Consider the following 106210-nt stretch of genomic DNA (forward strand, 5'->3'; position numbering starts at 1 on the left):
GAGCTTGTGCGTCCTGGCCTACAATCTGAAGCGTATGATCTCGATCATGGGCGTGCGTCCACTCGTGGCGGCGATCCGCGCGTGAATCGTGCGTCATTTACGGCCTCGCGCCCCAAAGCGTTTTCACACAGCCACTCCCAATAGCGGACTCCGGGTGACCGCTGCCCCAAAACGGACGACGGACTTCGGCTGCCGCGGAAGCAAGGCTCAACCATACTTCATCGAGCGCTGTCATCGCTGCGCAAAAAGTGAACTTAGGCGACCTGGCAAATCCGCAGTTTCACAAAATCGAGCGGAGCCACCCGAGAAACCGTTGTAATAGGTCATCGGGACATTTCGAGAAAAGACCACGAGGTCCACGATTTTAGGCTCGTTGGGCAACTTGAGAAATCGTTGAAGTAGGGTCGCGTTGACTTCGGCCCACTGCACCCTTTGAAGATGCTTTGTCAATTCATCGGGCCGCCCTTTTTTGTCAGCGCCGCCCCTAAAATTTGAGAGCTGTTCGGCAGCCTCTCCGGCCGTCTTCGCAAAGAAGAGATCCTTGCATTCAACTATCGCGACGACGTTGTCCGCCTTGCTCCATGCGAGCGCGTCGATATCTCCTAGACCTTCATCACCTTTCTTCCCACTAATTGACTTCACGAGCACATTTGGCGTCGCCTCAAACCCAGCCTCTCCAATTTGTTCGGCCACACTCACGTTGAATGCGACGCCCCGATCAGCCCGCTTCTTTCCTATCCAGCGAACCATCGCATCCGACTTGAAATGCTCTTCTCCCAAGCTCGCATCAAAAGCGCCCATCACGAGGTATCGAAAGGCCATGCTCGCCTGATACGGCGAGACCAACAATGTCCCGTCGCGCAACTCGATGAATGGACGGGCAAGTAGTGACAGTTGGCGACGGTACTTCCAGGGATACCAATCGCGGCTTCGAAAACCGCCACCTGCCGGCACCGAGTCCCAGGAGGAGCGCCGCGGAAGGGTCAGCCTCGTGATAACGCGGTCGGCGACGGTCGGATCCACATCTTTCATGTGCGCGGCCAGGCCTTGGCGCGACATGATCAAGCTCTGAGAATCTTCATCGATTCCTGTTTGCTCAAGCTCCTGGCTGAACGCCTTTAGCGTTTCGGGTGTGATCTGGAATTCATCCATGAACGCCGCTGCGTACTGTGCGCCGAATAGATCACCAGCAGTGCGCCCTTCGGGTGTCGACTCAAACAGGGCCCCATAACGTGCAGCCGCCCCTTCATATTGCGAATGAAAGCTAGCGCGTTGGCGCGGAAGCTGGACTTCGCTGAAAAATTGGTTCTCGACCGAAACTTCGCCTGACGGATACACGGTCAGCGAAGGCTGAATGAATCCGCCGTGCATTGCGTCGCTATACTGGCCGAATTCGATCAACAGACTCACTTTTCCGATAAGGCTCTCGAAAGCGCTTCGCGAGACAGCGGCGCCGGCTGCATTTGAGTGACAGGCAGCCATCTCTGCGAGGATGCGGATGGCGAGCGACGCCCCATTTCGCTTCGACTCCTGCTCTAGAGCCGCACGATGTACGTCCGCCTTATCGCTGTGAAGTGCCAACACCGCGCGTGCGGTCTTGATCCACTCCTGTTCCTCTACGGCCAAGCGAGTCAGGTTTTCAAAACACATTGTAAGCAGTTCAGTCTCGGATGTGTCATCGAGCACGTCGCGAATTTCTGTCCAGAGTTGCTCTACGCAGGCGTTGAGGCAGGCGCCGCATTCTTGCTTGCCAGTGAGATTACCAGGTGGCGGACAAGGATTGAGCGCTCGCTTGACCAACCCCACTCGCGCGTCGCTCACGTCTGCTTCATCGACGTACCAAGGTCGCGTCGTGCCGCGCGCCTCGACGTGATCCAGATAACTGTGAGCACTCATCACGTGAATAAAACGGGCATCGTCGTTGATGCAGATCTTCCTTGCTGCCTCATCCGCCGCCGTTGGGGCCAGGCCTGTCAGCGTCTGAACGATCGCACTAACGACGGCTCGCTCGCCAACGTTCTTCTCCTGCCTGAGATCGAATAAGAGCGCCTGGTTTACGACAAGGCGCACATCATCGTGCGCCCCGGAACTCTCAACGGCGGGTCCCGAGGGGCGCTGAGTGTCTTTAAAGACGGTGACTGGCCAGCTCTCAGCATCGTTGAACGAGATAACAACCCGCCTAATCGGTCCTTCCGTCGGAATTTCCATAATTTCCGCGACGCGCAACATCCAACGAAGCACCGCCGACCAAATGAGGTAAGCGAATTGGCGATAGTGTCCCTTCGGCGCTTCAGAAAGCTCTACCCAGATGTTTGTGTGAGGCGACTCGACAACGCCAATCAATCGGCCTTCCTGGGCGCCCTCGTAGCTCACGTAAACTGGAAGATCGGCCACCTCCTTGAAGTAAGGCGACACGCTTTCTCGACCGACACGGATGTGTTCACCCAGGTACGGCGAAGCGTGAAGATCAAGGCCCCGGCGCACTTCATGGCGAATGTCGAGCAACGCGTTTGTGGGTAGAGTAATTAGACCGGGACCGGTGTTCGACATTTCGCTTGGAAGCATTTGGCGGTCACTGGCGCGCCAGTAAGCGAGTTCGTTGAGGATCCCGCTGAAGTTCATCAGCTGAATGTTCGCGTCCTGCAAGCGCGTGCCTTGTTGCAGCATCTTCCACAAGGACAACAAGTCGAAGTCGGGAAGATGGGACAGCGTTTCCAGGTCGTGCAGCGACAGCCCAATTCGCGGCCAGCCGGATATGCTATCATCGAAGCCGAAGAAATGTCCTCTTCCCACGCCCGCGAGGATCACGATTGTGAACCCCGTGGATCGAGGTACGGCGTTGCGGCATTGCGCAATTATCTCTGAAACGTGTGCCTTCACTTTATCGGCCGGGATTGTCATGCGGCCACCGAGGCCATCGTCCAAAGACGCTTGCATGTCATCGAACAAGCACAGGAAGTGCACAAACTTGTCGGTGTCGAACATTGCTACGAACGATAAGAAGTCGCCCTGACGGCTCTCATCGCCGTCCATCTGCGGCGGTGCCGTTGTGCGAAAGCTCCGCGCGGCGGAGAAGACTTGTTCCTGCTGACGTCCGACGATTTTCCGCTGCAGGACTTCCATGACGCCATTCTGGCGGCACCAATCGAGAGCAAAACTTCGGATCGCTACAGTGGTCGCAGATGGGAGGGCAAAAAGGAGATCACCCTCCAGCCGGAGCAAAGGCGCTCTATCCAAGGAACTCCATCCCAGCTCCTGTGTTAGCAAAGCTTCGCGGCGCGTCATGTCGAAAACGAACGGCCTCAGGAAGGCTTCGTCGATGCCCAGTTCCAGGAGTTCAGCCGCGCTAAACGCCAGCAACTTTCGCGCCCGCGCGTAGTCAGGATCGGATGGGAGAGCCATTCGCCCGTTGTGGGTTCCGCCGCCGACAGTCTGCCGTTCCAAGCCGCCACGCGAAAGCATCGCATCGGAGAGTTTTAATAACGCCAGGACTGGCTTCCAGAGCGTCGCCTGGAGTGGACCGGTCGGTATTGTCTCAAGCACTTCGAGCAAGGTCTGGACGTGAAAGTCAGCACCCTCGTAGACGCCCAGGAGCACCTTAAAATCACCTTCGCGAAGCGAGACGTTTCCTACAAAGACGTCCTCGGGTGGGTCTTCCACATATGCAAACGGTCCAGCGCGGACTTGTTGATTCAACCAGTCGGCAAGCATTGTCTTGCGGAGGCGACCGCTCACCCCGCCACGGGCAACGATTAGATGCAACAGTGCTTCAAGGCGGATAGTGTTCGCGTGAAACTGCGGAAGCAGGAGTAATGGCGCTACGAACGCGACGGCTGTGCGCAAAGGCGTATTGGCAATTTCTCGCAGAAGCTTTGGGACTAGCGGGACCAAACGCTGCAAGTCGTTAGCCTCATTTCTCATATGCCCAGGATCAAAAGTCACATCCGCTCGCCCATCACATTCGACTCCGCACGATTTTCAGGCGCCGAACGCCAGGCAGCGCCTACGCGGACATAGCTGATTCGGCATTTGATACCGGCGCGTCAGATATTGAGCACGCGATTACAAGCAGGAGCTCCTCTACGCGGCGTGGCCAGCCGAATGTCCGCTCAAGCACATCATGCCAAGGGGCGAAAATACCGGTTCTGCCCCGAGCGGTCGCTCGGCTCGATCTGAGGTAGGGCCTTCGAACACGAAGACAGCGTAAAGCCCAATCCAGAGCATACGCGCACGCGTCACGGCCTTGCCCCACTCGCCTCCGCGCCCGCTTAGCCCCACGCTTTCAAGCACATGCGCCGCCCCCGCGCAGAAGCGCGCCGCTCCAAACTGCGGGGATAGAATCAAATCAATCCGACCGCGCGAAAACCGTTGTATAATGCGCCTTGTCGCACACGGGAGATTTCGAAGACGTCCGAAACTTTGGAATGTGCGGCGGCGGCCGGCGCGGCAGGCGTCGCTTCGATGGAGAAGGAGCGTTGTGATCGTTGTGAAGTCCGTCGTGTCGTCGTGATGAAAAAACACGAAGGCATGACCGGTCCACACAGGGCGCGGCGCGACATCGCTCCATCGTTGAGGAAGTCCGCGGACGTGGAAATGTCGAGAAGGCCTCCACAGGAGGTACGCCGCTTTCCAGGTTCGTAGGGCGAAGCGAACGATGTCTGCATTGCCTGCGGGGCGTGAAACCGCAGGGTCCAGGATTCCGTCGGAAGAATCCTGACGCGCTGAACCGGCTCGTGGCCATAAGGAGCTAAGGCCCCTGCATGCTTTCCATGCTGGTGCGCCACAAACTCCTGGTCGCCAATCCGGGACAAACGGCTGAGAACGGGGCGCGCGAAGCGCGCGGCGCGATGCAGAGATGGATCGCGCACCCTACGAAACGAACCGAGCGCGGATCGCGCGCCCCGTCTCCCTTGTTGGGGGCTAGGGACTTGGGACTAGGGACTAGGTTGAACCGCGCTTGCGATCTCGCGCCGCGGCCAATCGCGCGCGCCAGCGCCCTAGTCCCTAGTCCCCAGCACCTAGTCCCCAAGCGCTTCGCGCTAGCCAGCTGCGCCGCGCTCGAACGTCAGCATGCAGCTCTTGTCGCGCCAGATTTCGAGGCCATGGTAATGAGGATTGCCGGCGAGCAGCTCTTCCGCGACCGCCTCGAGCTTGCGTCCGCCGAGTTCGTGATCGAACAGGATGCGCAGCTCCGGCACCGAAAAACGCGCGTCCTTGATGTAAACCGCGTAGAACACGACGTTCCCCCGGCTTCAAATGCTAGCCTTCGGGCGGGCGGCGTCATTATCGCAAGTTAAGCCGCTGCGGCCGCTTCAGTCGTGATGCAGATAACTCTCCTCGAAGTCGCCGGCATGTCTCAGCCCGTCCCAATCGGCGATGGCGTGGACGTCGCCGCTGGAGACGATCAGCCGCTCGCGCCGCAGTTGCTGCAGCACGCGGTTGACGTGCACGGTCGAGAGCGCGGTTGCGTCGGCGAGTTCGGCCTGCGTCATCGGCAGGCGGAAGGAATCTTCCTCGGCAAGCCCGAGCTTGCGCATGCGCATGAACACTTCGCAGAACAGGTGCGCGATCCGCTGGTAAGCGGTGCGGCGGCCGATATTGGCGATCCAGTCGCGGAAGAGGGAGGCGTCGATCAGCGCCTGCTTCATCAAGAGTTCGTACACGTTGGGATGACGCCGTCCGAGCTGGCGTATCGCATCGTGCGGAAAGAACGCCGCGCGCGCGACGGTCAGCGCGCTGATGCCGTGATCCATCACCGCAAGATGCAAACTCTGTAAATCCGGCAGGTCGCCGGTGAAGTGGATGGCGAGAATCTGCCGTCGCCCGCCGGCGACCATCTTGTAGCGGCAGACGAGCCCGCGCAGCACCATGCAGCACTCGACCGGCCGCTCGCCTTGGCGAACCAGGTCGCTGTTTTCGGCGAAGTCGCGCACGCGAGCGGGCAGCGCGCGCACGGCCTCCTGTTCTTCGCCATCGAGGGCGCCGAGCGAGCGCAGCCGCTGGATCAGAAGCTCGTGCGGATGTTCCAACGCCATCGGCGAAGGAGCTATGGCGCGCTTAGCTTACGGCAATACCGGCGCGGGAACCTACCAGGGCGAAATCGCGTCGGCCGTGCGCTGGCCCCAGTTCGGCCGCTGCACCGCGCTGATCGAACCGCGCCCGCCATAGGAGATGCGCGCTTCGGCGATCTGGGTGTGGTTGATGGTGTTGTCGCTGGTGACGTCTTCGGGGCGGATCAGGCCGCTCACAGTGAGTTCGCGCAGCTCGCCATTGATGCGCACTTCCTGGCGGCCGGCGATGACGAGATTGCCGTTCGGCAGCCGGTCGACGATCACGGCCGCGACCGTGAGTTCGATTTTCTCTTCGCGATTGATCGCGCCTTCGCCGCGATGCTCGGACTCTGCGTCGGCGCTGATCAGGTTGGAGGGATCGAAGGCGCTGTTGAAGATCTGACCGGCGACCTGTTCGAGGCCGAAGAAGTTGCTGACGCCGGCGGAGGTCGAGGCTTCACGCTGGCGATCGGTGGAGTTGGAGAGCTCGGCGCTGTCGTCGATCTCGATTTCGACCGTCAAGATGTCGCCGATGCGCGAGGCGCGCTGATCGTTGAAGAAGCTGCGCGAGCCCGCGCGCCACAGCGAATTGGGCGCGGCCGGCTCGTACGCGACCGGCGCGGGATAGGGCATGGTCTGCTGCTGTCCGCCCGTGAGGTGCTCCGGCGTGCCGACCGGATGCAGTTGCGGCGGCGCCATGGCGCGGCGCGCCGCATCGTAGGCGACGCCCGGCGCGGCGATGGCGTCCTGCGCGAACTCGCCGGGGCCGGCGCTGGCGCAGCCGGTGACGCCCGCGGCCAGCGCGAGAAGGGCGAGTGTGCGCATCATGTGCTCCTGGTTCATGGATTCGCCCGCGCCGCGCCCGGACCGGTGACGACCGCATCTATGGTGCGGTTGGAAGATGTGTTGAGCAGGCGTACGCTTTGGCCGACGGCGCCGTCCTCCAGCGCCCGCGCCCGCATCGTCAGCGACATGCCGGGCGCCTCGTACACCAGCGTCACGCTCTCGCCCCGCCGCACCGCCGCATCGGCCACGCTGCGCCCGCCGCTCGCCGGAATGGTCGCCCGCGCGCCGCCGGGCCGCACCACCTGCACGCTCGTGACGCCCGGCGGCGGCGTAAACTCCAACCCCGCCGCCGAAGCAGCCGCGGCCAGCACGGGCATGGAAATGCTGCGCAGCTGCCCGGCGGGCGGGGAAGGGGCGATGGCGCGTCCGGCCACCTCGGCGGGAGCGCCGTCGAACACGTCCCCCATCGTGACCGCCGGCCCGTTCGCCTCCACGCGCGGCCGCAGCGTAACGGTCTGCGCCTGCGCGAACGAGGCGGCGAAGAGAAGATAGGAGCAAGCGGCGAGGCAGAACCAACGAAGCATAGTCAGTCCTCCCTCAGCGCAGCTGCGTGGTGGATTGGAGCATTTCGTCGGCCGCCGTGATCACGCGCGCATTCATCTCGTAGGCGCGCTGCGCCACGATCAGCGCCGAGATCTCTTCCACCGCATTGACGTTCGAAAGTTCAAGATGCCCCTGCATCACCGTGCCGAGCCCCGACGCCCCCGGCGTCCCCACATTCGCCGTCCCCGACGCCGGCGTCTCCAAATAAAGATTATCCCCGATCGCCTCTAAGCCCGCCGGATTGATGAAGCTGGCGATTTCGATCTGGCCGATCTGCTGCGGCGCCGTCTGGCCTTCGAGCGTGACCTCGACGATGCCGTCGCGCGTGATCTGCACGGCGACTGCTTCGTCTGGAATGGTGATGGCCGGCTCGAGCGCGTAGCCGTCGGCGGTGACGATCTGGCCGTCGGCGTTCACCGCCATGTTGCCGGCGCGGGTGTAGCCGGTCTGGCCCGACGGCAACGTGATCTGGAAAAAGCCGCGGCCATTGATGGCGAGGTCATAGGCGTTATTGGTGACGCTGATGCCGCCTTGCTCGGTCATGCGGCCCACCGCATCGGCGCGCACGCCGACGCCGAGCTGGATGCCGAGCGGCAAGACCGAACCCGAAGCCGACGATGTCGAACCCGGCCGCTCCAGGTTCTGATACAGCATGTCCTGGAATTCGGCGCGCTGGCGCTTGTAGCTCGTCGTGTTCATGTTCGCGATGTTGTGCGAGATGACGTCGACGTTGAGCTGTTGCGCCTGCATGCCGCTGGCGGCGATCGAAAGTGCGCGCATCGTGGGGACCCTTATTCTTTAGCGGCCAAGTTGCTGGATCGCGCGCTGACGCAGTTCGTCGGCGCCAGAAACGATCTTGGCCGCCGACTGGTAAGCGCGCGAAATTTCGATGAGACGGGTGAGTTCAAGGACGGGCCGAACGTTCGACCCTTCGAGCGCGCCTTGCAGCACGACGCCTTGAAACTCACCCGCCGCTTGTCCCTGCGCGTCCCAAAGGTTGTCCCCGACCTTCGAGAGCGCGCCCGGCGCGGCAAAGCTCGCCACGCCGATGCGGCCGGCTTCGACACCGGCCACGCTGATAGCGCCGTCGCGACCGATCGTCGGGGCTTCCCCCTGCGGATCGATCACGATCGGCGCCCCCCCGGAGCTAAGCACGGCATAACCATCGCTGGTCACCAGCCGTCCTTCCCCCGTTAAACTGAACGCGCCATCGCGCGTGTACATGGTCTGTCCCCCCGGACCTTGGACCATGAAGAAGCCTTCGCCTTCGAGCGCGAGGTCGAGCGTGTTGCCCGTCATCGCGATCGGCCCTTGCTCCATGTTGTGCATAACGCCGATGTCGCGCACGAAGCGGATATCGCGCGGATCTTCCACCGCGTGCGCCGCCGTGCGATCCGCTTCGGCGAGCAACATGCCGTCGGCCTTGAAGCCGGTGGTGGAGACGTTGGCGAGATTGTTCGCGGCAAGATCCATGCGCCGTTGCAGAACGCGTTGCGACTGCAGGCCGAGCATGAGTGCGTTATCCATCGCAATTAACCACGCAAGGACCGTGCCAGATGGTTAGCGCGTTGATTTTCAACGCTCGCGCCCTGCTGGTGTGGTGAATGTAGCCGGCTGTTTCTGCCGTCCGGCGGCAAGTTTTGCCGAGTTGCTACCAATCCTTAACCACGACTTGCGCACCAAGGAGGACGGTCAAGGCGTGGGCGATTCCATGTTCGGCAAAGGCAAGAAGAAAAACGACGAGGCGCCGGCTGAAGAAGCCGGAGGCGCGCCGCCGTCGGCTGAAGGCGCCGAGGGCGCTGAAGGCGAAGCGCCGGCGAAGAAGAAGATGTCGGGCAAGAAACTCGTCCTCTTCATCATTCTGCCGGCGGTGCTGGTGCTCGGCGGCGGCGGCGCGGCGGCGTTTCTCCTATTGGGCGGCGGCGGCGGTGAGCAGCATGCGTCCGCCGACGCCGGCGGACACGGCAAGCAGAAGGGCGGCGGCCACGGCGCCGAAGGCGCGGCGGGCGAAGCCGTTCCGGGTCCGAATGGAACGATGATCAGCCACGGCGAAAACGTGGTCTTCGTTGCGCTGCCGGAAATGCTCGTGAACATCACCGGACCCGACGGTCGTCCTGCGTACCTGAAGCTGAAGCTCACGCTCGAAGCGCCGAATGACGAAACGGTCACCGCGCTCACCGAGCACGTGCCGCGCATCAGCGACCAGTTCAACGGCTTCCTGCGCGAGTTGCGCACCGACGATCTGGCCGGCTCCGCCGGCGCCTACCGGCTGCGGCTGGAGCTGTTGCGCCGGGTGAATCTCACCATTGCGCCGCTGCAGATCAACGCGGTGCTGATCGAAGAAATGCTGGTGCAATAGGCATGAGCGCCGATCCCGCCGAAAACCAGGACAGCGAGTGGAGCGCCGAAGCCGCCAACGATGACGGCATCGACGCGCAAGCGGCCGAGCGCATCCTCAATCAGGACGAGATCGACAGCCTCCTTGGCTTCGGCCTGGCGGAGGACGACGGCGGCGGCAAGACCGGCGTCCGCGCCATCATCAACTCGACGCTCGTCTCCTACGAACGTCTGCCGATGCTCGAGATCGTCTTCGACCGCCTCGTGCGGCTGATGACGACGAGCTTGCGCAACTTCACCAGCGACAATGTCGAAGTCAGCCTCGACCAGATCAGCTCTGTGCGCTTCGGCGACTACCTGAATTCGATCCCGCTGCCGGCGATCATCGCGGTGTTCCGCGCCGAGCAGCTCGACAATTTCGGCCTTGCCACGGTCGATTCGAGCCTCATCTATTCTGTTGTCGACGTGCTGCTGGGCGGGCGCCGGGGCGCAGCGGCGACACGGGTGGAGGGGCGGCCCTACACCACGATCGAGCGCATGCTGGTCACGCGCATGATCGAAGTCGTGCTGCAGGACGCGCGCCAAGCCTTCGCGCCGCTCACCGACGTCGAATTCAAGCTCGACCGCATCGAGACCAATCCGCGCTTCGCCGCGATCGCCCGTCCGCCGAACGCGGCGATCATCGTCAAGTTGCGCATTGATATGGAAGACCGCGGCGGGCGGCTCGAATTGCTGCTGCCCTATGCGACGCTCGAGCCGATCCGCAAGATGCTGCTGCAGCAATTCATGGGCGAGAAGTTCGGCCGCGACAATATCTGGGAAGGCCACCTCGCCAGCGAGCTTTGGGCCACCAAGCTGGAAGTGCGCGCGGTGCTCGACGAGCACACGCAGCCGCTCAGCAAGGTGCTCGATCTCAAGGTCGGCGACACGCTGATGCTCGATGTGAAGCCGGACGCGCCGGTGATGCTCAAATGCGGCGCGGTCGAACTCACGCAAGGCAAGGTCGGCCGCATGAGCCATTCGCTCGCCGTCCGCGTCGAACGTCCGATCACGCCCGCCACACAACACGCCGTCATGAAACTGGGAGGCCGCTCATGAGCCCCATCACGCTCGCCATTGAAGTCGTGCTCGCGCTGATGCTCGCAGCGTGCCTGTTTTACTTCTGGCGCTTGGACAAAAGGCTAGCAGCTCTGCGCTCCGGGCAGGACGGCGTGCTCCGCGCCGCCGCGGAACTCGCGCAGGCGACGGCGCAGGCGGAGGCGGCGGTGCGCTCGCTGCGCGCGACCGCTTCCGAAGCGGGCCGCGATCTGCAGTCGCGCATCAACGACGCGCGCGCGACTGCGGATCGTCTGGGCCTCGGCGCGGGCAGGGTGCGCACCAGCGCCGACCTCGGCGTACGCGGGCGGATCTGATGCAGCTGCCGAAGCTCCTGCGGCGCAAGGCGCCCGCCAAGCAAAACGCCGGCGTTCGCCTGATGCCGGCGGCGATGGCCGCCGTCGCCGTCGTGCTCGGACTCAAGGCCGTGGCGATGGCTGAAGTCGTCGCTGAAACGGCCGGCGCCGATCACGCGCCGGCCGCCGATGAGCACGCCGCGGCGGCTGAAGCGCAGGCGGCGAACGCGGCGGCGCCTGCGAACCAGTGCGCGCCCCCGACGCTGGCCGAAATGGCCGGTTTGAGCGCTTCCGAAGTGCAGGTGCTGCAAGCGCTGCAGGCGCGCCGGCAGGCGCTCGAAGCGCGTGGCGAGGTCTACGAAACGCAGGACGAATTGATGCTCGCCGCCGAGCATCGGCTCAATGAGCGCCTGGCCGAACTGCGCCAGCTCGAAACGCACGTGAACGATCTCCTGGGTCAACTCGACGAGGCGCAGGAGCAGCGCCTCGCCAGCCTGGTCGACGTCTATCAGCGCATGCGCGCCAAGGACGCGGCCGCGGTGTTCGACGGCTTGGAGGATGACGTGCTGGTCCAGGTCGCCAGCCGCATGCGGCAGGCCAATCTTGCCGAAGTCATGGGCCGTATGAGTCCCGAGCGCGCCCGCGCGCTGACGGAGATGCTGGCCGACCGCGCCCGTCCGCCCAGCGGCGGCGACGATCTGCTCGCACGCTCGCGCGGCGCAACGCCCAACGCGCCTGCTCAAAGCAGCGGCCGCTAAACTCGCGCTTAACCGCATCGCAAGGAGATTGGGAAGCGCCAGCCGGATGAAATCTCTGCGCTCTCCTTTGGCGATCGCGACCGCGGCTCTCATGGCGACGCCGTCGGCGACCGGTCAGCCCATGCCGCTCACGCCGCCGGCGGAGACGCACACGCCTGCGCCCAACGCCGCGAGCGCGCCTGCGGCCGCGCCGGCGCAAGCCGATCCTGCGCCCATTCGCGGCGCGACCCCGCTGCCGCCGGACTTCACGCTTGCGGCCGCGCCCGCATCTCCTCCTCCTCCGCCGCCGGCTGCAGCGCCGCCGCCGCAGCAGCAGCCAGCAACTGCTCCGGCGCCTTCGCCGCCGCCTGCGCCTCCGCCTCCGCCGCCGCCGCGTATGGCCGCGGCGCCGAGCGCGACGGTGAGCGTCGGCGCGAACGAGGGCTACACGCGCCTCGCGTTCCGCTTCGAGGGCGCGACGACAGTGACGCCGTTGCAGCAAGGCGGCCGGCTCGAGCTGCGCTTCTCGCGCGCCGCCGACATCGACATCGCCGAACTCAGGGCGACGCCGCCGCGGTTCGTGCGCGACGTGCGCCGCACCAGCGCGGCCGGCGCGCCAGTGCGGCTCGCGATCACGCTGGATCCTGGCGTGCGCCAACGCCACTTCGTCGACGGCAATCGGGTCGTCGTCGATCTGCTCGCTCCGGATGCAGCGACGCTGGCGGCGAACGAAGCGGCTGCGGCGCGTGGAGAAGAACCGGCGCCACAGCCGTCGACAGCGCCGGTGCGCGGCACGGCGCGCGTCGAGTTGGTCGAGGGCGCCGCCGACACGCGCATCGACGTGCGCTGGCCCGCGGCGACTCGTGCGGCTGCGTTCCGCCGCGGCGAGGCGATCTGGCTTCTGTTCGACGCGACCGGCAATGTGGATCTCTCCGGCGTGTCGCGCGCCGGCCGCCGGCATCGCGACATTGAGGTTGTGCGCGGCGAAGGCGTGATCGGATTGCGCATTCCGGCGCCGCCGGACGTGCTGATCTCGGCCACGGCCAACGAGAACACCTGGAGCTTCACGTTGGGCGCGCGCGCGACCGCGCGCGATTCCGCGCCGCTGGTCCGCGAGATCGAGAGCGACGGGCGCGCCGAGCTGATCGTCCGCTTTGGGCGCGATGGCGCCGTGCGCTGGATCGCCGACCCGGAGATCGGCGACCGTATCGCGGTGGCTCTGATCGGCGGACCCGCGCGCGGCGTCGACACGCGCCGCGCTACGATCGAAGCGGCGGTGCTTCCCACCGCCCATGGCACCATCGTCGAATCGCGTGCGGACGGCGTCACCGCGACGTTCAGTCAGGGCAACCTCATCGTGACGCGCGGATCGGGGCTGATCGCCTCCGCTCCGCCCACCGAAGCCGCCGCGAACATGAGCGCGGCGCTGCTCGAGGCGGCGATCGCCGGCGGCGGGCCCCAGGAGCCGGCCGCGTCCGACGGCACGATGACGCTCGAACAGGTACGCGAGCGGATCGACGAACTCACCCGCCGCGCGGCCGACGAGGGGGTGCGCGAGGGCGCGCCGGTCGAAGCGCGCATGGCGCTGGCGCGCTTCCTGCTGCAGCACGAGTTCGCGCCCGAAGCGCTAGGGGCGCTGCGGATCGTCGAGATCAATCAGAGCCAATTGGTCGAGATCGATCCCGAGTTCAGACTGATGCGCGGCGCCGCAAACGTGATGATGGGCCGCACCGCCGCCGCGGAAGCCGACCTAAGCGCCTCGACACTCGCGGCCAATCCGTCAGCTGCGTTGTGGCGCGGATACGCCGCGGCGCAGCGCAAGGACTGGAGCGTCGCGCGCCGCGAGCTCGAACGCGGCGCAGGGGCATTGGAGGAGCATCCGCCCAGCTGGCGCGCGCGCTTCCAGTTGGCGTTGGCGGAGGCTGCGCTCGAGCTCAACGACCACGCCGCCGCGGAGTCGGCGATGCGCGCGGCGTTAGGGCAGACGCCGGATGCGCACGTGCGCTTGCAGGCCAGGCTGATCGAAGCGCGGCTCAACGCGGCGCGCGGCGACAGCGCGGCAGCGTTGGCATTATTCGATCAGCTCGCGCGCGCGCCGGACGAGGAAGTCGCCGTTCGCGCCAGCTTGGAAGGCATTCGCGTGCGTCGGGCGACCGGCGACATGCGCGCGGTCGATGCGGTGGAGCCGCTCGAGGCGCTGCGGTTCCGCTGGCGCGGGGATTCCACCGAACTCGGCATCGTCAGCATGCTCGGCGACGTCTATTCCGAACTCGGCCGTTGGCGCGAAGCGTTGGCGACGATGCGCATCGCCGCCGATCGCTTCCCGATGGACCCCGCCTCGCGCCAGTTGCGCGCCGACATGACGACGCTGTTCGAGCGTCTGTTCCTGGACGGCGAGGCGGACCGGCTGGAGCCGATTCAGGCGCTGGGCTTGTTTTACGAATTCAGCGATCTCACGCCAGTGGGGCCGAACGGCGACCGCATCGTGCGTCTGCTCGCCGGCAGGCTCGTACATGTCGATCTGCTGGAGCAGGCGGCGCAATTGCTGCAGCATCAGGTCGACGAGCGGCTGCAGGGCGTCAGCAAGGCCCAAGTCGCGGCCGATCTTGCGGCGATCTATCTGATGGACCGGAAGCCGGATCGGGCGCTGGTCGTGTTGGCGGCGTCGCGCCAGGCGGGCATGCCGGCCACGCTGCAGGCCGATCGGCGCATTCTCGAAGCGCGCGCGCTACTGGACCTGGGTCGTCTCGACGGCGCGGTCGAAATGGTCGAGCGCGACCGCAGCGAGGACGCGCAGCGGATCCGCGCCGAAGCGGCTTGGCGAGCACGCGATTGGGACCGCGCCGCGATCGAACTGCGCGCGCTGCTCGCCGCGGGCAGCCGCGCCCAGCCGCTGGATGAACACGGGCGGCAGGCCGTGCTGCGAACCGCGGTGGCGCTGACGCTCGCGGGCAATGACGAGGGCGTGCGCGCGCTCTATCGCGAGTATGCGGGCGACATGGCCAACACAGCCGATGCCGATGCGTTCGAAGTGGTGGCCTCCGGCGTCCACGCCGACGGCGCCGCCATCCGCGATGTGGCGCGCGCGGTGGCTCGCACCGATTTGCTCGGCCGCTTCATGGAACGCATGCGCGGGGCGATGACCGCCGAGGCGGCGCAGGCTGCGAATGCCGGCCAGCCGGCCGGCCCGAGTCCGAGCGCACCGCCTGCTCAGGCGCCGCCTCAAGCCGCGCTGCCGCCCAACCGCGCGAATGCGCCAGAAGCCGGCGCCTAGGTTCGCGCCCGGTTAAGCACGATTTTCACGGCGTGCGGCTCGTCATTGTGGCAATGATGCGTGGCCATGATGATCTCGGTCGTGATCCCGACGCTCAACGCCGCGGCGCATCTGCCGCGGGCGCTCGCGCCGTTGGTGCAGGGCGTGCAGCATGGCCTCGTCAAGCAAGTGATCGTCGCCGACGCCGGCTCCACTGACGAGACGCTTGAAATCGCTGAAGCCGCCGGATGCGATATCGTCGTCGTCGGCGAGCCGGGCCGGGCCAAGCAGATGCGCGCCGGCGCGTCGGCCTCGCGCGCGAACTGGCTGCTGTTCCTGCCTCCGGAGACGGCGCTCGGCGAGGGTTGGGTGAGCGAAGCGCAGCGGCACATGAGCCAGCCGCAGGCGCGCAAGCGGGCGGCGGCGTTCCGGCTCGCTCTCGATGACAAGTCGCCGGCCGCAAAGCGCGTTGTGTTCTGGGCGCGCATGCGCGCGCGGGTGATGAAGCTGCCGAACGGCGATCAGGGGCTCCTGATTTCGCGCCTCCTGTACGACGCGCTCGGCGGTTATCCGGACCTCCCGGTGCTGGAAGATGTCGAGATCGCGCGCCGCATCGGCCCCAAGCGTCTCGCCATCCTCGATAGCGACGCGATCGCCAGCGCCGAAAGATATCGCCGCGACGGCTACGGCGCACACGCGCTGCGGAGTTTGACGCTGATGGCGCGCTATTTCCTCGGCGCTGATCCGATGGAGCTGGCGAAGGCCGCGAACGCGGCGCGCTAGAGCCGGCGCAGGAATGCCGCCGGCACAGTTTCGGTGAGCCAGACGTTGTTCTCGGTCACGAAGAAGGCGTGACCGGCTTCGGCCATGGCGGCGGCGTCGATCTCGAGAATGACCGGCGCGCCGCGGCGGGCGCCGACGCGCTCCGCGGTGCGCTGGTCCGGCGAGAGATGGACGTGGTGGCGGGCCATCTTGCGCAAGCCCTCCGCCATAATGGCGGAGAAGAACCGTTCGACCGTACCATGATAAAGCGCGGGCGGGGGCGTCGCTGGCGCAAGCGCGAGCTCGACCGCGATCGAATGGCCCTGGCGGGCGCGGATGCGCGTGAGATCCGGCGTCAGTTCGAAGCGCTGCTTGTCATTGCTTTCGACGACCGCGAGCAGGGTCTCGATGTCGCCGGGCAGGCGCTCGGCCGATAGGGCAGCCAACACGCTGTCGAGGTCCGCCCAGCCCTGCGGGTCGAGCGTGAGCCCGGCTGCGTCGGGCCGGTGGCGCAGCCAGTACGAAAGCGACTTGGAAATGCGGACCACCTCGGCCATGTGATCGCTCATGGCACAGGCAGAGGCAAAACCCAAAGGCCGGGTTCTCATAGTCGCCGGCTCCGACAGCGGCGGCGGCGCCGGCGTTCAGGCGGACATCAAGACCGTCACTGCGCTCGGCGGCTACGCCATGACAGCGATCACGGCGATCACGGTGCAGAACACGCTGGGCGTCACCGCCGTGCATGAGGTCCCGACCGAGATCGTGAACGGGCAGATCGAGGCGGTGATGGTTGATCTCGGCGCCGACGCCTGGAAGCTCGGCATGCTGGGATCGGCCGCGCACGTGCGCACAGTGATGGAAGCATGGTACGCCGTCGGCGCCGGCGCGCCGGTCGTGCTCGATCCGGTGATGATCGCCAAAGGCGGCGCTTCGCTGCTGGCAGAGGATGCGGTGGCCGTGATCCGCGACGAGATGATGCCGATCGCCGCGATCGTGACGCCGAACGCGCCCGAAGCGGAGGCGCTCACCGGCGTCGACGTGCGGGACCTCGACGGCCAAATCAACGCGGCCGAGATTTTGGTGGAGCAGCTCGGCGCCTGGTCGGCGCTGGTGAAGGGCGGGCACATCGAAGGCGACATCGTCCGCGACGTGCTGTTGACGCGCGAAGGGTACCGCGTGTTCGAGGGCCCGCGCATCGCAACGCGCGCCACGCACGGGACCGGCTGCACGCTTGCCTCCGCCATCGCAGCGAACCTCGCTCTCGGCGCACCGCTCGAGCCCGCTGTGGAGAAGGCGCGCGCCTACCTCATGGAGGCGATCCGCCGAGCGCCGGGGCTGGGGCAGGGCCATGGCCCGCTCGGGCACTCTTGGCCGCTGCAGCGCGGCTGAGCGCCATTTCGCCTGCCGCGCGAGCCCTGCGCACGCTTAACCGGTGTTGAAGCTGGCGAAGCCGGCCGGCAAAGGCCATATCTCGCCGTCATTGCAGGACAAAACTCGCGGCGCGCATGAAAATCTGGATTGTCCACGCCTTCACCGACCGCGTGTTCACCGGCAACCCGGCGGCCGTGGTGCCGCTGGAGCGCTGGTTGCCGGACGCCGTGCTGCAGGCGATCGCGACAGAGAACAAGCTCTCGGAGACCGCCTTCGTCGTGCCGACAGGGCTCACCGGCAATTATCAGCTGCGCTGGTTCTCGCCGACGACGGAGGTGCCGCTCTGCGGCCACGCGACACTCGCGGCCGGCGCGGTGCTGCTGAGCGAACTTGCGCCCAATCTCGAGATCGTCGTGTTCGACACCCATGCCGGTGCGCTGGTCGTGCGCCGCACGGCCGAGGGCTATACGCTCGACCTGCCGCGCAAGCAGCGCACGCCATGGACGCCGGACGAGAATGTCGGCGAGGCGCTTGGCGGCGTGGAAATCTACGACGCGTTCATCGGCGAATACGCCAACATCGTGCTCGAAAGCGAAACCGCGCTGCGGGCGATGAAGCCCGACATCGCCGCGATCAACCGCGCCGTCCGCGGCCCGCGCCAAGGGATGCTGGTGGTCAGTGCGCCGGCGGACGAGGGCAAACCATACGACTTCGTGCAACGCTTCTTCTGTCCGAGCGTCGGCGTCGATGAAGACCACGTCACCGGCTCGGCGTTCGCGGACGCGGCGCCGTACTGGTGCGACCGGCTCGATCTGGAGAGCGTCGTCGGCTTCCAGGCGTCCAAGCGCGGCGGCTACATGCGCGCGGTGCAGACGCTATCGAGCGTGCGGCTGTTGGGGCAGGTCGCGGTCTACCTGCGCGGCGAACTGGATAGCGCGCTCTCAAGGATTCACAACCGCATCGACGTCCACCCGGAAGCGCCGCAGCGCAAGAAGCGCCGGCCGCGCGCCGCCAAACAGCTGCCGGCGATCTTCGAAGACCCAATGCTGCCGGGACTCGAAGTGGAGTCGCCGCCGGACGTGACGCCGGCGCCGCCGACCTCGCATCCGGCGCCGCCGGAAGAACCGGAAGCCCCGCCCGCGCCGCGCATCGTCGTGACCGGCGAGGGTTGATCCCGGCGGCCCGGCGATGGCTCTTCGTGCTAGAGCGCGTTGAGCGCAGTAAGAGCGGCCCGCACGTCCGGATCTGGATCGTTCTGCATCAGAGTTTGAAGCGTGCGTTCGAATTCGGCGCGGTTTTCTGCAGTCAGGCTGACGCGCATACGGGGATACACCTCCGCGATGACCGCGGCGAAGCGCGCCCTGGCTGCGTCCGAATAGAGGTGGCGCTCCGTCAGCATCGTGATTGCGCCGTTGAGCATGGTCGTCAAACCGCGCTTGGCCTGATCGACGCCGCCCATTCTCCTGGCGTAGCTTGGGTCGTTCGGGTCCAGCGTCGCGACGAAATCATTCATGAGCGCGTGCATCGCGTCGGCGCCGTGCAGAAGGCCTTCCGCCGCACGCATCGCATCGTCGGCGAAGGCCGCATCGCGGTCGAGCGCCGAAACATACGCTTCGCCAATTCCTACCAGCGCCTGGAACGCCGGCAGGCAGTCGCGCATCCGGCTCTCGGCTGGGAGCGACTGATCGCGGCACATGCTCATTGTCGCGGGGTCGGAGAGGCGCTCCAACACGCCGCTCGCTGGCGAACTCATGCGCGGAAGGTCCGTCACTGCGGCGGTGCGGAGCGTCGTCCCTACGGCCGGCAGATCCAGCGGCGTCCATGTCCGGTCCGTCGGCGGAAATCCGCTCGGCTCGGACCACGCCGGTGTGGCCAGCAAGACAAGGGCGCCGAGCGCCGCGCAAAGTTTACGCATCGTCCTCCCCAGGAATGCGCCAGTTTTCATCTTGGACGATGAGACTGCCGCATTGCAATCGGCCGCGAACGAGCGCACGTACATCGGCGGGCCATCCGCTCCCAACGGCGGACGCCCATCTGTGAGGATGGGAGACAAGTTGATGAATATCCCCGCCAAGCCGGCAGTGCGCCCGGCTGACCCCCGCTTTTCGTCGGGACCCACCAAAAAACGCCCGGGCTGGACCACCGATGCGCTTGCGGGCGCAGTTCTCGGCCGCTCGCACCGCGCAAAGGCCGGCAAAGCCAGGCTCAAGGAGGCGATCGATCGCACCCGCGCCATCCTAGGCGTGCCGGCGGATTTCAAGATCGGCATCGTCCCGGCGTCGGATACGGGCGCGATCGAAATGGCGATGTGGTCGATGCTGGGCGCGCGCCCGGTGGACATCTTCGCCTGGGAAAGTTTTGGCGAAGAATGGGTGACGGACGCCAAGCAATTGAAGCTCGACTTCAAGGCGCATACGGCGGGCTACGGCGCCCTGCCTGATTTGCGCGCCGCGCGCAAAACCGCTGACATTATCTTCACTCAGAACGGCACCACGTCGGGCGTGAGGATTCCGAACTTCGATTGGATCGCCCCCGACCGCGAGGGCATCACCATAAACGATGCGACCAGCGCCGTGTTCGCGCAGCAGATCGACTGGGCGCAGTGCGACGTGACCACGTTCTCGTGGCAGAAGGTGTTGGGCGGCGAAGGCGCGCACGGGATGCTGATCCTGTCGCAGCGCGCCATCGCGCGGCTGGAGAGCTACATGCCGGATCGGCCGCTGCCGAAGATCTTCCGCCTCACCAAGAAGGGCAAGGTCGATCTCGAGATCTTCGAAGGCTCGACCATCAACACGCCGTCTTTGTTGGCGACGGAAGACTACATCGATGCGTTGAAATGGGCTGAAAGCATTGGCGGTCTCGAAGCCCTGCGCGCGCGCGCCGACGCCAACACCAAAGCGATCGCGGATTGGGTTGCACGCACCGATTGGGTGGACTTCCTCGCGGAGGACGCGGCGACGCGCTCGAACACGAGCGTCTGCCTCAAAGTCGTCAATCCGCGCGTGACGGGCTTGAGCGGCGAAGGGCAAGCTGAATTCGCCAAGAAGCTCGCCGCGTTGCTGGAGAAAGAGGGCGTGGCGCTCGACGTTGGCTCCTATCGCTCGGCGCCGCCGGGCTTGCGCATCTGGTGTGGCGGCACCGTTGAAGCGGCGGATGTCGAAGCGCTGACGCCTTGGCTCGACTGGGCTTTCGCCACGCTCGCCAGCGATCTCGCGCAAGCGGCCTGACCCGCGATGGCTGCGACAAGCAGCGTCGTTTGGGAGCCGATCACCGTCCGCTCGGGCGGCGCCGCGCTCACCATTCGCCAAGCGACGCAAGATGATGTGCCTGTGCTCGAGCGCTGGGATCATGAACCTAGCGTGATCGCCTGCACCACCGACGATCCGGACGCGCAGCAAGCGTTCGAGGGCGCGGTGTGGGCGGACGAGATCGCCGCGCGCAGCGACGTGTCCTGCTACTACATCGCCGAGCTCGACGGTCGGCCGATCGGCGCGATGCAGGTGATCGATCCCTACCTCGAACCGACGCATTACTGGGGCGAGATCGAACCGAACCTGCGCGCGATCGATATCTGGATCGGAGATGCGCGTGATCGAAACGCCGGTCACGGCGCGACAATGATGCGCGCGGTGATCGATCGCTGTTTCGCCGATCCGGCCATAGAAGCGATCGTCATCGATCCGCTCAACAGCAACACGGACGCGCACCGTTTTTACCAGCGCCTCGGCTTCAAGATCGTCGGCCGGCGCATATTCGGCGACGACGATTGTCTCGTTCACCGTCTCGATCGCGCCGATTGGCGCAAAGGAAACTGACAATGCCAAAAGTCCTCATCAGCGACGAACTCTCCCAAGCCGCGATCGACATCTTCAGGCAGCGCGGCGTCGAAGTCGATTTCAAGCCTGGCCTGAAGAAAGACGAGCTGATCGAGATCATCGGCCGCTATGACGGCCTCGCGGTGCGCTCCAACACCAAGGCCACGGCCGAAGTGATCGCCGCGGCGAAACACCTCAAAGTCATTGGCCGCGCCGGCATCGGCGTCGACAATATCGACATTCCAGCCGCCACCGCGCGCGGCATCGTCGTCATGAACACGCCGTTCGGCAATTCGATCACCACCGCGGAGCACGCCATCGCCTTGATGTTCGCGGCCGCGCGGCAAATCGCGGCGGCGGATGTGTCGACCCAGGCCGGAAAGTGGGAAAAGAACCGCTTCATGGGCGTCGAGCTCTACGCCAAGACGCTGGGTCTGATCGGTTGCGGCAATATCGGCTCGATCGTCGCCGATCGTGCGCTCGGGCTCAAAATGAAGGTGATCGCCTACGATCCGTTTCTCTCGCCGGAGCGCGCCGTGCAGATTGGTGTCGAGAAGGTCGAACTGGAAGAACTGCTGCCGCGCGCCGATGTGATTTCGCTGCACGTGCCGATGACGGAGAAGACCAAGAACATTCTCTCGCGGGAGAATCTGGCGAAGACGAAGAAGGGCGTGGTGATTGTCAACGCTGCGCGGGGCGGTCTCGTCGACGAAGCCGCGTTGCGTCAAGGGCTGGAGAGCGGCCAAGTCTCGGCGGCGGCGTTCGACGTCTTCACGATCGAGCCGGCGAAGGAGAACGTGTTGTTCGGCGCGCCGAACTTTATCGCCACGCCGCATCTTGGCGCCTCAACCAACGAAGCGCAGGAGAACGTCGCGCTCCAGGTTGCCGAACAGATGGCGGACTATTTGCTCAGCGGCGCCGTCACCAACGCGCTCAACATGCCGTCGATCACGGCCGAAGAAGCGCCGCGGCTCAAGCCGTTCGCGACGCTGGCGGAAAAGCTCGGCGCATTCGCCGGGCAGATTGTCGACGAAGGCCTCGAAGCCGTTGAGATCGAGTACGAAGGCGATGTCACCAAACTCAACATGAAGCCGCTGACGGCTTCCGCGCTTGCGGGCCTGCTGCGTCCGCTGCTGCAGGACGTGAACGTCGTCTCCGCGCCGGCGCTGCTGAAGGAGCGCGGCGTGCCGCTGACCGAAAGCACGCGCGACGATAGTCCGATCTATGACAGCCTCATCCGGATCAAGGTGCAGACCGGCGGCAAGTGGCGCTCGCTTGCGGGCACCGTCGTCGCCGGCGCGCCGAAGATCGCCGAGGTAAAGATGATGCAGCTGGAAGCGGCGTTCCACCCGGTGATGCTGTTCGTCAACAATTCGGACAAGCCGGGCTTCATCGGCGCGCTCGGCACGATGCTGGCGGAAGCGGGCGTCAATATCGCCACCTTCCACCTCGGCCGCGAAAGCGAAGGCGCCGACGCCATCGCGCTGGTCGGCGTCGACCAGGTGATCTCCGAGCCGCTGCTCGCGCGCATCAAGGCGCTGCCGCAGGTGCGCTACGCTAAGGTGTTGCGCTTCTAGTCCGCCTGTGCTGCCTTCGGGCAGGGGAGAAGAAATGATGAAGCGCGTCATACTGTTGGTCGTGGCGCTCTGGGCCGCGCCAATGTCGCTCAGCTGGGCGCAGCCCGTCGTGGTCGCCGATCCCGCGCGTCACGTGACCGAACTTTCCAACAACATGAGCGTCGCCGGCGTAGCGCCGTTGCGGGCGCTCTATTCGCAGATGTATTCCGGCGCTGCGCTACCCTCCAACGTCGAGGCCGCTTTGCTGACCTACGAACGCGCCATCACTTCCCCGCGGGCGCTGGAGTCCCGCATTATCGAGGATATCACGTTGTCCGACGCTTATCGGGCGATCTTCCTTTATCATTATTACGGTTCGAATGCGTGGATCTTCATACGCTTGGATTTCGTACGTATTGGCCCAGAGGAATGGACCGTGAGCGCCGCGACGTTCGGCAGCGAGTGGACGAGAGTCGCGATCCCGGTGACGCCGGGCTTTACGTCCAACCTCGGTAGTCAGCGCTAGCGCACGTTTTCTTTCAGAGCTGCCATGCAGCGCGGAATCTAGCGATCGTCATGCAACCTTGCGCGCCCGCGATCGGCGAGGACGTCGGCAAAAACGAAGCGCACCGCCGTCAGGACAATCGCCGTTTCAATCGCCAGCGGCAGCAGGGTTGCGCTGGCCATTGACGGGTCCCACGCCTCTGTCGGCGCATTTTCGACCGTGGCGCCGAAGGTCTCCCAGAAGGGCTCGGGCCAGCGGGCGAGACCGGTTTCGATCGCGAGCGTCAGATTCCACATCGCGTGCAGCGCGATCGCGCCGCCGAGATGGCCCTGACGCAGCACAAGCAGCGCAGACGTCACCCCAAACACGAATGTCGAGCCGAGCGTCAGAAGCACGTCTTGCCACGCCAGAGATGGATCGAAATGCCAGAGCGAGAAGATGACGGCGCTGATGAGCACACCGCGCAACGCGCCGTAGCGGGCGGCGAGCGCAGCCATGATCACGCCGCGGAAGAGTATCTCCTCGACCCCCGATTGAAGCAGCACAGGAGGGGCGAGAACGGGAAGTGCGGACGCTGCGGCGGTCGGCCACCCTGCAGGCAGTGCGAACAAGCCGAGCATCGTCGGGATTGCGACCACGACGCCTGCGAGCACCCAAGGGAGACCGCCGACCAGAGCGCGGACATTCAATCCGAGATCCGCGAATGATCGCCCAGAGGTTCGGATCACGAACCAACCAAGCCCTGTATAGGCAATGCACTCGGCGATGAGCCGGGCTGCGCCGAAAGCAGCTTGGTCGTCGCCAAACAAATCGCCGATTTCGTATCCCATGGCGACGATGCCGATCAGGAGCGCGACGCTCGAGATCAGACCAAGAAGGAGGCTGGCGACGATCATCGCGCCCAGCGCGGCGCCCCAGCCGTGGGGCTCAGCCGGCGCCCGCCCAGCGCCCGGATCGCCATAGACCAGCGCGAACCGCATCTCCCCTCCGATGCGCCTTGGATAGGCCGAGCGGGAGGCGCCCGCAAGATTTGGGAACCTGCAGCGGATACCGGCGTTCAGCGCTACAGCCGGAAAGCGGATCGCCGGCTCGCGAGGGGATAGCCATGAAATTGAAGCTGCTGTGCTCGACGCTGTTGATGGCTGCCGCCGGGCTCGTCGCCGCGCCCTCGGCGGAGGCCAAGATCGACGAAGTGCGCATCGGCGCGGTCGGCAACATCCGCTCCGATCACGGCGATATCGTCGAAGGCAAGCAGGAAGGGGCGAATGTCGAGATCGAAATCGTCTCGAGTTCGCCGGACTTCCTGAACTTGATCGGCTCGCCGCGCCCGTACTTGATGGGCTCGATCTCGACCGACCCCGGCGGCGTCTCGTTCGGCGGCGTGGGAGTCGTATGGCGTTGGGAGTTCGCCGAGGGCTGGGCGTTCGAGCCGGGCTTCGGCTATGTCGTTCACAATGGCGAGCTGGACAATCCATTCCCGCCGCTCTCGCCCCAGGCCGTCGCCTTCGAGCAGGAGCACCAGCTCTTGGGTTCACGCGATCTGTTCCGCAGCTCGTTCGCGCTCGAGCGCGAGTTCGGCCCGCGCAGCGCGATCCAGCTTTATTGGCAGCACATGAGCCACGGTCAGGTCCTCGACACCGGCCGCAACCAGGGGCTCGACTATGTGGGCCTCCGCTACATCTACCGTTTCGATCCCGATCCGGCGGATGACTAAGCCGCTTTCGCGCCTTCGTCTGTCAGGCTAGGTTCCCCGCGCCTTTCGGGGGAGAATCGATGCGGGGAACGGCGGCCGGCTTGGCAATTTTCGGTGCTGCGATGATGATGGCGCCGTCGGCTGAGGCCGGCGTCGACGAAATTCATGTCGGCGTGATGCAGCACAATATCTGCGTCATCAATTGCAAGAACGCCGACAAGGAGGACGGTCCGAATGTGGAGGTCCAGGTCTCGTTCGACTCGCCGGATTTTCTCAGTTGGGCGTTCTCGCCGCAGCCTTATCTGATGGCGTCGGTCAACACCGCCGGCGATACGAGTTTCGGCGGCTTCGGCCTCGAATGGCGCTGGGAGTTCGCCGAGAATTGGGCGCTGGAGCCGGGAGTCGGCTACGTCGTCCATGACGGCGAGATCGAGAACCCGTATCCGAACGGCTCGCCCGAAGCGGCGGCGTTCGCGGCCGAGAACGTGCAATACGGCTCACGCGATCTCTTCCGCACCTCGCTGGGCCTCACCCGTGATTTCGAAGGCCCGCTCGAAGGCCAAATCTTCTACGAACACCTGAGCCACGGCCAAATCCTCGGCACAGGCCGCAATCAGGGCGTCGATCAGATCGGCATCCGCATCGGCTATCAGTTCGGTGAGTGAACGAGCTGGCGTAGAACTAGACACGCGCGAGCCCCAGCGTAGCATCGCCTGCGAGTCGTCGCAGGGGAGAAGCGCGTGACCACAGATCCAGTAAGCACCGGCACGCCGAATTTGATCGAGCGCGCCAAGAACATCCTGTTGCAGCCGAAAGCCGAGTGGGAGCGCATCGCCGGCGAGCCTGCGAACGTCAGCCAGCTCTACACGGGCTACGTGCTGCCGCTGGTGCTCATATCGGCGATCTGCTCGTTCATCGGCCTCACGTTCATCGGCGTTTCGGCGTTTGGCGTCACCGTCCGCGTGCCGATGACAACCGGCTTGGTGAGCTTGGTGCTGCAGGTCGCCATGGGCCTTGCCGGCGTGTACGTGCTGGCGCTGGTGGCGAACGCGCTTGCGCCGAATTTCGGCTCGGTGAAGGACGAAGGCCAAGCGCACAAGCTCGCCGCCTACGGCAGCACCGCCGGTTTCCTCGCCGGCGTGTTCGCGATCTTTCCGCCGATCGCCATGCTCGGAATTCTCGGCCTCTATTCGCTTGCGCTGATCTATCTTGGCTTGCCGCCGCTGATGAAAACGCCGGACGACAAGCGCATCGGCTACTTTATTACGATCATCGTCGTGATGATCGTGGTGTGGCTGGTGATCGGCGCCGTCCTTGGGGCGGTCCGTGCTTCTATGGGCGGCATGGGCGGGGCGCCCATCGTCGTCGGTTAGCGACTGAGACGCTCAGCCGCTGCCGTTTCGGCGGCTGAGCGCTTGCCTCTATCGAGGATTGGGGCCAGGAACGCGCACGGCGGGCGGATTGGCCCGACAAGGAGTTTCCATGTCCGCTGTAGTGGTCGTCGGCGCCCAGTGGGGCGACGAAGGCAAAGGCAAGATCGTCGATTGGCTGTGCCACCGCGCCGATGTCGTCGTGCGCTTCCAGGGCGGCCACAACGCCGGCCACACGCTCGTCGTCGGCAACACCACTTACAAGTTGGCGCTGCTGCCTTCGGGCGTGGTGCAGGGCAAGCTCTCGATCATCGGCAACGGCGTCGTCGTCGATCCCTGGGCGCTGGCGAGCGAGATCGACAAGATCACGGCGCAGGGCGTGAAGATCACGCCGGACATCCTCGTCCTCTCGGACCAGGCCTGTCTCATTCTGCCGTTTCACCGCGATCTCGACGCCGCCCGCGAAGCGCAAGCGGGCGCCGCGTCGATCGGCACCACCAAGCGTGGCATCGGTCCTGCGTACGAAGACAAGGTGGGGCGGCGCGCGCTCCGCGTCGCCGATCTCGCCGATCCCGAAGCGATCGCCTGGAAGATCGAGCGCCTCACCGCGCACCACAACGCATTGCGCAGCGGCCTTGAGCTGCCGGAAATCGACGTTGTGGCGCTGAAGCGCGACCTGGCGGAGATCGCGCCCAAGGTGCTGCCGTACGCGCAGCCCGCGTGGCGCGTGCTCAATACAGCGTTCGAAGATTCCAAGCGCGTGCTGTTCGAAGGCGCTCAAGGGGTGCTGCTCGATGTCGACCACGGCACCTATCCGTTCGTCACGTCCTCCAACGTTGTCGCGGGGCAGGCGGCCGCCGGCTCCGGCGTCGGTCCGCGCGCGATCAGCTACGTGCTGGGTTTGGTGAAAGCCTACACCACGCGTGTCGGCGGCGGCCCGTTTCCGACCGAGCTCCACGACGAAGCGGGACGAAGGCTCGGCGAACTCGGTCACGAGTTCGGCACCAATACCGGCCGCGCGCGCCGCTGCGGCTGGTTCGATTCCGTGCTGGTGCGCCAGTCGATCGCGCTTTCCGGCGCCGACGGAATCGCGCTGACGAAGCTCGACGTGCTCGACACGTTCGACGAGATCAAGATTTGCACCGGCTACACGCTCGGCGGCAAAATGATCGATTACCTGCCCGCCAGCGTGAAGGACCAAGCCGCGTGCGAGCCGATCTATGAGACGCTCGAAGGCTGGAAGGAAACCACGCGCGGCGTCCGCAGTTCGCGCGACTTGCCGGCGAAAGCGATCAAGTACGTCCGCCGCATTGAGGAGTTGATCGGCTGCCCAGCCGCGCTCGTTTCCACCAGCCCCGAGCGCGACGACGTCATTCTGATGCGCGATCCGTTCAAGGCTTGAACGGGCGAATGGCGAATAGCGAATGGGGAGTAGGGTGGCGGGTCCTGCCGGTTTGAGGTAGCTCTATTCGCCATTCGCTATTCGCCAATCGCAGGACTTCAATGTCGGCCGACAACGAGAACCATCCGCGGGGACATCGGTTCAGCGTCGAGGACGCGCGCGCACGCGCGCAGCAGGCGTACCGCAAGTCCGAGTTCATCTTCTCGCGCGCCTACGGCTTGTTGCGTGAGCCAAACAAGGAATGGCAGCAGATCAGGGCCGAAGAAACGACGGTCCCCAACATCCTGTTGGGCTATGTCGCGCCGCTCGCGGCGATTCCGCCTGTGGCTGGCCTCATCGGTGCGCTCGTCTTCGAGCCCATTCGCGTCGGTCCGATCGACAGTGCGCTGGTCAGCGTTGTCGTGACGTGGATCGTCACCGTCGCGCTCGTGTTTCTCCTCGGCCTGCTGATCAACGCGCTGGCCGATCAGTTCGACGCCGATCGCGACGATCTCTCGGCTCACAAGATCGCCGCTTATTCGCTGACGCCGGCGTTCCTTTCCGGCCTGTTCTCACTCTGGCCGCCGCTCTGGTGGCTGTCGTTGTTCGCGCTCGCAGCAATGGTCTACGTCATGTATCGCGGCCTGCCGATCCTGATGAAAACGCCGCCGGAGCGCGCGTTGAGCTATGCCGCATCCGTGACGATCGCCGCAATGGTGGCGGGCATCGTCCTCTTTTCGCTGGCGAGCTGCGTGGGCTGAGGGCGTTTTGCGGTTGGCGTCGCGCGGGTTCGGCGCCTAACATCCCCGCTCATCACGGGGGAATGGACGTGACGATCGATCCCGCGACCATCGAAGGCCAATCGCTCCTCGAGCGTGTGAAAGCGATATTGTGGCGTCCGCAGACGACGTGGGACGCGATCGCCGCGGAGCCGGCCGAGACACAGCAGCTCTACAAGGGCTACGCGCTGCCGCTGGCGGCGCTGTCGGGATTGTGCGCCGCAGTCGGCTCGCTGTTGTTTCCGTGGGCGGCCGGCGGCTTTTCCACGCGCTACACGCCGGCGGATGCGGTGCTGGGCGGCGTGCTCCACATCGCGCTGTGGTTAGCGTCAATCTACATCATGGCGCGGGTGACGCTGGCGCTTGCGCCGCGCTTCGGGTCCGCCGCCAATCGCGTCCAAGCGCACAAGCTCGCGGTCTATTCCTCCACCGCCGCGCTGCTGGCCGGCGTATTCTCGCTGCATCCGATGCTGAGCTGGCTTGCGGTTCTGGGGCTCTATTCGCTCGGGCTGCTGTTCATCGGGCTGCCGCGACTCATGAACACGCCAGATGAAAAGCGCGCGCAATTCTTCGCCGCGATCGTCGGCCTCACGCTCGCGGCGACCCTCGTGCTCTTCATCGCCATGGGCTCTCTGCGCAACGCGGCCTCGGCGCTTTTCGCCGAGATCCCGATGCTGCAACTCACACAGCAGCAGCCCCGCGCGGCGGCCGCATCGATCGCGCGTGAGACGAGCGACGTGGAGGAGCACGTGCGACGCTACCTTCGAGGCGGACCGACGATCGACCATACCCGCCTCGTCGAGCAAATGCCGGAGACGCTGCCTGGCGGATTCAGGCTCGAGACGTCGTCGAGCGCGACGGCGATGGGCACAGCGCAGGCGAGGGGCGAATACCGCAATGGCGACGCGCGCATCGACGTGACGATCGTCGATCTCGCCGGCGACGGCGCCGTGGTCGCACTTACGCCAGTGGCGGACGTACGCGAGAACCGTTTCGACGCGGACAGCTATGCGCGGGCGCAGCGCATCGACGGCCGCCTCTATGCCGAGCAAGTCAATAGGAGCGGCGGGAGCGCCACTTATGCGGTGCTCGGCCGCGGCGTTGCGCTCTCGGCGCAGGGAACAGACGTCACCGCCGATCAGGTGCGCGCCGCCGTCGAGACGATCAGCATCCAGCGGCTCGAACGCGCCTTTGGCGATTGATTTTGCGCAATGTTAGTGATCTGGCGCGCTGTGGTGCTAAATAGCGTTGCGGCCGGCGCCGCGCGCGCCTGGCCGTCCCGCCAACGCTGCAGTGGAAACGCCCTCATGCCTGCCAAGACAACCAATGGCGCCGACGGAGCGCCGGACAAAACGCCCTTCATGTTCGCCGTGATGCCGAATCCGGCGCTGCACTCAATCGTCGCCAGCCAGCGTGTCGCGCTCGAGACAGCGCGGTTTTGGGCGCGCCGCATGCACGCTTACGCCGATCAGATGGAGATGCTGGCGGGCTGCTCCTCGCCTGACGAGTTCGCGCGTGCGCAGACGCGTTTCATCGAGCGCATGCGGGACGATTATACGGATGAGAACCGTAAGCTGTCTGCGCTGCTGACGCCGCCGGCCGGCGAGGGCGGCGCCGACGCAAACCCGAACGCCTAGACGTCCAGCAGCGTGAACGGCCGCTCGCCCATGCGGGCGAGCACCGGGCGCGCGACGTTGTAAACCGGCACGCCCTTCGGCGTTGCGCCGCGGAAGACGCCGCGATGCGCGTGGCCGTGCACGGCAAAGCGCACATTGTCGAAACGGTCGATGGTTTCAGCCAGCCGCGAATTGCCCAGGAACGGGTAGATCTCCAGCGGCTCGCCTTCAAGCGTGCTGGTAACCGGCGCATAGTGCGTCACGGCGATGGCGCGCTCCGTCCGCAGCATCCGCAGGCCCGTTTCCAGCTTCATCGTCTCCTCGAGACAAGCCTGCACGAATGTCTTCACCGCTGGTTCACCGAAGGCCGAGAGCATGCCGCGGCCGAAGCCGCCCATCGCGCCCATGCAGCCGGCGAAGCCGATTCCCAGGACCTCAACGGCCTCGCCGCCATCCAGAATATGCGCGCCCGTTTGCGTAAGGATGTGCTTCACCTCCTCGACGCAGTTCGATTCGTGATCGTGGTTGCCGAGCACGGCGATCACCGGAATGGCGCAGGCGTGCAGATCCTCCGCCAAAACGTGCGCTTCGCTCGGCTTGCCGTAATTAGTGAGATCGCCGCAGATCACCACCGCGTCGGCCTCGTTGCTGACCTGGGTGAACAGGTCGCGATACGGCCGCTGCATCGACTCGCTGACGTGCAGATCGCCGATCGCCGCCACCCGCACCGGGCGCGCCTCAGGTGACAGCGTCATGACGCTCATCCAAGCCTTTGCCTACCATGTCGGCGTAACCCCATTCGCTGATGTCAGTAACGTAATCGCGCGCGCTGAACATGCGGCCGCGGCAGACCTTCACTTTGGACGGCGGCATGTCGAGGTGCTGGCGCATGCGGTCGACCAGTTCGTCCATCACCCAGCGTGGAATGCGGTCCCTCTCGCTCGGGTAGATGTAGCGGAAGTTCAGAAGATGCGTCAGCAACACCTCCCAGTGCACTTCCATGTAGCGCATGAGACGCGGCCAATCGATGGCGTCGTGCTGCTTCAAGATCACGTGCGCCACGTCCGCGCCGTCGTAGCGATAGCGGTCTTGCACGAAGATCTTTGACCAGATCAGCTCCGTGGGCTTGATGATGCGCACTTTAGTCCCATAGACTTCGATTTCCGGGGCGCCTTCGAACCATTCGTCGGTGATGGCGATCTCGGTCGCGCGGCAGCTGAAAATCACGTCGAAGAAGTAGCGGTCCTGAAAAACCTTCGCGAGCCAGCGCTCGTCTTCGACCGAGATCTCGTAGCCGTGCTCGCGGAAGAAGGAGAGGATGCGCGGGTAGTCGCTGGCCTTACAGAAGATGTCGAGATCCTTGGTGGGGCGGACGATGCCGGTATAGGTCGTCACCGCATAGGTGCCGCAGAGCAGGAATGGCGCATCGCTCTGCGCGAGCAGTTTCAGCCCCTTGATGTAGAAGTTTTCGGCCTCCGGCGGCGGCTGGAAAATCTGCTCGGAGAAACTGGCCATCGCGGTTGTGAACAGGCAAGGACGAGCCCCTGTTCCCTCAGCCTTCGCTGGTTTGCTGCTCGCGTCCGGCCAGTAGTGCGGCGCAGTTCGCGTCCTCGGCGAGCCCTGGATCGACGAACGGCAGCACCGCGGCGATCGGCGCGATGAGCGAACCCAGCAGCGCCGCGAGCCCGCCTTCGTCCGCCGCTTCCTCGAGATCGACGCCGAGTTCGGGCGAGCGCAGCCGTCCCTGAATCGTGATCGGCGCCGCAACCCGGATCAGCCGCGCTTCCTTCGGCTCACCCTGCAGGCGCAGATCCAGCGTCTCGTCGTTCAGGTTGATGCGGCCGCCGCCGCGGATCAGCATGGTCTCGGTGTCGAACACCATCGAGCGCGCGTGCATGACGCCGCTGCGCACCGAAAAGCTCGCGACGCCGCAGCGTATGTCGATCTTGCTCTGATCGTCGCTCAGAAGCAGGCCGAGGCCGCGCGTGACGTTGATGCCGGTGAGTTCGGCGAATGCCTCGCGCACTTCGCCGCGGGGCGTCACCAGCGTCACCTCGCCGTTTGCATTCGAGGCCGCTTCGCGCACAGACGCGCCGCGAGCGCTGAGGCGCACGCGCCCGACCAGCGATCCGGTCAGCGGCGCGCCGCCCCGGAACGCAACGATGCTCTCAAGGCGCGCCCCGGTGAGACGGACGTCCATATTCACTTGCGGCGTCGCTTCCCGCGCGTTGATCGCTACGGCGCCGCCGATGCGGCCTTGCCTGAGATCGAGCGTCATCGGATCGAGCTGAAGCAGGCCCTGATCGAGCGAAATGTCGAGAGAGAATCCGCGCAGTGGGAAGCGGTCGCTGCGCACGCGCGCGGCGCGGTAGGTCACCCGCGCATCCATGTCGCGCACGCGGCTGATGTCGAGTTCGGCGTCCGGCAGCAGCCGGCCTTCGGCGGCCATATTCGCCGCGATCGCGCGCTGTGTTGCGGAGGCGGTTTCGCCGCCGCCGGTGGCGGGCGCGCCGCCGAGCACGGCCATCAAGTCGTCGAAGTCGAGCCGGCTCGAGACGAAGTCGCCGTCGAAGAACAGACGGCCCGTGCGTGCATTCGTTGTGGCGGTGAAGGCGCCGCGCAGGTCACTGTCGCCGACACGCCCGTTCAGCTCCGGCATCCCATACTGGCGCCCGTTCCGCTCGACACGGCCGCGCACGAAATAGGGCGGCGTGTTCGGCAGAGTGAGGCCGATGAGATCATAGAGGTGCGCGAGGTCGGGGCCGGAGGCGATAATGTCGGCCTGCCAGCGGTTCAAGTTGAATGGACGCGCAATCGAACCGTCCGCCTGGATGCGGGTGCCGCCCGCGCGCACGTCGGCGACGAAGGGGTAGGGCCGGTTACGGCGCACGTTGAGGAGCGGCGCGCCGGTGAACTCCACTGTGAACGGCCGATTGTTGATTTCGCCTTCGCCATCGAGCGCGAACTCGCCCGGATTGCGCGCATCGGCGCTCTCGCGCGTGGTGAACTCGGCGTCGAGCACCAGGCGCCGCTTCACGTCCTCGTAGCGCACGTGGCCCTCGCGCAGGGAGAAGTCGCGAATGTCCGGCAAATCGAGCGGACGCTGTCCTTGGCGGCGCGTCTGCGCCCAATTCGCGTCGCCCGCCGCGTTGCGGTAGAGGTCGAGGTCCGCGCCGTTGAGGTCGAGCCGGACGATGTCGAAGCGGCCGACGAACAGCGGCAGCAGCCTTACGGCGACTTCCGCCTCCGCCACTTCCGCGAACTGCCCGCGCTCGCGGAAACGCGGCAGATTGCCAATGCGCAGATTGCGCACGCGCGCCTCGGGTGTGAACGACCATGGGTCCACGTCGAGATCGCCGGCGATCACAATCTCGCGTCCGGTCGCGACCGAGGCCCAACGGCCGATCGGCCCCCGCAGGGCGTTCCAATCGGCGAATGCTAGAAAGAGCACCAGCGCGGTCGCCAACACGCCGAAAGCGCCGCCGGCCCAAATGCCGATCCGTTTCCAAGGCCAAGCGCCGATCTTCGCGCCTGCCGTTTTTGCGCCACGATATGCGCGCCCCGACTGCGTCGCGCCCCATGCGCGGAGAGCGGTAACGCGCGCGCGCAGCGCATTGGATAGTTTCGGGGCGGGCATCTCGTTTTGGGCCAACGTTCGCGTTTCACAGGCGTTCCCGCGTGTTTCCGGCGCAGCGCGTAGCGTTAACAGCCGGAAACGGCTATGGATTTGCCGCGGTCTTCAAGCGCGTCTTCGGGTGCTCGTTCACATGGTGCTCCTCGCCTACCTGCCCGAAATCGCGGCCTTCGTCCTACTGATGGCGATGGCGACCCAGGTGCCGCAGATCGGTGCCATCCTCATCCTGCTGGAGCTGGGGCTCGTCGGGCTCTTGTTCATCTTCCGCACGACCGCGTTCATAGACGTGGTGAAGCGGTGGTGGTGGCTGTTGCTGATGCCGCTGATCGCGACTTTGTCAGGCCTCTGGTCCGACGTGCCGATGATCTCGTTCCGGTACGGTGCGCAGTACCTCTTCACCTGCGTGGTTGGGGTCTTGATCGCCTGTACGATGTCCCCGCGACGCTACATCGCGACTTTGATGGTGGCGCTGTTCGTGTTCTGCCTGCTCTGCATCGCCTACGGCAGGCAGGGGACTTCCGCGGACGGCATGGTGCTGATCGGCCTCACCGGCTCCAAGAACCAGATGGCTTACGCCGCGCAGGTGCTGCTGATGGCGGCGCTGGCGGTTCTGCTAATGCGCAATATGGCGGCCCCGTTGCGCGGCATAGCGTTCCTCTCGTTGCCGCTGTGCTTGTATCTTCTCGCGGGCACCAATTCGGCGACGGCGGTGCTGATGGCCTTCGGAAGTTCTGCGGTGCTGCTTGGCCTATGGTGGTCGCAGCGCCTGCCGCCGGGCGGCAGGTTGGGCGCTCTGATCGGGACAGCGGTGATCTTTTCGCCTCTCACGCTGCTCATCCCCGAAGCGATCGAGTTCACCAATCACTTCGTCTTCGACACGCTCGGCAAGGATCCGACCTTAACCGGCCGCACGATTCTTTGGGCGCACGCCGACGCGCTAATCGCCGAGCGGCCTCTGTTGGGCTACGGTTATCAGGCGATCTGGATGGGTGAGTCATCCGAGACTATCGGACTCAAACGGCTCGTCGACATCGAAGACGGTCGGCAGTTTCACTTTCATCACGCCTTCCGGATCATCGCCGTCGATACTGGGCTTTTTGGTCTGCTCGCCTTTTCCGGCGCTCTAGTCGCCGTGGGCTGGGCCGGTCTAAAGCAATTGCTGCTGCGGCCGGCAGTGGAGACCTCGTTCTTCTTTCTGCTGTTCACGCTGATGGTGATGCGCGGCTTCACCGATGCGATCATCGGTCCGTTTTCGGTTCACACGCTGCTGTTCTTCGGTGCATGCGTGTACGCGTTCTGGAAGCTAGAGCCGGCAGCGGAGCAGGCGATGCAGCCTGCGCCGCGGGCTCGGCGCCGCCGCGGACCGGCGACGCCCGCCTATTAAGCTTCGGCTTCCGCCAGCAGGCCGCGCGAGGCCGCCTGCTTTTTCATCGCCTTCTGCAGCTTCTCGAACGCGCGCACTTCGATCTGACGCACGCGCTCGCGGCTGACGCCGTACTCCTTCGACAAGTCTTCCAGCGTGGCAGGCTCGTCCTTCAGCCGCCGTTCCTGGATGATGTGGCGCTCGCGTTCGTTCAGTTCGCTCATCGCCTCCTGCAAGAGGCTCATGCGCGCGCCGAACTCCTCACTATCGGCGAGGCGCGTCTCCTGCGTGCCTTCGGCCTGGTCGTCGGCGAGCCAGTCCATCCACTCGCTTTCGCCGTCGCCCCCGGCTCCGCCGATCGGCGCATTGAGGCTCGCGTCGCCGCCGCCGGAAAGGCGCCGGTTCATCGAGATCACTTCTTCTTCGGTGACGGCGAGCTTGTGGGCGATGGTCGCCACGTGTTCAGGACGTAGATCGCCCTCCTCGAGCGCGGCCATCTCGCCCTTCATCCGGCGCAGGTTGAAGAAGAGCTTCTTTTGCGCGGCGGTGGTGCCCATTTTCACGAGGCTCCACGAGCGCAGGATGTATTCCTGGATCGAGGCGCGGATCCACCACATCGCGTAGGTCGCGAGGCGGAAGCCCTTGTCCGGATCGAACTTCTTCACCGCCTGCATCAGGCCGACATTGCCCTCGGAGATCACCTCTCCGATCGGCAGGCCGTAGCCGCGGTAGCCCATGGCGATCTTCGCCACGAGCCGCAAATGTGAAGTTACCAGCTTGTGCGCGCTCTCCGTGTCCCCATGTTCCTGCCAGCGCTTGGCCAGCATGAACTCGTCTTCCTTCGTGAGCATGGGGAACTTCCGGATCTCAGAAAGATACCGTTGCAGCCCTTGCTCAGGGGACAGTGCGAGCGTCAGCGCAGTTGATGCCATGATGTGTTTGAACCCCTCGTGCGGCGGGTCGTTTCCGGCTCCTCTGACATACGCCCGAGGGGCAGCACCGGATGCGCCGCGGAATGCAATATAGGGAGCCGTTCAAGCCCGCGCCGCGACCGCCCGATGACGATTTCGCGACCGTGAGAACATATCAGGAACTAGGTGATTCGCAAGCTGAAACGAAAACAAGTTCTAGTCCCCGAACGCGGAACATTCGAGGATGACGCATATCTATAGTGGCGGAGGCTACTCCGCGGCGACCGACTGGCGCTTGAACGTTTCGGCTACGGCCCAAATGCAGAGCCCGGCGACGAACCCGGCAAGGCCCCAGCGCAGCACCAGATCGAGGGCGCTCAGATAGACGGGCTCGGACGCGCCCATGAACTGGAGCCAGACGCCGTAGATCTGGCCTTTGCCGGAGTCTGGCGAACGCGGCAGCATGTTGAACATGCGCGCCTCGTTCAGCGTGAACAGCAGCAGCCCCAGCACTGACGCCAGAGTGCGCTCGGGCCGCGCGAATACGTCGGACATGTAGCTGCCCCCAATCACCGCGGACGGAAGCTATCGTGGGCCGCCTCCCGTGAGGAGAGGCGCGCTGCAGTTTCAGCTGCGGAACTCAGAGCTTCCGAAGAGTGGTAAGCAACGCCTCCATATCGTCCGGCAATTCGCTTTCGAAGCGAAGATCGTCGCCGGTGATCGGATGGACGAAGCCCAGCACGGCGGCGTGCAGCGCTTGGCGCGGGAAAGCTTCCACAGCGGCGGCCGCTTCAGCCGCGTACGGGCCTTCCGCCTTGAACGCGCGCTGCTTGCCATAGAGCGGGTCGCCAATCAGCGGGCAGCCGAGATGGGAAAGGTGCGCGCGAATCTGATGCGTGCGGCCGGTATGCAGCCTGCATTCGATCAAAGCCGCCGCCGCGCGCCCTGCGGATGCGCCGGCCTGCTGGCCATAACTTTCGATCGTCCAGTATCGCGTGATCGCGACCTTGCCGGCTTCGGTGTTGGGATCGCGCGCAACTACATATTTGCGTCGATCCTCGTTCGAGCGGACGAGCCGGTTCTCGATCGTCGCGCTACGCTCCTTCGGCGCGCCGCGCGTCACCGCGTAATAGGCGCGTTCCAAATCATGCTTAGCGAACAGTTTCGCCAAGCCCTGGTGCGCCGCGTCGTGCTTGGCGACGACGACGAGCCCCGTCGTGTCTTTGTCGATCCGGTGCACAATCCCCGGCCGTGCGACCCCGCCAATGCCGGAGAGGCTGTCGCCGCCATGCGCGAGCAGGGCGTTCACAAGTGTCCCGCGCATCGAGCCGGGCGCGGGATGCATCGCCATGCCTATCGCCTTGTCGACGACGATCAAATGCTCGTCCTCGTACACGATGTCGAGCGGCAGATTCTCCGGCTGCGGGGCGGCGGGTTCGGGCGGCGGCAGCACGAGTTCGTACGTCGCGCCGGCCCGCGGCTTGTCCTTCGCGTGCGTCACCGGCGCGCCGTCGACCGTGAGCTTGCCTGCGCCGATCAACCCTTGCACGCGCGAGCGCGACAGGTCCGGCCACAACCTCGCCAGCCACGCATCGACGCGCTCGCCTGCGCCTTCCGGCGCGATAGCGGTGCGGATTTCGCCGATTTCGGGATCGTCGTCGCCTAGAGACATTCGCCTCTCATTAGCGGCTTGCATGGCCCCGGCTAGCCCCCATAGTGCCGCGCGAAAGAGGTTCACTGGTGCTGAAGCGCGCGTTCGTCATCTTGGCGGGTCTGGCCGCAGCGTTCGCGCTTTACGCAACCGCTTTCCTGGTCGTGAATCACCAGATTTCCGCACGCGCCAGCGATGTCCAGCGCGCCGCCGCCGAAGCTTTGCCGGAAGCAGGCGACATGCTCGAGATTTTAATCTGGAACGTCGGCTATGGCGGCCTCGGCGCCGGCAGCGATTTCGTCGCCGACGGGGGCAAGCATTTGTTTCCGCCCTCGCGCCGCGCCGTGCGCGACAACGTCGCGGGCATCGAGAGCTTTCTGATCGATCAAGCCGATGCGGATGTCGTGCTGATTCAGGAGATCGCCCGCGCCGGCCCAGTGAACTACTGGATCGATGTCCGCGACCGGGTCGAGCACGCGCTGCGCGACCGTGACAACGTCTTCTACTCCGATTTCAAGACGCGCCTGATTCCGCCCCCGCTCCGGCTCGTGCACGGGCAGGGGCTTTATTCCTTGCGGGCCGTCGCCGGCGCAGACCTCGTCGCGTTGCCCGCGGAGGATGGCGGCTTTTTCGGCGTGCGCCGCCGCTACGCGTCACCGCTGATCCGGTTGGCGGGCGATGCCCATTGGACCATCGTCAGCGTCCATCTCGCGGCGTTTGACGAGGACGCTTCGGTGCGCACCCGGCAATTGCGTGAGCTGATGGCTTGGGCGCAGCGCGAATACCAAAGCGGCCGCCGCGTCGTCCTTGGCGGCGACTGGAATTTTCAGCTCGCCGACACCGATTTCCCGCACACGACCGACGAACGCTTCCTGTTCTGGCTATTCCCATTCCCGCAGGACACGCTGCCCGAAGGCTGGCGCATCGCCGCCGACGCGGCGATCCCCAGCGTCCGCACCAATCACCAGCCCTACGTTCCTGGGGAGAACTACGTCACCACGATCGACGGCTTCATCGTCTCGCCCAACGTCGACGTGTTGAGCGTCACCGGTTTCGACCTCGGCTTCGCTCACAGCGACCACCAGCCGGTGCGGTTGCGGGTGCGGGCGCGCTGAAGCCCCTTGGCGAGAGGGGCGCAGGTGGGCTCTAAATACCCTAGTGGAGGGATCACCATGACCAAACGGGGATGGACGCGCCGCGGCGCGCTGGTTGCGGCTACGGGCGCGGCGGCGGCATGTGCGCCAAACGTCGAAACGCCGCCTTACGAGGGCATTGTCGCCTTCAGCCACGGCGTCGCCTCCGGCGATCCCAAGCAGGATCGCGTCGTCATCTGGTCGCGCGTCAGTCCGCAGCAGAGCGGCGACGTGCCGGTGCGCTGGATCGTGGCGCGCAACCGCGAGCTCTCCGATGTCGTGAAAACCGGCGTGATCGTCGCCACCGAGGCGCGCGACTACACCGTCAAGGCCGACGTCACTGGCCTTCGCCCCGGCGCGCCGTACTTTTACGGCTTCCGCGCCGGAGCGGCCGCAAGCCCCGTCGGCAAGACACGCACGTTGCCGCGCGGGCAAACCAATACCGCGCGCATCGCCGTTGTCTCATGCTCCTCTTATTCGCACGGCTTCTTCAACGCTTACGAAGCCCTGGCCCAGCGCGACGACATCGATCTCGTCGTCCACCTCGGCGACTACCTCTACGAATACGGCCTCTCCGGCTATGGCGGGGATGTCGCCATCCAACTCGGCCGTGTGCCGGCGCCGGAGGTGGAATGCGTCAGTTTGAACGACTATCGCGCACGTCACGCCCAGCACAAAGCCGAAGCCGAGCTGCAGGCGGCGCACGCGCTGGCGCCTTGGGTCGTCGTCTGGGACGACCATGAGACGGCGAACGACAGCTTCGCCACCGGCGCCGAGAACCATGACGAAGGCGAGGGCCAGTTCGCCGCGCGCAAGCAGGCGGCGCTGCAGGCCTATTACGAATGGATGCCGATCCGCGATCCCGAGCCTGGCCGCGCCTTCGAGGCGATCAACCGCTCGTTCGACTACGGCGATCTCTTCACGTTGATCATGCTGGAGACGCGCTTGCTCGCGCGTACTGAGCCGCTGGACTACGCGACGCAATTGCCGGTGCGCATGCAGCGCTGGAATTTCACCAGTGAGACCGCAGCCGTCGCGCTGCGGGATCACGAGCCGGACACGGCGACGATGCGGCGCTTGCCGGCGATCTACGAGGAAGTCGGCGAAGAATTGCGGCCCGTGCTCGACTGGCGCCGGGCGGGGCCGATGGCGCAGAACCTGCCCAACCTGCCGAACGGTTTTTATCTCGCCCCCGACGTTGATGCGATCACCGCGCTTTTGAACGCGCCCGAGCGTCAGCTCATGGGCACGGCGCAGGAGCAGTGGCTGGCGGACGAGCTCAATCGCTCCAAGCGCGCCGGCGCGACGTGGCAGGTGATTGGAAACCAGGTGCTGATGGCGCCGGTCAGCGCGCCAGACCTCTCCAAGACGCCGCCGCAGCTGGCGGCCGCGCTCGAACGCCTGCGCCCCGGCGTCACTCAGCTACTGAAGCTGACGCGCTTTCCGTTTCCGCTTAATACCGATTCTTGGGACGGCTACCCCGGCCCACGTTCGCGCGTGCTCGCCACGATGCGCGCCGCGGGCGGCAACGCGCTCGTGCTCACCGGCGACACGCACACGGCGTGGGCGAACGAAATCGACGATGGGCAGGGCCGCGTCGCCGTCGAGTTCGGCGCCACCTCGATCACCTCGCCGAGCGAAGCGGAGTATTTCACGCCGGCGGGCGTCGATTTCAACGCCGCCGTCCGAGCGCGCAATCCGCACGTGAAGCACACTGACGGTCTCCGCCGCGGCTTTCTTCTGCTGACGCTGACGAAAGAGCAGGCGACCGCGGAGTTCTTCGCCGTGTCGACAATCCTGTCGAAGGAGTACGAAACGACGCGCGCGGCTGCGTTCACAGTAGCGCCGGACGCAGGGGCCGGCGTCGGGCCGATCACCGCTGTGGAGTGATTCCGTATAGTGGGACCCCGCGGCCTGTGAGGCGCTTGTTCGTGGTCACGGGTCTCGCTTCGAGAGCCCGGGATGACGGACGCGCGGCGCTCAGGCCGCTTGCAGCGCTTCACGCCGCTTCGGCTCATCCACCGGATCGCACCTTACGGCCCGCATCAGCATCTCGTGCACGAACAGGTTGGCGGCGTTGAGATCGCGTCCGGAATGCTGCGCGTAGGAGCGCAGCGTCTCGGCGAGGGAGAGGAATTGCTCGGCGTTCATGCCGGTTTTTATGCCGGTGAGTCGGCGACTGCTTCGTGACTCGCGCGTGACTCGAATATGGCGCCTACGCCTTGGCCGCGCCCAACCGGTTAACGTTCCCGCGCCGATGCGGGCCGAGCGCTTCCAGCTCCGCCGAGGGCGCGCCGTTCAGCCATTCTTCCGCCAGTTCGCCGAACACCGGGGCGTATTTGAAGCCGTGCCCCGAGCAGGCGGAGAATAACAGCACGCGCTCGTGCGCGGCGCTCGGCGCGATCAGGAAATTCTCGTCCGGCGTCACTGTGTAGAGGCAGCGCTGCAGCCGCACTGGTTCCGCTCGGTGCTTCGGCAGCAGCAGCGCCGCTTGTTCGGAAAGGAGCGCCGCGTCGCGCTCGTCGGGCTCATGCACGTGATCTGGATCGGTCTCGCCGCCGACGGCGTGGAGGCCCAGCTTGTAATAGCCGCGCGGCGCCGGCATGCCGAACACGCCTTCCTCGTTGTCGATGCAGATTACCGGCAACAGGCGCGGCGTCTCCGTCTCGAACCATCCGACCACACGCCGCTTCACCGCGAGCCGCCCTGCAAACTCCGGCAGCAGCTTTCCGGCCCAGCCGCCGGCCGCTACGATCGCTGCGTCGAACGCGAAGGTCTCGCCATCGATGCGGAACGACGTGCTCTCGATCGGCGCCGCAATGCGCTTGCCGTGCGCGAGCCGCGCGCCCCATTTCGCCGCCTGCCGCAACAGGAACGCGCGCGTCGCATCGGCGGCGATCACGCCGGCGTCTTCCTGGCGAAACACATCCCACTCGTATGGCATCGCCAGATAGCCGCGCGTCAGCGGATGGATGGCGTCGCCCCGGAGCAGCGCCGCCGGCTCGCGGCTGAGGCGCTGGCACGCCGCCACGAACGGGGAGCCGCGCGGCCCCGCCATCAGCCCGCCGGTCCACTCGATCAGCGGCCGCCCGGCCAAGCCCTCCCAGGTGCGCCAGGCGTCGACCGCGCGACGCGCTAGCCGAACATAGACTTCGCCTTCGCCCGGCGTCGCCCGCATGATCCGCGTGTCGCCGTGCGAGGAGCCGTTCTCGTGCATAGGCTCGAACTGCTCGAAGCCGGTCACGTCATGGCCGGCCAGCGCCAAGCGCGCCGCGATGCTAAGGCCCGCGATGCCAAGTCCGACGACGGCGACCTTCATGACCTAGACTTACAGGCGCCCGGCCCGAGCGCCAATGTGCAGTTTGCGTGCAGTCCCTCCGCAGTGTTGCGGGAATCTGCCGAAGGCCGGCTGTGGGCGCGGATCGCTTCCGCTAGCGTCGCCGCATGAGTCTGAAAGACCGGATCAAGGCGCAGGTCGCCGCCTTCGACGGCTGGGCGAGGCCGTGGGCGGAACGATCCAAATGGAACGGATGGGCCTACGAGTTCCTGCTGTTCGGCCTCAAGCAGGCCTGGGCCTGTCTGTTCGGCGCCCTGATGCTGGCGCTGCTGCTCGGCACGCATCTGTTTTGGCCGGACGATGCGCCGCTGGCGCGCTACGACTTCCTTGTCATCGCTTCAGTTGCGATCCAAGCGGCGCTGCTCGCCACCAAGCTCGAGCGCTGGGACGAGGCGGCCGTCATCCTGATCTTCCACGTCGTCGGCACGATCATGGAAATCTTCAAGACAGCGCAGGGCTCCTGGATCTATCCGGAAGAGAGCGTGCTGCGCATCGGCGGCGTTCCGCTCTTTTCCGGCTTCATGTACGCCTGCGTCGGCTCCTACATCGCCCGCATCACGCGGCTGTTCGAGGTCCGCTTCGTCAGCTATCCGCCGCTCTGGACCACCTGGACGCTCGCCATCCTCGCCTACGTCAACTTCTTCACCCACCACTATGTCTTCGACATCCGCAACGCGCTGTTCGCCTTCTCGGCGTTGATCTTCTGGCGCACCTGGTTCGTGTTCATGCCGGACCAGAAGCCGCGCCGTATGCCGATGCTGATCGGGGCGCTGCTCGTGTCGCTGTTCATCTGGTTCGCGGAAAATCTCGGCACCTTCGCGGCGGCTTGGGTCTATCCCAGCCAGCGCGACGGCTGGCACGTCGTGCCGATCGACAAGATGGGCGCCTGGTATCTGCTCATGTTGCTGAGCTTCGTGCTGGTGACTTTGGTGCATAAGCCGGAGCGGACGCGATCCCTGGCGCGCGAACCTTCACAAATGCGAGAGACAAGGCCTCAACCAATCACGTCGGAGTGAGACGCGCGCCCGGCAGATTGCAGCGCGCGACATCATCAAGCAGCCTCTCTCTTCGAGGGAGGGTGACATGTTCATGCGAGGTTTGCTCATCGCGGCGGCGTTGACCGTCGCATCCATTGGCGGCGCTTTCGCCCAAGATGAAGCGGAGGAGATTATCGTCACCGGAGCGCGCCTGGAGCGCTACGAGAGCCTCGTTCTGCCCGCGGTGACGATGACGCGCCGCGCCGATGCGGTTCTGGCCAGCGCCACGATCTGGTCGGACTCCCGCGATTTGCAGCTGCGCTCACGCGAAATCCGCGCCACGCTCGAAGATATGGCCCGTCGCGCCCGCGCCAGCGACGTCACCATCTCCCTGCAGCAGGACGATGTGCTGCGGCCATTCACGGTCGACTTGGCGATGCGGTTGCTGACCTATGGCGGCCGCGCCGATTCTAGCCAAGTCGTGGTGCAGTTGCGCACCGCGACACGCGGGTCGTCAGACACGCTCGACGCCGCGCGCGGACGTTTCAATCAGTTCGTCGAGTCCATCGCCGAAAACGGCCGCGCCAGCGTCGACTTCGACGAAGACGAGCTCCAGCTCACGGTGATCGATCTGCCGCAATATCGCGCGCCGCTGATGCAGGCGATCGTCGCCGACGGCCGCAGCGTCGCAGCGTCGATGGGCGAGGGTTTCCGCCCGGAAATCGCCGGTCTCGAAAGCCCCGTCGCCTTCCGCCGCAGCGGTGATCTCGATCTCACGCTGTTCATCAACTACACGCTGCGGGTTGTGCCGGTGCGTTAGTCGCCGATGAAGTGCGCCACCACTTCCCGCGTGTGCGGCGCGCGGCGGTGTTCGAACAGATAAACGCCCTGCCACGCCCCTAGCAGAAGTGCGCCGTTCTGCAGCGGAATAGAGAGATGCGTCTGTGTCAGACGCCGCGCGGATATGCGCCGGCATGTCGTCCGGCCCTTCGGCGTCGTGCACGTACGGACCATCCTCCGGCGCGATGCGCTCGAAGTAGGCGGCCAGGTCCGTCCGCACGTCCGGATCGGCGTTCTCGTTGATCAGCAGCGACGCAGAGGTGTGCCGGCAAAACAAAGAGAGCAGCCCGTCACCGAACTGCTCCCGTTTGATCCAGGCCCGAACCTCGGGCGTGAAGTCGTAAAGCCCTTTGCCGCGCGTCGATACGCTGACGCGGTGAAAGGCTTGGCGCATGACCTCAGCCGTAGCCCGCCAGCTTCAGAAACCTGTTCCGCAGCTCGGCGTCGTCCTTGAACGCGCCGGTGAACTGCGTGGTCACCGTGGTCACGTCCTTGTGGTGAACGCCGCGCGTGGACATGCATTGGTGCTCGGCGTCGATCAGCACGGCGACGCCGCGAGGCTTCAGCGTCTCTTCGATCGCCTGGGCGATTTGCGAGGTCATCGTCTCCTGCGTCTGCAGGCGCTTGGCGAAAATCTCGACCACGCGCGCGATCTTGGAGATGCCGACCACCGATTCCGTCGGCAGATACGCCACGTACGCTTTGCCGAGGAACGGCGCGATATGGTGCTCGCAATGGCTCTCCACATCGATCTTCTTAAGCATGACGATGTCGTCATAGCCGTTCACGTCCTCGAACACGCGCGAGAGCTCTTGCGCCGGGCACTCATCGTAGCCGCTGAACCATTCGCGGTAAGCGTCCACCACGCGCTTCGGGGTATCCTTCAGTCCTTCGCGGTCCGGATCGTCGCCGGCCCAGGCGATCAGGGTGCGGACCGCCTCCATGGCCGCTTCGCGCGAAGGCCGCTTCTGCTCCGCCTCACCAGGCGAGCGCAATTTCAGAATCTCACTCATAGAGTACCGGGTCCTCTGTCTGAGGGACGGAGGTCGAGCCGGGAGGGTCTCGCCAGATCGGCTTCTGGGAGCACCCGGACTTAACGCCCGCCCGAAATTCACCTCAGGCGACGGGACCCCAAATTGGCCCCACTCGGATATGGAGTGTAGCACAGGCTGCCGCTAGAACCCACCCCGATGGAAATTACCCTTCACAACACGTTGACGCGACGAAAAGAGCCGTTCGCCCCCTCTGATCCGAGCCGGGTGACGATGTATGTCTGCGGCCCCACGGTCTACAATTTCGCGCATGTCGGCAACGCCCGCCCGCCGGTCGTCTTCGACGTGCTGTTTCGGCTGCTCCGCCATGTCTATGGCGAGAACGCCGTCATCTACGCGCGCAACTACACCGACATCGACGACAAGATCATCGCCGCCTCGATCCAGCGCGGCGTGCCGATCGACGAGATCACCCGCGATGTCGAGCGCCAGTACGACGCCGATATCGCCGCACTCAACGTGCTCGTGCCGACGCGGCGCCCGCGCGCGACCGAGAATGTGCCGGCGATGGTCGCGGTGATCGAGAAGCTGATCGCCAAGGGCGCGGCCTACGTCGTGCCGAGCGGAGTCTATTTCTCGGTCGCGGCCGATGAAGACTACGGCAAGCTCTCCGGCCGCAGCCAGGATGAGCTCAAAGCCGGCGCCCGCGTGGAAGGCGAGGACGACAAGCGCCATCCTTCGGACTTCGCGCTGTGGAAAGCCTCCAAGCCCGGCGAGCCGTCATGGAGCGCGCCGTTCGGCGCCGGCCGCCCCGGCTGGCACATCGAATGCTCGGCCATGATCGAGGAAGAGCTCGGTTCGCCCATCGATATTCACGCTGGCGGCGTCGATCTCATCTTCCCGCACCACGAGAACGAGATCGCGCAAAGCGAGTCGGCGCACGGTCATCCGCTTGCGCGTGTGTGGATGCACAACGGCTTCCTGACGATGGATAAGGAGAAGATGTCCAAATCCATCGGCAACATCGTCACGCCGCACGAATTGCTGGATGAGGGGTGGCAGGGCGAAACCATCCGGTACGCACTGCTCTCCGCGCACTACAAGGCGCCGCTCGATTGGAATGACGATCTGCTGGACCAGGCGCAGAAAAGCCTCGACCGCATCTATGGCGCGGCGCTGCGATTGAAGGATGTCGAGCCCGCTGCCGCCGATGCGCCGGCGGCGTTCGTCCAAGCGCTTGCGGACGATCTCAACACGCCCGCCGCGATTGCCGAGCTTTCGGTGCTGGTCACTAACGCCAACAACGCCAGGAAGCCTGCCGAACAGGCGAAGGCGAAAGCCGAACTGCTCGCGGCGACGAACTTGCTCGGCGTGCTGCAGGACGATCCCGAACGCTGGTTCCGCGCCAGCTTCGGCGACCAGGCCGCCGAAATCGACGCGCTCGTCGCCGAACGCGTGAAAGCGCGCGCGGAGAAGAACTACGCCGAATCCGATCGTATCCGCGATGAATTGGCCGGGCGCGGTGTCGAAGTCATGGACAGCGCAACAGGCAGCACCTGGCGGCGGAAGGGCTAGTTTGCGCTTGCCTTCGTAACGTCCTCGTTCACGATGGCTCGTGAGGGACCGGAGGGAACGCCACATGCGCTTGTTCGCCATCGCCATCGTTTCGTTTCTTGCCATGAACTCCGCAGCCTTCGCGGCGTGCGACCTGTCGCCCACGATCGGCGCGCGGGCCGAGGCGCGCGCGGGGCAGGACATCATGATCACGCTCGCGGTCGAGAACCTCGGCGACACCAATTGTCCGGGCACGATCGAAGCGCCGCCCAATGCGAGCTACATGGTCGACATCTTCCTTTCGACCGATCGCGTCGGGCCAGCGAGCTGGGCTGTTTACAACGCGGCCTGGCGCGAGGACGTGCTGCTGCGCGGCGGGCGCGTTTCGCGCACGTACAGCATGGGACCGGGCGTCACCGTGCGCTATGGCGCGCCAAGCTACGAAATCGGGCCGATGACGCTGCCGGCGGAGATTCCGCCCGGCGACTATTTCCTCTGTGCTGGGGTCGATCAGGGCAATCGCGTCACCGAGTCCAACAAGCGCAACAATCTCGCCTGCAACCCGATCCGCATCCTGCCGCTATTGCGCATCGATCCGCGCCGTCCGCCCGTGATTCCCCCGCGGCCGCGCCTGCCTGGGCAATAGAGGGTGACGCCATGGCGAAGCACCGCATCTATTCCATCAGCTTCGCGAGCGTTTATCCGCACTACATCGCCAAGGCGGAGAAGAAGGGCCGCACGAAGGCCGAGGTGGACCAAATTGTCCGCTGGCTGACGGGTTACACGCAGAAAGGACTTGAGACCCAGATCGAGAAGAAAACCAATCTCGAGGATTTCGTCGCCAAAGCGCCTAAGCTCAATCCCGCGCGCAGCGCGATTACTGGCGTCATCTGCGGCGTTCGCATCGAAGAGATCGAAGACCCGTTGATGCGCGAGGTCCGATATCTCGACAAACTGATCGACGAACTCGCCAAGGGCCGGCCGATGGAGAAGATTCTGCGCAAATGAACATTCTGATCGTTGTCGATCAGGGCGTGGCGCGCTGAGACGCGCTCGGCGTTGCGACAGCCGTTCGCCGCGTAGAGGCCAGCCGCTGTCCGAGCCGGATCATCGGCCGCTCCACGAAGCGGAACAGCAGCTCTGAGGCAAGCAACGTGAGCGGCAGCGCTGTCGCGGCGAGGCAGCCGAGCGCCTGCCATTGCGTCATCGCCTGCAGCGGCAACGCGTACAGCAGCAGCTTCATGATCGGAATATGGATGATGTAGACGGAATAGGAGCGTGCGCCCAGCGCGGCCGCCAATGGCGAGGCAAACAACACCTTCGCCGCCGCGGCGACGCCGCGATCGATGATGCCCGTCGGCGCCGGACGCATCAACAACACGAAAAAAGCAAGCCAAACCGCCACCGGGAACAAGTCTGGTCGAAGCAAGCCGAAGCCGAATGCGCCGAGCGCCAAGGCCGAAAGCGGCAGCGCTGTTGTTTTCAGCGCAGGCAACGCCAGACGGCAGCCCATGCCGATCACGAACAGCCAAAGGCCGCCGAGCAGAGTGGAGGGCGCGGAGTAGGTCCCGAACACGCCGCGCTCAAACAGGACCGCGCATGCGAACGCGACGATCACGACGGGCGCGCGCCAGCTGGGCGAACGCAGAGCCCACATCAGGGCCGGCGCGATCAGATAGAATTGCCATTCGAGGCTGAGGCTCCAGGCGGGCCCCACGAACGCCACCGACGACCACGGCAAGACATTGTCGGGCATTACGCCTTGCAACAGCGTCAGGTGCAGCGCCCAATGCGTCCAAGGATGCGCCTCAGTGCTCGCCAGACCCTCGCGGAGTGAACTGACGTAGTAGCTGTTCGGATCACCGCCCCAGCTCGTGGCGACCAACCCTTGCAGCGCGAGCGGCGTCGCTGCAGCGCCCACGGCAAGTGCGACCAGGTAAGCGGGATAGATGCGGAAGGCGCGGCGCAAGATGTAGCGCGGCCAGCTCTCTTGCTGCTCGATCACCAAGCCCGCGATGACGAAGCCGCTGATCATGATGAAGATGGAAACAGCGTGCGCGCCGGCAAGCGGCGCGAAATAGCCGAGGCCGAAATCCTGAACGTTCAGTGTAATGAAGAGGTGGCTGACGACCACCGTCCAGGCCAGCCATGCGCGCAGACCTTCGATCTCCCAAAATCTGCTCGGCTGAACGTTCATGCGACCCGTGCCGTGGTCATAGTGTCAGCAAAAGTCCGGTTCCCGCATCACATTTCTCCAACTTGGCCGCGATTTCCGACGTGAACGTCAGAGGCGCCGCGCCGGCGGCTAAAGACCAGCACGTCTGCGTTTGCGCGCCCCTGTCCACACCACGCCAGGAAAGCCTTTCAGTGGCCCGAGCTCTTCGCCGAGATACGTCCATTCCTGCAGCTGATCGATGGCGATGTGATAGCGCGGCTCGCGGCCGACGCCGCTGGTGAAGAGGGCGCGAGGGATGTTCACATGCTGAGCTGAGCGCTCGTACAACATCGGCGTGCCGCAGCGCGTGCAGAAACTCCGCGTCGCGCCGTCCGCTTCATAGCGCGTCAGACAATCCTCGCCTCGCACAATCCGAAACCGGCTCTTCCACGATCCGACATAGGTCGCATACGCCGCGCCATGCGCGCGCCGCGCTGGCGCGGAATGATCGTGCCAGGCCCACTGCGCCGGCACGGCGATCTCCACCACAACGTCGCCGCACGCGCAGCGCGCCTCCGCCCGCGCGGGCGCCTTGTTGCGCGCTTCTTCAGTCGTCTCAGTCTTGCGCATGCAGCCGCTCCGCCATCCGGTGACGCCAGATTAGCATCTCGACCCGACAGTGGACGTCATGATTCGCTATCAGCGCCGCTATTGGTTGCTCGCCGCCGGCATGTCCGCCGTCGCCGGCTTCGTGGACGCTATCGCCTTCGTCCAGCTCGGCGGTTTCTTCGTTTCGTTCATGAGCGGCAATTCAACGCGACTTGGTGTCGGGTTGGCTGGGGCGCTGCCGCAGGCCGCTCTGGCGGCAAGCCTGATCGCCGCGTTCGTCGCTGGCGTCGTGCTTGGGGCCTTCATCAACCGGAACGCCGATGAGCGCGGCGGGCCGCGGGTTCTCGTCGCCGTGGCCGCACTGCTTGCGCTCGCCGCGGCGCTCGCCAGCCTCGATGCTGAAGCGCTGGCGATCGCTTTGCTCGCGGTCGCGATGGGGGCCGAGAACGCCGTTTTTCACCGTGACGGCGAGGTCAGCATCGGCGTGACCTATATGACGGGCACGCTCGTGAAGCTGGGTCAGCGCCTCGCCGCGGCTCTACGTGGCGGCGAGGCATGGGCGTGGCTGCCGTATTTCCTGCTTTGGCTAGGTCTGGCGCTTGGCGCGGCATGCGGCGCGGCCGCCTTCAGTCAACTCGGCCTCGACAGTATCTGGATCGCCGCAGCCGCCGCTGCGCTCCTCGCCGTCGTCATGGGGCGCGTCGTGCGCATGTCCCCACGCAGCGACGCGCCTTGAAGCCGCCGCGGGCCGCCGCTAAGCCCAGCGCCGGGGAATAGGACAGAATATGCGGACAGCACTTTTCGTCATCGCCGCCGCCGCGCTTGCGGCGTGCGCAGCCGGCGGCTCCGAGCCGGACGTCGCTTCAGGCCCATCGCCGTTTCCGGTCGAACGCGGCACGGCGCCGCCTCCGCCCATGAGCAGCGCGAGCCAAACGCCGCCGCCGGAAGGGCGCCTCCAAGCCGGCGTCGATTTCGGCCAATGGCGCAGCGCGGATCCAGCGGCCTATGCTCCCGCGTTCCAAGCACAGATGCGCGAGCGCTTCAGCGCGGGACAGGACGCCGCGCAGATCCGCGCCGATCTCGAAGCCAACGGCTTCGCCTGCCACGACGCGCAGCGCCTGGATTGCCGCATCGAGATCATGGAGCGCGACTGCGCTTATGACTGGTACGTCGTGCTGGACCGCGGCAGGGAAGCGCTGGTCGCCGGTTTCGACAAGATGTGTCTCGGCGCCCGCGGTTAGGCGCTATTGCGACGGCCCCGCCGCCTCAGGGCTGGCGGGAATGCCGAGAAATCCGTCAATGCCCGCCGGATCAAGCACCAGCATGGGCTCGTAGCCGGCATTGATGACGACGTGGTTCTGGCGCACGCGCATCAACGCAGCGCGTCCGTTCATCGCCGTGCGCGGTGTCGCCGGCCCGAGCCGCCGGTTCAGCAACTCGGCGCTGGTGAAGATCATCGCGGTGCGTCCGCCCGGCACGTCGGTCAACCGCGGCTCCGCATCGCGCGCGTCGGATTCCATCACCAGCAGCACATTGCTTTCGAGGAATTGCTCGCGAAAAGCCGGACGCGCGGCTTCGCTGCGATATGCGGCGATGAACGCCTGTTCGAGCGCCGTCTGCGGACGGATCGGCTGCAGCCGCCCCTGCGCGGGCGGCGTCTGCGCCGCCACGGGCGCGGCCGCGAGAGCCAGACCAAGACAAAGCAAAGTGCGTCGCAGCATGAGAGCTCCCCCTCGAGTGCTGTTGCGTGCCTCGCAAGGAAGGCCACATAAGGGCGGATGGAAGATCTCTACCACCCCCGCATCATGGAACTGGCCGCCGACATCCCGCACGTGGGACGTCTCGATGCGCCGGACGGCGCCAGCACCAAGGTCAGCCGCGTCTGCGGCTCGGTGGTCACGGTCGAGTTGAAGCTGAAAGATGGCGTGGTCAGCGAAATCGCCGTCCACCCCAAGGCGTGCGCGCTGGGGCAGGCGGCTACGGGCGTGCTGGCGATGCACGCCATCGGCGCAACGCCTGCGGAAATCCGCCAGGCGCGAGACGCACTGCACGCAATGCTGAAGCAGCGCGCGCCGCCCCCGTCAGGAAGATTTTGGGAGCTGCGCCATCTCGAAGGGGTGCGGGACTATCCGCCCCGCCATGCATCGACGATGCTGGCGTTCGACGCCGCCTGTAACGCGTTGGACGCCGCGGAGGCCGCGGCGTCCAAGCAAGTGCGTCAAGGTTAGAATTATACCGTCGGCCTACGCCGGAACATGCCGAGGATCGCGAGCAACAAGATCGCGCCGACGGCCGACACGAGCAGACTGCCCCAGAAGCCGGCGAATTCGATGCCCAGCGCGCCGGCGACGAATGCGCCGAGAAACGCGCCAACTATACCGACAACGAGATTGGTCAACAGGCCGTGTTTGCGGCCCATCACTTGTTCGGCGATCCAGCCGGCAAGAATACCGATTATGATCGCACCGAGGATCGAGACTTCATTCATGAGCTGTGCTCCCGTCTATGGGTGCGCGGAAAACAGCTCACGGAGGCGAGTCGTTCCTACGAAACGCCTTTGGCGGATCGCAGAAGCGTGAGGATGGCTTCGCGATGCGAGATCGCCCAATAGCCGAGACCGCCGAGTCCACCCGCCGCCAACAAGCGGACGACTTCTTGCCAAGATTCAAACATGCGCCGAGTTCTCCCGCAGCAACTCGCGCTCATATAGTAGCGGCGGGCTGAACGCCACATGAGAGGGCAGCGGACAGACCGCCGCGCGTGTGGTAGCAGCATCGCATGAGCGCATCCGCACCTTTGAAGCATGCCGACGCCAAGGCGTTGCGCAAAGCCGCGCTCCGGTATCCGGAGACGGTCGAAGATTTTCCGTGGGGCCATTCCGCCTTCAAGGTCGCGGGCAAGAAGGCGTTCTTGTTCATGGGCGGGGACGAGGCCGGCGGCTTCAGCTGTTCCATGAAACTGCCGTTCCGCAACGCGGAGGCTTTGAAGCTGAAGGGCGCCGAACCGACCGGCTACGGCATGGCCAAATCAGGGTGGGTCACGTTCAATTTCGGCGCCAAGTCGAAGCCGCCGATGACCAAGCTGATCGACTATCTCGACGAATCCTGGCGCGCCGTGGCGCCCAAGAAACTCTCCGCCAGCTTCGAGCCGCCCCGGCCGCGGCGATCGAGTTAGCGCTGTCCGGGCGCCTCGTTTGCGGCTAGCGTCGGCGCGTCATTCTGGAGAAGCACATGATCCGGATTCTGGTCGCGCTCATCGTCCTCGGCTTGGCCGCATTCTTCACCAACCCCAAGCCGGAGGCATATGAGACGAAGGCGCGCGAAACGCTGCAGGCGGCCGCCCAGGAAGATCTCGAGAACCTCGATGTCGGCGGCGTCATCGGCAACAGCGCCGCGCAACTGGGTGAGGGCGAGTACGAGAATTTTTTCGTCGCCTCGCGTTATTCGATGCCGTCTGCCGCGGACGCGCGGGTGCAGTGCTATGGCGCCTTCACGCTGGTGAACTGCAGCCCTACGGCGCGCAGCTGACGGCGATTTGCCCCCGGGACGACCAGGTGTGCAAAATGCGCGGAATGTGCTATCCAGCGCTCATGCAACGGCGTTCCGCCACCACGACGACTACTTACTGACGCCGGCGGCGCGAGATCGGGCGCGCCGCAGCGGCGATGTTGCGAGCCCGGTCTAAATCACTCCAATCGCCAGCATGCCGATGTCGCCGAGCCTTCCAGCCCGGGGCCTTTTGGGCCTTATCCAGCTCTACAAGTGGACGCTCTCGCCCTTGATCGGGCGCGACTGCCGCTATTTGCCGACATGCTCCAGCTACGCGGCGGACGCGATCCGCAGGCATGGGGCCTGGGCCGGGAGCTGGATGGCCGGGGCGCGGCTCTGCCGCTGTCATCCCTGGGGCGGCCACGGCTGGGACCCGGCGCCCGAGACCGTCCGCGCCAATTCCTGGTGGCGGCCCTGGCGCTACGGCGATTGGAAAGGGGGCTACAGAGCCCCGCCGAACGAACTCGAATCCGCTAAGAGCAAACCATGAGCATCTCTCTCCAATTCCCCGACGGCGCCGTGCGTGATTACGACGAGGGGGTGACGCCGCTCGCCATCGCCGAAGGCATATCCAAATCGCTCGCCAAGAAAGTTGTCGCCGCCAAGGTCGATGGCGGCTGGTGGGATCTGACGCGGCCTCTTGAAATCGGCGGCAAGTTCGAACTCGTCACGCGCGACAGCGCAGATGGCTTAGAGGTGCTGCGTCACGACGCGGCGCATGTCCTCGCGCAAGCGGTGCAAGAGCTCTTTCCCGGCACGCAGGTCACGTTCGGCCCGGTGACGGAGGACGGGTTCTATTACGATTTCGCTCGAGACGAGCCGTTCTCGACCGACGATTTCGAGAAGATCGAAAAGCGCATGAAGGAGATCGTCGACGCCGATTTGCCGATCATTCGCACGGTCTGGGAGAAGGAGAAGGCGATCGCGCACTTCAAATCGATCGGCGAAATCTACAAGGCCGAGACGATCGACGAAGTGATCAAGCCCGGCGAGCCGATCACGGTCTATTCCCACGGCGACAAGTGGGGCGATCTCTGCCGCGGCCCGCACCTCCCGTCGACGGGCAAGCTAGGCAAAGCCTTCAAGCTGATGAAGCTCGCGGGCGCCTATTGGCGCGGCGATCAGAACAACCAACAGCTGCAGCGCATCTACGGCACGGCCTGGGCCGATGAGAAGCAGTTGGAGGAATACCTCCATCGCCTCGAAGAAGCCGAGAAGCGCGACCACCGCAAACTCGGTCGCCAGATGAACCTCTTCCACATGCAGGAAGAGGGGCGCGGCATGACGTTCTGGCACGAAAAGGGCCTGACGCTCTGGCGCACGATCGAAGCGTATCTGCGGCGCCGGCTCGATGCGGCCGGCTATGTCGAAGTGCGCACGCCGCAGGTCTTGGACCGCGTATTCTGGGAGAAGTCAGGCCACTGGGACAATTATCGCGCCAACATGTTCATCTGCGAGACGATCGAGGGTGAAGAGTTGGCGTTGAAGCCGATGAACTGCCCCGGTCACGTCCAGATTTTTAGATTTGGACAGAAGTCCTACCGTGATTTGCCGCTGCGCATGGCCGAGATGGGGGCCTGCCACCGCTACGAGCCCTCAGGCTCGCTGCACGGTTTGATGCGCGTGCGCGCGTTTACGCAAGATGACGCGCATATCTTCTGCCGCGAAGACCAAATCGTCGACGAAGTCGCGGATTTCATCACGCTGGCGTCCTCGATCCACGAAGACTTCGGACTCACGCGCGATCACATTACGCTGGGCACACGCCCTGAGAAGCGCGCCGGCTCGGATGAGTTCTGGGACAAGACGGAAGCGCAATTGCTCGATGCGGCGCGCAAGGCTGGGGTCGAACCCGTCATTGCGGCGGGCGACGGCGCGTTCTACGCGCCGAAGCTCGACTTTCAGCTGAAGGACGCGATCGGCAGAATGTGGACGTGCGGCACGATTCAGAACGATTACGTGCTGCCCGAACGCCTCGGCGCGGAATATGTCGGCGAGGACGGGGCTAAGCATAAGCCGGTGATGTTGCACCGCGCCATCTTCGGATCGTTTGAACGCTTTATTGGCGTGGTGATCGAGAACTATGCGGGCGCGTTTCCGCTCTGGCTGGCGCCGGTGCAAGTTGTCGTCGCCACCATCACGCAAGAGGCGGACGGCTACGCCAACGAAGTCGCGGCGGCGATGCGCAAGCAGGGCCTGCGCGTGGAGATCGATCTGCGCAACGAAAAGGTCGGTTACAAAATCCGCGAGCACTCCTTGCAGAAGACGCCCGTCATCGCCGTCGTGGGCAAGAAGGAAGCAGAGAACCGGTCGGTCGCCATCCGCCGTCTCGGCGGCGAGGCGCAGACGGTGCTGAGCCTGGACGAAGCGCTCGCCGGGCTCGTCGAGGAGGCGAAAGCGCCGGACCAGAAGCGGGCTTGATCAAGGGCCGCCGGCGAGAAACCGGCGGCCCTCCAAGCTAAACCCTCGGTAACAAGCCTGTTTCCGGCGCTGGAGCGGCACAACCTGCTCTAGACGCCGCCGCAACCTCGCGACAGACTACCTAGAGTCGAAACAACCCCAGATAGATTCTGGGACGACGGAAGGCAGCGTGGACAAGTTTCCATCCCCCGCGCGATCTGCAGCGACGACGCTGGAGCCGCGTGTGAGCGCCATCGTCGTCGCCCGGAAGTTGCGCGCCGCCGACGCCGCCAAGATCGACCTCTGCTTGCGCAGCGCCCTGGCCGAAGCGCTGACGGACGAATTGATCATCGTCGGGGTCGGCAACGACGCCGAGATCTCCTCGATGCTGCGCGCGTTCCAAGCCGACCGGCGCGACGTGAAGCTCGTTCCAGTAGCATCAGGCGCCAGCGCCGCCGCCGCCGCCAACGAAGGCGCCAAGCACGCCCGCGGGCGCTGGCTTCTGTTCCTCGATCCCGATGTCGTGCTGCAGCGCGGTGCGGTGACGCGGCTCGCTGCGGCCGCCGGCAACGCGCGCACGCCATGTATCCTGGGCGGGCGACTCACCGATCTCGAGGGCCGCGACCGCGCCGGCGCGCGGCGGGGCGCGCTCAACGCGTTCAGCGCGATCGCCGTGGCGATGGAACTGCCGGGCGCGAAGCGTCCCCGTCGAAGACGCGGCGTGTCCCCGACGCCGGTCGCTGCCGTCTCGGGCGCTTTCATGCTGATGCAGCGCAGTGACTTCGCCGACCTGAAAGGCTTCGACGAAGCCTTTGTCACGGACGCCGCCGATCTCGACCTTTGCCGCCGCGCCGTCGACGCCGGCGGCAGCATTCTCTTCCATCCCGCCGCGGCCGGCGTTCAGTTCGAACGCGCCGCGCGCAGCCACGCGCAGGCGCAGGGCTTGGCGCTTTTTGCGAGCAAGAGTGCGAAGACCCATGTCGAACGCGCCTTCGCTGCTGTCGCACGCCCTGCATTGACGCTGCTGCTCGCCCTCAAGGATTTCGTGGTCGGCCGTCCGCCGCTTCGCTGACGGCGTCCAGCTCTGTCACTTCGCCGACGAACAAGCGCACGCGCTCACCGCCGCCCGCCGCGACGCCTTGCACCGGCGGCTCCGCCGGTGTGAACGAAAGCTCGCGCGCCGCAAGCGCCTCCGACACGGTCTCCAGTTGCCGGCCCTCCACGATCATCGCATCGCCCGCATTCGCGCCGGCGGCGGCTTGCGCGGGCATCGCCAGCCGGATGGATGTGCGGGTGAGGAAGACAAGGCTGGTCTCGTCGTAGCCGACGACCCAGAGCGGCCTGTCGTCGCGCGGCGTCAGCCGCGCCCGCGTGAGCGCCGCCACCGCCTCGTTGCTGACGAACAATGTCCGCGCTTCCGGCAACAGCCGCTCGCGCAGGCTGAACGAGAGCGCGAGCGCGCAGAGCACCATGGCCGCGACCCGCGCCGCCGGGCGGCGCAGCATGATGAGCGCAGTGAAACCTGCCGCAACGATGCCGATTCCGATCAAGGCTGTCGAAATTGCCCGGCGGATGTCAGCGGCGAAATCTCCCGGCATGAATGTCGCGCTCATCGAAATGAGCGTCACCAGCACGACGCCAGTCACCGCAAAGAGCACGACGCCGGCGGGATGCGCCGTGCGCCAGCGGAAGCCGCGCATCGCCGCGAGGCCGCAGCCGCAGAGCAGGGTGATCGGCGGATAAGCCGGCAGCACGTAGTGCGGCAGCTTGGTCGGCGCGATCTCGAAGAAAAGGATGGTGGGGACCGCCCATGCGAGCAGAAACCGGATTGAGGCGTGCGCGTCGCTCGCGCGCGGCGCCCGCACCGCCTCCAGCGCGACGCGGCCGGCGGCGGGCAGCGCGTAGGTTGCCGGGAAGATCAGGAACGGCAGCAGGAAGGTGTGAAATCCCGGCAACGCGAACTGGCCTTCCTGGCCGCTCATGAGCTTCGGCGCGATATCGCCGCCGAACATCTCTGCGAAGAACCGCCCTTGCGTTTCGAACGTGATCGCGATTGACCACGGCGCCACGATCAGCAGCGCCAGCAGCGGGCCGGGCCAGAACAGCAGCGGCTTCATCCAGCGAGCCCGGCGCTCCCAGATCGCCAGCGCGCCGAGTGTCAGCGCAGCCACCAGCGGCGTCACCGGCCCCTTCACCAGCACGCCGCAGCCGATCGCTGCCCAAAACAGCATCGACAATTCTTTTGAGCCCAGGATGCGCCGCTCGTCGGGCAGCGTGCGCAGCCGCGCCAGCGCCGCCATCGCCAGCGTGGTGAAGCCGAGCAGCACGGCGTCCGTCTTCGCGGTCATGCCTTCAAGTCCGGCGAGCACGCCCGCCGCCAGCAGCGCCGCGCCGAACAGCGCCGCCCGTTTGCCCGCAAGGACTGCGCCGCCCCAAAGCGTCGCGATCGCCGCGAGCGCAATGCCGAGTGCAGAGGGCAGCCGGTATGGCCAGATCGCGTTGAGTTTGCCGGTGACGGGCTCGAACAGCGTAACAGAGGCCGCCTGCAGCCAGTGGACGCCCACCGGCTTCACATTCCGCTCCTCGTCCTGCACCCGGATACGGACGTAATCGCCCGTTTCCAGCATCTGCCGGGTCGCTTGGGCGAAGCGGGACTCGGCGTCGTCCATCACCGGCACTTGGCCGGCGCCGAACAGGCTGGACATGAGTGCGATCAGCGCCACCAGCAGGTAGCCGCGCCAGCCGCGGGCGAATTGATCGAACAGTGAGGGCTGGGCGGCTGGTTGGGCCATCGGCCGGTGATACCGGTTTTTCGTCTGCAAAGGGCAGTCCCCCTGCAGGACTTGCGCCCTCGCATCGGCGCGGGCGAACCGCTAAGAGAGCGCGCCCAGGCGGAGAGAGGCGAAATCCTTGCCGGAAACGATCGAATTCAGCGTCGTCGTGCCGATGCACAACGAGGCCGGCAACGCGGCCTTGCTGGCGCGCGAGATCGCCGCCGTGCTCGACGGCCGCTCCTACGAGATGATCTTCGTCGATGACGCCAGCCGGGACGACACCCGCGCGGAACTGGCGGCGCTGAAGGGCGAACTGCCGGCGCTCCGGCTCATCGGCCACCGCAAGAACGCCGGCCAGAGCCGCGCCGTTCATACCGGCGTACTGGCGGCCCGCGCCCCGATCGTCGGCACGCTCGACGGCGACGGCCAGAACGATCCGGCCGACCTGCCGCGGCTTCTGGCCCGACTCACCCGTGCCGACGCTCCCGCGGAACTCGGCATGGTCGCCGGCAAGCGGGTCAAACGGCAGGATAGTTGGAGCAAACGCACGGCCTCCACCATCGCCAACAATATCCGCAAGGCGGCCCTGAAAGACGGCGCCGACGACAGCGGATCAGGCATCAAGGTGTTCAAACGGGAGGCTTTTTTGCGCATCCCGTACTTCGATCACATGCACCGCTTCATGGCTGCCCTGATGTTGCGCGAAGGCTATGCAGTGGAGTTTTTGGAGGTTAATCATCGACAGCGGGGCGCAGGACGCTCGAAATATACGAATCTCGGCAGACTGGCCGCGAACATGACCGACCTCTGGGGGGTCATGTGGCTCAGGAGCCGGGCCCGGCTTCCGGGGGGGACGGACGAGCTATGAGCAGAAATCCGTTAGGCGCTGCAGGTCTGGCCGCTGCGAGCAGAACTCGCCGGCCCGCAAACGAGGGGAATTCCATGGGGGCCATTTTCAACGTCTTTCCGCTGATCCTGATCCCGGTCCTCACCTATAATATCTGGGCCTTCGGCGCGACTGCTTCCGCCGCCGACGGGATCGACGTCCGCACGCACCTGATGCAGCCGTGGCTGAACGTGCCGATGGCCTCGGGCGTGCCGTGGATGCTCACCTTCGGCGACGTCATGGTGCTGATGGCGCTGCTGCTGCTGTTCATCGAACTCCTGAAGTCGACGTCCACCGGCACCGCGGCGATCTTCAATCACGCGCTGTCGATGCTGGTCTTCATCATCTGCCTGGTGGAGTTCCTGCTTCACCCGGCGTTCGCGACCAGCGTCTTCTTCATCATCATGATCATGGCGCTCTTGGATGTCCTCGCCGGCGTCGTCGTCACCATCATCTCCGCCCGCCGCGACGTCGAGTTCGCGGGGCAGGGCTGAACGGGCGAATAGGTAATTGGGAGTGGGGAGTAGGGCTATCTGCCTTCCCTTCCCAATTCGCTACTTCCCACTCCCTCATAAACACCACATCCCCACAGCCAGCGCGATTGAGAAGTCGAGCCAGCGGGCGAATCGGGGAACTATGAACGCATCCATGGTCCAGCGCCTTCTGCAGGAACGGCGCCGATCGCAACGCGGGTGACCGAATGTCCCTGTTCTTCGACGCTGAGTGGTTCGACGCCAAACTGGCCGCTCGGCGCCTGGACCGCACGGCGCTCGCGGTCGCGCTCGGGATCGAACCGGCCGAGCTCCACCGCGTGTTCACCAACGAGCGCGCGCCGACCGCCGAAGACCTGACGATCTTCGCCAACGTGCTCGGCGCGGACCTCGTCGAAGTGACGCTGAGGAGCGGCGTGGCGTCGCGTCCGGCGGACGATCGAAGCGAAGACTCGGCCGACCGCATAGCCAGTATCGAAGCTCGACTCGATGCGATCGACAGCTGGCTCGCCGAGTTCGAGTCCGGAAAGAAAAGCGCGTAAACGCAACGGCGCACCGCCGGGCTCGCAGCCGGCGCTCCGAAGCGGTTCAAGCCCGAACGTTCACCACGACGCCAGCGCGCAGCGGCGGCGCCGCATCATAGCCGCTGACACACACGCGCTCCGCCGCCGTCACATGGTTCACCAGCGTCGCCGCGAACAGCGTGTCCAGCTTCGCCCGCGCCGCACGTCGCTCGCCGCCGCGGCGGTCGTTGCGGCGCTGATCGCCGACGTTGACGAACTCAGCGTCGATCGGGTCGAAGCGAAGGCGGACTGCGCTCATGGCGCTCGCACTGCATTCGGCGTGCCAAACGGAAATTAACCGCTATCGTCCTCCGCGGAGGAAACGATGCAGGACTACGCCGATTATGACGGCCTCGGCCTCGCAGAGCTGGTGAACAAGCGCGACGTGACGCCGGCGGAGCTGCTTGACGCCGCGATAGCGCGCATCGAACGCCACAACGGCGAACTCAACGCCGTCGTTTACAAGGCCTATGACGAGGCGCGCGCCACGGCCGCCGGCGAACTGCCGGACGGGCCGTTCAAGGGCGTCCCATTTTTGATCAAGGATCTCGGCGTCAGGGTCAAAGGCTGGCCGCGCACGTCGGCAAGCCGTTTCGCGCGTCTCGACGCCGACGCCGAGGATTCGATCCTCACGCAGCGTTATCGCGAAGCCGGCGTCGTCCTCGTCGGCAAGACCAACACGCCCGAATTCGGCATTCCCGGCGTCACCACGTCGGCGCTGTTCGGCCCGTGCCGCAATCCGTGGAATCCCGACCACATCTCCGGCGGCTCCTCCGGCGGCGCCGCGAGCGCGGTGGCGAGCGGCATGGTCCCGCTCGCGCACGCGAGCGACGGGCTTGGCTCCATCCGCATCCCCGCCGCCTGCTGCGGCCTCGTTGGCTTGAAGACCACACGCGACCGCAATCCCAATGGTGTCCACGACAGCGATCGCGCTATCGGCTTTTCCGTCGATCACGTCGTCACCCGCACCGTGCGCGACAGCGCCGCCATGCTCGACGTCACCGGTTATCCGCAGCCCGCCAGCCCGTACGCGCACCCGAAGCAGGATCGCCCTTACCTGGAAGAAGTCAGCCGTGCGCCAGGCAAACTGCGCATCGCCTTCTCCAGCGAAACGCCCACTGGCGCTCCCGTCGATGCCGAAGTCCGCGCCGCACTCGAGCGCGCTGCCGAAACGCTCGCGCAGCTCGGCCACGACGTGCGCGAGGAGGGGCTCGGGATCGACTACAGATTGCTCTATCAGGCGCAAGGGCTCGTCTCCGCATCGAACTTCGCCGCCGCCATGCGCCGCTGGATCGAGCTGAAGGGGTGCGAACCGGGTGAAGAGATCGAAGGTCTCGCGCGCCGTCTCTACGAGCGCGGCAAGGCGATGAGCGGTCAGGACGCGATGTGGGGCTGGCAGCAGCTGCGCCTGTTGAATCGCGCGATCCTGCAGCGCTTCGAAACCTGGGACGTTTATCTCACGCCTGTTCTCAACATGCCGCCCCCGCGCGTCGGCTACCTCGATACGCTCACCGACGACCTGCGCGAGTTCGACAAGCGCCAAGCCGCCACCTTCGGTTTCACACCGCCCTTCAACATGACCGGCCAGCCTTCGCTCTCGCTGCCGCTCGCGCAGAGCCAGGGCGGCTTGCCGATCGCCATGATGTTCACCGCCAAATACGCGGACGAAGCGACGCTCTTCCGCCTCGCCGGCCAACTCGAAAAGGAAATGCCGTGGAAGGATCGCAAGCCCATGGTTTGGGGTTGACGCAGCAACGCATGGACGCGGGCGATCTGCTCGACGCGGGTGGCCGTTTGAATGCCTGCGGATACGCCACGCGCGAAGTGCGCACGTATCGGCGTGACGCGATAAAGGCTTGGCCGTTGCGCACCAAGGAGTGGGACTATTATTGCGTCCTCACCGATCGCTACGGCCTCGCGCTCACCGTCGCCGACAATGATTATCTCGGTTTCCTTGGCGCAACTTGGCTCGATTTCGAGAAGCGCAGTTACGTTAGCGAAGAAGCGCTGTTGCCATTCCCACTTGGCGGCATGGACCTCCCTGAGAGCGCCGACGCAGGCGATGTCGAACAAGAGCACCCGAAACTCTCGATTGCCTATCGCCACGTCGAAGGCGGCCGCGAGATCAGCGTCATCGCGCCGAACTTCGCGAACGGGCAGGGCCTCAAGGGCAAACTCGTACTCGCGCAACCGCCGATGGACCGCATGGTGATCGCAACGCCGTTCCCGAATGCGCCGCGCTCGTTCTATTACAATCAGAAGGTCAACTGCCTGCGCGCGAAAGGCGCCGTCACGATTGGCGCGCACACGTTCGCCTTCGAGCCCGACAGCGCGTTCGGCGTGCTCGATTGGGGGCGCGGGGCTTGGACCTACGACAACACATGGTACTGGGCCTCCGCATCCGGCATCGCCGACGGTCGCCTGTTCGGCTTCAACGTCGGCTACGGTTTCGGCGACACGTCCGCCGCGACCGAGAACATGCTGTTCGTCAACGGCGTCGCCCACAAGCTCGCCGATGTCACGTTCCACATGCCGGAAGGCGCGCCGGATTCCGGCCCGTGGCGCTTCAGCAGCAGTGACAGTCGGTTCGAACTCGCCTTCAAGCCGATCGTCGACCGCGCCGCCAACACCGATATCGGCCTCATCAAGTCCGACCAGCACCAGGTCTTCGGCCGCTTCACCGGCCGCGTCGTGCTCGATGACGGCTCAGTCCTAGCCATCGAGAACTTGATCGGCTTCGCCGAGAGGGTTCACAATCGGTGGTGAGGGCGCGCCCCAAGGCCGTCCTTGGAACAGCGTTATTGGCCACGGAGTTGCGCCGGCATGACCCACACCTCGCACACCGCCACCTCGGAAGACATCGAGAACCGAGCCTCTGCATCCGGTCTGCCGGCGGTCGTCTCGATCATCCTCGCACTGGCCTGGGGCACCTACACCGTGCACATCTGTATCGAGATCTTCACGACGCCGCTGCCGCCGCTCTGACGCGCTTCAGCTCTTCCCGCGCGCCATTGCGTCGAGCTGCTTCTGCATCGCTTCCATCTGCTTGCGCAATTGAACGAGTTGCTCGTCCTTGTCGCCGTCGTCGACATCACCCGGGGTCTGCGGCGCGACGGCGCCTGGCATAGCGCCCGGGATGCCGCCTGCGAACGGCGCCCACATCTTCAACGCCTGCTGGAACATGGCCATGTTGCGCTGCGCTTGTTCTTCGAAAGCGCCGAGCGGCGTCGCCGCGCCGAAGGTGCGCGAGAAGTTTTCCCGCATCTGTTCCTGGCCCTTGGCGAAGCTTTCCATGCTCATTTCCAGATAGGGCGGCAGGAAGCCTTGCATCTGGTCGCCATAGAATCGGATCAGGCGGCGCAGGAACGCGACGGGCAAGAGGTTCTGGCCCCGGCTTTCCTGTTCGAAGATGATCTGCGTCAGCACCGAGCGGGTGATGTCTTCGCCGGTCTTGGCGTCGAGGACTATAAAATCCGTACCTTCGCGCACCATCTCCGAGAGGTGGTCGAGCGTCACGTAGCTCGACGCCGCCGTATTGTAGAGCCGCCGGTTGGCGTACTTTTTGATGACGACCGGCTCGCCCTGAGCCGCCGCTTCGCCTGCAGGTTCCCCCGCCTGCTGGCCGTTCGCATCCGCCACGTCGTTCGTCCTTGAATTCTGGCGCCCGCGAAACGCGGGCTTTGGAACAGAATCTTCCTTCCTTCGCCGCAATGCAAGACAAAGCCTCCGTTTTGGTTCAGCACCGGGGCTCTGGCGCGTTGGATTTCGCCCGCCGCTTGTGCGATAGGGGGCGATAAGTCTCCCTTTCCGACCAAGGCCTTCCGCCGTTCAGGAGCCGTCTGCCATGACCGACGTCGTCATCGTTTCCGCCGCCCGCACGCCCATCGGCGCGTTCAACGGCGCCTTTGCTGCGACGCCCGCGCACGAGCTCGGCCGCACAGCGATCACAGCCGCGCTGCAGCGCGCAAAAGTGGATGCGGGCGAAGTCTCGGAAGTGGTGCTGGGCCAAGTGCTGACGGCCAACCAGGGCATGAACCCCGCCCGCCAGGCCGCCCGAGCCGCCGGCGTGCCGGACGAGAGCCCGGCCTGGTCGCTGAACCAGGTTTGCGGCTCAGGGCTCCGCGCCGTTGTCGTCGGCTACCAGCAGCTGAAAGCGGGCGACGCGAAGGTGGTCGTCGCCGGCGGCCAGGAGAGCATGAGCCTTGCGCCCCACGCCGCGCACATGCGCGCCGGCACGAAAATGGGCCCGCTCGAATTCGCCGACACGATGATCAAGGACGGCCTGACTGACGTCTTCAACCAATATCACATGGGCATCACCGCCGAGAATGTCGCCGAGAAGTGGCAGATCACACGCGCGCAGCAGGATGAGTTCGCCACCAACTCGCAGAAGAAAGCGAGCGCGGCGCAGAAGGCCGGCAGGTTCAAGGACGAGATCGTCGCCGTCACCGTGAAGGGTCGGAAGGGTGACACGATCGTCGAGAACGACGAGTACATCAAACACGAAGCAACGCTCGAAGGCGCGGCGGGCCTCCGCGCCGCGTTCAAGAAGGACGGCACTGTCACCGCCGCCAATGCCTCCGGCATCAATGACGGCGCAGCAGCGCTGGTGCTGATGACGGCCGAGGACGCGCAAAAGCGCGGCCTCACGCCGCTCGCGCGCATCGCCTCCTGGGCCTCGCGCGGCGTCGATCCGGCGCTGATGGGCTCGGGGCCAATTCCCGCCTCGAAAGCCGCGCTCGAGAAAGCGGGCTGGAAGGTGGGCGATCTCGATCTCGTCGAAGCCAATGAAGCGTTCGCGGCGCAAGCGTGCGCCGTGAACAAGGACATGTGCTGGGATCCGGAACTCGTGAACGTCAATGGCGGCGCGATCGCGCTCGGACACCCGATCGGCGCCAGCGGCGCGCGCGTGCTGACGACACTGCTCTACGAACTGCAACGCCGCGGAAAGAGCAAAGGCCTAGCCACGCTCTGTATCGGCGGCGGCATGGGCATCGCAGTGTGCGTAGAGCGCTAAGCTAATCCTCGCCCTCGATGGGGGAGGTGTCAGCGTGGGTGAGCAGCCGGCCGCGCCAAGAAGATCGCCGACATCGCCGCCATGCTCAAACGCGGCGAGATGTTCTATCCGCAAAGGAAGAAGTAGCCCCGTGGCGCGACTATAACACGCTCGGCGCCGCTCCGGCGCGTTGCGCCTGCAGCATCGACTTTGACGGCAGTTGTTCCGACGCATCGAGCAGCCGCCGGCGTGCATCGCGGAGTTCGACGTGCACGTGATTGGTGATGCCTGGATAGCGGCGGCTCAGGTCCTGCGCCGCGCCGATCTCGTCGCCCGCCACCACGACATCGCCCACCGAGACCGTCGGCGCAACATAGAGCACGCGCGCCGTGTATTTGGTTTCGGGATTGACGATCTCGACGATGCGAAGCCGCCCAACGCCGCGATACGCATAGCCCAGCCGGCTCACTTCGCCGCTGATCGGCGCACGCACCAGGGCGCCGACGGCGGCGACGTAATCGACGCCGTGATGCCTGCGCTTGCCGGCGTCGCGCCGCGCGCCGAAATCGCCCGAGCCGAACGCGTCGACGCCGCGCACCCCGCTATGGGTCGGATTTGAGAAGTCGGCGTCGCCGTCGCCGTCGGCGTCGATGGTCCAGATCATGGCCGGGAGCTGCGCCAGCGCCTTCACCTCCGCCGAAGGGTTGGGCTGCGCTGCGTTGGCGTTTGCGAGTGCGTTGAGCGTCGCGTCGGCGCCGCCGAGATTGACGAACCCGAGAGCCGCAACAGCGAACGAAAGCCGCGTGAGCACGCGCCTGACGAAGCAAGTGACGGCGTTCCGGCGGGAATTCGGCTCTGCGGCAAGCCGCATGTTGCGCTGGCGCGCGGTGATGGCGTGCGTCACGGTCAACATCTCGTCGAGTGGAAAAAAGCCGCCGCAGGGCGGCGCAGCGCGCGCGTATCAAGTGAAATCGCGCGGCCATTTTGTGACGGCCATCGCGCGATTTTCGCACTCAGCACCAATGGCGTACGGGCGTTCTTCCGTTCGGCATAGGCCGAACTGGCGGCGCTGCGCCACGTAGTACCGGCAAAGGGCGCAATGGCGCTGGGCGTCGTCCAGGCGTTTGAGCGCTATTCCTCGTAACCCAACCGCCGCGCCCACTTGTCCAGCAGCGGCAGCACCGGCGTCAGCTCGCGCGCATAGCGCCGCCAGCGGCCGAGCGAGCGATCGTAGATCGGCTCGGTCACCTGTCGCGCGCTCGCCGACGAAATGGCGCGTGCGCGCGCCGCCTCGTTGAAACGCAGCATCGCCGGCTCGAACGTGAGCCCCAGGAACGCCGCCATCGCGTGCGCTTCACGCTCGAGATCGGCGACGATGTCGCGGTACTCAATCTCGTGCAGGTCGAGCTTCAGCTTGGCGCGGCACGTGAGCATCAGCCCCATCACCGCGTCGTAGTAATCTGCCGCGCTCTCTAATGCCCAGAATTGCGCTGTCGCGACGTTCGCGCCGAAGCATTGCTGGTAGCACGAAAGCACAACATCGCGCGGATCGCGCAGCGACAGGACGATCTTGGCATCCGGCCAGATCTTGTTGATCAGCGGCAGCAGCGTGATGTGCAGCGGGTGCTTGTCGACGATGAGCTTGCCTTGCGCCGCCGGCGCGTCCGCCCGCACCAGCTCAAGATAGGCCGAGCGCACGGTTTCTATCTCGGCAGCGGTGAGAGCGCTGACGCGGTCGAACAAGTCGCCGTCCTTCAGCACCACGGAGAACGCTTCGAACAGGTGATCCGTCTCGCCGAGACAAACGACGCCTGCGTGCGTGGCGAGCACCTGTTCGAGCAGCGTCGTGCCCGAGCGTGGAAAACCGATCAGGAAGGCCGGCGCAGGAGTCGCGAATGCGACAGGGGCAGGCTGCGGCCGCAAGCGCTCGACGAGCTGGGTGAGGTACCGGACATTCGTCGGATGTGCGGGATGATGCCGCTCCTGCCCGCCGCCGTGGCGCCGGCGCATAATTTGGTTCGCCTGTGTGAAGGCGTTGAAAGCGCCGGTCGCATCGTCGCGCCGATCGCGCGCTTCTCCGACCAGAGCCCACGCGAGCGCGCAATTGTCCGCTAACCCCCGAGGCGCCTCGGCGGCCGCCAGCGCCGCGCGCTCGGCGTCAGCGAATTTCTCCTGCCGCAACAGCACGCGCGCGAGCGCCAGCCCGGCCACCGCATTGTTCGGATCGGCCCGCAGCGCGCGCTCTGCATGCGTCTTGGCGTCCGCCAAGGCGTGGCTGCTCTCCAACAGATCCGCCAGCTGCGCATGCGCCGCGACACTGTCCGGCTCGAACGCGAGCGCCTGCCGATAGGCTGCGACGCCCGCGCTCTTGTCGCCGCGTAAGGCTTCGAGCTCCGCCAGCGTGCGCCAGGTCTCCGCCAGCGCGAACTGCGCTTGACGCAGCGTCTCCTCGTCATGATCCGTCCGCGCCGCAGGCAGGCCAGGCAAGCCGATGCCCTCGAACGTCTGCAGCGCGGCTGCGCGCACGATCGCCAACTGCTTGTGCGCTGCGTCGACCAGGTTTTGCCGCACTGCCTGCAACCGTGTGGTCACGCGCGTTTCGCTGGCGCGCGACAAAGCCTTGGACGCGAGCCGCAAGTGTTCGCGCATGCTCTGTCGCGTAATCGTCATGGTTGGATCGATGCGCACAATAGAAGGCTAGGTGTTGCTGGGGGCGAAGAGCAAAGCCGTACGTCGAGCGCTTAGGTTGGATCGTCTCAAAGTTCTTGGCATTGCTTGTTCGAAACGCGCACGCCGGAAACGCACGCCGTTTCGAGCGGCGCGCGCGGGTGCAGAGCGGGGCAGCCCGACGCCCGCACGGATGCACGGACATCGAGAGTCGTACTGTTGTAGCGAAGATTACATAATCCCGTCACACTCTTTGATCAATTCGCCGTTACTGCGATAATCCGGCCCATGGGGCCGAAATCAGACGCCGAGATCGCGAGTTTCCTGCGCGAGCGGGAGGAGAAGGCGGCGCAAGAGGCCGCCGCCCCGGCGCCGGAAGGCTGGCGCTGGAACCGCACCGGTTGGGGTGACTGGCGCGGGCCGACGAGCCAGCCTGAAGTAGATCCCGCAGCGGAACCCGATTCCAGCGAGCGCAAGGACTGATCGGGGCCCGCGTTCCTGGCTACGCCAACTCCAAGGCCCGCATGACCGCGCCCTGGTCGAAGTAGGGGCGTTCACAGACGATCTTGTCCGAGCCGGGCCCGAACTCGAACGTCGCGCACATCCGCACGCGGAAGGCCCTGCCCGTGGGAGCGATCGTGCGGCCGCCGAACCTGAGCGGCCCCAGGTGCGTGCCGGTCAGCCAGAACTCCACCAGCACCGTGTCGCCGTCGTGCGCGATGGCGATGATTTCGTTGCCCTGATCGGGGAACGGCGTGCGCGAGGCGGCGAAATAGCCGCGCACGGCCGTTTCGCCGTCGAATACCTGGCCGGCGCCGTGCATCTCGTAGCGCGGACGGGCGAACGTGGCGATCACGCCGTCCCAATCGTGTTCAACCTCGAGCGCCATATGGCGGCGAACAGTCTCGATACGGGCGGCGGCGAGCGCGTCGGACATGAAGCCAGTGTGACTCGATCTATAACGCGCGCAATCGCTCAGGTGTTGCAGCGGCCGCGACTCTCCTTCTCCCAGCGCTTGCGCAGCTGCGCCGGCCGAGGCCGGAAGCGCGCCTCCAGCACGTTCGCCGCGCAGAAGCGGTCCGAACGGAAGTGTCGAAACGCCTCGCGCAGCTCGCACCAGGCGACGACGATCCGGACCGTCTCGAAATAGCCGATCATGAACGGCCAAATTGTCCGCTCGGTCGCGCGGCCGTTTTCGTCGGCGTAGGCGATGCGCATCTTGCGCTGCTCGCGGATGGCGCCTCGCACCGCGGCTAGATCGAACGCGTCGGCGGCGCGTTCCTTGAACGAAATCGGCGCAAGCTGCGCGTCGAGCACGACCGGGCGCAGATGCTCCGGCACGGCTGCCGTCAGCTTGCCGATCAGGTCGCGCGCGCCCCGCGCCAACGCCGCGTCGCCGCGCTCCGCCACCCATGCCGCGCCGAGCACCGCCGCCTCCAATTCGTCTTGCGTCAGCATCAGCGGCGGCATGTCGTAGCCGCTGTCGATCACGTATCCCGTGCCGGCTTCGCCACGGATCGGCACGCGCTGCGCCATCAGCTCGGCGATGTCGCGATAGAGCGTGCGTAGCGACACCTCGAGTTCGTCCGCCAGCTCGCGTCCCGTGACCGGTCGGCGCTTCGAGCGCAGGACCTGAATAATCTGAAACAGCCGTTCGGTGCGGCGCATGAGCAATCCTACTGCCAGCCTGCTGCCACAAGGCTGTCAGCAGGGGCAAGCTAAGACGCGTCCAATGCGAAGTGAGGAGAGCGGAAGATGACGATTCTGTATGGCTGGGGGCCCATGTTCGGTGCGCCGAGTCCGAGCCCGTTTGTTCTGAAGTGCGACATGCAGCTGCAAATGTTCGGCGCGCCATTCGAGCGCGCCATCGCCGACCTGGACTCCGTCCCGAAACACAAAGCCCCTTACGTCGAGGACGACGGCCGCATCATCGAAGATTCGACCTTCATCCGTTTCTATTTCGAACAGAAGCTCGGCGCCGATCTCGATTCCGGCCTCTCCTTCGCCGAGCGCGGCGCGGCCTGGGGCCTCGAACGAATGCTCGAAGACCGCCTCGCCATGATCATGGCGCACGAACGTTGGCTCGTGGACGCCAACTTCGAAAAGGGCCCTCGTCTGTTCTTCATGGACGCGCCGGAGCCCGCGCGCACGGCCCTCTGCAAGGAGGTCCGCGAGCAGCTGCACACCATGATGGTCCGCCACGGCATCGGCCGCCACTCGCGCGAGGAGCGGATGCTGCTCGCCGAACGCGATATCTCCGCCGTTGCCGCCGTGCTGGGCGACAAGCCCTATCTCTTCGGCGACACGCCAAGCGCCGTCGATGCGTCCGCGTTCGGCGTGCTGAGTTCGTGCGCGACGCCATTCTTCGATACGCCGCTGTCGGGCCTCGTGCTCGAGCACGCAAACTTGAGGAGCTATCTGCAGCGGCTCGAAGCGCGTTATTTCGCCGACGTGAGCTGGCCGACGGCCATGGCCGCCTAGCTTTCCGAGGCCAGAAAAAACGGAGTTGCCGCGACGCAGTGTGTTGCGTCGCGGCAGAACTCGCGCAAAGTGGGCCGCCTGAACCGGGCCATCGTCCGGAGAACAAATAATCGGGAGGCGGCAATGGCGCGGGTGGCTTTGGTGACGGGCGGGACACGGGGCATCGGCAAAGCGATCTCGGCTCGGCTCAAGGCCGAAGGCTTCAAGGTCGCGGCCAATTACGCCGGCAATTCCGAAGCCGCCGACGCCACGGCCAAGGAACTCTGCATCGCCGCCTACAAGTGGGATGTCGGCAACGCGCAAGCGTGCAAGGACGGCATCGCCAAGGTCGAAGCCGATCTCGGCCCGGTCGACGTGCTCGTGAACAATGCCGGCATCACCCGCGACGGCTTCTTTCACAAGATGAGCGCCGAGCAATGGGATGAGGTGATCCGCGTCGATCTCTCCTCGCTCTTCTACATGACGCGCCCGATCTACGAAGGCATGCGCAATCGGGGTTTCGGCCGCATCGTCAACATCAGCTCGATCAATGGTCAGAAGGGCCAGGCGGGGCAGGTGAACTACAGCGCCGCCAAGGCCGGCATCATCGGCTTTACCAAAGCGCTGGCGCAGGAGGGCGCGATGAAAGGCGTCACCGTGAACTGCATTGCGCCCGGCTACATCGACACCGACATGGTCGCCGCTGTGCCGCAAGAGGTGCTGAAGAAGATCATCGCGACCATTCCGGTCGGCCGACTCGGCAAGGCCGAGGAGATCGCCCACGCCGTCGCCTTCCTGGCGTCCGACCAAGCTGGCTTCATGACCGGCGCGACGCTCACCATGAATGGCGCGCAATACATAGCCGGCTGAGCGCGGCCAGGAACTTCCCTCGGCGTTTCTCGTTCTCTCAAATCCAAGGAGAGAGCCCGAATGGATAAAGAGCACGTCAAAGGCGCGCGCGACAAGACGTCCGGCGCGATCAAGGAAGGCATCGGCAATCTGACCGACGACACCTCGATGAAAGTCAAAGGCAAGCTCGACAAGGCCAAAGGCGAAGGCCATGAAGCGTTGGGCGATGTGAAGGACGCCGCGCGTGGCAAGGATCGGCGCGACGATACACGTCACTGAGGTCCGAAAATGGAAGAGCAAGATCCCAACCGCGCCGATCAGGAGCGCAGATTCGGCAAGGACGATCCGAAGCCCGGTGAGCCCAAGCGCGCTCACCGCGATTATGTCAGTGGCGGCAAGAACCTGAACAAGGACAGCCGCGAAGAATTGAAAAAGAAGCACTGAAGCGAACAAGCACTGAAGCAAGGGCCCGCCGAGAGGCGGGCCTTTCGGTGTCACGGCGTCACGGCTTGTACACGTATTCGAGCTTCAGCCCGTCCGGATCGGCGAAGAAAACCGCGTAATAGCCCTCGCCATACTGCGGATAATCCGCCGGCGCATCGAGAATTGCCGCCCCCATTTTCAGCAGATGCGCGTGCATCGCGTCGACGTCCTCGCGGCTCGCCGCGGTCCAGGCGATGTGGTGTAGGCCCGGACTGTACCTATCGTGCGCTCGGCTCGCGTTCTGACCGCGCGCGCTCAAGATTCCGATGGAGCAGAAGCTGTCGCCGTCGCGCAGGTCGAAATCGTAGCCGTTGGGAGGCGCGCCGCTCACGTCCGCTATCGGGGCCGAGTAGCGATAGCCCATGAAGCCAAGCACGCTCTCATAGAACGCGCGCGACGCATGTGCGTCCTTCACCGTCAGGTCGATATGGTGGACGCCGCCACGCATCAGCGGTTCGCGCCGGGCTTCCACAGCAGGTCCGCCTTGCCGCGATCGTTGGCGTAGCGCGCCGCCACGAACAGCAGGTCCGACAGCCGGTTCGCGAATCTGATCGCTTCCGCCGACACCTTGCCCTCGTCCGCCAACGCCACGATCTCGCGCTCCGCCCGGCGCGCGATCGCGCGCGACAGATGCAGATGCGCCGCGGCCGGCGAGCCGCCGGGCAGGATGAAAGAGGTGAGCGGCGAGAGCTGATCATTCAGCTGATCGATCTCCGCCTCGAGCCGCAGCACCTGGCTCTCCTGGATGCGCAGCGGCTCGAACTTGAGATCGGGCGAATCCGGCGTCGCCAGATCGGCGCCGAGATCGAACAGATCGTTCTGCACCCGCTCTAGGATCGGATCGAGCACCGGATCCGCGGTGGTGTGGAGCCGGGCGACGCCGATCGCCGAGTTCGCTTCGTCGACCGCGCCGTACGCGGCGACGCGCGCGCTGGCCTTCGACACCGGCTCGCCGGTCGCCAGCCGGGTCTTGCCGCCGTCGCCGGCTTTGGTGACGATTTTGTCTATCCGGACCATCTAGCCGTATTGCTGCTTAAACCAGAGCGCCGCAACCAGGATCATGATCGCGACGAACTGCGCCACCACGCGCATGCGCATGGCCTTGTTCGACCAGGAACGGCCAAAGTCGCCACCGCGAAACATGGCGAAAATGCCAAAGCAAAGGATCGCGAAGACGACGGCGAGCGCCACCGGGATCAGGTAGTCGAACGGGTTCATGGGCGGCGAGCCTACGCCGCGGGGCGGGCTTCCGCCATGCGCCAGATCAACCCTAAAACGGCCGGGCATGGGGTCGGGACCGGCGGACTGCTAGGCTCCCGAAATGACCGAATCGCTTTTGCTTGTGCTCGCCCTCGCCGCCATCGGCGCCGCGGCGTGGTTCGCCTACCGCTCGGCCGGCGTCGAGCCGATCCGGGCTGAACGCGACCGCCTGCGCGCTGAGCTTCACGAAGCCCGCAAGCAGAACCTTGACCTCGCCACCGAACTGGCCGCCGCCAAGGCGCAGAAGAACGAACGCTCCGAAACCGAGGAGGCGCGCTTCGTCGAAATCGCCACCAGGGCGCTGCAGGCCTCGCAAGCCAGCTTCATGACGCTCGCCAACGAGACGTTCGAGAAGCACAAACAGGCCGCCGCCGGGGGCGTAAAGGAAGTGCTGACGCCGGCGCAAGAGGCGCTCGCGAAACTCGCGACCTCCGTCGAAGCGCTCGAAAAGGCGCGCCTGCAGGACAAGTCGGCCATCAATGAACAAGTGAAGCAGATCGTCGACGCCGTCGGCACGACCAACAAGACGACGACGCAGCTGCTCTCAGCTCTGCGCGCCTCGCCAAAAATGCGCGGCCGCTGGGGCGAGCAAACCTTGCGCAACGTGCTCGAACTTTCGGGACTCTCCGCGCACGTTGATTTCAAAGAGCAGTTCTCGACGACGGACGGAGAGGGCGCGCGCCTCAGGCCCGACGTCGTGATCAATCTTCCGGGCGGCCGCTGCATCGTCGTCGACTCGAAAGTCGCGCTCTCGGGCTATCTCGACGCTGTCGAAGCCACCGACGACGCCACCCGCGAACTGCACCTGAAGAAGCACGTCGCCGAACTCAAGGGCCACGTGAAGAACCTCGCTTCGAAGGAATACCAAAAGCACGTGCCCGATACGGCCGAGTTCGTCGTCCTGTTCGTGCCAGGTGAGAACTTTCTCGCCGCAGCCGCGGAGCGCGATCCGAACCTGTTCGACGACGCCTTCTCGCAGAAGGTCATTCTCACCACGCCGACTACGATGGTCGCGCTCGCGAAGTCGATCGCTTACGGTTGGCGTCAGGAAGACAGCGCCAAGAACACGCAGAAGATCGCCGAGCTGGGCCGCGAGATGCACAGCCGTATGGCGATCATGGTCGACAAGATGGCCAAGGTCGGCGACAGCATCGAGAAGTCGGTCAAGAGCTACAACGAACTGGTCGGCTCAGTCGAAAGCCGCGTCCTGCCGCAAGCGCGCAAGTTCAAGGAACTCGGCGCCGGCGACGCCGGCATCGAGATCGCCGCCGCCGCCCAAATCGAAGCCGCGCCGCGCCAGCTGCAGCCGCCCGAGCAACTCGAACTGATGCCGCCGAGCCAGGGTACGAAGCGAGGACGTTAGTCCCTCGTCCCTCGGTCCGCGCACGGAAACGACCATTCGTCGCGCGACGGGTGACGCGCCCGCGCCGCCGCGTTAGCAGCACGAGGAGGAGGGAGACGCCTATGAAACACATCCTCATCGCCGCCATTGCCGCGCTTGCGCTGGCCGCTTGCAACCAGCAAGCGCAACAAGCCGACACCGAACCCGCGACCGCCGAAGTATCCCCGGACGCGGCCAACATCGTCGCCGCCGTCGCCGATACGCGCCGCCCGCAACCGGACCGTGACCGCGACGCCATGCGCCGCCCAGCCGAAATCCTCGCTTTCGCCCGCGTCGAGCCGGGCGACCGTGTGGGTGAGATATTTCCCGGCGGTGGTTACTGGACGCGCATGTTCGCCGTCGCTGTCGGCGAAGAGGGCCGCGTCTATCCGACCATCCGCCCCGACGGGGTCGCCGGCGAGTACGAAACGCCGGTTCTCGCCGTCGCCGCCGAGTACCCGAACGCGGTGATGGCGCGCACGCCGTATGACGCGCTCGCCTATCCAGAGCCGCTCGATGTTGTCTTCACCGCGCAGAACTATCACGACATGCCGCTCACCGCGTACAATCTCGGCGACCGCGCCGCGATGAACCGCACCGCGTTCGCGGCGCTGAAGCCCGGCGGCTATTACATCGTCATCGATCACTCCGCCGTCGCCGGCGCGCCGGTCGAAACCAACGCAGAAACCACGATCCACCGCATTGACGAAGCCACTGTGCGCCGCGAGGTCGAAGCCGCCGGCTTCGTGTTCGACGGCGAGAGCGACGTGCTGCGCAACCCCGCCGACGCGCGCACCGCAAGCGTCTTCGACGACTCCATCCGCGGCCGCACCGATCAGTTCGTGCTGCGGTTCAGAAAGCCGGAATAAGGTTCGGGATTGGGGATTGGGTTTTCGGGATTGCGGCTGACCAACTCCCCAATCCCCAATCCGGAGCTAGTCGTGCTCACGCACCCGGCCGCGCTTCGCCTTCACGTCGCCGCGCCGCGCCTTGCCTTCGAGCCGTTTCTCCTTCGCCGCACGCGGCACCTTCGTCTTCTTGCGCGGCTTCGGCCGATGCGTCGCTTGCTCCACCAGCGCCACCAGGCGCGCTAACGCTTCGCTGCGGTTGCGGTCCTGGGTGCGGTGCTCGTCCGCCCGCAGCACGATCTCGCCGTCGAGCGTGAGACGCCGCCCGGCCAGCTTCTCCAGCCGCGCGCGCACGTCCTCCGGCATCTCGGTGAAGCCGCGGACGTTGAAGCGCAGCTCCACCGCCGTCGACACCTTGTTGACGTTCTGCCCGCCCGGCCCGGCCGCGCGGATGAAGCGCTCCTCGAGGTCGCGCTCGTCGATGGCGAGGGTGGGCGTCACCGGAATCATCGCCTCAGTCTAACGGATGTTGGTTTCCAATCGTTCACTTTGCGCCCCGAGGCGAGACAAGCCCTGATGGGCGCGGCTAGAACGGGCCGACGAGGGAGGACCACATGCGGAATTTCTTGGCCGGCCTGGGTGCGGCTGTGTTCATCGCCGCCTGCGCCGGCGGCGCCGTGCCTGGGCTGATGATGCGCGAAGCCGCGCCGGTGACGGCGACATCGCCGCACATCCTGGCCGCAGTGGCCGAGCCGCGCCGTCCGGACGCCGACCGCGCGCGTGATGCGCTCCGCCACCCCGCCGAGATCATGGCCTTCGCCGGCGTCCAGCCCGGCTGGCGCATCGCCGACGTCGGCCCCGGCGGCGGCTATTACACGCGCCTCTTCTCCGTCGCGGTCGGCCCCACCGGTCACGTCTACGGCATCGACCGCGCCGGCACGCCGGAACGCCCGCGGCCGCTCGCAGCGTTCGCCGCGGACTATGGCAACATCACTCATCTCACCGCCGGCTATCAGGGCTGGACCATCGCCGAGCCGCTCGACGCCGTGTTCGTCTCGCAGATCTATCACGACTGGTTCTATCCGCAGCTTGGCATCGACGTGCCCGCGCTCAATCGCGCCATTTACGAGGCGCTGAAGCCGGGCGGCGTTTACGTGATCATCGATCACGCCGCCCAGCCCGGGCACACGATCAACACCGCCGATCCCCAGGCCGACATCCACCGCATCGACCAGGCGCAAATCATCCGCGAGGTCACCGCGGCCGGCTTCGTGCTGGAGGCGGAGAGCCCGGTCCTGCGCAACCCGGAAGACGATCGCAGCCTGCGTGTGTTCGAAGGCGATATCCGCGGCCGCACCGACCAGTTCGTGCTGAGATTCCGCAAGCCGGCTTGAACTCGGGATTGGGGTAACGGGATTGGGGATCGGGATGGGATTCTGCGAGTTATCGCGAGCTGGACGTTTGGACCAGGCGATGAACGTCGCTGAAGGAATGCGCGTGCTCTCACGCATGCTCAACAAGGCGCGTCTACGCCTCACAGCAGAACCATCCTGATCCAATCCCCAATCCCCAGTCATGCTCCTCCCGCACAATCCCAATGCCTTCACCCGTTCGCCGCTCGATCGCGCCGGCCACCATCGGCGCGACATGGCCTGGCTCGACGCCGCGCTCGAGGCGGAGACGACGCTGCTCATTCCCTTCCACAAGCAGCGGCCGTTGGTGGTGGAGGAGAGCGGCGTCGTCGCGCCGGGTTGGCTCGGCGCACATGCGCGCGCGGGCATCGCGCCGCCGGGCGCCTGCACCTTGTTTCTCGGCCTCGATGACAAAGGCGCCGCCCACTTCGCTATCGATGTGGACGACGCCGCCAAGCTCGAAGGCCTCGGCCGCTTCGACGATCTGCGTGCGCTGGGGCCGCGGCTTTCGCGTGACGATCTCGCCATGCTTGGGCCGGCCAAGGCGGTGTTCGAGTGGCATGGCCGGCACGGCTTCTGCGCCAATTGCGGCGCGCCGACGCTGATCGTCGAAGCCGGCTGGAAGCGCGAGTGTCCGATCTGCTCGGCCGAGCATTTCCCGCGGGTCGATCCCGTCTGCATCATGGTGCCGACATTCGGCGACAAGTGCTTGCTCGGCCGCCAGCGCGCGTGGCCGCGCGGCATGCATTCGGCGCTGGCGGGATTTATCGAACCGGGCGAGGCGATCGAAGAAGCGGTCGCGCGCGAGACGCTGGAAGAGGCGGGGCTCAAGGTCCGCCACGTCCGCATGCACTCGACCCAGCCCTGGCCGTTTCCGCATTCGCTGATGATCGGCGTCCTCTGCGAAGTCGAAAACGACAACGAGACCATTGACACGTTCGAACTCGAAAGCGGCCGCTGGTTCACCCGCGAGGAAGCCAAGCTGCTGATCGCCGCTAAGCACCCCGACGCGTTTGCGCCGCCGCCGTTCGCGATCGCGCACCAACTGCTGAAGAGCTGGGCGGAGGAGTAGCCGGCCTCGCCTAATCGCATTCCGCGCAATCGTCCCGTTGCGTCCGCTCCACTTGCAGCGTCACGTGGGCGATGCCGAAGCGCTGTTCGATCTCGTCCGAGACGCGGGCGAGGAAGCCGTCGTCGCTGCCCTCGGGCCGCACCACGTGCGCGGTCAGCGCGGGCGTGGCGGCGCTCATCGCCCAGATGTGCAGATCGTGCACCGCCGTCACCCCGGCTTGGGCGGCGAGAAAGGCGCGCACTTCGGCGACGTCGATGTGCGAGGGGGCGGCGTCGAGGGCGAGATCGAGCGACTCGCGCAAAAGGCGCCACGTGCCCCAGAGGATCAGCAGCACGACACCCACCGAGATCGCCGGGTCGATCCAGTCGAAGCCGGTGATCCAGATCGCTGCGCCGGCCACGATGACCGCGGCCGAAACGCCCGCGTCCGCGAGCATGTGCAGATAGGCGCCGCGGACGTTCACGTCTTGCTTGCGCCCGGCCAAGAACAGCATTGCGGTCGCGCCATTGATCAGCACGCCGATCGCCGCAACGGTCATGACGAAGCCGGGCTCCACCGGCTCTGGCGCAATGAACCGCCGCAGCGCTTCCCACAGGATTCCGCCGCAGGCGACCACCAGCACCAGCGCGTTGGCCAGGGCGGCCAGCACGGTCGCCTTGGCGAAGCCGTAGGTGCGCCGCTCGCTCGCTTGCTGCTTCGCGAGCCAGGCCGCGCCGCCGGCGAGCGCAAGGCCGAGCACGTCGGAGAGGTTGTGCGCGGCGTCCGATAGTAGCGCCGTGGAGTTGGCGAGAAATCCCGCCGCGGCTTCGAGCGCAACGAACGCGACGTTGAGAACGATGGCGACTGTATAACGTTTGTCGGAGGGCGGCGCGTGGTGGTGGGCGTGGTCGTGGTGGTGATCGTGCCCGTGATGGCCGTGCATGGCTAGGGCAATAAGGCAATGTGGCAGTAGGGCAATAGGGTACGGGCGCGCACTGGCTACAGCGGCATGAAGATCACGCGGCCGCCGCGTTCGGCGGCGGTGCGGCGGGCCATGCGGCAATCGCTTTCTTGCGGTTGCGCATCGGCGCTGACGCCGTCGATCCAGGCGCGGCAATAGCCGCGGCGCGGCAGTTCGCTCGCCGGCACGCCGGTAAAGTCGTTGCCGCCTTCGTAGGCGGCCGCTTCGGCCACGCCGTTTTCCGTGCGCTCGAGCACGGCGCCGCCCCAGCGTTGGGCGACCCAGTGCGCGTGCTCGCATTCCATCGCCGCCGGCTGCTTGTCCATCGGCAGCGCGTCGTAGTGGATGCGGCATTGGCCGACGTTCAGCATTTCGACGGGGGCGGGCGCCGCTGCGACTTGCTGCTGTTCGGCGGCGACGTACTCGTCGCGCAGCGCAAGCGCAGAGCCGGCCAGCATCGCGAGCGAAAACGCTGTGGCCAAACCGGAGGCGGCTAATTTCGTCATGGCTCCTAAACTCCCCGCGCCCAGGCGACGTTTCCTGAGCACGAGATGAATGTAGGAGCGCTTGCAGATGCGCCGCGTGACCGCGGTCACGCTGCAAATTTGGGCCGATCACAAGCTGTTGAGCGGCGGGCGCCGAGGCCGCAAAGGGCAGCGGCGACCGGAACGGCGCCTCCCTGCCGCGGTTCGCCAGCGATGACGCAAAAAGCGAAAAAGCCGACCTCGGCGCAGCTCCGAGGCGATATCGACAGCGGCCGGACCGGCGACAAGGCGCCGGGATTGGATCCGGCGGCGGCGCCGCTTGGCACGGACGAAGAAGCCGGCGGCGCAGCGCCGACCGCGGCGGAGATCGCGCAGGCGCGGGCGCTCGAACAGCGCCGAGCGCGGGGCGACAACGCCGTCGACCCGCGCAAGACGCCGTCCGGCGGTTGAGCGTCAGGCGCGCGCCGGCTCGCGCTTCAACGCCACGATCTGCAGCTCCGCAAAGACGCCGACAGCCACCGCCTGCGCAATGACGAAGGCGTAGCCGAACAGGCTGGGGCCGAACGCCAGCAGCACTACGATCGAGCCCAGCACCCAGGCGATGTTCACCGCGACCGCCGCGCGCACGGCGTTTCTCGGCATGAGCACCATGCGCGAGAGAAAAGTCAGCGCCAGCGTCCAGGGCATCAGCGCAAACCCCGCGACGACGAGCAGCGCTTGCGGCAGCGCGAGGAGCGGCGCGAGCAGGCCGGCGCCGACGATCATGGCGACGCCAGCCGCGCCTGAGACGAGGGCGTCGGCGAGCAGAACGCGGCGAAGAAAGAGCGAGTCCATGTGGTCCTCCGTTGGGTTGACGCGCCCAGGATGCCGCGCGGCCGCCAGGCAGGCGATTACGTCCGAGGTAATGGCGGCGGCTATGCGAGCGGTTATGGTCGCACGCATGCAGCACGCGCAGACTTTCGGCGATCACCTCCGCACTTGGCGCCAGCGCCGGCGCATGAGCCAGCTCGACCTCGCCAGCGAAGCCGGGGTTTCGACGCGGCATCTCTCCTTCGTCGAGACAGGGCGCGCCGCGCCCTCGCGCGAGATGGTGCTGCAGCTGGCCGAGCACCTCGAGCTGCCGCTGCGGGAGCAGAATGCGCTTCTGGTCGCCGCCGGGTTTGCGCCGCGATTCGGCGAGCGCAGGCTCGACCACCCCGATCTCGCCGCCGCGCGCGCCGCGGTCGACATCGTGCTGAAGGGCCACGCGCCCAATCCGGCGTTGGCGATCGACCGGCTTTGGACGCTGATCGCCGCCAACGACGCGGCGCTGAAGCTGATGGGCGCGATTGCGCCCGCCCTGCTTGCCCCGCCCGTCAACGTGCTGCGCGCGAGCCTGCATCCTGAAGGGCTCGCGCCGCGCATCCTCAATCTCAACGAATGGCGCGAACACATCTTCGCCAGGCTCGAGCGCCAGATCGCAGCGGCCGCCGATGCCGTGCTCACCGAGCTGCTCGCGGAGCTGCGCCGCTATCCCGGCGGCGGCGCGCACGCTGCGCCGTTGCGCGATGCGGCGCCTGTCATCACCCCGCTCAAGCTGAAGATGCCGCATGGCGTGCTCTCCCTGTTCGGCGTCACCAGCGTGTTCGGCATGCCGCAAGATGTGACGCTCGATGAGCTGGCGATCGAGAGCTTCTTTCCGGCGGATTCCGAAAGCGCGGCGATGTTGGTGAGGGTTTAGGCAATAGGCAGTGGGCAGTGGGAAATAGGAAGGCGCGCTTGTACGGGCGTGCGTCATCGTCAGCGGCGGCGCTATTGCGCGGCGTCGCGACTGCCTACTGCCTACTGCCCCCAAAATGGGAGACGGGGCGCGCGATCCGCGCTCGGTAGTCCGTAATGGGGTGCGTTGATCGTCTCCGATCAACGCCGCGCGCTTCGCGCGCCCCGTTCGCCGATCGTTTTTCCCGGCCTGGGACGAGGAGTTGTGCTTGGCTCTCTTGCGAAAGCTCGCCTCCTGCACGATGGAATGCGGACGCGCCTCTTCACACCAGGCCGTATCCGCTCCGACGCAACCCGCCATCGACGGATGGCGTCTCGGGGCTTAGCTCCATTCCCAATTCGCCGGTGCAATGGGCAGGCGTTCCGTTCACCTGGACCCGACGGTTTCACTCCCCGCCGGCAACTCCCACCGACCGTGTCTCGCACCTCTCGTCGTTTCGGACGTCTTCGAAAGCTCCCGTGTGCGAGACGAGGAGCATTGTACGGCAGCTTGAGAGGGGTCGGATAAGCTTTGCGAAAATCGCCGGATTGGAGCGCGGGCCTTCAGGCCCGCATGTGGCGCTCATGCTTGATAGATAAGCGCCAAGCGGGCCTGAAGGCCCGCGGTCCAACCTCCACGCGCCGGCGCGAAATCGGAGGATAGAGCGCTTCTCTATCCCCACTTTCCGGCGCCGGCGGCGAGACGGGCGACTGCGCAACGCCTAAATCGCCAAGCGCATGGGGTCGTCTGGAGAGACGGCCATGGAAGAGCGAACCTATCGCCGCTGCGCGTTTTGCCGCCAGCTCTACGATCCGCACGCGCCCGACGAGATCGCGCATCATCTGCGCATGGGGCACGCCAAGATGCCGGGCATTCCCGACGACGGCCTGGAGACGATCCCGCTCGACTTCGAAGGCGTGAAGCCGCGCTCCTGGGCCGATCCCGACCCCGCGCCGTGGCAGCCGAAGCGGGAGATTATTCCGTACAAGACTGCGCGGAAGGGGCGGCGGAAGAAGGGGAGGAGTGCGCACATCATTGCCGCCGGCTAGAATGGAATCTCGTCATCCTGCTCTGAGAGCTTCGCGCGAAGTTGCTTGTAATACGCAAAGCGATCCCGAGTTGATGCGTCAGTCGAGAGTACACGTTCAATTTCAGCTGCTACTTGTCTGGCGTCCATCTTTGCACGTGAAAGAGATTGCTCTTTCGCGATAAAGCCTTTGGGATCCTCTCTTCCATCGAACTTGAGAGAAATGACGCGTAGGCGACGAGCGAGCGCATACCCTATCTCTTGTTGAGTCCATGGGCTGCCTGAAAATCCTTCTGCGAGCAGAGCTAGCAGAGCATCTGATGTGCGGAGAGCTCGGTCGATTTCGCGTTGCCAATCAGCGGTTGGTTCAATGTCATCGTGCGCGACGAAAGCCGAGATGCCGAAGGGAAGTAGTTCCTCTCGCAGCCTATTTGCCTCGTGCTTCTGTTGTGAGCGATGGCTGATGAATAAGCGGAAATTCTGTCCATCTCGCCAAGTGGCAGGCGGATCGGATACGGCCGCCGCGACGGCGGACGTATCAATCTGGAGATCGGCTGCCATCTCAAGCAGCGTTTCGTCCGAACTGTGTCGGAGCGCCACTTTCGCATACGCCTCCACGCTCTGCCAACCATTGCCCCATTCCGGCTCCGGCAACCCGAGACCCTCCAGCAGGTTATCAATGTCCGTGAAGTTGTAACGGTTGCCCAACTCCGCGGAGATGTTCCGAAGAAGGTCTACTCTTTCAAGTGCGCGGAGCCTCTTGTTGTTCATGCTATTGGCAGGCCAGGCATTCCTCGTAGTCCGTCTTCTCCGCCGGCATCGTCGGCGCTTCGGCGGTTTCGGCTTTGCCTTCGTCGCCGGCGAAGCCGGCGCGGGCGACGCTCTTGCTGCGGCAGTAATAGAGGCTCTTTACGCCGCGCTCCCAGGCCATCCAGTGCAGCATGTGGAGATCCCATTTGTCGACGTCGCCTGGCAGGAAGATGTTGAGCGATTGCGACTGGCAGATCAGCGGCGTGCGATCGGCGGCGAGTTCGACGATCCAGCGTTGGTCGATCTCGAACGCGGTCTTGAAGATCGCTTTTTCGTCTTCGCTGAGGAAGTCGAGGTGCTGCACCGAGCCTTCCTTCTTCAGGATCGAGCTCCACACCGCTTCGGTGTTCTTGCCTTTCTCTTCGAGCAGCTGCTCGAGATAGGGGTTCTTCACCGCGAACGAGCCCGAGAGCGTCTTGTGCGTGTAGATGTTGGCCGGGATCGGCTCGACGCCGGCGCTGGTGCCGCCGCAAATGATCGAGATCGAGGCGGTCGGCGCGATCGCCAGCTTGTGCGAGAAGCGGGCCATGACGCCGGCTTCCTGCGCGTCGGGGCAGGCGCCGCGCTCTTGCGCGAGCTTCACGCTGGCTGCGTCGGCGCCGCGGCGGATGTGGCGGAAGATGCGGTTGTTCCACACCTTGGCCATTGCCGATTCCATGCTGACGCCCTGCTTTTGCAGGAACGAGTGAAAGCCCATGAGCCCTAAGCCCACGGAACGTTCGCGCATCGCGGCATAGACGGCGCGCTCCATTTCCGGCGGCGCGCGCTCGATGAAGTCCTGCAGCACGTTGTCGAGGAAGCGGAACACGTCTTCCATGAATTGCGGCTCTTTTTCCCACTCGGCGAACGTCTCGGCGTTCAGCGAGGAGAGGCAGCAGACGGCGGTGCGCTCGCGGCCGTTATGATCCATGCCGGTGTGCAGCATGATCTCCGAGCACAGGTTCGATTGGCGCACCTTGAGACCGAGCTTCTTCTGGTGGCTCGGCATCGCCTTGTTCACGGTGTCGGAGAAGATGATGTAGGGCTCACCGGTCTGCAGGCGCAGCTCCAGGATCTTCTGCCAGAGCTTGCGCGCATTCACGTGCTTCAGCGGCTCGCCGTTCTTCGGGCTGCGCAGCGCGAACGGCAGATCGTCACGCACCGCGATCATGAACTCGTCGGTGATGTTGAGGCCGTGATGGAGATTGAGGCTCTTTCTATTGAAATCGCCCGCCGGTTTGCGGATTTCGAGGAATTCCTCGATCTCGGGATGGTGCACGTCGAGATAGACCGCGGCCGAACCGCGGCGGAGCGAGCCTTGGGAAATCGCCAGCGTCAGCGAATCCATCACGCGGATGAACGGGATGATGCCGCTGGTCTGGCCGTTCTGGCCGACCTTTTCGCCGATGGAACGGACGCCGCCCCAATAGGTGCCGATGCCGCCGCCATTGGAGGCGAGCCAGACGTTCTCGTTCCAGGTGTCCATGATGCCGTCGAGCGAGTCGCCGACCGCGTTGAGAAAGCAGCTGATCGGCAGGCCGCGCTCGGCGCCGCCGTTGGACAGCACCGGCGTCGCCGGCATGAACCAGAGCTTGGAGATGTAGTCGTAGATGCGCTGAGCGTGGCCGATGTCGTCCGCGAACGCGGTGGCGACGCGCGCGAACATGTCCTGATAGGTTTCGCCCTGCAGCAGGTAGCGGTCGTTGAGCGTGGTCTTGCCGAACTCGGTCAGCAGCGCATCGCGGCTCGGATCGGTCACGACCTTCTCCACCACCTTCAGCGGGCGCAGCGGCTTGGGTTTGCCGCGATGGACCTCGCCCATGCGGTGGACCCCTGCTTTTTCCGCCCGTGCCTGCATCGCTTTCGCCCCCAAATTTAGCTCTGTGTTAATCCGACTCGGCTCTCGACCAAACCACATGCCCTAGGGCCGGATCGCGAACCTCACCGCTATATGTAGTGATGCCATCGGTTAATTCAGGGTCAATGGCGAACCGTCCGCAAGGCTGATTTTTCCGGGGGCAAGCTGTTGATGGCGGTGTGGAGAAATGGGTGCGTTAACCATGACGATCCGGTCACGGCCGGCATCGTTTCGGGGGCCTTGGGACTGGCCGTTTACGGATCGGGGAGCCGCTCGCGGATCTCCTCGGCGAGCTTGTCCACCGCCGTGACCTTCTCCAGCTCGCGAATCTCGGCGTCCGAGTCGACGCCGAGTCGCAGCGCCATCGAATCGAGCAGCTGCAGCGCCTTGGTCAGCTCGCGTTCGGTGAGGAGGTTCACCTGCAGGTCGAAATGGGCGCGTTCGTCGGCCCTGGCGCTCATCCGGTTCTGTTTGATCAGCACAAACGTCGCCATCAGCACGGCCTCGAAGGAGACGAGAAGGGTGAGGAAGACGAACGGATAGGGATCGAACCGCGGCAGGCCGAGCCAGCCCAGGTTCCAGACCACCCAAAGCGCGAACACGGCGATGTGAACGGCCACGAACGAGAGCGTTCCGGCAAAACCGGCGATCGCGTCCGATATGCGGTCGGCGAAAGTCCGGGCGCGATTGCTTTCTTCCTCGAGCCGGGCAATCGCCTCGATGTTGCTGACGATGGTCGAGGGGGGCCGCTTGGGGGTTTGGTTTTCCACCGACGAAGAACGCCGGGGGCGGATGGGGGTTCTTGGCCTGGCGGCGCCGGTATGAACGGGCAGGCGGCGCTGGCGGTGCTGGTGGGCGCGGCGCTGATCGGGCTGGCGCCGATCGGGGTCCGGCTCTCGGATCTGCCGCCGGTGGCGACCAATCTGTGGCGCTTCGTGTTCGCGCTGCCGATCCTGGCGCTCTGGGCCGCGAACGACAAACGCGGCGCGGCGCGCGATGTGCGCCTGTTGCTGATCGCCGGCGTCTTCTTTGCGCTCGAGCTCAGCCTGTGGGCGGCATCGCTGACGAAGACGACCGTCGCCAACGCCACTCTGCTCACCAACATGACGCCGATCTTCGCGGCCGTGTTCGGCTGGCTGCTCTTGAAAGAGCGGATCGCGCCGGGCGTGCTGCTGGGCGGGGCGGTGGCGCTGACGGGCGCGGTGCTGCTGGCGATCGGCCGCGCCCCCGCCGCCGTCGCGCCCACGAGCGCGGACGAAGGCTGGATCGGCGATCTGATGGCGACGGGATCGGCGTTCGGCTACGCGGCCTATCTGCTGATGCTGCGCGCGATCGGCGCGCGCGTCGGCGTCGGCGGGGTGATGTTCTGGGCGGGCCTCAGCGGCGTTGTGGTGACGTTTGCGCTGGCGCTGCTGCTGCGCGAGCCGCTGTTGCCGCATTCGCTGCAGGGCTGGCTGATCCTGATCGGGCTCGGCGTCGTCGTGCAGGTCGGCGGACAGGGGCTGATCGCCTATGGCGTCGGCCGGCTGCCGATCCTGATTTCAACGGTGCTGCTCTGGATGCAGCCGCTGGCGGCGGCGGTGCTGTCGTGGCTGATTTTCGGCGAAGCGCTGGGGCCGCTCGCGCTGTTTGGCGCAGCTTTGATTTTGGCCGGGCTGTTCGTGGCGCAGCGCGCGCGGGCCGGCCAGCCGGCGAAGACTCAGTGATGCAGCGGCCGCAGCCAGCGCGGCATCGAACAGGCGAACGACGCATCGCGCGCGCACGGATCGATGCGCGTGGCGTAGACGATTTCGGCGCGGCCGATCAGGTTCTCGACCGGCACCGGGCCCATGCCGTCCCAGCGGCTGTCGAGCGAGTTGTCGCGATTGTCGCCCATGAAGAAGAGATGATCCGCCGGCACGCGGTAGGGGCCGAAAGTGTCGAAGTCGCCGGCGGCGGTGAGGCTGTGCACGGCGTGCGCGGCGCCGCCGGGCAGCTGCTCTTCGGCGCGCTGGGTCCACTCGCGCACGCCGGGATGGGCGCGGCGCAGCAACAGTTCGGGTTGGGAGACGGCGGCGGCTTCGCCGTTGATGAAGAGCGCGCCGGCGCGCACTTCGATCATGTCGCCAGGCAAGCCGATCAGGCGCTTGATCATGGTCTCGCCGCTGCGCGGATGAATGAAGACGACGACGTCGCCGCGGCGCGGAAGCCCGCCCAGCAGGCGCTGCGCGTTCGCCGGCAGCAGCCGACCGGCTTCGAACGGCAGCGAATGGCGGCTGTAGCCGTAAGCGAATTTCGAGACGGTGACGCGGTCGCCGACTTCGAGGTGCGGCACCATGCTCTCGGACGGGATCTCGTATTGGGCGAAGGCGACGGTGGTGAAGGCGACGTAGGCGAGGAAGGCGCCGGCGAGGGTCTTGGCCCAGTCCAGCATTTCCCCGCGCCAGCCCGCCGACGCTGCTTCCGTTTCCGCCATGCCGCAAATCTCCTGTGCAACGAGGCTGAGCAGCGAATAGGCTGGCGTCAAGGGCGAAGCGGCGGGAGCGCATGCTGATGCGGGCGATGACGGCGATCCTGGGCGGGTTGAAGGACGTCATTTTCGGACGGCTGACGTGGCTTGCGATCATTAACCTCGTCATTGCGGTGACGCTGACGATTCTCGCGGCGACGGCGCTGATCCGCTATGTCGTGCCGCTGATCCCGGATGGCGCCGGATGGTTCGGCAACGTGACGACGTTCGGCGAGTTCGTCGCCAGCGTCGCCGTGGTGGTGCTGGCGATCGCGCTCTCGCCGGCGATCTCGATGGTCGTCGGCGGCGTGCTGTTCGATTTCGCCGCCGAGCGGGTGGAGAAGAAGATCGGCGCGCCGAAAGCGCGCAACGTGCCGCTGGCCGAGGGCGTGCTGAACGGCGCGCGCATCGCCCTGCCGGCGCTGCTGCTGAACCTCGTGGCGATCCCGCTCTATTTCATTCCCGGCGTCAACGCGCTGACCTTTTATGCGCTCAACGGCTATCTGATGGGGCGCGAATACGCGACCATCACGGCGGCGCGGCACATGAGCTATCGCGAAGCGGTGGCGCTGCGGAAGCGCAACGGCCTCAGCGTCTTCTTCGTCGGCCTCGCCTGCTCGGTGATCCCGTTCTTCGCGCCGCTGGTCGGCGCGAGCGCGATGACGCGGCTGGTGCAGGCGGTGCGCTCCGGCTCCTGACGGTGCGATTTCTGTTGCGCGGCGGTTTGAGGTCGGATAAATGTAACCACATGGTTACGCATTCCCGCCCACGGACGGACGGCGCGTTCGGCGCCATCGCCGATCCGACGCGGCGGGCGATTCTCGACCTGGTGCGCCATCGCGAGATGAGCGCGGGCGACATCGCCCGGCGCTTTCCGGTGAGCCGCCCGGCGATCGCCAAACACGTGCGGGTGCTGCGCGAAGCGGGATTGTTGCGCGAGCGGCGCGAGGCGACGCAGATCTTCTATACGCTCGACCCGGAAGCGCTGCGGACGGTGGATCGCTGGCTGCAGCCCTACCGGCTGTTCTGGGCGGCGAAGCTGGTCGATCTGAAGCGTGTGGTCGAAGCGGACGCGAAGGCCAAAGCGAAGAAGGGTGACTCATGAGCGAATTGAAGCACGAGTTCACGTGGAAGCTGCCGGCGCCGCCGGCGCGCGTCTTCGCTGCGCTCACCGATGCGGATGAGCTGAAGCAATGGTTCGCCGAGCACGCGGAAGTGTCGCCTGAACTCGGCGGCGCCTATCGCTTCTGGGGCAGGCACACGTACGGAACGCCTTCGCGCGAAGAAGCGAACGGGCGCATCACCAAGTTCGCGCCGAGCCAGGCGCTCGCCTATACTTGGCGCATCCACGATCGCGACAGTGAAGTGTCTTTCGTGTTGGAGGGCGATCCTGACAACGCCGAAGGCACGGTGCTCAAAGGCGCGCACAGCTTCGCTGAGGCGCCGGCCATCAACCGCGCCAAGGAAATGATCGACGATCTCTGGCGCTTCAACTGGGGCAATTTCTCCGCTCATGTCGGCGCCGGCATGGGCAAGATGCTGGTGGATTATTCGGATCCCGATCCGAACGTCACGCTCTCGATCTACATCGATGCGCCGCCCTCGGCGGTGTTCCGCACGTTGATCGACCCGGAGAAGATCCAGCAATGGTTCGGCGTCGCCGCGGCGGTCGATCCCCAGCTCGGCGGCGACTGGCACCTGAAGATGGAGTTCGAAAAGGACGGACAGAAGATGACGGCGCCGCCAATGAAGATTCTCGAATACGTCGAGAACGAGCGGCTCGCGATCACATGGCCGGATTGGCGCGGCGACAAGAGCGTGCCGGATCAGCGCGTGCTATGGAAGCTGAAGCCGGAAGGCGCCGGCACGCGGGTCGACTTCCTGCATGACGGTTTCGTACGGGCGGTGGATGTCAGCGACTATCCGTTCGGTTGGGGCTGGTTCCTGTCGCGGATCACGGCGGTGGCCGAAGGCAAGACGCTCGATGCGTCGGCGCATCCGGATTGAGGGGAGGCGAAGATGGCGAAGGTTCTGGGCGTCGGCGGCGTATTCTTCAAAACGCGCGACGCAAAGGCGCTGCGCGATTGGTATGCGCGGGTGCTCGGATTCGAGTTCACGGAGTGGGGCGGCGTCGTGTTCTTGCCGCAGACGCTTGCAGACAAGCCCGGTTCCGCGACCGTCTTCTCGCCGATGGCCGATGGCGGCCACATCGCGCCCTCCGCGCACGACTACATGTTCAATTTCGTCGTCGACGACCTCGATGCCGTGTTGGCGCGCTGCGCGAAGGAAGGCGTCGAGGCGATCCATCGGGAAGAGTCGTTCAACGGACGCTTCGCGCACATCATGGACCTGGAAGGGCGTAAGGTCGAATTGTGGGAGCCGAAGCCATTTTGAGGGAGGGCGGCATGAGCATTCTTCGAATCATACTGGGCGTCGTTCTGGGCGCGGCGCTGGGCCTAGGCGTGGTGATGGCGGGCGATGTGCTCAATCACCTCGTCTTCCCGCCGACGACGCTTGAGAAGTTTGTCGCCGATGTGCGCGCGGTCCCGGCTCACAAACTCGCCGCACTGCCGGTCGCCTACGCGCTCGCGGCGTTCGTGGCGGCGTTCGCCGGCGCGAAGATTGCGGCGCGCGTCTGGGCCGGCTGGATCGCGGGCGGTTTGCTGACAGCGGCGACGTTCGCGAACCTCGTGATGATCGCGCATCCGCTGTGGTTCACGGCGGCATGCGTTGTGCTCGCGCCGACGGCGGCATGGTTGGGGGCGCATCTCGCGGCGCGGCGCGCGGCGGCTGTGGCCTGAGATGTCCGATAAGGTCGGATGATTGTCGTTTCGGACATGGGCGTCCGCGCGTAGAGTGCCCGCGTGGGCAAGCAACGCACAGTTTCCGTCCTCCTGTTCGAAGGCGTCAACGCGGTCGACGTGTCTGGGCCGCTCGAAGCGTTCGCATCCGCGCGGGACGACAACGGAGCGCGCCTTTATGCGCCGCGCGTCTGGTCCGTCGGCGCGCGGCAGGTGCGCTCGGAATCCGGGCTGCGCCTGTGTGCGGACGCGCCGGCGCCGGCGCGTGCGCGCGGCGACCTGCTGATCGTGCCAGGCGGGGCAGGCGTGCGTGAGCCGCAGACGCTCGACCGACTCGCGACTTGGATCAGGCGCAATCACGCCGGCTTCAACCGCATAGCCGCTGTCTGCACCGGCGCTTACGCAATCGCCGAGGCGGGGCTCGCGGACGGCAGAACCGTGGCGACGCACTGGGCGCATGCGCGCGATTTGCAGCGCCGCTACCCCAAAGTCAGCGTCGACGCCGATGCGCTTTTCCTCAAGGACGGACGCTTCTATTCCTCCGGCGGCGTCACCGCCGGAATCGATCTCGCGCTGGAGATCATCGAGGCGGACTGCGGTTCGCGTGCGGCGATGGAAGCGGCGCGCGAACTCGTCGTGTTCTTGCGCCGCACCGGCGCACAGGCGCAGTTCTCCGAGCCGTTGAAGATGCAGGCGGCGGCGGCGGGCCGGCTGAAGGACGTATGCCGCTGGGCGGCCAGCAATCTCAGCGGCGATCTTTCGGTCGAAGCGTTGGCGGCAAGAGCGGGACTAAGCTCGCGGCAGTTCGCGCGGCGCTTTCACGAGGCGTTTGGCGCGCCGCCTGCGAGTTACCTCAAGACGATGCGCCTGGATGCGGCGCGCACGCTGCTGGCGCAAGGCGCGAGCGTGGCCCAGGCCGCCGCGGCGACGGGGTTCAAGAGCGCGGACGTGTTTCGCCGGGCGTTCGAGCGTCAGTTTGGCGTCGCGCCCAGCGAATATCGCCGTCGCTTCGCGATGAAGAAGGGACGGGCATGATGAGGGTTCGCCGACGTTCTCTGTTGCAAGGCGCGCTTGCCGGGGCGGCTTGCGCCTGCGCGGGGCCGCGCGGGTTTTCGGCGACGGCCGCTGCAGCGACGCGCTATGTCTGTCCGCCGTGCGGATGCGCGATGGACGGCGTCGAGTTCTCCGCGCCCGGGACCTGTCCCGCCTGCGGCATGACGCTGACGCCGAAGCGGGACTATCCGCTCGAGCCGAGCGCGCTCGAAATCGGCGCCGGCGCCTTCGTCACGCGTGGCGGGCGCGGCGACGAGAACAAGCGCGTCACCGTTCACTATTACAAACCGCACTCGTTCACGCCGCAATCGCGTGTCCTGCTGGTCATTCCGGGCGCCGGGCGCGATGGCGATGAGTATCGCGATGCTTGGATCGAAACGGCGGAGCGGAAGAGCTTGCTGGTTGCGTCGCCGAGTTATCCGGCGGCGGACTACGATTTCGCCGCCTACCACATGGGCGGCGTCGTCCGCGATCTCGTCATCCGCAATTTGCCGACCGGACCCGACGGCGAGCCACTCGACGTGATTCACGTGCGCGACGAGGATATTTCTTTTTCCATTAATCCGCGCCGCGAGGAATGGCTCTTCAACGACTTCGACCGCATCGTCGCGCTGCTTGCGGCCGCCGCCGGCGCGGAGCGGAACGGCTACGACGTGTTCGGGCACTCCGCGGGTGGGCAGATCCTGCACCGGCTGGCGTTGTTTCATCCGCGCTCGCGCGCCGAGCGCATCGTCGCCGCCAATTCGGGATTCTACACGCTGCCGGATTTGCAGACGCCGCCGCCTGTCGGTTTGGCGGGGACGGGCGTCAGCGAAGCCTCGCTTGCGGAATCGTTCGCTGCGCAACTCACGCTGCTGCTTGGCGAGAACGACAACAGCGACGAAGCTGGCGGCACGCAGATCCACACGCCGATGATCGATCGGCAGGGGATCGGCCGTCTGAGCCGCGGGCGATATTTCTTTGAGGTCGGCGCGCAACAGGCGCAGGCGATGGGCGCGCCGTTTCACTGGCGCTTGCAAACCGTCCCTGATGTCGGCCACGACTTCCGCGCCATGAGCGCAGCGGCCGCGCGTCTGCTCTACGAGGCCTGATCGATCAGGGCTTGATCCAATAGCTGTAGCTGTACGCGGTTTCGAAGCCGTCGCTGGCGTAAAGCGCGACGGCGGCTTCGTTGCTTTGCTCGACTTGCAGATAGGCCGTGTGTGCGCCGTTCGCCGCGCCCCAGCCGCAGAGGGCGCGAACGATATCGCGCGCGAGACCCTGGCGGCGTGCGTTCGGCGCGGTGCGCATGAGATAAAGGCCCAGCAGGCCGTCAGTGATGTCGCCGAAGCCGATCGCGGCGGGCTGGTGTTCGAGTTGGGCGATGGCGAAGGCGCGCGGCGGCGTCGTGCGCAGGACGATGTCGGCGCGTTCGGCGAAATCTTCGGGGCTCGGCGCAGCGAGGCGGAGCGGGGTCCAGAAGGAATCGGTGGGTTCGTCGGCAAGCTGCACGAGGCGATCGGGCGGCGGCGTCTGGCCGAGTGTGCGCGTCATGACGAGAGTCGGGGTTTCGGGCCGATAGCCGCGCTGGGCGAGGGCGTCGGGCAGAGACGGGGGATGGATAGCGCCGTCGGCGAGCTTGAACGCGGCGCGAATGTTGTGCGTCGCTGCCCAGGCCTCGGCAGCCTCGATCGCGGCGGCGAGATCCCTCCCGCGCCATGCGAGCGGCCAGGCCGAGTTCACGCGTCCTGAGCGGCCGGCTGTGGCGAAGGCGCGCCAGCCGTGGATGTCGGTCTCGTGCTTTGCCGGCCACGCGCGGATGCAGGCGCGTTCGAGCTTGTGTATTTCGCTCACGCTTTCTCAGCCACCAGCCTCGCCACATCGGCCATGATGCCGGTGATCTTGAAGTCCTTTGGCGTGTAGACGCCGGCGACTCCCATTTGCCGAAGCGCCAACGCATCGGCCGGCGGAATGATGCCGCCGACGACGAGCGGGACATTCTCCAAGCCTTCGGCGCGCATGAGGCGCACGACCTCCTGCACGAGATCGAGGTGCGAGCCGGAGAGAATGGAGAGGCCGATGGCGTGCGCGCGCTTCTGCTTGGCGGCGGCGACGATCTCGGCGGGCGTCAAGCGGATGCCTTCGTAGATCGCGTCCATGCCGACGGCGCGCGCGCGCGCGGCGATCTGTTCGGCGCCGTTGGAATGGCCGTCGAGGCCGGGCTTGCCGATGAGGAAGGTGAGCTGGCGGCCGAGTCTTTCGCTGAGGGCGGCGACATCGCGCTTCACCGCTTCGGCGTCTTCGACGCCGGTTTCGATCACCAGCGCAACGCCGGTGGGGCCGCGATATTCGCCATAGACTTCGCGCAATGTCGCGGCCCACTCGCCGGTGGTGACGCCGGACTTGGCGGCGGCGATCGACGCCGGCATGATGTTCTGGTCTTCTTGTGCCGACCCGCGCAACGCCGCCAGTGCGGCTTCGACGGCTGCGCCGTCGCGGGCGTGGCGCCAGGCTTTCAGGCGCGCGATCTGCTCGGCTTCGACGGCGAGATCGACGGTCTGGATGTTCTTTTCGCCGGCTTCGAGCGGCGAGGGTTCGCCTTCGGCGTAGGCGTTGACGCCGATGACCTTTTGACGGCCAGCTTCGATCTGCTCGATGCGGCGGCGGTTGGATTCGACCAAAGCCGCTTTCATGTGGTCGAGCGCTGCCGCCGCGCCGCCGATCTGCTCGATCGTCTTCAACTCGGCGCGCGCGCCTTCGATCAGTTCCGCGACTTTCGCCTCGATGACTTTGGAGCCGTCGAAGATGTCTTCGTATTCCAAGAGATCGGTTTCGTAGGCCAGCACCTGCTGCATTCTGAGCGACCATTGCTGGTCCCACGGGCGGGGCAGGCCGAGCGCTTCGTTCCAGGCCGGCAGCTGCACGGCGCGGGCGCGCGCGTTCTTGGAGAGCGTGACGGCGAGCGTTTCGAGCAGGATGCGGTAGACGTTGTTCTCGGCCTGCTGCTCGGTGAGGCCAAGGGAGTTGACCTGTACGCCATAGCGGAAGCGGCGAGCTTTCTCGTCGTCGACGCCGTAGCGTTCGCGGCCGATCTCGTCCCACAGCGCCACGAACGCGCGCATTTTGCAGAGCTCGGTGACGAAGCGCAGGCCGGCGTTCACGAAAAATGAGATGCGGCTGAAGACGATCGCGAAACGCTCAGGCGCCACTTCGCCGCGCGCTCTCACTTCATCCAGCACCGCGATCGACGCAGCGAGGGCGAAGGCCAGCTCCTGCTCCGGCGTCGCGCCGGCTTCTTGCAAGTGGTAAGAGCAGACGTTCATCGGATTCCATTTTGGAATCGCGTCGAGACTCCAGGCGATGGTGTCGGCTGTCAGCTTGAGCGATGGCGCGGGCGGGAAGATGTAGGTGCCGCGCGAGAGATATTCTTTGAGGATGTCGTTCTGCGTCGTGCCGGTGAGCTTCTTGGGGTCGGCGCCTTGCTCCTCCGCGAGTCCGACGTAAAGCGCGAGCAGCCAAGCCGCCGGCGCGTTGATCGTCATCGAGGTGTTCATTTGTTCGAGCGGGATGCCCTCGAACAGCGCGCGCATGTCGCCGAGGTGCCCCACCGGGACGCCGACCTTGCCGACTTCGCCGCGGGCGAGGACGTGGTCGCTGTCGTAGCCGGTCTGCGTCGGCAGATCGAAGGCGACGGAGAGTCCGGTCTGCCCCTTCGCCAGGTTCGTGCGATAGAGCTTGTTGGACTCCGCCGGCGTCGAATGGCCGGCGTAGGTGCGGAAGATCCAGGGCGGGTCGGGGGCGTGCTGGAACGGCGTCATGCGCTCTCGATGCTGCACCGCAAAATCGGCTTTCGCCAGCCCAAACGCCCCGCTCTTGGCCGCCAACTCGACGATTCCGCCTCACAGGCCTCAAAACTGCGATCTCGCGATCGGCATTGACGAGGAACAGAATGCTGGCATTGTGCATTGCAGCATAAATCGCGAGGGCGCCATGGCTCAGGCAAACCTGAAGTCCGTCAAGGACATTTACGCCATCGGGGAGATTCCCCCGCCGCATCACGTGCCGAAAATGATGTGGGCGTGGGCGATCCGGAAGGAGCGCCATGGCCGCCCGCTCCAGGCCATGCAACTCGAGCAGGTGCCGGTGCCGGAAGTCGGCGAGGACGAGGCGCTGGTGCTCGTGATGGCGGCGGGGGTCAACTACAACGGCATCTGGGCCGGGCTCGGCGAGCCGATCTCGCCGCTGGATGTCCACAAGCAGCCCTATCACGTCGCCGGCTCCGACGCCTCGGGCATCGTTTGGGCGGTGGGCGCAAAGGTGAAGCGGTGGAAGCCGGGCGACGAAGTCGTCATCCATTGCAATCAGGACGACGGCGACGACGAAGAGTGCAATGGCGGCGACCCGATGTTCTCGCCGAGCCAGCGCATCTGGGGTTACGAGACGACGGACGGCTCGTTCGCCCAATTCTGCAAGGTGCAGGCGCGCCAGCTGATGCCGCGGCCGAAGCACCTCACCTGGGAGGAGAGCGCCTGTTACACGCTGACGCTCGCCACCGCCTATCGGATGCTGTTCGGCTGGCGCCCGAACGTGCTGAGGCCCGGGCAGAACGTGCTGGTGTGGGGCGCGAGCGGCGGCCTTGGAGTCTTCGCCGTGCAGCTCTGCGCAGTGAGCGGCGCGCATGCGATCGGGGTTGTCTCCGATGAGAGCAAGAAGGATTACGTGCTCTCGATGGGCGCGAAGGCGGTGTTGAACCGCAAGGACTTCAATTGCTGGGGCCAGCTGCCGAAGGTGAATGGCCCCGAGTTCGCGGAGTACATGAAAGAGAGCCGCAAGTTCGGCAAAGCGATCTGGGAGCACACCGGCGGCAAGGACGTCGACATCGTGTTCGAGCATCCGGGCGAGGCGACGTTCCCGGTTTCGGTGCTGGTGTGCAAGCGCGGCGGCATGGTGGTGATCTGCGCCGGCACGACGGGCTACAATCTCACCATGGACGCGCGCTTTCTCTGGATGCGCCAGAAGCGCGTGCAGGGCTCGCACTTCGCGCATCTTTATCACGCGAGCCAAGCCAACCAGCTCGTCATCGACCGCCGCATCGATCCGGCGATGTCGGAAGTGCTGCCTTGGGACAAGATTCCCGACGCGCACGAGAAGATGCTCGATAACAAGCACGCGCCGGGGAACATGGCTGTGCTGGTGAACGCGCAGCGGAGCGGGCTGCGGACTTGGGAAGACGTGCTGGAGAATTCCAAGCCCGGTTGATTTCACTCCGGCGCAAACACCGCTTCGACCTCGCGCCAGACATCATAGCGATCGGCGAGGAAGGGATCCGTCGCCATCGGAAACGGCCCGCAGCTGCGGATCGCGTCGATCGCCGACTGGCGGAGCGCCCTGGTCTGGGCGCGATGCGGTCCGCTTGCGTACAAGAGTCGCGGCTCGCCCATGAGCTGGCCGTCACGGTCGAGTGTGAAGGACACCGTCACTCTTGTGCGGCGGTCGATTGCATCAGGTTGGCGCCAACATTGAGCTAGGTGCGTTCTAAGCAGACCCGCTGCGCGCTCCTCGGCATTTAGAGCGCGACGCACACTTCGATCGTCTGCGCCGCCTGAAGCGCTGTCCATGACCCGCACAAGGCCGGAGAGATCGAACGCCTGGTTAGCCGGAGCTTCTGCGCGCGCGACATCCTCCGTTTCCGCCGGTTCCTGCGCGACCGCGGACGAGGCGGCCAGCGCCAGGAGCGCGATCCATGCTTGCTTCATGTGCCCGCACCCATTCGGACAGATTCCGCCGACAAGCGTCGCACTTATTCAATCCCCTTGGAAGGCCTGAAACCCCAAGCTGGCCTCATACGTACAGAGGCGCGAGCGGCGCTTTATCGCCGTTCCTACCGGAGGCGCGATGCGCCTGCACAAGGATGTTCCGGCGCCGGGCGGAAAGGTCTCGGTCTATCGCCACACGACGACCGTGCGGGTGACGCACTGGCTCAACGTGATCTGCGTGTTGTTCCTGGTGCTGTCCGGCATCAACATCCTGGCGGCGCACCCGGCGCTCTATTGGGGCAGCCAGTCCACGTTCGGCGATCCATGGCTGCGGTTTGACCTGACGCACTGGCCGAAATGGCCGCCCGTGCGCGATTTGGCGACGGCGCGCAATTATCATTTCTTCTTCGCCTGGGTGTTCGTCATCAACGGCGTGATCTACCTGGCAGTCGGGTTCCTGCGCCGCCACTTCGCGCGCGAGCTGACGCCGACCAAGGCGGAGCTTCGCAGCCTGCCGCAAGTCGCCAAGGAGCACGCGCGTTTCCACTTCCCGCACGTGCGGCGCTACAATCCCATCCAGCAGCTGAGCTATCTCGCGGTCATCTTCGTCTTGCTGCCGCTGATGCTGATGACGGGGCTCACCATGTCGCCGGCGTTCAACGCGATCGCGCCGTGGATGCTGGACCTGTTCGGCGGCAGGCAATCGGCGCGGACGATTCATTTCATCAGCGCCGCGCTGATCGTGCTGTTCATTTTCGTGCACGTCGCCCTCGTGATCCTCGCCGGCTTCTGGAACAACCTGCGCTCGATGATCACGGGACGCTATGTGGTCGACCCCGAAGCGCCATCCTCTTTCGCCAAAGCTACGGAGGACAAGACGAACCCCGCGGGAGAGCGCTCATGAAGCTTGATCGTCGCAACTGGATCGTCGGCGGGCTTGCCGCCGCGGGCTCGCTGCTGCTGAGCGCCTGCGATTCCATGGCTAGTTCGCCGGCCGTGCGCAGGGGGCTCTCGATCGGCGAGAAAATGTCGATGGCGGCGCAGCGGCTGCTCATGAACCGGCGCACCTTGGCGCGCGAGTATCTGAGCGCCGACATCGCGCCGTCGTTCCGTGTCAACGGCTCGCGCGACCCGCGCGATCCTGAATATCTCGCGCATGTCGCCGGCAACTTTCGCGACTGGCGGCTCAGGATCGACGGCCTGGTTGAAACGCCGCTCGAGCTGTCGCTGGAGGATCTCCGCGCCGCGTCGCCGCGCACGCAGATCACGCGTCATGATTGCGTCGAGGGCTGGAGCTGCATCGGCAAATGGACCGGCGCGCGGCTCGGCCCGCTGCTGGATCGCGCAGGGCTGCGGCCGGAGGCGCGCTATCTCGTCTTCTATTGCGCCGACAACACCGCGGATAATCCGCGCGCAGCGAAATATTACGAGAGCATCGACCTGATCGACGCCTACCACGAACAGACGATCCTCGCTTACGCTTTGAACGACGAGCCGCTTCGTGTGGCGCATGGCGCACCCATCCGGCTGCGCGTGGAGCGCCAGCTCGGCTACAAGCACGCCAAGTTCGTCATGCGCATCGAAGCAGTCGAAAGCTTCGCCCAGATCGGCGGCGGCAAGGGCGGCTATTGGGAAGACCGCGGCTACGAATGGTACGCGGGGATATGACCGCGGCCTCCGCGCGCCACAAGTTGGCGCAGCCTGCGGCATGACAAATCGCCCCGCGCTTTGCCGGCGCGGGGCTAAGATGTCAGCGAGAAGTGCGGGGAGTCTTACGGTGTCGTCGGCGCCGGGGTTGTCATGACGGTGACGCCGCTTTCGCCGACGGTGACTTGGGTCGTCTCGCCATTGCGGGTGCCGGTGGCGCTCCAAGTGCCGTCGGGGTTTTGCATCAGGCCGGTGATGTTGGTGTAGCCTTCCGCCTCGAGCCGAGTCCGCGCGTCGGCCTCGGTGATCGTCACGGCCGGCGCGGGGGCCGGGGCCGGCGTCGTCATCGTGTCGGCGGTCGTGTCCGGCGTCTCTTCCGTGGTGGTTTGTTGGCCGCAAGCGGCCAGAGCGGCCAGGGCCGCGGCAGCGATGAGAGTACGCATGAGGCGCTCCTTCCTTGAACGCAGCCCCAACCGCGCAGCGCCGGTATCGTTCCACCGGGAGCTATGCTTTCGTGTCCGGGGAACTTGCGCTGCCGCAAGCCCTCAATTGAGCGCCTCGGCCCCGTGCATGACCACGCAGCGAATTTTCCAGTCGCCGGCCGCCGATTGGCGCAGCGTGTAGGTCGAGCATTCGGCGCCCAGCTCGTTGCCCTCGTCGTCCAGCCAAGGCCAGCGCACCCGCACCATGACGACCTTGTCTGTGATCTCGTCGAGCCGGATGACCTCCGGCCGCGTGTCGGTGACGCCGGCGGAATTGTAATGTTCGCGGGCGCCGGCGAACAGTTCGAGCAATTCTTCGCGCTCACCGATGGCGCGGACGTCCTCGTCGGAGATCACCAGGGCCGGCGTCTCCCACATCTGGGCGATCGCCTCGGTCGCGCCTTCCGTTAGGGAGAGCGCGAACATCTCCAGAAAGTCGACGACGCCGAGATCGTCTTCGGCCTCTGCTTCCAGCAGCGTCGTCTCGAGATCGGGTTGGTCAGTCCGCGCCATAAATCCCTCCGTGCGCGAAGTCCAACGAACGAACTGGAACCCCGTTCCGCATCCTCATTGACGTTCGGCGCCGGAAGGCCTCCAATTAAGCAAGAGAGGCGGGGATTTAATGATACGACTTATTCTGGCGGCGTTGGGCGCGCTGGCGCTGGCGGTCGTCGGCTTCGTTGGCTATCGCACATTTTCATTCACAGCGCCGCCGCCCCTGGCGGCGGTGGAGATCGCCGACGCATCAGCTTATGGCATCGACACCAGCGGCGCGGCGCAGCGGCTGGGCGAAGCAATCCGTTTCCGCACCGTCTCGCTGGTCAGCGAGGCAGAAGATCGCGCGCCGTTCGAGCAATTCCACGTTTGGCTGCAGCAACGGTATCCGGCGTTTCACGCGGCGGCGCAGCGTGAGGTCGTCGGCGAACTCTCATTGCTCTACACATGGCAAGGCAGCGATCCGGCGCAGCCGCCGATCATTCTCCTGGCGCATCAGGACGTTGTGCCTGTGCCGGAGGACACCCGCCAGAACTGGACCGTCGACCCGTTCGGCGGCGTCGTGCGCGAGGATGCGGTGTGGGGCCGCGGCGCGATCGACGACAAGGGCTCGCTCGTCGCGCTGATGGAGGCCGCGGAATACCTGGCCCGGCAGGGGCGGCGGCCGGTGCGGACGATCATCTTCGCCTTTGGCCACGATGAGGAATTAGGCGGCGATGGCGGCGCGGTGCTGATGGCGCGCCTGTTGGCCGATCGCGGCGTGCGCGCTTGGTTCGTGCTGGATGAAGGCTTGGCCGCGCTCGATCGGCACCCATTGACCGGCGGCCCGGCAGCGATGATCGGCATCTCCGAGCGCGGCTCGGGCACCCTGCGGGTGCGGGCGGTCGGCCAACCCGGGCACTCGTCGATGCCGCCGAGCGAAACGGCTGTTTCACTGGTGGCCGAAGCCGTCGACCGCATTCACGCCATGCCGATCGAGCGCAAGCTCGAGGGCGGCCCGGCTCTCGGGATGATGCGGGCCCTCGCGCCGGAGCTGAGCTTCACCAATCGCATGGCGGTGGCGAACGAATGGCTGTTCGGGCCGCTGTTGCGCCAGCGCATGGCGGGCGACCCGGCGGCGCAGGCGCTGCTCGGCACGACCATCGCACCGACCATGATTGACGGCGGCGTCCGGCCGAACGTGCTGCCCGGCGAAGCGACGGCGATGATCAATTTCCGCGTCCACCCGCGCGATGACGCCGCCGGGCTGCTGCGCCGCGCACGGCAAGCGGTGTCGGACCTCGACGGGGTCACCATCGATTGGGCCGAGCCGCCGCGCGAAGCTTCGGAAATATCGAGCGCAACGTCCTCCAGCTATGCGTTGCTGGCGGGGCTTTCGCGCGAGAGCCTGCCCGATGCGCCGGTTGCGCCGGGCTTGGTGTTGGCCGGGACGGATTCGCGCCACTATGCGGCGGTCGCGGAAAACGTGTACCGGTATCAGCCGATCCTCTTGTCGGCGGAGGATTTGGAGATGCCGCACGGCCTCAATGAGCGGCTCTCGATCGCCAATCTCGACCGTATGATCAGATTTTACGTCGGGCTGATGGAAGCAGGAGCGATGCAATGATGAGGCAGATGCTTGTCGCGTGTGCGTTGGCGCTGTGCGCCTGCACGCCCGCGCAAGAGGCGAAGGAGGAAGCGCCAGTGGCTGACGGCTCGCTGCCCGCGCCGACGCCGCAGGACGTGGCGACGCGCATCACCGCCGACCAGAATGGGCAGACGATCGAAGTCGCGGTCAACCAGCGCTTCGCGGTCGAACTCGTGGGCGTGCCGACTGCGGGCTACATCTGGGCCCCGGCGACGCTGCCCGCATTCGTGCAGCGCGCCGGCGAAGCCAGCGGCAACACGATCCAGGAGCAGAGCCAGCCCGGCTACGCCGGCGGCAATCACTGGGAAGTGCTGATGTTCGTCGCCACCGCGCCGAGCACGGGCGAATTGGTGCTCGAGCAGCGGCGGCCATGGGAGAGCGACGAGCCGGCGACAGATACGTTCCGCGTGACGATCGTCGCCCGGTGAGAGCGGAGCGGCGACTGGCGCCATGATCTTCCTGGCGCAGATGTTGCTTTATCTGCTGGCGCTCGCCGGCGTCGTGGCCGGCTCGCTCGGCGCGATCTATTTCGCCGGCGGCGCCATGAACTCCGCGCGGCCGCCGGAGCTGCGCCGCCGCAGGTGGACGCTCGCGGCGCTCTCGGTCTGCGGCATTGTCGTTTCCGCTGCGCTAGGCTTTGTCGCCATCCCCGCCTTGCTGTATTTCGCCTCCCGATGAGCGATCTTCTGCGCGACCTCTGGTATTTCGCCGCCACCTCGCGCGAGCTGAAGCGCGGGGCGATGTTCCGGCGCGAAATCCTGGGCGAGCCGGTCGTGCTGGGGCGCGACGGAGAGGGTAGGGCGTTCGCGCTGCGCGACATCTGCCCCCATCGCGCCGTGCCGCTGTCAGCCGGACGGATCGAACCCACCAATGGCGTGCAGACGGTGGAGTGCCCCTATCATGGCTGGCGCTTCGGCACGCAGGACGGCGTCTGCAAGCAGATCCCCTCCCTTGTGGAGGGCCAGCCCTACGAAGCGAGCCGCATTCGCGTGCGGCGCTTTCCGACACACGAGGCGAACGGCATCGTGCTGGTGTTCGTCTCCTCCGATCCGCGCTTCGCCGGCGAGCCGCCAACGCCGCCGGAATTTGGCTTGGGCGATCTGCTCGATCCGAAATTCGTCATTCACCGCATCTTCGCGGCGACAATGGACAACGCCGTGGTCGGCCTGATGGACCCCGCGCACGTGCCGTACGTCCATAATCAATGGTGGTGGCGCCCGCCGAGCGCGGGGCGCAAGCTCAAGCAGAAGCGCTTCGTGCCGCGGGAGCGCGGCTGGGCGATCGAACGTCATGCGCCGAGCGGCAATTCGCTCGCCTATCGCATGCTGTTCGGCGGCCAGGTGACGACGGAAATTTCGTTCATGCTGCCGGGCTTCCGCTGGGAAGTGGTCGACAATCCGAACTCGCGCCTGTTCACGCTGACCTGCCTGACGCCGGAGAACGAGAGTTCGACGCGCATCACGCAAGTGACCTATTGGAAGAATGCGCCGCTTCTTGACGTCATGAAGCCGATCCTCGTGCCGGCCGGCCGCGAGTTTCTCGATCAGGACGGCCGCATGGTCGATCTGCAGAACACCGGTCTGCAGTACGGGCCGTCGATGCTCTGGATCGACGACATCGACGTGCAGGCGAAGTGGTATTTGAAATTGAAGCGCGAATGGACGCGCAGCCGCGAAGAGAACCGCGAGTTCGTCAACCCGATCGAGCCGACGACGCTGAAGTGGATGAGCTGATTCAGATCAGCTTGCGCAACGCTTCCAGGACCATCGTCAAGTCCGCGCGCGTCAATGTTCCTGCGCTGCGCAGCACGCGCGAGGGCTCGATAGTAGCGAGCTTCACCGGACGCACGATAGACGCGGCCGGCAGTCCAGCGCGCGGCAAATCAGCGATCGGTACATCGTGCGGGCGCCTCACGCCGCGGTCGCTCGTGATCATGGCGACCCATAGCAACTTGTGCCCGCGCTCAAGCGCGGGTTTGGAGACGACGACAGCGGGCCGTCTCTTCTCAGCCAGCTTGTCGCTGTAAGGAAACGGCAACACCAGGATCTCGCCCTGCGCGAACGGCATCAGAGGTCCCGATAAGCTTCGTCGTCGGCCTTGCTCGCCCACTCGTCGAAGGTGGTGAAAGGGTCGTCTTCCGCTGCGGCCTTCTCGATGTGGATCCCAAATTCATCGATCCGGAACGCCAGCGTATCGCCTGGTCCGATGTCCAATTTCGTGCGCACCTCTTTGGGGAGCACCAATTGGCTCTTGCTGGTGATTTTTGCGGTAACTCGCGTCATGGTAAGATGTCTTACCGTCTTACGGACCGCCGGTCAACGTGTGTTTACGGGTCGCCGCGGTCAGTCGGCGCACAAGCTACGGCGCCGGCAGCAGCACGACCGCGACGCTGATCTCACGCTGGCCTGGTAGGCCGCTCGGCATGTCTTCTTTAAGCACGAGCGTCGCTGGGGTTTCTTCGGCGACGCTGAACCGAAGCTCGGCGACATACGGCACCGGCGCCTCGGTCATCCAATCGCGCTGCGCTTGCGCCGGCGCTTCGGCGATCAACTCGCCGTCTGCGCCGCGGAGCTGCGCCGGAAAGACCGCTTCGAAGAACCAGTCGCCCGGAGCCGTGCCCTCGACACGCAGCGGGCTCGTCACGCGCGCGTTCGGCATGGGCGTCTCGATGACGATGGCTGGCGTTTCGGCGGCGGGAGCGGTCTGCGGCGGCGCCCCGGTCGGCGGCGGCGTGCAGGCGCCGACGGCCAGTGCGAGGGCCAAGGAGAGAAGAGCGATCCTCATGCGCTGATTTCTCTCCTGTTCGCATGGCGGCAACAAGGCCGCTCGCCTACGCCGCGTGACGCGCCTGCGCCGCAACGCCCGCGATCTTGAATTGACCGACCAGTCGGCCCAAGTCGCGCGCGCCGTCGGCGAGAACGCGGCTCGCGGCGGTGGTTTCTTCCACCATCGCCGCGTTCTGCTGTGTCACCTGATCCATCTGGTTGATGGCGGTGTTGACTTCGCCGAGACCGACCGATTGCTCCTTGGCGGACGCGGCGATCTCGCCCACCAGCGTGCTGATCTCGGCGATCTTAGCGACGATGCCGCCGATCGCCTCGCCAGCGTGATGAATGCGTTCGACGCCGGCTTGCACGTGTTCGCCGCTCGCGGAGATCAGCGCTTTGATCTCCTTGGCGGCGTCGGCGCACCGTTGCGCCAGCGCGCGCACTTCGGAGGCGACCACCGCGAAGCCGCGGCCGGCTTCGCCCGCGCGCGCGGCTTCGACGCCGGCGTTGAGTGCGAGCAGGTTGGTCTGGAACGCGATCTCGTCGATGACGCCGATGATCTGAGCGATCTGTTGCGACGACTGCTCGATCTCGGTCATGGCCTTGACCGCCTCGGCGACGGTTTCGCCGCCCCGCTGCGCCTCGGTGCGGGCTTGGGTGACCGTCGTGTTGGCGTGCGAGGCGCCGGTGGCCGTCTTCGAGACGGCGGCCGTGATCTCGTCGAGGGCGGCCGCGGTCTCCTCGAGCGACGCCGCCTGCGTCTCTGTGCGGCGGGAGAGTTCGCCCGCGGCCTGGTTGATCTCGCTGGAGCCGGCTGTGATCGAGTGGGTCGATTGGGCGACGAGACTCATGGCCTCGTGCAGCTGCCGGATTGCCGCGTTGAAATCTTCGCGCAGCTTTTCGTAGCGACCCGCGAAGCGGGTCGTCACTTGACGGGTGAGGTCGCCTTTGGCGACGCCGTCGAGCGCATCGGCAAGCGCGCCCACGACTTCGTTTTGCTCTTTCTCCGCTTCCGAGCGTGCCGCGTCGTTGCGCGCGCGTTCGGCGGCGGCTTCTTCTTCCATCCGCGCTTTTTCGGCGGCTGCGCGATCGAGGGCGATGGCGGCGTCCTTGAACACCTGCACGGCGCCCGCCATCTCGCCGACTTCGTCCTTGCGGCCGATCGCGGGGACGACGATGGTCTTGTCGCCGGCGGCGAGCCGACGCATCGCGTCGGTCATCGCGGTGACCGGCGCCGCGATCGTGCGTGTCAGCAGCACGCCGATGCCGATCGCCAGCAGCGCGGTGAGCAACAGCCCGCCCAGGATGACGATCGCCACCATTTCCGCGGCGGCTTTGGACCGCGCTTCGAGATGCTCGAGATCGGCGCTGACCGCCGCGATGGTGGCTTCGATGCCTTCCTCGGCCGGGGCGATCAGCTGGTCGGCGACGCCGTTGTTGCCGACAAGCGCCGCCGCCTGCGCACGCGTCGCCGGATCCTGCGCGAGCTGCGTGGCTTGAGGAACGATGCCGTCGTACCATTGGTCGGCCGCCGCTTCGGTGGCGGCGATGCTGGCCTGTTGTTCGGCGCTGACCAGGCTGCGCAGCGTTGTCAGCGCATCCTTGAACTTCGCCCGGTGGCTTTCGACCCGCTCAAGATAGTACGGGTCGAGACTGATCAGCCAGCCGCGCACCGAGTTCTCCTGGCGCGCCAGTCGGAACTGCGCGTCGGCCACGGCCGCCAGCGCCGCGTTCCCGCGCGTGGTGGCCGCGCGCGCCTCGTTCATCGTGTTGATGTTGACGAGCGCGACAGCGCCCGTCGCCACGATGACTGCGATCACCGCAGTAAAGCCAAGCACCAGCTTGCGTGAGAGCTTCAGGTCGTTGATCGAGATCATTGCGACGACTCCGTGAATTCAGGAGAGCAATGCGCGATGCGCATTAAGCATTCCTCACCGCTGCGAATTCCCGTCGCTTTCGCGTGAGAAAACAGCAGTTGGAGAAAATGAAGTGCAGTGCTGGCAAGATGTGATTAACCGCACCGCCACACGCATCTTGCGAAACGCGCGCAGGGTGTTGCGCGCAGGGGGATTGCATATGTCGAAAGTCGTAGTGCGTACGCTAGAGGCTGCGTTGGCTGCAGCCATGATTACGGGCGCGGCAAGCGCCGAAGAGGCCGCGAGCTTGAGCGAGGCGGTCACTGGCGGCGATCTCATCCTGGAAGCGCGGCCGCGGCTGGAGACGCTGGATCAGGCTGGTTTGGCGGAGGCGGATGCGTTCACGCTGCGCACGCGGCTCGGCTGGAAAACCGATAGCTGGCAGGGCTTGAGCGCGATCGTCGAAATCGAGGACGTTCGCCATCTCGGCGGCGACTTCAACGACGGCGCCCCGCCGGCCGAGCCGTACGCGAGCATTCCCGACCCGCAGGGCGCCGAACTCAACCGGCTGCAGCTTTCTTGGCGCGCCAACGAGCACTTCACCGGCACGATCGGGCGTCAGACCATCGAGTTCGACGACAAACGCTTCGTCGACGGCTCCAACTCGCGCCAAGATGCGCGCACGCTCGACGCCGTTCGCGGCGACGTGACGTTGGGCGGGCTGCGGGCGACCTACGCCTATGTCGATCAGGTCAACAACACGACGGCCGAGCTCAATGATTGGGAAGGCGAATCCCATCTTCTCAATGTGTCGCAGAACGTGTCGCCCGCGCTGAAGCTGACTGGGTTCCTCTATGCGTTCGACTTCGACACGCCGGCGGCGGTCAATCAGTCCTCGCAATTCCTCGGCGCTCGCGCGAGCGGCGAGATCGAGGCGATGGGCGCCGAGTTCACCTACGCGGCGAGCCATGCGGTGCAGACCGATTACGGCAATTCCACGCTCTCGTTCGATCTCGATTACTGGCAGGCCTCGCTCGGTGTTCGCCGCGGGGAATGGTTCGGCCAAGTCTGGTACGAGTCGCTCGAGGGCGACGGCGCGCGCGGCTTCTTCGTGCCGATCGGTTCGTCGAACAGCTTCCAGGGCTGGGCTGGCGCGTTCAGCAGCAAGCC

The 106210-nt window shown here is 65.6% G+C and carries 121 protein-coding genes and 1 pseudogene (1 of these 122 cut by a window edge); 70 read left to right on the plus strand and 52 right to left on the minus strand.

Annotation, left to right across the window (positions count from 1 at the left end; all coding sequences use genetic code 11):
• Positions 1 to 231 precede the first annotated feature (231 nt).
• The 7 genes from VEA80_RS05620 to flgF form a co-directional block, all read right to left on the minus strand.
• Entirely contained in the window at positions 232 to 3900 is a 3669-nt protein-coding gene (locus tag VEA80_RS05620) for a hypothetical protein (RefSeq protein ID WP_325059719.1), read from the minus strand.
• A gap of 1139 nt (positions 3901 to 5039) precedes the next feature.
• Entirely contained in the window at positions 5040 to 5237 is a 198-nt protein-coding gene (locus VEA80_RS05625; protein ID WP_325059720.1) for a hypothetical protein, read from the minus strand.
• 75 nt (positions 5238 to 5312) lie between these two features.
• The gene (locus tag VEA80_RS05630; protein WP_325059721.1) at positions 5313 to 6035 is read right to left on the minus strand and encodes a Crp/Fnr family transcriptional regulator; all 723 of its coding nucleotides are present in this window, start codon (positions 6033 to 6035) and stop codon (positions 5313 to 5315) included.
• 51 nt (positions 6036 to 6086) lie between these two features.
• Positions 6087 to 6875, minus strand: coding sequence for a flagellar basal body L-ring protein FlgH (gene flgH / locus VEA80_RS05635; protein WP_414731496.1), 789 nt, complete (start codon positions 6873 to 6875; stop codon positions 6087 to 6089).
• A 14-nt stretch (positions 6876 to 6889) separates the two neighbouring features.
• Positions 6890 to 7420, minus strand: a complete 531-nt coding sequence (gene flgA / locus VEA80_RS05640; RefSeq protein ID WP_325059723.1) for a flagellar basal body P-ring formation chaperone FlgA — start codon at positions 7418 to 7420, stop codon at positions 6890 to 6892.
• Between the two features lie 13 nt (positions 7421 to 7433).
• Complete coding sequence (gene flgG / locus VEA80_RS05645; RefSeq protein ID WP_325059724.1) at positions 7434 to 8219, minus strand: flagellar basal-body rod protein FlgG; 786 nt, start codon at positions 8217 to 8219, stop codon at positions 7434 to 7436.
• An 18-nt stretch (positions 8220 to 8237) separates the two neighbouring features.
• On the minus strand, positions 8238 to 8966 hold the full coding sequence (gene flgF, locus VEA80_RS05650; RefSeq protein ID WP_325059725.1) for a flagellar basal-body rod protein FlgF: 729 nt from the start codon (positions 8964 to 8966) through the stop codon (positions 8238 to 8240).
• Positions 8967 to 9138: 172 nt separating this feature from the next.
• On the opposite strand from flgF, the gene VEA80_RS05655 reads away from it, so the two are divergent.
• From VEA80_RS05655 to VEA80_RS05680, 6 genes are all read left to right on the plus strand, one after another.
• Entirely contained in the window at positions 9139 to 9798 is a 660-nt protein-coding gene (locus tag VEA80_RS05655) for a flagellar basal body-associated FliL family protein (RefSeq protein ID WP_325059726.1), read from the plus strand.
• Between the two features lie 2 nt (positions 9799 to 9800).
• Complete coding sequence (gene fliM / locus VEA80_RS05660; RefSeq protein ID WP_325059727.1) at positions 9801 to 10874, plus strand: flagellar motor switch protein FliM; 1074 nt, start codon at positions 9801 to 9803, stop codon at positions 10872 to 10874.
• Positions 10871 to 11188, plus strand: a complete 318-nt coding sequence (locus VEA80_RS05665; protein WP_325059728.1) for a DUF6468 domain-containing protein — start codon at positions 10871 to 10873, stop codon at positions 11186 to 11188. The genes fliM and VEA80_RS05665 overlap by 4 nt, the downstream gene beginning before the upstream one ends.
• Complete coding sequence (locus VEA80_RS05670) at positions 11188 to 11925, plus strand: hypothetical protein (protein ID WP_325059729.1); 738 nt, start codon at positions 11188 to 11190, stop codon at positions 11923 to 11925. Before VEA80_RS05665 ends, VEA80_RS05670 begins: the two co-directional genes overlap by 1 nt.
• 46 nt (positions 11926 to 11971) lie before the next feature.
• Positions 11972 to 15178, plus strand: a complete 3207-nt coding sequence (locus VEA80_RS05675; RefSeq protein ID WP_325059730.1) for a hypothetical protein — start codon at positions 11972 to 11974, stop codon at positions 15176 to 15178.
• Positions 15179 to 15244: 66 nt separating this feature from the next.
• Positions 15245 to 15940: a glycosyltransferase gene (locus tag VEA80_RS05680; protein WP_325059731.1), complete on the plus strand. Its 696-nt coding sequence runs from the start codon at positions 15245 to 15247 to the stop codon at positions 15938 to 15940.
• Here the strand turns inward: VEA80_RS05680 and VEA80_RS05685 are convergent.
• Positions 15937 to 16476: an RNA 2'-phosphotransferase gene (locus VEA80_RS05685; RefSeq protein ID WP_325059732.1), complete on the minus strand. Its 540-nt coding sequence runs from the start codon at positions 16474 to 16476 to the stop codon at positions 15937 to 15939. The genes VEA80_RS05680 and VEA80_RS05685 overlap by 4 nt on opposite strands.
• Positions 16477 to 16486: 10 nt before the next feature.
• Between VEA80_RS05685 and thiD the strand changes: the two genes are divergently transcribed.
• On the plus strand, positions 16487 to 17308 hold the full coding sequence (thiD, locus tag VEA80_RS05690) for a bifunctional hydroxymethylpyrimidine kinase/phosphomethylpyrimidine kinase (RefSeq protein ID WP_325059733.1): 822 nt from the start codon (positions 16487 to 16489) through the stop codon (positions 17306 to 17308).
• A 116-nt stretch (positions 17309 to 17424) separates the two neighbouring features.
• Positions 17425 to 18462, plus strand: coding sequence for a PhzF family phenazine biosynthesis protein (locus VEA80_RS05695; RefSeq protein WP_325059734.1), 1038 nt, complete (start codon positions 17425 to 17427; stop codon positions 18460 to 18462).
• A 29-nt stretch (positions 18463 to 18491) separates the two neighbouring features.
• On the opposite strand, the gene VEA80_RS05700 is transcribed toward VEA80_RS05695, so the two are convergent.
• The gene (locus VEA80_RS05700; RefSeq protein WP_325059735.1) at positions 18492 to 19205 is read right to left on the minus strand and encodes a hypothetical protein; all 714 of its coding nucleotides are present in this window, start codon (positions 19203 to 19205) and stop codon (positions 18492 to 18494) included.
• 142 nt (positions 19206 to 19347) lie between these two features.
• Between VEA80_RS05700 and VEA80_RS05705 the strand changes: the two genes are divergently transcribed.
• The 4 genes from VEA80_RS05705 to VEA80_RS05720 are packed head-to-tail and all read left to right on the plus strand — an operon-like array spanning position 19348 to position 23187.
• A complete protein-coding gene (locus tag VEA80_RS05705; protein WP_325059736.1) occupies positions 19348 to 20517 on the plus strand; it encodes a phosphoserine transaminase in 1170 nt (389 codons plus the stop codon).
• Between the two features lie 6 nt (positions 20518 to 20523).
• On the plus strand, positions 20524 to 21105 hold the full coding sequence (locus VEA80_RS05710) for a GNAT family N-acetyltransferase (protein WP_325059737.1): 582 nt from the start codon (positions 20524 to 20526) through the stop codon (positions 21103 to 21105).
• Positions 21102 to 22682: a phosphoglycerate dehydrogenase gene (gene serA / locus VEA80_RS05715; protein WP_349257222.1), complete on the plus strand. Its 1581-nt coding sequence runs from the start codon at positions 21102 to 21104 to the stop codon at positions 22680 to 22682. Before VEA80_RS05710 ends, serA begins: the two co-directional genes overlap by 4 nt.
• A gap of 34 nt (positions 22683 to 22716) precedes the next feature.
• Positions 22717 to 23187, plus strand: a complete 471-nt coding sequence (locus VEA80_RS05720) for a hypothetical protein (protein WP_325059739.1) — start codon at positions 22717 to 22719, stop codon at positions 23185 to 23187.
• A 38-nt stretch (positions 23188 to 23225) separates the two neighbouring features.
• Here VEA80_RS05720 and VEA80_RS05725 read toward each other — a convergent pair whose 3' ends face one another.
• Positions 23226 to 24146, minus strand: coding sequence for a type II CAAX endopeptidase family protein (locus VEA80_RS05725; RefSeq protein WP_325059740.1), 921 nt, complete (start codon positions 24144 to 24146; stop codon positions 23226 to 23228).
• A 125-nt stretch (positions 24147 to 24271) separates the two neighbouring features.
• Between VEA80_RS05725 and VEA80_RS05730 the strand changes: the two genes are divergently transcribed.
• The 7 genes from VEA80_RS05730 (at position 24272) to VEA80_RS05760 (ending at position 30026) form a co-directional block, all read left to right on the plus strand.
• Positions 24272 to 24880 carry an acyloxyacyl hydrolase gene (locus VEA80_RS05730; protein ID WP_325059741.1) on the plus strand — a complete coding sequence of 203 codons (609 nt, stop codon included), beginning with the start codon at positions 24272 to 24274 and terminating at the stop codon, positions 24878 to 24880.
• 59 nt (positions 24881 to 24939) lie between these two features.
• Positions 24940 to 25524, plus strand: a complete 585-nt coding sequence (locus tag VEA80_RS05735; protein WP_325059742.1) for an acyloxyacyl hydrolase — start codon at positions 24940 to 24942, stop codon at positions 25522 to 25524.
• 75 nt (positions 25525 to 25599) lie between these two features.
• Positions 25600 to 26232 carry a Yip1 family protein gene (locus tag VEA80_RS05740; RefSeq protein WP_325059743.1) on the plus strand — a complete coding sequence of 211 codons (633 nt, stop codon included), beginning with the start codon at positions 25600 to 25602 and terminating at the stop codon, positions 26230 to 26232.
• A gap of 109 nt (positions 26233 to 26341) precedes the next feature.
• On the plus strand, positions 26342 to 27631 hold the full coding sequence (locus VEA80_RS05745; protein WP_325059744.1) for an adenylosuccinate synthase: 1290 nt from the start codon (positions 26342 to 26344) through the stop codon (positions 27629 to 27631).
• Between the two features lie 101 nt (positions 27632 to 27732).
• Entirely contained in the window at positions 27733 to 28371 is a 639-nt protein-coding gene (locus VEA80_RS05750) for a Yip1 family protein (RefSeq protein WP_325059745.1), read from the plus strand.
• 68 nt (positions 28372 to 28439) lie between these two features.
• Positions 28440 to 29591, plus strand: coding sequence for a Yip1 family protein (locus VEA80_RS05755; protein WP_325059746.1), 1152 nt, complete (start codon positions 28440 to 28442; stop codon positions 29589 to 29591).
• A gap of 105 nt (positions 29592 to 29696) precedes the next feature.
• Positions 29697 to 30026 (plus strand): phasin family protein, encoded by a 330-nt coding sequence (locus tag VEA80_RS05760; RefSeq protein WP_325059747.1) that lies wholly within the window; start codon positions 29697 to 29699, stop codon positions 30024 to 30026.
• On the opposite strand, the gene VEA80_RS05765 is transcribed toward VEA80_RS05760, so the two are convergent.
• The 3 genes from VEA80_RS05765 to VEA80_RS05775 are packed head-to-tail and all read right to left on the minus strand — an operon-like array spanning position 30023 to position 33642.
• Entirely contained in the window at positions 30023 to 30760 is a 738-nt protein-coding gene (locus VEA80_RS05765) for a metallophosphoesterase family protein (protein ID WP_325059748.1), read from the minus strand. The two genes, VEA80_RS05760 and VEA80_RS05765, sit on opposite strands and share 4 nt — an antisense overlap.
• Positions 30744 to 31520, minus strand: coding sequence for a nucleotidyltransferase (locus VEA80_RS05770; protein ID WP_325059749.1), 777 nt, complete (start codon positions 31518 to 31520; stop codon positions 30744 to 30746). The genes VEA80_RS05765 and VEA80_RS05770 overlap by 17 nt, the downstream gene beginning before the upstream one ends.
• Before the next feature lie 37 nt (positions 31521 to 31557).
• Positions 31558 to 33642: an AsmA family protein gene (locus VEA80_RS05775; protein ID WP_325059750.1), complete on the minus strand. Its 2085-nt coding sequence runs from the start codon at positions 33640 to 33642 to the stop codon at positions 31558 to 31560.
• Positions 33643 to 33772: 130 nt separating this feature from the next.
• On the opposite strand from VEA80_RS05775, the gene VEA80_RS05780 reads away from it, so the two are divergent.
• Positions 33773 to 35023, plus strand: a complete 1251-nt coding sequence (locus VEA80_RS05780; protein WP_325059751.1) for an O-antigen ligase family protein — start codon at positions 33773 to 33775, stop codon at positions 35021 to 35023.
• Here VEA80_RS05780 and rpoH read toward each other — a convergent pair.
• From rpoH to VEA80_RS05795, 3 genes are all read right to left on the minus strand, one after another.
• Positions 35020 to 35934: an RNA polymerase sigma factor RpoH gene (gene rpoH, locus VEA80_RS05785; protein WP_325059752.1), complete on the minus strand. Its 915-nt coding sequence runs from the start codon at positions 35932 to 35934 to the stop codon at positions 35020 to 35022. The genes VEA80_RS05780 and rpoH overlap by 4 nt on opposite strands.
• A gap of 249 nt (positions 35935 to 36183) precedes the next feature.
• The gene (locus tag VEA80_RS05790) at positions 36184 to 36468 is read right to left on the minus strand and encodes a hypothetical protein (RefSeq protein WP_325059753.1); all 285 of its coding nucleotides are present in this window, start codon (positions 36466 to 36468) and stop codon (positions 36184 to 36186) included.
• A gap of 85 nt (positions 36469 to 36553) precedes the next feature.
• Positions 36554 to 37585 (minus strand): RluA family pseudouridine synthase, encoded by a 1032-nt coding sequence (locus tag VEA80_RS05795; RefSeq protein WP_325059754.1) that lies wholly within the window; start codon positions 37583 to 37585, stop codon positions 36554 to 36556.
• A gap of 68 nt (positions 37586 to 37653) precedes the next feature.
• Here VEA80_RS05795 and VEA80_RS05800 point away from each other — a divergent pair, with 68 nt between their 5' ends.
• Entirely contained in the window at positions 37654 to 38679 is a 1026-nt protein-coding gene (locus VEA80_RS05800; protein WP_325059755.1) for an endonuclease/exonuclease/phosphatase family protein, read from the plus strand.
• Positions 38680 to 38736: 57 nt separating this feature from the next.
• Positions 38737 to 40587 (plus strand): alkaline phosphatase D family protein, encoded by a 1851-nt coding sequence (locus VEA80_RS05805; protein WP_325059756.1) that lies wholly within the window; start codon positions 38737 to 38739, stop codon positions 40585 to 40587.
• A gap of 90 nt (positions 40588 to 40677) precedes the next feature.
• On the opposite strand, the gene VEA80_RS05810 is transcribed toward VEA80_RS05805, so the two are convergent.
• Together VEA80_RS05810 and VEA80_RS05815 are read right to left on the minus strand one after the other, a co-directional pair.
• The gene (locus VEA80_RS05810; RefSeq protein WP_325059757.1) at positions 40678 to 40848 is read right to left on the minus strand and encodes a hypothetical protein; all 171 of its coding nucleotides are present in this window, start codon (positions 40846 to 40848) and stop codon (positions 40678 to 40680) included.
• 64 nt (positions 40849 to 40912) lie between these two features.
• The gene (locus VEA80_RS05815; protein WP_325059758.1) at positions 40913 to 42016 is read right to left on the minus strand and encodes an FAD-dependent oxidoreductase; all 1104 of its coding nucleotides are present in this window, start codon (positions 42014 to 42016) and stop codon (positions 40913 to 40915) included.
• A gap of 125 nt (positions 42017 to 42141) precedes the next feature.
• Between VEA80_RS05815 and VEA80_RS05820 the strand changes: the two genes are divergently transcribed.
• Together VEA80_RS05820 and VEA80_RS05825 are read left to right on the plus strand one after the other, a co-directional pair.
• Positions 42142 to 43050, plus strand: a complete 909-nt coding sequence (locus VEA80_RS05820) for a DUF817 domain-containing protein (protein ID WP_325059759.1) — start codon at positions 42142 to 42144, stop codon at positions 43048 to 43050.
• 67 nt (positions 43051 to 43117) lie between these two features.
• Positions 43118 to 43831, plus strand: coding sequence for a hypothetical protein (locus tag VEA80_RS05825; RefSeq protein WP_325060104.1), 714 nt, complete (start codon positions 43118 to 43120; stop codon positions 43829 to 43831).
• Here VEA80_RS05825 and VEA80_RS20415 read toward each other — a convergent pair.
• A pseudogene (locus VEA80_RS20415) lies at positions 43828 to 44245 on the minus strand (secondary thiamine-phosphate synthase enzyme YjbQ). The gene VEA80_RS05825 and the pseudogene VEA80_RS20415 overlap by 4 nt on opposite strands.
• A 4-nt stretch (positions 44246 to 44249) precedes the next feature.
• A complete protein-coding gene (gene folE / locus VEA80_RS05840; protein WP_325059760.1) occupies positions 44250 to 44864 on the minus strand; it encodes a GTP cyclohydrolase I FolE in 615 nt (204 codons plus the stop codon).
• A gap of 177 nt (positions 44865 to 45041) precedes the next feature.
• On the opposite strand from folE, the gene cysS reads away from it, so the two are divergent.
• From cysS to VEA80_RS05855, 3 genes are all read left to right on the plus strand, one after another.
• On the plus strand, positions 45042 to 46418 hold the full coding sequence (cysS, locus tag VEA80_RS05845; protein WP_325059761.1) for a cysteine--tRNA ligase: 1377 nt from the start codon (positions 45042 to 45044) through the stop codon (positions 46416 to 46418).
• 64 nt (positions 46419 to 46482) lie between these two features.
• Positions 46483 to 47043, plus strand: coding sequence for a hypothetical protein (locus VEA80_RS05850; protein ID WP_325059762.1), 561 nt, complete (start codon positions 46483 to 46485; stop codon positions 47041 to 47043).
• A gap of 11 nt (positions 47044 to 47054) precedes the next feature.
• A complete protein-coding gene (locus VEA80_RS05855; RefSeq protein ID WP_325059763.1) occupies positions 47055 to 47405 on the plus strand; it encodes a DUF2200 domain-containing protein in 351 nt (116 codons plus the stop codon).
• A gap of 19 nt (positions 47406 to 47424) precedes the next feature.
• On the opposite strand, the gene VEA80_RS05860 is transcribed toward VEA80_RS05855, so the two are convergent.
• Both VEA80_RS05860 and VEA80_RS05865 read right to left on the minus strand, forming a co-directional pair.
• On the minus strand, positions 47425 to 48594 hold the full coding sequence (locus VEA80_RS05860; protein WP_325059764.1) for an acyltransferase: 1170 nt from the start codon (positions 48592 to 48594) through the stop codon (positions 47425 to 47427).
• 108 nt (positions 48595 to 48702) lie between these two features.
• Positions 48703 to 49182, minus strand: coding sequence for a GFA family protein (locus tag VEA80_RS05865; RefSeq protein WP_325059765.1), 480 nt, complete (start codon positions 49180 to 49182; stop codon positions 48703 to 48705).
• 58 nt (positions 49183 to 49240) lie between these two features.
• Between VEA80_RS05865 and VEA80_RS05870 the strand changes: the two genes are divergently transcribed.
• Both VEA80_RS05870 and VEA80_RS05875 read left to right on the plus strand, forming a co-directional pair.
• The gene (locus VEA80_RS05870) at positions 49241 to 49897 is read left to right on the plus strand and encodes a YoaK family protein (RefSeq protein WP_325059766.1); all 657 of its coding nucleotides are present in this window, start codon (positions 49241 to 49243) and stop codon (positions 49895 to 49897) included.
• A 49-nt stretch (positions 49898 to 49946) separates the two neighbouring features.
• Entirely contained in the window at positions 49947 to 50402 is a 456-nt protein-coding gene (locus VEA80_RS05875) for a hypothetical protein (protein ID WP_325059767.1), read from the plus strand.
• Positions 50403 to 50405: 3 nt separating this feature from the next.
• Here VEA80_RS05875 and VEA80_RS05880 read toward each other — a convergent pair whose 3' ends face one another.
• Complete coding sequence (locus VEA80_RS05880; protein ID WP_325059768.1) at positions 50406 to 50882, minus strand: SseB family protein; 477 nt, start codon at positions 50880 to 50882, stop codon at positions 50406 to 50408.
• A gap of 57 nt (positions 50883 to 50939) precedes the next feature.
• Between VEA80_RS05880 and VEA80_RS05885 the strand changes: the two genes are divergently transcribed.
• Complete coding sequence (locus VEA80_RS05885; protein WP_325059769.1) at positions 50940 to 51389, plus strand: iron-sulfur cluster assembly scaffold protein; 450 nt, start codon at positions 50940 to 50942, stop codon at positions 51387 to 51389.
• Positions 51390 to 51391: 2 nt separating this feature from the next.
• Here the strand turns inward: VEA80_RS05885 and VEA80_RS05890 are convergent, their stop codons facing one another.
• The gene (locus VEA80_RS05890; protein ID WP_325059770.1) at positions 51392 to 51649 is read right to left on the minus strand and encodes a GlsB/YeaQ/YmgE family stress response membrane protein; all 258 of its coding nucleotides are present in this window, start codon (positions 51647 to 51649) and stop codon (positions 51392 to 51394) included.
• Between the two features lie 56 nt (positions 51650 to 51705).
• Positions 51706 to 51834: a hypothetical protein gene (locus VEA80_RS05895; RefSeq protein ID WP_325059771.1), complete on the minus strand. Its 129-nt coding sequence runs from the start codon at positions 51832 to 51834 to the stop codon at positions 51706 to 51708.
• 105 nt (positions 51835 to 51939) lie between these two features.
• Here VEA80_RS05895 and VEA80_RS05900 point away from each other — a divergent pair, with 105 nt between their 5' ends.
• The 5 genes from VEA80_RS05900 (at position 51940) to VEA80_RS05920 (ending at position 56181) form a co-directional block, all read left to right on the plus strand.
• On the plus strand, positions 51940 to 52335 hold the full coding sequence (locus VEA80_RS05900; protein WP_325059772.1) for an MmcQ/YjbR family DNA-binding protein: 396 nt from the start codon (positions 51940 to 51942) through the stop codon (positions 52333 to 52335).
• A gap of 56 nt (positions 52336 to 52391) precedes the next feature.
• Entirely contained in the window at positions 52392 to 52688 is a 297-nt protein-coding gene (locus tag VEA80_RS05905; RefSeq protein ID WP_325059773.1) for a hypothetical protein, read from the plus strand.
• Between the two features lie 181 nt (positions 52689 to 52869).
• Positions 52870 to 53199: a membrane protein insertion efficiency factor YidD gene (gene yidD / locus VEA80_RS05910; protein WP_325059774.1), complete on the plus strand. Its 330-nt coding sequence runs from the start codon at positions 52870 to 52872 to the stop codon at positions 53197 to 53199.
• On the plus strand, positions 53196 to 55130 hold the full coding sequence (thrS, locus tag VEA80_RS05915; RefSeq protein ID WP_325059775.1) for a threonine--tRNA ligase: 1935 nt from the start codon (positions 53196 to 53198) through the stop codon (positions 55128 to 55130). Before yidD ends, thrS begins: the two co-directional genes overlap by 4 nt.
• Before the next feature lie 169 nt (positions 55131 to 55299).
• Positions 55300 to 56181, plus strand: a complete 882-nt coding sequence (locus VEA80_RS05920) for a glycosyltransferase family 2 protein (protein ID WP_325059776.1) — start codon at positions 55300 to 55302, stop codon at positions 56179 to 56181.
• Here the strand turns inward: VEA80_RS05920 and VEA80_RS05925 are convergent.
• Positions 56144 to 57901, minus strand: coding sequence for a glycosyltransferase family 39 protein (locus VEA80_RS05925; RefSeq protein WP_325059777.1), 1758 nt, complete (start codon positions 57899 to 57901; stop codon positions 56144 to 56146). The genes VEA80_RS05920 and VEA80_RS05925 overlap by 38 nt on opposite strands.
• Positions 57902 to 58019: 118 nt before the next feature.
• On the opposite strand from VEA80_RS05925, the gene VEA80_RS05930 reads away from it, so the two are divergent.
• The 3 genes from VEA80_RS05930 to VEA80_RS05940 all read left to right on the plus strand — a co-directional run bounded on the left by VEA80_RS05930 (position 58020) and on the right by VEA80_RS05940 (position 59802).
• On the plus strand, positions 58020 to 58751 hold the full coding sequence (locus VEA80_RS05930) for a glycosyltransferase family 2 protein (protein WP_325059778.1): 732 nt from the start codon (positions 58020 to 58022) through the stop codon (positions 58749 to 58751).
• Positions 58752 to 58825: 74 nt separating this feature from the next.
• Positions 58826 to 59263: a hypothetical protein gene (locus VEA80_RS05935; protein ID WP_325059779.1), complete on the plus strand. Its 438-nt coding sequence runs from the start codon at positions 58826 to 58828 to the stop codon at positions 59261 to 59263.
• 206 nt (positions 59264 to 59469) lie between these two features.
• On the plus strand, positions 59470 to 59802 hold the full coding sequence (locus tag VEA80_RS05940) for a helix-turn-helix transcriptional regulator (protein ID WP_325059780.1): 333 nt from the start codon (positions 59470 to 59472) through the stop codon (positions 59800 to 59802).
• 46 nt (positions 59803 to 59848) lie between these two features.
• On the opposite strand, the gene VEA80_RS05945 is transcribed toward VEA80_RS05940, so the two are convergent.
• On the minus strand, positions 59849 to 60082 hold the full coding sequence (locus tag VEA80_RS05945) for a hypothetical protein (protein WP_325059781.1): 234 nt from the start codon (positions 60080 to 60082) through the stop codon (positions 59849 to 59851).
• A gap of 66 nt (positions 60083 to 60148) precedes the next feature.
• On the opposite strand from VEA80_RS05945, the gene VEA80_RS05950 reads away from it, so the two are divergent.
• Genes VEA80_RS05950 through VEA80_RS05960 form a run of 3 tightly spaced genes read left to right on the plus strand, consistent with a single transcriptional unit; the run spans position 60149 to position 62808 of the window.
• Positions 60149 to 61570 (plus strand): amidase, encoded by a 1422-nt coding sequence (locus VEA80_RS05950; protein ID WP_325059782.1) that lies wholly within the window; start codon positions 60149 to 60151, stop codon positions 61568 to 61570.
• Between the two features lie 11 nt (positions 61571 to 61581).
• Positions 61582 to 62589 carry a DUF2804 domain-containing protein gene (locus VEA80_RS05955; RefSeq protein WP_325059783.1) on the plus strand — a complete coding sequence of 336 codons (1008 nt, stop codon included), beginning with the start codon at positions 61582 to 61584 and terminating at the stop codon, positions 62587 to 62589.
• A gap of 57 nt (positions 62590 to 62646) precedes the next feature.
• Positions 62647 to 62808 (plus strand): hypothetical protein, encoded by a 162-nt coding sequence (locus VEA80_RS05960; protein ID WP_325059784.1) that lies wholly within the window; start codon positions 62647 to 62649, stop codon positions 62806 to 62808.
• A 6-nt stretch (positions 62809 to 62814) separates the two neighbouring features.
• Here VEA80_RS05960 and phaR read toward each other — a convergent pair whose 3' ends face one another.
• Entirely contained in the window at positions 62815 to 63462 is a 648-nt protein-coding gene (gene phaR / locus VEA80_RS05965; RefSeq protein WP_325059785.1) for a polyhydroxyalkanoate synthesis repressor PhaR, read from the minus strand.
• A gap of 205 nt (positions 63463 to 63667) precedes the next feature.
• On the opposite strand from phaR, the gene VEA80_RS05970 reads away from it, so the two are divergent.
• On the plus strand, positions 63668 to 64840 hold the full coding sequence (locus VEA80_RS05970) for an acetyl-CoA C-acetyltransferase (protein ID WP_325059786.1): 1173 nt from the start codon (positions 63668 to 63670) through the stop codon (positions 64838 to 64840).
• 139 nt (positions 64841 to 64979) lie between these two features.
• On the opposite strand, the gene VEA80_RS05975 is transcribed toward VEA80_RS05970, so the two are convergent.
• Complete coding sequence (locus tag VEA80_RS05975; RefSeq protein WP_325059787.1) at positions 64980 to 65723, minus strand: M23 family metallopeptidase; 744 nt, start codon at positions 65721 to 65723, stop codon at positions 64980 to 64982.
• A gap of 227 nt (positions 65724 to 65950) precedes the next feature.
• Positions 65951 to 67489 carry a tetratricopeptide repeat-containing sulfotransferase family protein gene (locus tag VEA80_RS05980; protein WP_325059788.1) on the minus strand — a complete coding sequence of 513 codons (1539 nt, stop codon included), beginning with the start codon at positions 67487 to 67489 and terminating at the stop codon, positions 65951 to 65953.
• Between the two features lie 285 nt (positions 67490 to 67774).
• Between VEA80_RS05980 and VEA80_RS05985 the strand changes: the two genes are divergently transcribed.
• A complete protein-coding gene (locus VEA80_RS05985; protein WP_325059789.1) occupies positions 67775 to 67969 on the plus strand; it encodes a hypothetical protein in 195 nt (64 codons plus the stop codon).
• A gap of 19 nt (positions 67970 to 67988) precedes the next feature.
• Here VEA80_RS05985 and VEA80_RS05990 read toward each other — a convergent pair whose 3' ends face one another.
• On the minus strand, positions 67989 to 68423 hold the full coding sequence (locus VEA80_RS05990) for an ester cyclase (protein ID WP_325059790.1): 435 nt from the start codon (positions 68421 to 68423) through the stop codon (positions 67989 to 67991).
• 38 nt (positions 68424 to 68461) lie between these two features.
• Complete coding sequence (locus tag VEA80_RS05995) at positions 68462 to 69154, minus strand: YafY family protein (protein ID WP_325059791.1); 693 nt, start codon at positions 69152 to 69154, stop codon at positions 68462 to 68464.
• Positions 69155 to 69241: 87 nt separating this feature from the next.
• Here VEA80_RS05995 and VEA80_RS06000 point away from each other — a divergent pair, with 87 nt between their 5' ends.
• From VEA80_RS06000 to VEA80_RS06015, 4 genes are all read left to right on the plus strand, one after another.
• A complete protein-coding gene (locus VEA80_RS06000; RefSeq protein WP_325059792.1) occupies positions 69242 to 69967 on the plus strand; it encodes a glutathione S-transferase family protein in 726 nt (241 codons plus the stop codon).
• Between the two features lie 123 nt (positions 69968 to 70090).
• A complete protein-coding gene (phbB, locus tag VEA80_RS06005; protein ID WP_325059793.1) occupies positions 70091 to 70816 on the plus strand; it encodes an acetoacetyl-CoA reductase in 726 nt (241 codons plus the stop codon).
• A gap of 60 nt (positions 70817 to 70876) precedes the next feature.
• The gene (locus tag VEA80_RS06010) at positions 70877 to 71074 is read left to right on the plus strand and encodes a CsbD family protein (RefSeq protein WP_325059794.1); all 198 of its coding nucleotides are present in this window, start codon (positions 70877 to 70879) and stop codon (positions 71072 to 71074) included.
• Between the two features lie 9 nt (positions 71075 to 71083).
• The gene (locus tag VEA80_RS06015; protein ID WP_325059795.1) at positions 71084 to 71239 is read left to right on the plus strand and encodes a hypothetical protein; all 156 of its coding nucleotides are present in this window, start codon (positions 71084 to 71086) and stop codon (positions 71237 to 71239) included.
• 58 nt (positions 71240 to 71297) lie between these two features.
• Here the strand turns inward: VEA80_RS06015 and VEA80_RS06020 are convergent, their stop codons facing one another.
• Genes VEA80_RS06020 through VEA80_RS06030 form a run of 3 tightly spaced genes read right to left on the minus strand, consistent with a single transcriptional unit; the run spans position 71298 to position 72496 of the window.
• On the minus strand, positions 71298 to 71726 hold the full coding sequence (locus tag VEA80_RS06020; RefSeq protein WP_325059796.1) for a VOC family protein: 429 nt from the start codon (positions 71724 to 71726) through the stop codon (positions 71298 to 71300).
• Positions 71726 to 72295: a cob(I)yrinic acid a,c-diamide adenosyltransferase gene (locus VEA80_RS06025; RefSeq protein ID WP_325059797.1), complete on the minus strand. Its 570-nt coding sequence runs from the start codon at positions 72293 to 72295 to the stop codon at positions 71726 to 71728. Before VEA80_RS06025 ends, VEA80_RS06020 begins: the two co-directional genes overlap by 1 nt.
• Positions 72296 to 72496, minus strand: a complete 201-nt coding sequence (locus tag VEA80_RS06030; RefSeq protein ID WP_325059798.1) for a twin transmembrane helix small protein — start codon at positions 72494 to 72496, stop codon at positions 72296 to 72298. It lies immediately after the preceding gene.
• Between the two features lie 103 nt (positions 72497 to 72599).
• Here VEA80_RS06030 and rmuC point away from each other — a divergent pair, with 103 nt between their 5' ends.
• Both rmuC and VEA80_RS06040 read left to right on the plus strand, forming a co-directional pair.
• Positions 72600 to 73901: a DNA recombination protein RmuC gene (gene rmuC, locus VEA80_RS06035; RefSeq protein WP_325059799.1), complete on the plus strand. Its 1302-nt coding sequence runs from the start codon at positions 72600 to 72602 to the stop codon at positions 73899 to 73901.
• A gap of 101 nt (positions 73902 to 74002) precedes the next feature.
• Positions 74003 to 74788: a hypothetical protein gene (locus VEA80_RS06040; RefSeq protein WP_325059800.1), complete on the plus strand. Its 786-nt coding sequence runs from the start codon at positions 74003 to 74005 to the stop codon at positions 74786 to 74788.
• Between the two features lie 66 nt (positions 74789 to 74854).
• On the opposite strand, the gene arfB is transcribed toward VEA80_RS06040, so the two are convergent.
• Complete coding sequence (arfB, locus tag VEA80_RS06045; RefSeq protein ID WP_349257216.1) at positions 74855 to 75277, minus strand: alternative ribosome rescue aminoacyl-tRNA hydrolase ArfB; 423 nt, start codon at positions 75275 to 75277, stop codon at positions 74855 to 74857.
• A gap of 104 nt (positions 75278 to 75381) precedes the next feature.
• On the opposite strand from arfB, the gene VEA80_RS06050 reads away from it, so the two are divergent.
• Positions 75382 to 76161: a hypothetical protein gene (locus VEA80_RS06050; protein WP_325059802.1), complete on the plus strand. Its 780-nt coding sequence runs from the start codon at positions 75382 to 75384 to the stop codon at positions 76159 to 76161.
• Between the two features lie 181 nt (positions 76162 to 76342).
• Positions 76343 to 77251 carry an NAD(+) diphosphatase gene (gene nudC, locus VEA80_RS06055; protein ID WP_325059803.1) on the plus strand — a complete coding sequence of 303 codons (909 nt, stop codon included), beginning with the start codon at positions 76343 to 76345 and terminating at the stop codon, positions 77249 to 77251.
• A 10-nt stretch (positions 77252 to 77261) separates the two neighbouring features.
• On the opposite strand, the gene VEA80_RS06060 is transcribed toward nudC, so the two are convergent.
• Positions 77262 to 78173, minus strand: coding sequence for a cation diffusion facilitator family transporter (locus tag VEA80_RS06060; protein WP_325059804.1), 912 nt, complete (start codon positions 78171 to 78173; stop codon positions 77262 to 77264).
• 56 nt (positions 78174 to 78229) lie between these two features.
• The gene (locus tag VEA80_RS06065) at positions 78230 to 78697 is read right to left on the minus strand and encodes a hypothetical protein (protein ID WP_325059805.1); all 468 of its coding nucleotides are present in this window, start codon (positions 78695 to 78697) and stop codon (positions 78230 to 78232) included.
• A gap of 192 nt (positions 78698 to 78889) precedes the next feature.
• On the opposite strand from VEA80_RS06065, the gene VEA80_RS06070 reads away from it, so the two are divergent.
• Positions 78890 to 79126, plus strand: coding sequence for a hypothetical protein (locus tag VEA80_RS06070; RefSeq protein ID WP_325059806.1), 237 nt, complete (start codon positions 78890 to 78892; stop codon positions 79124 to 79126).
• A 3-nt stretch (positions 79127 to 79129) separates the two neighbouring features.
• Here VEA80_RS06070 and VEA80_RS06075 read toward each other — a convergent pair whose 3' ends face one another.
• Positions 79130 to 79510 (minus strand): hypothetical protein, encoded by a 381-nt coding sequence (locus tag VEA80_RS06075; RefSeq protein WP_325059807.1) that lies wholly within the window; start codon positions 79508 to 79510, stop codon positions 79130 to 79132.
• Between the two features lie 82 nt (positions 79511 to 79592).
• On the opposite strand from VEA80_RS06075, the gene VEA80_RS06080 reads away from it, so the two are divergent.
• Both VEA80_RS06080 and VEA80_RS06085 read left to right on the plus strand, forming a co-directional pair.
• Positions 79593 to 80396: a helix-turn-helix transcriptional regulator gene (locus VEA80_RS06080; protein ID WP_325059808.1), complete on the plus strand. Its 804-nt coding sequence runs from the start codon at positions 79593 to 79595 to the stop codon at positions 80394 to 80396.
• Positions 80397 to 81175: 779 nt separating this feature from the next.
• Complete coding sequence (locus tag VEA80_RS06085; RefSeq protein WP_325059809.1) at positions 81176 to 81463, plus strand: hypothetical protein; 288 nt, start codon at positions 81176 to 81178, stop codon at positions 81461 to 81463.
• Here the strand turns inward: VEA80_RS06085 and VEA80_RS06090 are convergent.
• From VEA80_RS06090 to VEA80_RS06100, 3 genes are all read right to left on the minus strand, one after another.
• The gene (locus tag VEA80_RS06090) at positions 81460 to 82212 is read right to left on the minus strand and encodes a toll/interleukin-1 receptor domain-containing protein (RefSeq protein ID WP_325059810.1); all 753 of its coding nucleotides are present in this window, start codon (positions 82210 to 82212) and stop codon (positions 81460 to 81462) included. The genes VEA80_RS06085 and VEA80_RS06090 overlap by 4 nt on opposite strands.
• A 1-nt stretch (position 82213) precedes the next feature.
• Complete coding sequence (locus tag VEA80_RS06095; RefSeq protein ID WP_325059811.1) at positions 82214 to 84052, minus strand: ribonucleoside-diphosphate reductase subunit alpha; 1839 nt, start codon at positions 84050 to 84052, stop codon at positions 82214 to 82216.
• A gap of 290 nt (positions 84053 to 84342) precedes the next feature.
• Positions 84343 to 84858, minus strand: coding sequence for a DUF1003 domain-containing protein (locus VEA80_RS06100; RefSeq protein WP_325059812.1), 516 nt, complete (start codon positions 84856 to 84858; stop codon positions 84343 to 84345).
• 51 nt (positions 84859 to 84909) lie between these two features.
• On the opposite strand from VEA80_RS06100, the gene VEA80_RS06105 reads away from it, so the two are divergent.
• Complete coding sequence (locus VEA80_RS06105) at positions 84910 to 85794, plus strand: DMT family transporter (RefSeq protein WP_325059813.1); 885 nt, start codon at positions 84910 to 84912, stop codon at positions 85792 to 85794.
• Here VEA80_RS06105 and lepB read toward each other — a convergent pair.
• Positions 85788 to 86543 (minus strand): signal peptidase I, encoded by a 756-nt coding sequence (gene lepB / locus VEA80_RS06110; protein ID WP_325059814.1) that lies wholly within the window; start codon positions 86541 to 86543, stop codon positions 85788 to 85790. The two genes, VEA80_RS06105 and lepB, sit on opposite strands and share 7 nt — an antisense overlap.
• 71 nt (positions 86544 to 86614) lie before the next feature.
• Here lepB and VEA80_RS06115 point away from each other — a divergent pair, with 71 nt between their 5' ends.
• The 7 genes from VEA80_RS06115 to VEA80_RS06145 all read left to right on the plus strand — a co-directional run bounded on the left by VEA80_RS06115 (position 86615) and on the right by VEA80_RS06145 (position 91521).
• Complete coding sequence (locus VEA80_RS06115) at positions 86615 to 87274, plus strand: EI24 domain-containing protein (protein ID WP_325059815.1); 660 nt, start codon at positions 86615 to 86617, stop codon at positions 87272 to 87274.
• Positions 87275 to 87324: 50 nt separating this feature from the next.
• The gene (locus tag VEA80_RS06120) at positions 87325 to 87681 is read left to right on the plus strand and encodes a metalloregulator ArsR/SmtB family transcription factor (RefSeq protein ID WP_325059816.1); all 357 of its coding nucleotides are present in this window, start codon (positions 87325 to 87327) and stop codon (positions 87679 to 87681) included.
• Entirely contained in the window at positions 87678 to 88583 is a 906-nt protein-coding gene (locus VEA80_RS06125; RefSeq protein WP_325059817.1) for an SRPBCC family protein, read from the plus strand. The genes VEA80_RS06120 and VEA80_RS06125 overlap by 4 nt, the downstream gene beginning before the upstream one ends.
• Positions 88584 to 88595: 12 nt before the next feature.
• A complete protein-coding gene (locus tag VEA80_RS06130; RefSeq protein WP_325059818.1) occupies positions 88596 to 88970 on the plus strand; it encodes a VOC family protein in 375 nt (124 codons plus the stop codon).
• A gap of 11 nt (positions 88971 to 88981) precedes the next feature.
• On the plus strand, positions 88982 to 89377 hold the full coding sequence (locus tag VEA80_RS06135; protein WP_325059819.1) for a hypothetical protein: 396 nt from the start codon (positions 88982 to 88984) through the stop codon (positions 89375 to 89377).
• A 63-nt stretch (positions 89378 to 89440) separates the two neighbouring features.
• Positions 89441 to 90412: a GlxA family transcriptional regulator gene (locus VEA80_RS06140; protein ID WP_325059820.1), complete on the plus strand. Its 972-nt coding sequence runs from the start codon at positions 89441 to 89443 to the stop codon at positions 90410 to 90412.
• Positions 90412 to 91521 carry a heavy metal-binding domain-containing protein gene (locus VEA80_RS06145; protein WP_325060101.1) on the plus strand — a complete coding sequence of 370 codons (1110 nt, stop codon included), beginning with the start codon at positions 90412 to 90414 and terminating at the stop codon, positions 91519 to 91521. Before VEA80_RS06140 ends, VEA80_RS06145 begins: the two co-directional genes overlap by 1 nt.
• Positions 91522 to 91525: 4 nt before the next feature.
• Here the strand turns inward: VEA80_RS06145 and VEA80_RS06150 are convergent, their stop codons facing one another.
• A complete protein-coding gene (locus tag VEA80_RS06150; RefSeq protein WP_325059821.1) occupies positions 91526 to 92263 on the minus strand; it encodes a GNAT family N-acetyltransferase in 738 nt (245 codons plus the stop codon).
• Positions 92260 to 94227 carry a protein meaA gene (locus VEA80_RS06155; protein WP_349257223.1) on the minus strand — a complete coding sequence of 656 codons (1968 nt, stop codon included), beginning with the start codon at positions 94225 to 94227 and terminating at the stop codon, positions 92260 to 92262. Before VEA80_RS06155 ends, VEA80_RS06150 begins: the two co-directional genes overlap by 4 nt.
• 172 nt (positions 94228 to 94399) lie before the next feature.
• On the opposite strand from VEA80_RS06155, the gene ccrA reads away from it, so the two are divergent.
• Positions 94400 to 95668: a crotonyl-CoA carboxylase/reductase gene (ccrA, locus tag VEA80_RS06160; RefSeq protein ID WP_325059823.1), complete on the plus strand. Its 1269-nt coding sequence runs from the start codon at positions 94400 to 94402 to the stop codon at positions 95666 to 95668.
• Between the two features lie 2 nt (positions 95669 to 95670).
• Here ccrA and VEA80_RS06165 read toward each other — a convergent pair whose 3' ends face one another.
• Complete coding sequence (locus VEA80_RS06165; protein ID WP_325059824.1) at positions 95671 to 96165, minus strand: cell envelope integrity protein TolA; 495 nt, start codon at positions 96163 to 96165, stop codon at positions 95671 to 95673.
• Between the two features lie 139 nt (positions 96166 to 96304).
• On the opposite strand from VEA80_RS06165, the gene VEA80_RS06170 reads away from it, so the two are divergent.
• Together VEA80_RS06170 and VEA80_RS06175 are read left to right on the plus strand one after the other, a co-directional pair.
• Complete coding sequence (locus VEA80_RS06170) at positions 96305 to 97069, plus strand: cytochrome b/b6 domain-containing protein (RefSeq protein ID WP_325059825.1); 765 nt, start codon at positions 96305 to 96307, stop codon at positions 97067 to 97069.
• Positions 97066 to 97833: a molybdopterin-dependent oxidoreductase gene (locus VEA80_RS06175; protein ID WP_325059826.1), complete on the plus strand. Its 768-nt coding sequence runs from the start codon at positions 97066 to 97068 to the stop codon at positions 97831 to 97833. The genes VEA80_RS06170 and VEA80_RS06175 overlap by 4 nt, the downstream gene beginning before the upstream one ends.
• 104 nt (positions 97834 to 97937) lie before the next feature.
• Here the strand turns inward: VEA80_RS06175 and VEA80_RS06180 are convergent, their stop codons facing one another.
• Both VEA80_RS06180 and VEA80_RS06185 read right to left on the minus strand, forming a co-directional pair.
• Positions 97938 to 98255, minus strand: a complete 318-nt coding sequence (locus tag VEA80_RS06180) for a hypothetical protein (RefSeq protein WP_325059827.1) — start codon at positions 98253 to 98255, stop codon at positions 97938 to 97940.
• Positions 98256 to 98357: 102 nt separating this feature from the next.
• A complete protein-coding gene (locus tag VEA80_RS06185) occupies positions 98358 to 98807 on the minus strand; it encodes a hypothetical protein (RefSeq protein ID WP_325059828.1) in 450 nt (149 codons plus the stop codon).
• Positions 98808 to 98916: 109 nt separating this feature from the next.
• Between VEA80_RS06185 and VEA80_RS06190 the strand changes: the two genes are divergently transcribed.
• The 4 genes from VEA80_RS06190 to VEA80_RS06205 are packed head-to-tail and all read left to right on the plus strand — an operon-like array spanning position 98917 to position 102149.
• A complete protein-coding gene (locus VEA80_RS06190; protein WP_325059829.1) occupies positions 98917 to 100395 on the plus strand; it encodes a M20 family peptidase in 1479 nt (492 codons plus the stop codon).
• Positions 100392 to 100844: a protease inhibitor I42 family protein gene (locus tag VEA80_RS06195; RefSeq protein WP_325059830.1), complete on the plus strand. Its 453-nt coding sequence runs from the start codon at positions 100392 to 100394 to the stop codon at positions 100842 to 100844. Before VEA80_RS06190 ends, VEA80_RS06195 begins: the two co-directional genes overlap by 4 nt.
• A 22-nt stretch (positions 100845 to 100866) precedes the next feature.
• On the plus strand, positions 100867 to 101094 hold the full coding sequence (locus tag VEA80_RS06200) for a hypothetical protein (protein WP_325059831.1): 228 nt from the start codon (positions 100867 to 100869) through the stop codon (positions 101092 to 101094).
• Complete coding sequence (locus tag VEA80_RS06205) at positions 101091 to 102149, plus strand: aromatic ring-hydroxylating dioxygenase subunit alpha (RefSeq protein WP_325059832.1); 1059 nt, start codon at positions 101091 to 101093, stop codon at positions 102147 to 102149. The genes VEA80_RS06200 and VEA80_RS06205 overlap by 4 nt, the downstream gene beginning before the upstream one ends.
• 1 nt (position 102150) lies before the next feature.
• On the opposite strand, the gene VEA80_RS06210 is transcribed toward VEA80_RS06205, so the two are convergent.
• The 4 genes from VEA80_RS06210 to VEA80_RS06225 all read right to left on the minus strand — a co-directional run bounded on the left by VEA80_RS06210 (position 102151) and on the right by VEA80_RS06225 (position 105061).
• Positions 102151 to 102483, minus strand: a complete 333-nt coding sequence (locus VEA80_RS06210; protein ID WP_325059833.1) for a type II toxin-antitoxin system PemK/MazF family toxin — start codon at positions 102481 to 102483, stop codon at positions 102151 to 102153.
• Positions 102483 to 102698, minus strand: a complete 216-nt coding sequence (locus VEA80_RS06215) for an AbrB/MazE/SpoVT family DNA-binding domain-containing protein (protein WP_325059834.1) — start codon at positions 102696 to 102698, stop codon at positions 102483 to 102485. Before VEA80_RS06215 ends, VEA80_RS06210 begins: the two co-directional genes overlap by 1 nt.
• Positions 102699 to 102774: 76 nt before the next feature.
• A complete protein-coding gene (locus VEA80_RS06220; RefSeq protein WP_325059835.1) occupies positions 102775 to 103200 on the minus strand; it encodes a Gmad2 immunoglobulin-like domain-containing protein in 426 nt (141 codons plus the stop codon).
• A gap of 46 nt (positions 103201 to 103246) precedes the next feature.
• Positions 103247 to 105061 carry a methyl-accepting chemotaxis protein gene (locus VEA80_RS06225; RefSeq protein ID WP_325059836.1) on the minus strand — a complete coding sequence of 605 codons (1815 nt, stop codon included), beginning with the start codon at positions 105059 to 105061 and terminating at the stop codon, positions 103247 to 103249.
• A 199-nt stretch (positions 105062 to 105260) separates the two neighbouring features.
• Here VEA80_RS06225 and VEA80_RS06230 point away from each other — a divergent pair, with 199 nt between their 5' ends.
• Positions 105261 to 106210: the 5' portion of a hypothetical protein gene (locus VEA80_RS06230; RefSeq protein ID WP_325059837.1), read on the plus strand. It continues 274 nt past the right edge of the window; the window shows 950 of its 1224 coding nt (coding positions 1-950); it begins with the start codon at positions 105261 to 105263; its stop codon lies beyond the right edge, outside the window.

This window comes from Vitreimonas sp. (genome assembly GCF_035627415.1).
In the GTDB taxonomy this organism is placed as follows: Bacteria; Pseudomonadota; Alphaproteobacteria; order Caulobacterales; family Aquidulcibacteraceae; genus Vitreimonas.

What these genes read in the sequence shown, in the direction of transcription:
- thrS (WP_325059775.1), top strand. Translation starts at nt 53,196, where the DNA reads ATGAGCATCTCTCTCCAATTCCCCGACGGCGCCGTGCGTGATTACGAC.
- lepB (WP_325059814.1), bottom strand. Translation starts at nt 86,543, where the DNA reads ATGGCGGAAACGGAAGCAGCGTCGGCGGGCTGGCGCGGGGAAATGCTG.
- VEA80_RS06205 (WP_325059832.1), top strand. Translation starts at nt 101,091, where the DNA reads ATGAGCGATCTTCTGCGCGACCTCTGGTATTTCGCCGCCACCTCGCGC.
- fliM (WP_325059727.1), top strand. Translation starts at nt 9,801, where the DNA reads ATGAGCGCCGATCCCGCCGAAAACCAGGACAGCGAGTGGAGCGCCGAA.
- flgH (WP_414731496.1), bottom strand. Translation starts at nt 6,875, where the DNA reads ATGCGCACACTCGCCCTTCTCGCGCTGGCCGCGGGCGTCACCGGCTGC.
- VEA80_RS06200 (WP_325059831.1), top strand. Translation starts at nt 100,867, where the DNA reads ATGATCTTCCTGGCGCAGATGTTGCTTTATCTGCTGGCGCTCGCCGGC.
- VEA80_RS05995 (WP_325059791.1), bottom strand. Translation starts at nt 69,154, where the DNA reads ATGCGCCGCACCGAACGGCTGTTTCAGATTATTCAGGTCCTGCGCTCG.
- ccrA (WP_325059823.1), top strand. Translation starts at nt 94,400, where the DNA reads ATGGCTCAGGCAAACCTGAAGTCCGTCAAGGACATTTACGCCATCGGG.
- rpoH (WP_325059752.1), bottom strand. Translation starts at nt 35,934, where the DNA reads ATGGCATCAACTGCGCTGACGCTCGCACTGTCCCCTGAGCAAGGGCTG.
- VEA80_RS05885 (WP_325059769.1), top strand. Translation starts at nt 50,940, where the DNA reads ATGGAAGATCTCTACCACCCCCGCATCATGGAACTGGCCGCCGACATC.
- VEA80_RS06040 (WP_325059800.1), top strand. Translation starts at nt 74,003, where the DNA reads ATGAAACACATCCTCATCGCCGCCATTGCCGCGCTTGCGCTGGCCGCT.
- VEA80_RS05945 (WP_325059781.1), bottom strand. Translation starts at nt 60,082, where the DNA reads ATGAGCGCAGTCCGCCTTCGCTTCGACCCGATCGACGCTGAGTTCGTC.
- VEA80_RS05705 (WP_325059736.1), top strand. Translation starts at nt 19,348, where the DNA reads ATGAATATCCCCGCCAAGCCGGCAGTGCGCCCGGCTGACCCCCGCTTT.
- VEA80_RS05710 (WP_325059737.1), top strand. Translation starts at nt 20,524, where the DNA reads ATGGCTGCGACAAGCAGCGTCGTTTGGGAGCCGATCACCGTCCGCTCG.
- VEA80_RS06065 (WP_325059805.1), bottom strand. Translation starts at nt 78,697, where the DNA reads ATGACGAAATTAGCCGCCTCCGGTTTGGCCACAGCGTTTTCGCTCGCG.
- rmuC (WP_325059799.1), top strand. Translation starts at nt 72,600, where the DNA reads ATGACCGAATCGCTTTTGCTTGTGCTCGCCCTCGCCGCCATCGGCGCC.
- VEA80_RS06075 (WP_325059807.1), bottom strand. Translation starts at nt 79,510, where the DNA reads ATGGACTCGCTCTTTCTTCGCCGCGTTCTGCTCGCCGACGCCCTCGTC.
- VEA80_RS05700 (WP_325059735.1), bottom strand. Translation starts at nt 19,205, where the DNA reads ATGCGTAAACTTTGCGCGGCGCTCGGCGCCCTTGTCTTGCTGGCCACA.
- VEA80_RS05880 (WP_325059768.1), bottom strand. Translation starts at nt 50,882, where the DNA reads ATGCTGCGACGCACTTTGCTTTGTCTTGGTCTGGCTCTCGCGGCCGCG.
- VEA80_RS05815 (WP_325059758.1), bottom strand. Translation starts at nt 42,016, where the DNA reads ATGAAGGTCGCCGTCGTCGGACTTGGCATCGCGGGCCTTAGCATCGCG.
- VEA80_RS05730 (WP_325059741.1), top strand. Translation starts at nt 24,272, where the DNA reads ATGAAATTGAAGCTGCTGTGCTCGACGCTGTTGATGGCTGCCGCCGGG.
- flgF (WP_325059725.1), bottom strand. Translation starts at nt 8,966, where the DNA reads ATGGATAACGCACTCATGCTCGGCCTGCAGTCGCAACGCGTTCTGCAA.
- VEA80_RS06105 (WP_325059813.1), top strand. Translation starts at nt 84,910, where the DNA reads ATGAACGGGCAGGCGGCGCTGGCGGTGCTGGTGGGCGCGGCGCTGATC.
- VEA80_RS06165 (WP_325059824.1), bottom strand. Translation starts at nt 96,165, where the DNA reads ATGAAGCAAGCATGGATCGCGCTCCTGGCGCTGGCCGCCTCGTCCGCG.
- VEA80_RS05810 (WP_325059757.1), bottom strand. Translation starts at nt 40,848, where the DNA reads ATGAACGCCGAGCAATTCCTCTCCCTCGCCGAGACGCTGCGCTCCTAC.
- VEA80_RS05895 (WP_325059771.1), bottom strand. Translation starts at nt 51,834, where the DNA reads ATGTTTGAATCTTGGCAAGAAGTCGTCCGCTTGTTGGCGGCGGGTGGA.
- VEA80_RS06180 (WP_325059827.1), bottom strand. Translation starts at nt 98,255, where the DNA reads ATGCGTACTCTCATCGCTGCCGCGGCCCTGGCCGCTCTGGCCGCTTGC.
- VEA80_RS06175 (WP_325059826.1), top strand. Translation starts at nt 97,066, where the DNA reads ATGAAGCTTGATCGTCGCAACTGGATCGTCGGCGGGCTTGCCGCCGCG.
- VEA80_RS05940 (WP_325059780.1), top strand. Translation starts at nt 59,470, where the DNA reads ATGTCCCTGTTCTTCGACGCTGAGTGGTTCGACGCCAAACTGGCCGCT.
- VEA80_RS06220 (WP_325059835.1), bottom strand. Translation starts at nt 103,200, where the DNA reads ATGAGGATCGCTCTTCTCTCCTTGGCCCTCGCACTGGCCGTCGGCGCC.
- VEA80_RS05905 (WP_325059773.1), top strand. Translation starts at nt 52,392, where the DNA reads ATGATCCGGATTCTGGTCGCGCTCATCGTCCTCGGCTTGGCCGCATTC.
- VEA80_RS05855 (WP_325059763.1), top strand. Translation starts at nt 47,055, where the DNA reads ATGGCGAAGCACCGCATCTATTCCATCAGCTTCGCGAGCGTTTATCCG.
- VEA80_RS05970 (WP_325059786.1), top strand. Translation starts at nt 63,668, where the DNA reads ATGACCGACGTCGTCATCGTTTCCGCCGCCCGCACGCCCATCGGCGCG.
- VEA80_RS06125 (WP_325059817.1), top strand. Translation starts at nt 87,678, where the DNA reads ATGAGCGAATTGAAGCACGAGTTCACGTGGAAGCTGCCGGCGCCGCCG.
- flgG (WP_325059724.1), bottom strand. Translation starts at nt 8,219, where the DNA reads ATGCGCGCACTTTCGATCGCCGCCAGCGGCATGCAGGCGCAACAGCTC.
- VEA80_RS06090 (WP_325059810.1), bottom strand. Translation starts at nt 82,212, where the DNA reads ATGAACAACAAGAGGCTCCGCGCACTTGAAAGAGTAGACCTTCTTCGG.
- VEA80_RS05725 (WP_325059740.1), bottom strand. Translation starts at nt 24,146, where the DNA reads ATGCGGTTCGCGCTGGTCTATGGCGATCCGGGCGCTGGGCGGGCGCCG.
- VEA80_RS06030 (WP_325059798.1), bottom strand. Translation starts at nt 72,496, where the DNA reads ATGAACCCGTTCGACTACCTGATCCCGGTGGCGCTCGCCGTCGTCTTC.
- VEA80_RS06095 (WP_325059811.1), bottom strand. Translation starts at nt 84,052, where the DNA reads ATGGGCGAGGTCCATCGCGGCAAACCCAAGCCGCTGCGCCCGCTGAAG.
- VEA80_RS05695 (WP_325059734.1), top strand. Translation starts at nt 17,425, where the DNA reads ATGAAAATCTGGATTGTCCACGCCTTCACCGACCGCGTGTTCACCGGC.
- nudC (WP_325059803.1), top strand. Translation starts at nt 76,343, where the DNA reads ATGCTCCTCCCGCACAATCCCAATGCCTTCACCCGTTCGCCGCTCGAT.
- VEA80_RS05770 (WP_325059749.1), bottom strand. Translation starts at nt 31,520, where the DNA reads ATGGCCAGTTTCTCCGAGCAGATTTTCCAGCCGCCGCCGGAGGCCGAA.
- VEA80_RS05780 (WP_325059751.1), top strand. Translation starts at nt 33,773, where the DNA reads ATGGTGCTCCTCGCCTACCTGCCCGAAATCGCGGCCTTCGTCCTACTG.
- VEA80_RS05665 (WP_325059728.1), top strand. Translation starts at nt 10,871, where the DNA reads ATGAGCCCCATCACGCTCGCCATTGAAGTCGTGCTCGCGCTGATGCTC.
- VEA80_RS06000 (WP_325059792.1), top strand. Translation starts at nt 69,242, where the DNA reads ATGACGATTCTGTATGGCTGGGGGCCCATGTTCGGTGCGCCGAGTCCG.
- VEA80_RS06070 (WP_325059806.1), top strand. Translation starts at nt 78,890, where the DNA reads ATGACGCAAAAAGCGAAAAAGCCGACCTCGGCGCAGCTCCGAGGCGAT.
- cysS (WP_325059761.1), top strand. Translation starts at nt 45,042, where the DNA reads ATGGAAATTACCCTTCACAACACGTTGACGCGACGAAAAGAGCCGTTC.
- VEA80_RS06115 (WP_325059815.1), top strand. Translation starts at nt 86,615, where the DNA reads ATGCTGATGCGGGCGATGACGGCGATCCTGGGCGGGTTGAAGGACGTC.
- VEA80_RS05750 (WP_325059745.1), top strand. Translation starts at nt 27,733, where the DNA reads ATGTCGGCCGACAACGAGAACCATCCGCGGGGACATCGGTTCAGCGTC.
- VEA80_RS06145 (WP_325060101.1), top strand. Translation starts at nt 90,412, where the DNA reads ATGAGGGTTCGCCGACGTTCTCTGTTGCAAGGCGCGCTTGCCGGGGCG.
- arfB (WP_349257216.1), bottom strand. Translation starts at nt 75,277, where the DNA reads ATGATTCCGGTGACGCCCACCCTCGCCATCGACGAGCGCGACCTCGAG.
- VEA80_RS05925 (WP_325059777.1), bottom strand. Translation starts at nt 57,901, where the DNA reads ATGGCCCAACCAGCCGCCCAGCCCTCACTGTTCGATCAATTCGCCCGC.
- VEA80_RS05935 (WP_325059779.1), top strand. Translation starts at nt 58,826, where the DNA reads ATGGGGGCCATTTTCAACGTCTTTCCGCTGATCCTGATCCCGGTCCTC.
- VEA80_RS05685 (WP_325059732.1), bottom strand. Translation starts at nt 16,476, where the DNA reads ATGGCCGAGGTGGTCCGCATTTCCAAGTCGCTTTCGTACTGGCTGCGC.
- VEA80_RS06050 (WP_325059802.1), top strand. Translation starts at nt 75,382, where the DNA reads ATGCGGAATTTCTTGGCCGGCCTGGGTGCGGCTGTGTTCATCGCCGCC.
- VEA80_RS05745 (WP_325059744.1), top strand. Translation starts at nt 26,342, where the DNA reads ATGTCCGCTGTAGTGGTCGTCGGCGCCCAGTGGGGCGACGAAGGCAAA.
- VEA80_RS06015 (WP_325059795.1), top strand. Translation starts at nt 71,084, where the DNA reads ATGGAAGAGCAAGATCCCAACCGCGCCGATCAGGAGCGCAGATTCGGC.
- VEA80_RS06120 (WP_325059816.1), top strand. Translation starts at nt 87,325, where the DNA reads ATGGTTACGCATTCCCGCCCACGGACGGACGGCGCGTTCGGCGCCATC.
- flgA (WP_325059723.1), bottom strand. Translation starts at nt 7,420, where the DNA reads ATGCTTCGTTGGTTCTGCCTCGCCGCTTGCTCCTATCTTCTCTTCGCC.
- VEA80_RS06225 (WP_325059836.1), bottom strand. Translation starts at nt 105,061, where the DNA reads ATGATCTCGATCAACGACCTGAAGCTCTCACGCAAGCTGGTGCTTGGC.
- VEA80_RS05680 (WP_325059731.1), top strand. Translation starts at nt 15,245, where the DNA reads ATGATGATCTCGGTCGTGATCCCGACGCTCAACGCCGCGGCGCATCTG.
- VEA80_RS06010 (WP_325059794.1), top strand. Translation starts at nt 70,877, where the DNA reads ATGGATAAAGAGCACGTCAAAGGCGCGCGCGACAAGACGTCCGGCGCG.
- VEA80_RS06135 (WP_325059819.1), top strand. Translation starts at nt 88,982, where the DNA reads ATGAGCATTCTTCGAATCATACTGGGCGTCGTTCTGGGCGCGGCGCTG.
- VEA80_RS06025 (WP_325059797.1), bottom strand. Translation starts at nt 72,295, where the DNA reads ATGGTCCGGATAGACAAAATCGTCACCAAAGCCGGCGACGGCGGCAAG.
- VEA80_RS05675 (WP_325059730.1), top strand. Translation starts at nt 11,972, where the DNA reads ATGAAATCTCTGCGCTCTCCTTTGGCGATCGCGACCGCGGCTCTCATG.
- VEA80_RS05985 (WP_325059789.1), top strand. Translation starts at nt 67,775, where the DNA reads ATGGGGCCGAAATCAGACGCCGAGATCGCGAGTTTCCTGCGCGAGCGG.
- VEA80_RS06195 (WP_325059830.1), top strand. Translation starts at nt 100,392, where the DNA reads ATGATGAGGCAGATGCTTGTCGCGTGTGCGTTGGCGCTGTGCGCCTGC.
- VEA80_RS05630 (WP_325059721.1), bottom strand. Translation starts at nt 6,035, where the DNA reads ATGGCGTTGGAACATCCGCACGAGCTTCTGATCCAGCGGCTGCGCTCG.
- VEA80_RS05820 (WP_325059759.1), top strand. Translation starts at nt 42,142, where the DNA reads ATGAGTCTGAAAGACCGGATCAAGGCGCAGGTCGCCGCCTTCGACGGC.
- VEA80_RS05765 (WP_325059748.1), bottom strand. Translation starts at nt 30,760, where the DNA reads ATGACGCTGTCACCTGAGGCGCGCCCGGTGCGGGTGGCGGCGATCGGC.
- VEA80_RS06020 (WP_325059796.1), bottom strand. Translation starts at nt 71,726, where the DNA reads ATGCGTGGCGGCGTCCACCATATCGACCTGACGGTGAAGGACGCACAT.
- folE (WP_325059760.1), bottom strand. Translation starts at nt 44,864, where the DNA reads ATGAGTGAGATTCTGAAATTGCGCTCGCCTGGTGAGGCGGAGCAGAAG.
- thiD (WP_325059733.1), top strand. Translation starts at nt 16,487, where the DNA reads ATGGCACAGGCAGAGGCAAAACCCAAAGGCCGGGTTCTCATAGTCGCC.
- VEA80_RS06080 (WP_325059808.1), top strand. Translation starts at nt 79,593, where the DNA reads ATGCGAGCGGTTATGGTCGCACGCATGCAGCACGCGCAGACTTTCGGC.
- yidD (WP_325059774.1), top strand. Translation starts at nt 52,870, where the DNA reads ATGTCGCCGAGCCTTCCAGCCCGGGGCCTTTTGGGCCTTATCCAGCTC.
- VEA80_RS06215 (WP_325059834.1), bottom strand. Translation starts at nt 102,698, where the DNA reads ATGACGCGAGTTACCGCAAAAATCACCAGCAAGAGCCAATTGGTGCTC.
- VEA80_RS05775 (WP_325059750.1), bottom strand. Translation starts at nt 33,642, where the DNA reads ATGCCCGCCCCGAAACTATCCAATGCGCTGCGCGCGCGCGTTACCGCT.
- VEA80_RS06060 (WP_325059804.1), bottom strand. Translation starts at nt 78,173, where the DNA reads ATGCACGGCCATCACGGGCACGATCACCACCACGACCACGCCCACCAC.
- VEA80_RS06155 (WP_349257223.1), bottom strand. Translation starts at nt 94,227, where the DNA reads ATGACGCCGTTCCAGCACGCCCCCGACCCGCCCTGGATCTTCCGCACC.
- VEA80_RS05950 (WP_325059782.1), top strand. Translation starts at nt 60,149, where the DNA reads ATGCAGGACTACGCCGATTATGACGGCCTCGGCCTCGCAGAGCTGGTG.
- VEA80_RS05735 (WP_325059742.1), top strand. Translation starts at nt 24,940, where the DNA reads ATGCGGGGAACGGCGGCCGGCTTGGCAATTTTCGGTGCTGCGATGATG.
- VEA80_RS05955 (WP_325059783.1), top strand. Translation starts at nt 61,582, where the DNA reads ATGGACGCGGGCGATCTGCTCGACGCGGGTGGCCGTTTGAATGCCTGC.
- VEA80_RS05860 (WP_325059764.1), bottom strand. Translation starts at nt 48,594, where the DNA reads ATGAACGTTCAGCCGAGCAGATTTTGGGAGATCGAAGGTCTGCGCGCA.
- VEA80_RS05865 (WP_325059765.1), bottom strand. Translation starts at nt 49,182, where the DNA reads ATGCGCAAGACTGAGACGACTGAAGAAGCGCGCAACAAGGCGCCCGCG.
- VEA80_RS05850 (WP_325059762.1), top strand. Translation starts at nt 46,483, where the DNA reads ATGCGCTTGTTCGCCATCGCCATCGTTTCGTTTCTTGCCATGAACTCC.
- VEA80_RS05980 (WP_325059788.1), bottom strand. Translation starts at nt 67,489, where the DNA reads ATGACGATTACGCGACAGAGCATGCGCGAACACTTGCGGCTCGCGTCC.
- VEA80_RS06170 (WP_325059825.1), top strand. Translation starts at nt 96,305, where the DNA reads ATGCGCCTGCACAAGGATGTTCCGGCGCCGGGCGGAAAGGTCTCGGTC.
- VEA80_RS06130 (WP_325059818.1), top strand. Translation starts at nt 88,596, where the DNA reads ATGGCGAAGGTTCTGGGCGTCGGCGGCGTATTCTTCAAAACGCGCGAC.
- VEA80_RS06185 (WP_325059828.1), bottom strand. Translation starts at nt 98,807, where the DNA reads ATGGCGCGGACTGACCAACCCGATCTCGAGACGACGCTGCTGGAAGCA.
- VEA80_RS05875 (WP_325059767.1), top strand. Translation starts at nt 49,947, where the DNA reads ATGCGGACAGCACTTTTCGTCATCGCCGCCGCCGCGCTTGCGGCGTGC.
- VEA80_RS06085 (WP_325059809.1), top strand. Translation starts at nt 81,176, where the DNA reads ATGGAAGAGCGAACCTATCGCCGCTGCGCGTTTTGCCGCCAGCTCTAC.
- VEA80_RS05960 (WP_325059784.1), top strand. Translation starts at nt 62,647, where the DNA reads ATGACCCACACCTCGCACACCGCCACCTCGGAAGACATCGAGAACCGA.
- VEA80_RS05990 (WP_325059790.1), bottom strand. Translation starts at nt 68,423, where the DNA reads ATGTCCGACGCGCTCGCCGCCGCCCGTATCGAGACTGTTCGCCGCCAT.
- VEA80_RS06210 (WP_325059833.1), bottom strand. Translation starts at nt 102,483, where the DNA reads ATGCCGTTCGCGCAGGGCGAGATCCTGGTGTTGCCGTTTCCTTACAGC.
- VEA80_RS05900 (WP_325059772.1), top strand. Translation starts at nt 51,940, where the DNA reads ATGAGCGCATCCGCACCTTTGAAGCATGCCGACGCCAAGGCGTTGCGC.
- VEA80_RS05890 (WP_325059770.1), bottom strand. Translation starts at nt 51,649, where the DNA reads ATGAATGAAGTCTCGATCCTCGGTGCGATCATAATCGGTATTCTTGCC.
- VEA80_RS05870 (WP_325059766.1), top strand. Translation starts at nt 49,241, where the DNA reads ATGATTCGCTATCAGCGCCGCTATTGGTTGCTCGCCGCCGGCATGTCC.
- VEA80_RS05670 (WP_325059729.1), top strand. Translation starts at nt 11,188, where the DNA reads ATGCAGCTGCCGAAGCTCCTGCGGCGCAAGGCGCCCGCCAAGCAAAAC.
- VEA80_RS05825 (WP_325060104.1), top strand. Translation starts at nt 43,118, where the DNA reads ATGTTCATGCGAGGTTTGCTCATCGCGGCGGCGTTGACCGTCGCATCC.
- VEA80_RS05805 (WP_325059756.1), top strand. Translation starts at nt 38,737, where the DNA reads ATGACCAAACGGGGATGGACGCGCCGCGGCGCGCTGGTTGCGGCTACG.
- VEA80_RS05760 (WP_325059747.1), top strand. Translation starts at nt 29,697, where the DNA reads ATGCCTGCCAAGACAACCAATGGCGCCGACGGAGCGCCGGACAAAACG.
- VEA80_RS06190 (WP_325059829.1), top strand. Translation starts at nt 98,917, where the DNA reads ATGATACGACTTATTCTGGCGGCGTTGGGCGCGCTGGCGCTGGCGGTC.
- VEA80_RS05790 (WP_325059753.1), bottom strand. Translation starts at nt 36,468, where the DNA reads ATGTCCGACGTATTCGCGCGGCCCGAGCGCACTCTGGCGTCAGTGCTG.
- VEA80_RS05720 (WP_325059739.1), top strand. Translation starts at nt 22,717, where the DNA reads ATGATGAAGCGCGTCATACTGTTGGTCGTGGCGCTCTGGGCCGCGCCA.
- phbB (WP_325059793.1), top strand. Translation starts at nt 70,091, where the DNA reads ATGGCGCGGGTGGCTTTGGTGACGGGCGGGACACGGGGCATCGGCAAA.
- VEA80_RS05795 (WP_325059754.1), bottom strand. Translation starts at nt 37,585, where the DNA reads ATGTCTCTAGGCGACGACGATCCCGAAATCGGCGAAATCCGCACCGCT.